General features: G+C 38.9%; 122 protein-coding genes and 6 tRNA genes (1 of these 128 running past the window's edge). 68 read left to right on the top strand and 60 right to left on the bottom strand.

The annotated features are described in order from the left end of the window. The 22 genes from rpoB to WAO84_RS09260 all read right to left on the bottom strand — a co-directional run. Positions 1-3,741, bottom strand: partial view of a DNA-directed RNA polymerase subunit beta gene (gene rpoB / locus WAO84_RS09365; protein ID WP_340065323.1) — the 5' portion only. Its footprint begins 69 nt before the window's first position; only the first 3,741 of its 3,810 coding nucleotides appear in the window; the start codon lies at positions 3,739-3,741; its stop codon lies off the left edge, out of view. A gap of 124 nt (positions 3,742-3,865) precedes the next feature. Next, positions 3,866-4,246, bottom strand: a complete 381-nt coding sequence (gene rplL, locus WAO84_RS09360; RefSeq protein WP_340065322.1) for a 50S ribosomal protein L7/L12 — start codon at positions 4,244-4,246, stop codon at positions 3,866-3,868. Between the two features lie 51 nt (positions 4,247-4,297). After that, positions 4,298-4,813 carry a 50S ribosomal protein L10 gene (rplJ, locus tag WAO84_RS09355; protein ID WP_340065321.1) on the bottom strand — a complete coding sequence of 172 codons (516 nt, stop codon included), beginning with the start codon at positions 4,811-4,813 and terminating at the stop codon, positions 4,298-4,300. A gap of 23 nt (positions 4,814-4,836) precedes the next feature. After that, complete coding sequence (rplA, locus tag WAO84_RS09350) at positions 4,837-5,526, bottom strand: 50S ribosomal protein L1 (protein WP_340065320.1); 690 nt, start codon at positions 5,524-5,526, stop codon at positions 4,837-4,839. A gap of 18 nt (positions 5,527-5,544) precedes the next feature. Further along, entirely contained in the window at positions 5,545-5,982 is a 438-nt protein-coding gene (rplK, locus tag WAO84_RS09345) for a 50S ribosomal protein L11 (protein ID WP_340065318.1), read from the bottom strand. Positions 5,983-6,064: 82 nt separating this feature from the next. After that, positions 6,065-6,616 (bottom strand): transcription termination/antitermination protein NusG, encoded by a 552-nt coding sequence (nusG, locus tag WAO84_RS09340; RefSeq protein ID WP_340065317.1) that lies wholly within the window; start codon positions 6,614-6,616, stop codon positions 6,065-6,067. A gap of 19 nt (positions 6,617-6,635) precedes the next feature. Further along, complete coding sequence (secE, locus tag WAO84_RS09335) at positions 6,636-6,827, bottom strand: preprotein translocase subunit SecE (RefSeq protein WP_340065316.1); 192 nt, start codon at positions 6,825-6,827, stop codon at positions 6,636-6,638. Positions 6,828-6,840: 13 nt separating this feature from the next. Beyond that, positions 6,841-6,913 (bottom strand) — tRNA-Trp (locus tag WAO84_RS09330). A gap of 60 nt (positions 6,914-6,973) precedes the next feature. Next, on the bottom strand, positions 6,974-8,161 hold the full coding sequence (tuf, locus tag WAO84_RS09325; protein WP_340065315.1) for an elongation factor Tu: 1,188 nt from the start codon (positions 8,159-8,161) through the stop codon (positions 6,974-6,976). Between the two features lie 57 nt (positions 8,162-8,218). Then, positions 8,219-8,290: transfer RNA gene (locus WAO84_RS09320), tRNA-Thr, on the bottom strand. Between the two features lie 61 nt (positions 8,291-8,351). Continuing rightward, positions 8,352-8,424, bottom strand: a tRNA-Gly gene (locus tag WAO84_RS09315). Between the two features lie 79 nt (positions 8,425-8,503). Further along, positions 8,504-8,586 (bottom strand) — tRNA-Tyr (locus WAO84_RS09310). A 70-nt stretch (positions 8,587-8,656) separates the two neighbouring features. After that, a tRNA-Thr gene (locus WAO84_RS09305) sits at positions 8,657-8,730 on the bottom strand. A gap of 91 nt (positions 8,731-8,821) precedes the next feature. Further along, complete coding sequence (hpf, locus tag WAO84_RS09300; RefSeq protein ID WP_340065314.1) at positions 8,822-9,124, bottom strand: ribosome hibernation-promoting factor, HPF/YfiA family; 303 nt, start codon at positions 9,122-9,124, stop codon at positions 8,822-8,824. 38 nt (positions 9,125-9,162) lie between these two features. Continuing rightward, positions 9,163-10,053 (bottom strand): tyrosine-type recombinase/integrase, encoded by an 891-nt coding sequence (locus tag WAO84_RS09295; RefSeq protein WP_340065313.1) that lies wholly within the window; start codon positions 10,051-10,053, stop codon positions 9,163-9,165. A gap of 72 nt (positions 10,054-10,125) precedes the next feature. Continuing rightward, positions 10,126-10,320 carry a 30S ribosomal protein S21 gene (gene rpsU / locus WAO84_RS09290; protein WP_340065312.1) on the bottom strand — a complete coding sequence of 65 codons (195 nt, stop codon included), beginning with the start codon at positions 10,318-10,320 and terminating at the stop codon, positions 10,126-10,128. A gap of 69 nt (positions 10,321-10,389) precedes the next feature. Beyond that, positions 10,390-11,775, bottom strand: a complete 1,386-nt coding sequence (locus tag WAO84_RS09285) for an alpha-amylase (protein WP_340065310.1) — start codon at positions 11,773-11,775, stop codon at positions 10,390-10,392. Between the two features lie 169 nt (positions 11,776-11,944). Beyond that, positions 11,945-13,084, bottom strand: a complete 1,140-nt coding sequence (locus WAO84_RS09280; RefSeq protein ID WP_340065332.1) for an acyl-CoA dehydrogenase family protein — start codon at positions 13,082-13,084, stop codon at positions 11,945-11,947. Between the two features lie 37 nt (positions 13,085-13,121). Then, the gene (locus WAO84_RS09275; protein ID WP_340065308.1) at positions 13,122-13,970 is read right to left on the bottom strand and encodes a ComEA family DNA-binding protein; all 849 of its coding nucleotides are present in this window, start codon (positions 13,968-13,970) and stop codon (positions 13,122-13,124) included. A gap of 23 nt (positions 13,971-13,993) precedes the next feature. Then, complete coding sequence (locus tag WAO84_RS09270) at positions 13,994-15,802, bottom strand: amino acid carrier protein (RefSeq protein WP_340065307.1); 1,809 nt, start codon at positions 15,800-15,802, stop codon at positions 13,994-13,996. A gap of 101 nt (positions 15,803-15,903) precedes the next feature. Continuing rightward, positions 15,904-16,908 (bottom strand): potassium channel family protein, encoded by a 1,005-nt coding sequence (locus WAO84_RS09265; RefSeq protein WP_340065306.1) that lies wholly within the window; start codon positions 16,906-16,908, stop codon positions 15,904-15,906. Position 16,909: 1 nt separating this feature from the next. Beyond that, positions 16,910-17,137, bottom strand: a complete 228-nt coding sequence (locus tag WAO84_RS09260; protein WP_340065305.1) for a PspC domain-containing protein — start codon at positions 17,135-17,137, stop codon at positions 16,910-16,912. A 252-nt stretch (positions 17,138-17,389) separates the two neighbouring features. On the opposite strand from WAO84_RS09260, the gene WAO84_RS09255 reads away from it, so the two are divergent. After that, positions 17,390-20,119, top strand: a complete 2,730-nt coding sequence (locus WAO84_RS09255) for a S8 family peptidase (RefSeq protein WP_340065304.1) — start codon at positions 17,390-17,392, stop codon at positions 20,117-20,119. Here WAO84_RS09255 and WAO84_RS09250 read toward each other — a convergent pair. From WAO84_RS09250 to WAO84_RS09235, 4 genes are all read right to left on the bottom strand, one after another. Beyond that, positions 20,106-21,395, bottom strand: coding sequence for a DUF2851 family protein (locus tag WAO84_RS09250; RefSeq protein WP_340065303.1), 1,290 nt, complete (start codon positions 21,393-21,395; stop codon positions 20,106-20,108). The genes WAO84_RS09255 and WAO84_RS09250 overlap by 14 nt on opposite strands. A gap of 138 nt (positions 21,396-21,533) precedes the next feature. Further along, positions 21,534-21,845 (bottom strand): rhodanese-like domain-containing protein, encoded by a 312-nt coding sequence (locus WAO84_RS09245; RefSeq protein ID WP_340065301.1) that lies wholly within the window; start codon positions 21,843-21,845, stop codon positions 21,534-21,536. A 45-nt stretch (positions 21,846-21,890) separates the two neighbouring features. Next, positions 21,891-22,505, bottom strand: coding sequence for a thioredoxin family protein (locus WAO84_RS09240; RefSeq protein ID WP_340065299.1), 615 nt, complete (start codon positions 22,503-22,505; stop codon positions 21,891-21,893). Between the two features lies 1 nt (position 22,506). After that, complete coding sequence (locus WAO84_RS09235; RefSeq protein ID WP_340065297.1) at positions 22,507-23,064, bottom strand: TlpA family protein disulfide reductase; 558 nt, start codon at positions 23,062-23,064, stop codon at positions 22,507-22,509. A 132-nt stretch (positions 23,065-23,196) separates the two neighbouring features. Here WAO84_RS09235 and WAO84_RS09230 point away from each other — a divergent pair, with 132 nt between their 5' ends. The 12 genes from WAO84_RS09230 (at position 23,197) to WAO84_RS09175 (ending at position 33,312) form a co-directional block, all read left to right on the top strand. Then, complete coding sequence (locus tag WAO84_RS09230; RefSeq protein WP_340065296.1) at positions 23,197-23,655, top strand: MarR family winged helix-turn-helix transcriptional regulator; 459 nt, start codon at positions 23,197-23,199, stop codon at positions 23,653-23,655. Continuing rightward, a complete protein-coding gene (locus tag WAO84_RS09225) occupies positions 23,652-24,284 on the top strand; it encodes an NAD(P)H-dependent oxidoreductase (protein ID WP_340065295.1) in 633 nt (210 codons plus the stop codon). The genes WAO84_RS09230 and WAO84_RS09225 overlap by 4 nt, the downstream gene beginning before the upstream one ends. Positions 24,285-24,308: 24 nt before the next feature. After that, on the top strand, positions 24,309-24,887 hold the full coding sequence (locus WAO84_RS09220; protein WP_340065294.1) for a YceI family protein: 579 nt from the start codon (positions 24,309-24,311) through the stop codon (positions 24,885-24,887). Between the two features lie 258 nt (positions 24,888-25,145). Beyond that, the gene (locus tag WAO84_RS09215) at positions 25,146-26,549 is read left to right on the top strand and encodes an anthranilate synthase component I family protein (RefSeq protein ID WP_340065293.1); all 1,404 of its coding nucleotides are present in this window, start codon (positions 25,146-25,148) and stop codon (positions 26,547-26,549) included. A gap of 2 nt (positions 26,550-26,551) precedes the next feature. Next, entirely contained in the window at positions 26,552-27,118 is a 567-nt protein-coding gene (locus WAO84_RS09210) for an anthranilate synthase component II (protein ID WP_340065291.1), read from the top strand. A gap of 5 nt (positions 27,119-27,123) precedes the next feature. Continuing rightward, the gene (trpD, locus tag WAO84_RS09205) at positions 27,124-28,116 is read left to right on the top strand and encodes an anthranilate phosphoribosyltransferase (protein WP_340065289.1); all 993 of its coding nucleotides are present in this window, start codon (positions 27,124-27,126) and stop codon (positions 28,114-28,116) included. A gap of 9 nt (positions 28,117-28,125) precedes the next feature. Continuing rightward, positions 28,126-28,914: an indole-3-glycerol phosphate synthase TrpC gene (trpC, locus tag WAO84_RS09200; RefSeq protein ID WP_340065331.1), complete on the top strand. Its 789-nt coding sequence runs from the start codon at positions 28,126-28,128 to the stop codon at positions 28,912-28,914. Beyond that, positions 28,911-29,564 (top strand): phosphoribosylanthranilate isomerase, encoded by a 654-nt coding sequence (locus tag WAO84_RS09195; protein WP_340065287.1) that lies wholly within the window; start codon positions 28,911-28,913, stop codon positions 29,562-29,564. The genes trpC and WAO84_RS09195 overlap by 4 nt, the downstream gene beginning before the upstream one ends. A 10-nt stretch (positions 29,565-29,574) precedes the next feature. Continuing rightward, on the top strand, positions 29,575-30,759 hold the full coding sequence (gene trpB / locus WAO84_RS09190; RefSeq protein WP_340065286.1) for a tryptophan synthase subunit beta: 1,185 nt from the start codon (positions 29,575-29,577) through the stop codon (positions 30,757-30,759). 6 nt (positions 30,760-30,765) lie between these two features. Then, positions 30,766-31,542 (top strand): tryptophan synthase subunit alpha, encoded by a 777-nt coding sequence (gene trpA, locus WAO84_RS09185; protein WP_340065284.1) that lies wholly within the window; start codon positions 30,766-30,768, stop codon positions 31,540-31,542. Positions 31,543-31,598: 56 nt separating this feature from the next. Further along, positions 31,599-33,104, top strand: coding sequence for a M20/M25/M40 family metallo-hydrolase (locus tag WAO84_RS09180; RefSeq protein ID WP_340065283.1), 1,506 nt, complete (start codon positions 31,599-31,601; stop codon positions 33,102-33,104). A 73-nt stretch (positions 33,105-33,177) separates the two neighbouring features. Beyond that, positions 33,178-33,312 carry a 30S ribosomal protein THX gene (locus WAO84_RS09175; RefSeq protein ID WP_340065282.1) on the top strand — a complete coding sequence of 45 codons (135 nt, stop codon included), beginning with the start codon at positions 33,178-33,180 and terminating at the stop codon, positions 33,310-33,312. Here the strand turns inward: WAO84_RS09175 and WAO84_RS09170 are convergent. The 4 genes from WAO84_RS09170 to WAO84_RS09155 form a co-directional block, all read right to left on the bottom strand. Beyond that, on the bottom strand, positions 33,309-34,013 hold the full coding sequence (locus WAO84_RS09170) for a uracil-DNA glycosylase family protein (protein WP_340065330.1): 705 nt from the start codon (positions 34,011-34,013) through the stop codon (positions 33,309-33,311). The genes WAO84_RS09175 and WAO84_RS09170 overlap by 4 nt on opposite strands. A gap of 20 nt (positions 34,014-34,033) precedes the next feature. Then, positions 34,034-34,795 (bottom strand): peroxide stress protein YaaA, encoded by a 762-nt coding sequence (yaaA, locus tag WAO84_RS09165; RefSeq protein WP_340065281.1) that lies wholly within the window; start codon positions 34,793-34,795, stop codon positions 34,034-34,036. A gap of 111 nt (positions 34,796-34,906) precedes the next feature. Further along, positions 34,907-35,935 carry an RluA family pseudouridine synthase gene (locus WAO84_RS09160; protein WP_340065280.1) on the bottom strand — a complete coding sequence of 343 codons (1,029 nt, stop codon included), beginning with the start codon at positions 35,933-35,935 and terminating at the stop codon, positions 34,907-34,909. Next, positions 35,922-36,524, bottom strand: a complete 603-nt coding sequence (locus tag WAO84_RS09155) for a PASTA domain-containing protein (protein WP_340065279.1) — start codon at positions 36,522-36,524, stop codon at positions 35,922-35,924. Before WAO84_RS09155 ends, WAO84_RS09160 begins: the two co-directional genes overlap by 14 nt. Before the next feature lie 100 nt (positions 36,525-36,624). On the opposite strand from WAO84_RS09155, the gene WAO84_RS09150 reads away from it, so the two are divergent. The 3 genes from WAO84_RS09150 to WAO84_RS09140 all read left to right on the top strand — a co-directional run bounded on the left by WAO84_RS09150 (position 36,625) and on the right by WAO84_RS09140 (position 40,126). Continuing rightward, positions 36,625-37,617 (top strand): D-alanine--D-alanine ligase, encoded by a 993-nt coding sequence (locus WAO84_RS09150; protein ID WP_340065278.1) that lies wholly within the window; start codon positions 36,625-36,627, stop codon positions 37,615-37,617. Between the two features lie 35 nt (positions 37,618-37,652). Next, positions 37,653-38,117 (top strand): pantetheine-phosphate adenylyltransferase, encoded by a 465-nt coding sequence (coaD, locus tag WAO84_RS09145; RefSeq protein ID WP_340065277.1) that lies wholly within the window; start codon positions 37,653-37,655, stop codon positions 38,115-38,117. Positions 38,118-38,380: 263 nt separating this feature from the next. Continuing rightward, complete coding sequence (locus WAO84_RS09140) at positions 38,381-40,126, top strand: M14 family metallopeptidase (protein ID WP_340065276.1); 1,746 nt, start codon at positions 38,381-38,383, stop codon at positions 40,124-40,126. Here the strand turns inward: WAO84_RS09140 and WAO84_RS09135 are convergent. Beyond that, a complete protein-coding gene (locus tag WAO84_RS09135; RefSeq protein WP_340065274.1) occupies positions 40,121-40,711 on the bottom strand; it encodes an NUDIX hydrolase in 591 nt (196 codons plus the stop codon). The genes WAO84_RS09140 and WAO84_RS09135 overlap by 6 nt on opposite strands. A gap of 8 nt (positions 40,712-40,719) precedes the next feature. Between WAO84_RS09135 and pyrE the strand changes: the two genes are divergently transcribed. Beyond that, positions 40,720-41,367: an orotate phosphoribosyltransferase gene (gene pyrE, locus WAO84_RS09130; RefSeq protein ID WP_340065272.1), complete on the top strand. Its 648-nt coding sequence runs from the start codon at positions 40,720-40,722 to the stop codon at positions 41,365-41,367. A 5-nt stretch (positions 41,368-41,372) separates the two neighbouring features. Then, on the top strand, positions 41,373-41,774 hold the full coding sequence (locus WAO84_RS09125; RefSeq protein ID WP_340065270.1) for an SRPBCC family protein: 402 nt from the start codon (positions 41,373-41,375) through the stop codon (positions 41,772-41,774). Here WAO84_RS09125 and WAO84_RS09120 read toward each other — a convergent pair. Then, positions 41,768-42,499 (bottom strand): biotin--[acetyl-CoA-carboxylase] ligase, encoded by a 732-nt coding sequence (locus WAO84_RS09120; RefSeq protein WP_340065269.1) that lies wholly within the window; start codon positions 42,497-42,499, stop codon positions 41,768-41,770. The genes WAO84_RS09125 and WAO84_RS09120 overlap by 7 nt on opposite strands. Before the next feature lie 97 nt (positions 42,500-42,596). Between WAO84_RS09120 and rsfS the strand changes: the two genes are divergently transcribed. The 6 genes from rsfS to WAO84_RS09090 all read left to right on the top strand — a co-directional run bounded on the left by rsfS (position 42,597) and on the right by WAO84_RS09090 (position 47,378). Further along, positions 42,597-42,968, top strand: coding sequence for a ribosome silencing factor (gene rsfS, locus WAO84_RS09115; protein ID WP_340065267.1), 372 nt, complete (start codon positions 42,597-42,599; stop codon positions 42,966-42,968). Positions 42,969-42,983: 15 nt separating this feature from the next. Beyond that, entirely contained in the window at positions 42,984-44,921 is a 1,938-nt protein-coding gene (gene ftsH / locus WAO84_RS09110; protein ID WP_340065265.1) for an ATP-dependent zinc metalloprotease FtsH, read from the top strand. Between the two features lie 114 nt (positions 44,922-45,035). Then, positions 45,036-45,644: an LUD domain-containing protein gene (locus WAO84_RS09105; RefSeq protein ID WP_340065263.1), complete on the top strand. Its 609-nt coding sequence runs from the start codon at positions 45,036-45,038 to the stop codon at positions 45,642-45,644. A gap of 1 nt (position 45,645) precedes the next feature. Beyond that, a complete protein-coding gene (locus tag WAO84_RS09100; protein WP_340065262.1) occupies positions 45,646-46,461 on the top strand; it encodes a phosphatidate cytidylyltransferase in 816 nt (271 codons plus the stop codon). Next, positions 46,451-47,098, top strand: a complete 648-nt coding sequence (locus WAO84_RS09095; RefSeq protein ID WP_340065261.1) for a phosphatidylserine decarboxylase family protein — start codon at positions 46,451-46,453, stop codon at positions 47,096-47,098. Before WAO84_RS09100 ends, WAO84_RS09095 begins: the two co-directional genes overlap by 11 nt. Positions 47,099-47,102: 4 nt before the next feature. Beyond that, positions 47,103-47,378 carry an acyl-CoA-binding domain-containing protein gene (locus WAO84_RS09090; protein WP_340065259.1) on the top strand — a complete coding sequence of 92 codons (276 nt, stop codon included), beginning with the start codon at positions 47,103-47,105 and terminating at the stop codon, positions 47,376-47,378. A 102-nt stretch (positions 47,379-47,480) separates the two neighbouring features. Here the strand turns inward: WAO84_RS09090 and WAO84_RS09085 are convergent, their stop codons facing one another. Beyond that, a complete protein-coding gene (locus WAO84_RS09085; protein ID WP_340065258.1) occupies positions 47,481-50,117 on the bottom strand; it encodes a valine--tRNA ligase in 2,637 nt (878 codons plus the stop codon). A gap of 130 nt (positions 50,118-50,247) precedes the next feature. Between WAO84_RS09085 and WAO84_RS09080 the strand changes: the two genes are divergently transcribed. Continuing rightward, the gene (locus WAO84_RS09080) at positions 50,248-50,634 is read left to right on the top strand and encodes a DUF1573 domain-containing protein (RefSeq protein ID WP_340065257.1); all 387 of its coding nucleotides are present in this window, start codon (positions 50,248-50,250) and stop codon (positions 50,632-50,634) included. A 52-nt stretch (positions 50,635-50,686) separates the two neighbouring features. Here WAO84_RS09080 and WAO84_RS09075 read toward each other — a convergent pair whose 3' ends face one another. Next, positions 50,687-51,991 carry a pepsin/retropepsin-like aspartic protease family protein gene (locus WAO84_RS09075; protein WP_340065256.1) on the bottom strand — a complete coding sequence of 435 codons (1,305 nt, stop codon included), beginning with the start codon at positions 51,989-51,991 and terminating at the stop codon, positions 50,687-50,689. 213 nt (positions 51,992-52,204) lie between these two features. Between WAO84_RS09075 and WAO84_RS09070 the strand changes: the two genes are divergently transcribed. From WAO84_RS09070 to lspA, 3 genes are read left to right on the top strand one after another with little or no spacing between them, the layout of a single operon-like run. Further along, on the top strand, positions 52,205-53,404 hold the full coding sequence (locus WAO84_RS09070) for a pyridoxal phosphate-dependent aminotransferase (RefSeq protein ID WP_340065255.1): 1,200 nt from the start codon (positions 52,205-52,207) through the stop codon (positions 53,402-53,404). Next, entirely contained in the window at positions 53,401-54,417 is a 1,017-nt protein-coding gene (gene murB, locus WAO84_RS09065) for a UDP-N-acetylmuramate dehydrogenase (RefSeq protein WP_340065254.1), read from the top strand. The genes WAO84_RS09070 and murB overlap by 4 nt, the downstream gene beginning before the upstream one ends. 7 nt (positions 54,418-54,424) lie before the next feature. Then, on the top strand, positions 54,425-54,946 hold the full coding sequence (lspA, locus tag WAO84_RS09060; RefSeq protein ID WP_340065253.1) for a signal peptidase II: 522 nt from the start codon (positions 54,425-54,427) through the stop codon (positions 54,944-54,946). Between the two features lie 14 nt (positions 54,947-54,960). Here the strand turns inward: lspA and WAO84_RS09055 are convergent, their stop codons facing one another. Next, a complete protein-coding gene (locus WAO84_RS09055; RefSeq protein WP_340065252.1) occupies positions 54,961-56,337 on the bottom strand; it encodes an FAD-dependent oxidoreductase in 1,377 nt (458 codons plus the stop codon). Between the two features lie 127 nt (positions 56,338-56,464). Here WAO84_RS09055 and WAO84_RS09050 point away from each other — a divergent pair, with 127 nt between their 5' ends. The 18 genes from WAO84_RS09050 to WAO84_RS08965 all read left to right on the top strand — a co-directional run bounded on the left by WAO84_RS09050 (position 56,465) and on the right by WAO84_RS08965 (position 70,699). Beyond that, positions 56,465-57,100 (top strand): flavin reductase family protein, encoded by a 636-nt coding sequence (locus WAO84_RS09050; protein ID WP_340065250.1) that lies wholly within the window; start codon positions 56,465-56,467, stop codon positions 57,098-57,100. Then, positions 57,100-57,249, top strand: a complete 150-nt coding sequence (locus tag WAO84_RS09045; RefSeq protein ID WP_340065249.1) for a DUF2256 domain-containing protein — start codon at positions 57,100-57,102, stop codon at positions 57,247-57,249. The genes WAO84_RS09050 and WAO84_RS09045 overlap by 1 nt, the downstream gene beginning before the upstream one ends. Beyond that, on the top strand, positions 57,219-58,532 hold the full coding sequence (locus tag WAO84_RS09040; protein WP_340065248.1) for a DASH family cryptochrome: 1,314 nt from the start codon (positions 57,219-57,221) through the stop codon (positions 58,530-58,532). The genes WAO84_RS09045 and WAO84_RS09040 overlap by 31 nt, the downstream gene beginning before the upstream one ends. Positions 58,533-58,555: 23 nt before the next feature. Then, the gene (locus WAO84_RS09035; protein WP_340065247.1) at positions 58,556-60,091 is read left to right on the top strand and encodes a cryptochrome/photolyase family protein; all 1,536 of its coding nucleotides are present in this window, start codon (positions 58,556-58,558) and stop codon (positions 60,089-60,091) included. 167 nt (positions 60,092-60,258) lie between these two features. Further along, entirely contained in the window at positions 60,259-61,122 is an 864-nt protein-coding gene (locus tag WAO84_RS09030; protein WP_340065245.1) for a helix-turn-helix domain-containing protein, read from the top strand. Positions 61,123-61,137: 15 nt separating this feature from the next. Further along, on the top strand, positions 61,138-61,539 hold the full coding sequence (locus WAO84_RS09025) for a DoxX family membrane protein (RefSeq protein WP_340065244.1): 402 nt from the start codon (positions 61,138-61,140) through the stop codon (positions 61,537-61,539). A 59-nt stretch (positions 61,540-61,598) separates the two neighbouring features. After that, positions 61,599-62,357 (top strand): SDR family oxidoreductase, encoded by a 759-nt coding sequence (locus WAO84_RS09020; protein WP_340065243.1) that lies wholly within the window; start codon positions 61,599-61,601, stop codon positions 62,355-62,357. Positions 62,358-62,557: 200 nt separating this feature from the next. Then, positions 62,558-63,106, top strand: a complete 549-nt coding sequence (locus WAO84_RS09015; RefSeq protein WP_340065242.1) for a carboxymuconolactone decarboxylase family protein — start codon at positions 62,558-62,560, stop codon at positions 63,104-63,106. A 28-nt stretch (positions 63,107-63,134) separates the two neighbouring features. Beyond that, positions 63,135-63,491: a hypothetical protein gene (locus WAO84_RS09010; RefSeq protein ID WP_340065241.1), complete on the top strand. Its 357-nt coding sequence runs from the start codon at positions 63,135-63,137 to the stop codon at positions 63,489-63,491. A 435-nt stretch (positions 63,492-63,926) separates the two neighbouring features. Then, positions 63,927-64,547 (top strand): 2Fe-2S iron-sulfur cluster-binding protein, encoded by a 621-nt coding sequence (locus WAO84_RS09005; protein ID WP_340065240.1) that lies wholly within the window; start codon positions 63,927-63,929, stop codon positions 64,545-64,547. Positions 64,548-64,567: 20 nt separating this feature from the next. Then, on the top strand, positions 64,568-65,149 hold the full coding sequence (locus WAO84_RS09000; RefSeq protein ID WP_340065238.1) for a hypothetical protein: 582 nt from the start codon (positions 64,568-64,570) through the stop codon (positions 65,147-65,149). Positions 65,150-65,235: 86 nt separating this feature from the next. Then, complete coding sequence (locus WAO84_RS08995; RefSeq protein WP_340065237.1) at positions 65,236-65,748, top strand: peptidase associated/transthyretin-like domain-containing protein; 513 nt, start codon at positions 65,236-65,238, stop codon at positions 65,746-65,748. 179 nt (positions 65,749-65,927) lie between these two features. Continuing rightward, positions 65,928-67,283, top strand: a complete 1,356-nt coding sequence (locus WAO84_RS08990) for a hypothetical protein (protein ID WP_340065236.1) — start codon at positions 65,928-65,930, stop codon at positions 67,281-67,283. A gap of 429 nt (positions 67,284-67,712) precedes the next feature. After that, positions 67,713-67,991 carry a hypothetical protein gene (locus tag WAO84_RS08985; protein ID WP_340065234.1) on the top strand — a complete coding sequence of 93 codons (279 nt, stop codon included), beginning with the start codon at positions 67,713-67,715 and terminating at the stop codon, positions 67,989-67,991. A 58-nt stretch (positions 67,992-68,049) separates the two neighbouring features. Further along, positions 68,050-68,922, top strand: a complete 873-nt coding sequence (locus WAO84_RS08980) for a M48 family metallopeptidase (protein WP_340065232.1) — start codon at positions 68,050-68,052, stop codon at positions 68,920-68,922. Next, entirely contained in the window at positions 68,912-69,415 is a 504-nt protein-coding gene (locus WAO84_RS08975) for a stage II sporulation protein M (protein WP_340065231.1), read from the top strand. Before WAO84_RS08980 ends, WAO84_RS08975 begins: the two co-directional genes overlap by 11 nt. A 2-nt stretch (positions 69,416-69,417) precedes the next feature. Next, complete coding sequence (locus tag WAO84_RS08970; protein ID WP_340065230.1) at positions 69,418-69,999, top strand: hypothetical protein; 582 nt, start codon at positions 69,418-69,420, stop codon at positions 69,997-69,999. A gap of 121 nt (positions 70,000-70,120) precedes the next feature. Beyond that, positions 70,121-70,699 (top strand): YceI family protein, encoded by a 579-nt coding sequence (locus WAO84_RS08965; RefSeq protein WP_340065228.1) that lies wholly within the window; start codon positions 70,121-70,123, stop codon positions 70,697-70,699. Positions 70,700-71,090: 391 nt separating this feature from the next. On the opposite strand, the gene WAO84_RS08960 is transcribed toward WAO84_RS08965, so the two are convergent. After that, positions 71,091-71,642 (bottom strand): ClpP family protease, encoded by a 552-nt coding sequence (locus WAO84_RS08960; RefSeq protein WP_340065226.1) that lies wholly within the window; start codon positions 71,640-71,642, stop codon positions 71,091-71,093. 144 nt (positions 71,643-71,786) lie between these two features. On the opposite strand from WAO84_RS08960, the gene WAO84_RS08955 reads away from it, so the two are divergent. Beyond that, positions 71,787-72,458, top strand: coding sequence for a hypothetical protein (locus WAO84_RS08955; RefSeq protein ID WP_340065225.1), 672 nt, complete (start codon positions 71,787-71,789; stop codon positions 72,456-72,458). A 6-nt stretch (positions 72,459-72,464) separates the two neighbouring features. Here the strand turns inward: WAO84_RS08955 and WAO84_RS08950 are convergent, their stop codons facing one another. After that, positions 72,465-73,628: an MFS transporter gene (locus WAO84_RS08950; protein ID WP_340065224.1), complete on the bottom strand. Its 1,164-nt coding sequence runs from the start codon at positions 73,626-73,628 to the stop codon at positions 72,465-72,467. 144 nt (positions 73,629-73,772) lie between these two features. Between WAO84_RS08950 and WAO84_RS08945 the strand changes: the two genes are divergently transcribed. Both WAO84_RS08945 and WAO84_RS08940 read left to right on the top strand, forming a co-directional pair. Beyond that, on the top strand, positions 73,773-75,119 hold the full coding sequence (locus WAO84_RS08945; protein ID WP_340065223.1) for an ATP-binding protein: 1,347 nt from the start codon (positions 73,773-73,775) through the stop codon (positions 75,117-75,119). Between the two features lie 9 nt (positions 75,120-75,128). Then, positions 75,129-76,790 carry an NAD(P)/FAD-dependent oxidoreductase gene (locus WAO84_RS08940; RefSeq protein ID WP_340065222.1) on the top strand — a complete coding sequence of 554 codons (1,662 nt, stop codon included), beginning with the start codon at positions 75,129-75,131 and terminating at the stop codon, positions 76,788-76,790. Positions 76,791-76,810: 20 nt separating this feature from the next. Here the strand turns inward: WAO84_RS08940 and kynU are convergent, their stop codons facing one another. Beyond that, entirely contained in the window at positions 76,811-78,076 is a 1,266-nt protein-coding gene (gene kynU, locus WAO84_RS08935; protein WP_340065221.1) for a kynureninase, read from the bottom strand. Positions 78,077-78,140: 64 nt separating this feature from the next. On the opposite strand from kynU, the gene WAO84_RS08930 reads away from it, so the two are divergent. Beyond that, positions 78,141-78,782, top strand: coding sequence for an O-methyltransferase (locus WAO84_RS08930; protein WP_340065219.1), 642 nt, complete (start codon positions 78,141-78,143; stop codon positions 78,780-78,782). A gap of 55 nt (positions 78,783-78,837) precedes the next feature. Here the strand turns inward: WAO84_RS08930 and WAO84_RS08925 are convergent, their stop codons facing one another. The 5 genes from WAO84_RS08925 to WAO84_RS08905 form a co-directional block, all read right to left on the bottom strand. After that, positions 78,838-80,340, bottom strand: a complete 1,503-nt coding sequence (locus WAO84_RS08925; RefSeq protein WP_340065218.1) for a S8 family peptidase — start codon at positions 80,338-80,340, stop codon at positions 78,838-78,840. Positions 80,341-80,373: 33 nt separating this feature from the next. Further along, positions 80,374-80,937: a phosphatase PAP2 family protein gene (locus tag WAO84_RS08920; RefSeq protein WP_340065217.1), complete on the bottom strand. Its 564-nt coding sequence runs from the start codon at positions 80,935-80,937 to the stop codon at positions 80,374-80,376. Next, positions 80,937-81,209 (bottom strand): Sec-independent protein translocase subunit TatA/TatB, encoded by a 273-nt coding sequence (locus WAO84_RS08915; protein ID WP_340065215.1) that lies wholly within the window; start codon positions 81,207-81,209, stop codon positions 80,937-80,939. The genes WAO84_RS08920 and WAO84_RS08915 overlap by 1 nt, the downstream gene beginning before the upstream one ends. A gap of 108 nt (positions 81,210-81,317) precedes the next feature. Further along, entirely contained in the window at positions 81,318-83,612 is a 2,295-nt protein-coding gene (locus WAO84_RS08910) for a M1 family metallopeptidase (protein ID WP_340065213.1), read from the bottom strand. 63 nt (positions 83,613-83,675) lie between these two features. Beyond that, positions 83,676-84,182 carry a DUF6702 family protein gene (locus WAO84_RS08905; protein WP_340065212.1) on the bottom strand — a complete coding sequence of 169 codons (507 nt, stop codon included), beginning with the start codon at positions 84,180-84,182 and terminating at the stop codon, positions 83,676-83,678. A 39-nt stretch (positions 84,183-84,221) separates the two neighbouring features. Here WAO84_RS08905 and WAO84_RS08900 point away from each other — a divergent pair, with 39 nt between their 5' ends. Beyond that, on the top strand, positions 84,222-85,550 hold the full coding sequence (locus tag WAO84_RS08900) for a sialidase family protein (protein WP_340065211.1): 1,329 nt from the start codon (positions 84,222-84,224) through the stop codon (positions 85,548-85,550). Here WAO84_RS08900 and WAO84_RS08895 read toward each other — a convergent pair. Further along, on the bottom strand, positions 85,547-86,329 hold the full coding sequence (locus WAO84_RS08895; RefSeq protein WP_340065209.1) for a hypothetical protein: 783 nt from the start codon (positions 86,327-86,329) through the stop codon (positions 85,547-85,549). The two genes, WAO84_RS08900 and WAO84_RS08895, sit on opposite strands and share 4 nt — an antisense overlap. Then, on the bottom strand, positions 86,316-87,068 hold the full coding sequence (locus tag WAO84_RS08890; RefSeq protein WP_340065207.1) for a carboxypeptidase-like regulatory domain-containing protein: 753 nt from the start codon (positions 87,066-87,068) through the stop codon (positions 86,316-86,318). Before WAO84_RS08890 ends, WAO84_RS08895 begins: the two co-directional genes overlap by 14 nt. A gap of 127 nt (positions 87,069-87,195) precedes the next feature. Here WAO84_RS08890 and pepE point away from each other — a divergent pair, with 127 nt between their 5' ends. After that, a complete protein-coding gene (gene pepE / locus WAO84_RS08885) occupies positions 87,196-87,900 on the top strand; it encodes a dipeptidase PepE (RefSeq protein WP_340065206.1) in 705 nt (234 codons plus the stop codon). 31 nt (positions 87,901-87,931) lie between these two features. Here the strand turns inward: pepE and WAO84_RS08880 are convergent. Next, positions 87,932-88,004 (bottom strand) — tRNA-Gly (locus WAO84_RS08880). Between the two features lie 255 nt (positions 88,005-88,259). Between WAO84_RS08880 and WAO84_RS08875 the strand changes: the two genes are divergently transcribed. From WAO84_RS08875 to WAO84_RS08860, 4 genes are all read left to right on the top strand, one after another. Then, the gene (locus tag WAO84_RS08875; protein ID WP_340065205.1) at positions 88,260-88,547 is read left to right on the top strand and encodes a GNAT family N-acetyltransferase; all 288 of its coding nucleotides are present in this window, start codon (positions 88,260-88,262) and stop codon (positions 88,545-88,547) included. Then, positions 88,544-89,080, top strand: a complete 537-nt coding sequence (locus WAO84_RS08870) for a GNAT family N-acetyltransferase (RefSeq protein WP_340065204.1) — start codon at positions 88,544-88,546, stop codon at positions 89,078-89,080. The genes WAO84_RS08875 and WAO84_RS08870 overlap by 4 nt, the downstream gene beginning before the upstream one ends. Further along, positions 89,077-89,805, top strand: a complete 729-nt coding sequence (locus tag WAO84_RS08865) for a M15 family metallopeptidase (protein ID WP_340065203.1) — start codon at positions 89,077-89,079, stop codon at positions 89,803-89,805. The genes WAO84_RS08870 and WAO84_RS08865 overlap by 4 nt, the downstream gene beginning before the upstream one ends. 335 nt (positions 89,806-90,140) lie before the next feature. Next, positions 90,141-90,308 (top strand): DUF6747 family protein, encoded by a 168-nt coding sequence (locus WAO84_RS08860; RefSeq protein ID WP_340065202.1) that lies wholly within the window; start codon positions 90,141-90,143, stop codon positions 90,306-90,308. A 70-nt stretch (positions 90,309-90,378) separates the two neighbouring features. Here the strand turns inward: WAO84_RS08860 and WAO84_RS08855 are convergent, their stop codons facing one another. Next, positions 90,379-90,771 carry an ankyrin repeat domain-containing protein gene (locus tag WAO84_RS08855; protein ID WP_340065200.1) on the bottom strand — a complete coding sequence of 131 codons (393 nt, stop codon included), beginning with the start codon at positions 90,769-90,771 and terminating at the stop codon, positions 90,379-90,381. A gap of 269 nt (positions 90,772-91,040) precedes the next feature. Between WAO84_RS08855 and gpmI the strand changes: the two genes are divergently transcribed. From gpmI to WAO84_RS08835, 4 genes are all read left to right on the top strand, one after another. Then, positions 91,041-92,561: a 2,3-bisphosphoglycerate-independent phosphoglycerate mutase gene (gene gpmI, locus WAO84_RS08850; protein ID WP_340065198.1), complete on the top strand. Its 1,521-nt coding sequence runs from the start codon at positions 91,041-91,043 to the stop codon at positions 92,559-92,561. Then, positions 92,558-93,094, top strand: a complete 537-nt coding sequence (locus tag WAO84_RS08845; RefSeq protein WP_340065196.1) for a thioredoxin family protein — start codon at positions 92,558-92,560, stop codon at positions 93,092-93,094. Before gpmI ends, WAO84_RS08845 begins: the two co-directional genes overlap by 4 nt. 107 nt (positions 93,095-93,201) lie before the next feature. Continuing rightward, the gene (gene map, locus WAO84_RS08840) at positions 93,202-94,020 is read left to right on the top strand and encodes a type I methionyl aminopeptidase (protein WP_340065195.1); all 819 of its coding nucleotides are present in this window, start codon (positions 93,202-93,204) and stop codon (positions 94,018-94,020) included. Between the two features lie 27 nt (positions 94,021-94,047). Continuing rightward, positions 94,048-94,821, top strand: coding sequence for a class I SAM-dependent methyltransferase (locus WAO84_RS08835; RefSeq protein ID WP_340065194.1), 774 nt, complete (start codon positions 94,048-94,050; stop codon positions 94,819-94,821). 19 nt (positions 94,822-94,840) lie between these two features. Here the strand turns inward: WAO84_RS08835 and WAO84_RS08830 are convergent, their stop codons facing one another. The 8 genes from WAO84_RS08830 to WAO84_RS08795 form a co-directional block, all read right to left on the bottom strand. Continuing rightward, the gene (locus tag WAO84_RS08830) at positions 94,841-95,785 is read right to left on the bottom strand and encodes an FAD:protein FMN transferase (protein WP_340065193.1); all 945 of its coding nucleotides are present in this window, start codon (positions 95,783-95,785) and stop codon (positions 94,841-94,843) included. Between the two features lie 67 nt (positions 95,786-95,852). Further along, a complete protein-coding gene (locus tag WAO84_RS08825; RefSeq protein ID WP_340065192.1) occupies positions 95,853-96,209 on the bottom strand; it encodes a Na(+)-translocating NADH-quinone reductase subunit F in 357 nt (118 codons plus the stop codon). A 95-nt stretch (positions 96,210-96,304) separates the two neighbouring features. Continuing rightward, positions 96,305-97,597: an NADH:ubiquinone reductase (Na(+)-transporting) subunit F gene (nqrF, locus tag WAO84_RS08820; RefSeq protein WP_340065191.1), complete on the bottom strand. Its 1,293-nt coding sequence runs from the start codon at positions 97,595-97,597 to the stop codon at positions 96,305-96,307. A gap of 18 nt (positions 97,598-97,615) precedes the next feature. Beyond that, the gene (nqrE, locus tag WAO84_RS08815) at positions 97,616-98,230 is read right to left on the bottom strand and encodes an NADH:ubiquinone reductase (Na(+)-transporting) subunit E (RefSeq protein WP_340065190.1); all 615 of its coding nucleotides are present in this window, start codon (positions 98,228-98,230) and stop codon (positions 97,616-97,618) included. Between the two features lie 24 nt (positions 98,231-98,254). Continuing rightward, positions 98,255-98,974, bottom strand: a complete 720-nt coding sequence (locus WAO84_RS08810) for an NADH:ubiquinone reductase (Na(+)-transporting) subunit D (RefSeq protein WP_340065189.1) — start codon at positions 98,972-98,974, stop codon at positions 98,255-98,257. A gap of 7 nt (positions 98,975-98,981) precedes the next feature. Then, the gene (gene nqrC, locus WAO84_RS08805) at positions 98,982-99,704 is read right to left on the bottom strand and encodes an NADH:ubiquinone reductase (Na(+)-transporting) subunit C (protein WP_340065188.1); all 723 of its coding nucleotides are present in this window, start codon (positions 99,702-99,704) and stop codon (positions 98,982-98,984) included. Between the two features lie 2 nt (positions 99,705-99,706). After that, a complete protein-coding gene (locus tag WAO84_RS08800; RefSeq protein WP_340065187.1) occupies positions 99,707-100,873 on the bottom strand; it encodes an NADH:ubiquinone reductase (Na(+)-transporting) subunit B in 1,167 nt (388 codons plus the stop codon). An 11-nt stretch (positions 100,874-100,884) separates the two neighbouring features. Continuing rightward, positions 100,885-102,240: a Na(+)-translocating NADH-quinone reductase subunit A gene (locus WAO84_RS08795; RefSeq protein WP_340065185.1), complete on the bottom strand. Its 1,356-nt coding sequence runs from the start codon at positions 102,238-102,240 to the stop codon at positions 100,885-100,887. Between the two features lie 164 nt (positions 102,241-102,404). Between WAO84_RS08795 and WAO84_RS08790 the strand changes: the two genes are divergently transcribed. The 4 genes from WAO84_RS08790 (at position 102,405) to pruA (ending at position 106,849) form a co-directional block, all read left to right on the top strand. After that, a complete protein-coding gene (locus WAO84_RS08790; protein ID WP_340065183.1) occupies positions 102,405-103,661 on the top strand; it encodes a type IX secretion system plug protein in 1,257 nt (418 codons plus the stop codon). 43 nt (positions 103,662-103,704) lie between these two features. Next, the gene (locus tag WAO84_RS08785; RefSeq protein WP_340065182.1) at positions 103,705-104,721 is read left to right on the top strand and encodes a DUF3667 domain-containing protein; all 1,017 of its coding nucleotides are present in this window, start codon (positions 103,705-103,707) and stop codon (positions 104,719-104,721) included. Positions 104,722-104,743: 22 nt separating this feature from the next. Beyond that, positions 104,744-105,130, top strand: a complete 387-nt coding sequence (gene apaG / locus WAO84_RS08780; RefSeq protein ID WP_340065181.1) for a Co2+/Mg2+ efflux protein ApaG — start codon at positions 104,744-104,746, stop codon at positions 105,128-105,130. Between the two features lie 87 nt (positions 105,131-105,217). Continuing rightward, a complete protein-coding gene (gene pruA / locus WAO84_RS08775; protein ID WP_340065180.1) occupies positions 105,218-106,849 on the top strand; it encodes an L-glutamate gamma-semialdehyde dehydrogenase in 1,632 nt (543 codons plus the stop codon). Positions 106,850-106,926: 77 nt separating this feature from the next. Here pruA and rsmG read toward each other — a convergent pair whose 3' ends face one another. Continuing rightward, complete coding sequence (gene rsmG / locus WAO84_RS08770) at positions 106,927-107,565, bottom strand: 16S rRNA (guanine(527)-N(7))-methyltransferase RsmG (RefSeq protein WP_340065179.1); 639 nt, start codon at positions 107,563-107,565, stop codon at positions 106,927-106,929. 133 nt (positions 107,566-107,698) lie between these two features. Between rsmG and WAO84_RS08765 the strand changes: the two genes are divergently transcribed. The 3 genes from WAO84_RS08765 to WAO84_RS08755 all read left to right on the top strand — a co-directional run bounded on the left by WAO84_RS08765 (position 107,699) and on the right by WAO84_RS08755 (position 110,843). After that, positions 107,699-108,802, top strand: a complete 1,104-nt coding sequence (locus WAO84_RS08765; protein WP_340065178.1) for a fatty acid desaturase family protein — start codon at positions 107,699-107,701, stop codon at positions 108,800-108,802. A gap of 21 nt (positions 108,803-108,823) precedes the next feature. Next, complete coding sequence (locus WAO84_RS08760; protein ID WP_340065177.1) at positions 108,824-110,014, top strand: pyridoxal phosphate-dependent aminotransferase; 1,191 nt, start codon at positions 108,824-108,826, stop codon at positions 110,012-110,014. A 94-nt stretch (positions 110,015-110,108) separates the two neighbouring features. After that, complete coding sequence (locus tag WAO84_RS08755) at positions 110,109-110,843, top strand: hypothetical protein (RefSeq protein WP_340065176.1); 735 nt, start codon at positions 110,109-110,111, stop codon at positions 110,841-110,843. Between the two features lie 22 nt (positions 110,844-110,865). Here WAO84_RS08755 and WAO84_RS08750 read toward each other — a convergent pair whose 3' ends face one another. From WAO84_RS08750 to WAO84_RS08735, 4 genes are all read right to left on the bottom strand, one after another. Beyond that, the gene (locus WAO84_RS08750) at positions 110,866-112,272 is read right to left on the bottom strand and encodes a hypothetical protein (RefSeq protein ID WP_340065175.1); all 1,407 of its coding nucleotides are present in this window, start codon (positions 112,270-112,272) and stop codon (positions 110,866-110,868) included. A gap of 177 nt (positions 112,273-112,449) precedes the next feature. Beyond that, positions 112,450-112,680, bottom strand: coding sequence for a hypothetical protein (locus WAO84_RS08745; RefSeq protein ID WP_340065173.1), 231 nt, complete (start codon positions 112,678-112,680; stop codon positions 112,450-112,452). Between the two features lie 208 nt (positions 112,681-112,888). Further along, entirely contained in the window at positions 112,889-113,500 is a 612-nt protein-coding gene (locus WAO84_RS08740) for a hypothetical protein (protein ID WP_340065172.1), read from the bottom strand. Between the two features lie 20 nt (positions 113,501-113,520). Then, positions 113,521-114,375 carry a hypothetical protein gene (locus WAO84_RS08735; protein ID WP_340065171.1) on the bottom strand — a complete coding sequence of 285 codons (855 nt, stop codon included), beginning with the start codon at positions 114,373-114,375 and terminating at the stop codon, positions 113,521-113,523. A 75-nt stretch (positions 114,376-114,450) separates the two neighbouring features. Here WAO84_RS08735 and WAO84_RS08730 point away from each other — a divergent pair. Continuing rightward, positions 114,451-114,764, top strand: a 314-nt coding sequence (locus WAO84_RS08730) for a hypothetical protein (RefSeq protein ID WP_340065170.1), incomplete at its 3' end; no start/stop codon positions are given.

Below are 114,764 nucleotides of genomic sequence, written 5' to 3'. Positions count from 1 at the left end.
TAATCCAGGCTCTGGCATGGATTCTCCTTTCACGATAGACTCATAGGTTTTTGCTCTACCTATAACATCATCTGATTTTACGGTAAGGATCTCACGCAGGGTACTTGAAGCACCATATGCCTCGAGCGCCCATACTTCCATTTCTCCAAAACGCTGTCCTCCAAACTGTGCTTTTCCACCCAGAGGTTGCTGAGTAATAAGCGAGTAAGGACCGATAGATCTGGAGTGCATTTTGTCATCTACCATGTGACCCAGTTTAAGCATATAGATCACACCAACGGTTGCTGCCTGGTCAAAACGCTCTCCTGTGCCTCCATCATACAGATATGTATGTCCGAATCTAGGAATACCGGCCTCGTCTGTAAGGGAGTTTATCTGATCCAGAGAAGCCCCGTCAAATATAGGTGTTGCGAATTTCTTGCCTAGTTTCTGGCCTGCCCACCCCAATACGGTTTCATAGATCTGTCCGATATTCATACGGGAAGGTACCCCAAGCGGATTCAGTACAATGTCCACCGGTGTTCCGTCTTCAAGGAAAGGCATGTCTTCTTCTCTTACGATACGGGCCACAATACCTTTGTTTCCGTGACGCCCTGCCATTTTATCACCTACTTTCAGCTTACGTTTCTTAGCGATATATACTTTCGCAAGCTTCATAATACCGGCAGGTAATTCATCTCCTACCGAAATGGTGAACTTATCTCTTCGCAAGGCCCCCTGAAGGTCATTTAATTTAATCTTGTAATTGTGTAACAGATCCGCTACCAGCTCATTAGCATTCTCATCAGTAGTCCAGCTCCCTGAGATCAAGTGTGCAAAATCTTCTACCGCATGAAGCATTTTAAGGGTGTATTTCTTACCTTTAGGAAGTACTTCTTCCCCAAGATCATTCATAACTCCCTGAGAGGTCTTACCATTTACAATGGCAAATAATTTCTCAATGAGCACATCTTTTAACTGCTCAAATTTGGTAGCGTACTGCATCTCGAGCTTAGTAACGTCTTCTTTATCTTTTGCCCGCTTACGCTTATCTTTTATTGCTCTGGAAAAGAGTTTTTTGTCTATTACTACTCCATTCAAAGAAGGAGATGCTTTAAGAGATGCATCTTTTACATCACCCGCTTTATCTCCAAAAATGGCACGAAGCAGTTTTTCTTCTGGTGTCGGGTCTGATTCTCCCTTTGGAGTGATCTTACCGATAAGAATATCCCCTGGTTTAACTTCTGCACCAACCCTGATCATACCGTACTCATCCAGGTCTTTGGTAGCTTCTTCTGAAACGTTGGGAATATCATTGGTAAGCTCTTCAGCACCAAGTTTGGTATCCCTTACTTCCAATGAGTACTCATCAATATGGATAGAGGTAAAAATATCTTCTCTAACCACTTTTTCAGAGATTACAATAGCATCTTCAAAGTTATATCCCTTCCAGGGCATAAAGGCTACCTGCAGGTTTCTACCCAGAGCAAGTTCTCCCTGCTGGGTGGCATACCCCTCACAAAGAACTTGTCCTTTTTCAACCCGATCTCCTTTTTTAACAATAGGTTTTAGGTTGATTGATGTACCCTGATTGGTTTTTCTGAATTTTATAAGCTCGTAGGTTTTTGAATCATCTTCAAAACTTACTAGTTTCTCATCTTCAGAACGATCATATTTTATAGTGATCTTATTGGCATCTACGTATTCTACCTGGCCGTTTCCTTCTGAGTTAATGAGTACTCTGGAATCGGATGCTACTCTGCGTTCCAGACCGGTACCTACAATGGGTGAATCAGGACGAAGTAATGGCACGGCCTGTCGCATCATGTTAGAGCCCATAAGTGCACGGTTGGCATCATCATGCTCAAGGAAAGGAATAAGCGATGCAGATATAGAAGCAATCTGGTTAGGGGCCACATCGGTATAATCTACCTGATTGGGCTCTACTACCGGGAAGTCTCCTTCATCTCTGGCAATCACTTTATCACTTTCAATAGATCCTTCTTTGTTTAAAGGTATATTGGCCTGAGCGATGAGTCTTTCTTCTTCTTCCTCGGCACTCAGGTATATAATTTCATCAAGGTTTACTTTACCGTTCTCAACTTTGCGGTAAGGCGTTTCTATAAAGCCCATGGTATTTACCTTAGCAAACACACTTAATGAGGATATTAAACCAATGTTGGGTCCTTCTGGTGTTTCTATAGGACACAAACGGCCATAGTGGGTATAGTGAACGTCACGCACTTCAAAACCTGCTCTTTCACGGGAAAGACCTCCAGGCCCTAAAGCAGAAAGTCTTCTTTTGTGAGTGATCTCTGCCAATGGGTTTGTCTGATCCATGAACTGAGAGAGCTGGTTGGTGCCAAAGAACGAGTTGATAACCGATGATAATGTTTTAGCATTGATAAGGTCAATAGGTGTAAATACCTCATTGTCCCTTACATTCATACGCTCTCTTATGGTTCGGGCCATTCTTGCCAGACCTACTCCAAACTGGGCTGAAAGTTGTTCACCTACGGTTCTTACTCTTCGGTTAGACAGGTGGTCAATATCATCTATCTCAGCTTTTGAATTAATAAGTTCTATTAGGTACTTAACAATTGTAATGATATCTTCTTTAGTAAGCACCTGCTTATCCATATCAATATTAAGCCCCAGCTTTTTATTCATACGGTAACGCCCTACATCTCCCAGATTATAACGCTGGTCTGAGAAGAAAAGTTTATCAATAATTCCTCTTGCCGTTTCTTCATCAGGCGGTTCTGCATTACGTAATTGTCTGTAAATATGCTCTACTGCTTCTTTTTCAGAGTTGGTAGGGTCTTTTTGCAGTGTATTGTGAATGATCGCATAATCAGCAGACTGATTTTCTTCTTTGTGAAGAAGTATCGTTTTAACATCAGCCTCTAATATTTCATCTAAATGTTCTTTGTCAAGAATAGTATCACGATCAAGAATAATTTCGTTACGCTCAATAGATACTACTTCTCCGGTATCTTCATCAACGAAATCTTCATGCCATGTGTTTAATACCCTCGCTGCGAGTTTTCTTCCCAGCACTTTTTTTAATCCTGTTTTGGACACTTTAATTTCCTCTGCAAGATCAAATATCTCGAGTATATCTTTATCTCTTTCAAATCCGATCGCTCTAAAAAGCGTGGTTACCGGTAATTTCTTTTTCCGGTCAATATACGCGTACATAACGCTGTTAATATCTGTAGCAAACTCGATCCAGGAACCTTTGAAAGGAATTACTCTGGCCGAATATAATTTGGTGCCGTTTGCGTGAAACGACTGCCCAAAGAAAACACCGGGTGAGCGGTGTAACTGTGAAACTACTACCCGTTCTGCACCATTGATTACAAAAGTACCGCTAGGCGTCATATAAGGTATGGTACCCAGATAAACATCCTGAACGATCGTCTCAAAATCTTCATGCTCCGGATCAGTGCAGTAAAGTTTTAGTCTCGCTTTCAGGGGTACGCTATAGGTAAGCCCTCTCTCTATACATTCCTGGATAGAATATCTTGGTGGATCCACAAAATAATCTAAAAACTCCAGTACAAATTGGTTACGTGCATCAGTGATTGGGAAGTTCTCCATGAAGGTGTTATAAAGACCTTCGTCACCTCTTTCTTCAGGTTTGGTTTCCAGTTGAAAAAAATCCTGGAAAGACTTGATCTGAATGTCCAAGAAGTCGGGATATTCCGGCGTATTCTTGGCGGAGGCAAAATTTAATCTTTCAGTCTGATTTGTGAACATCAATGGACAAAATTTTGATTACAATAAAAAGGTAAAACGTACATATTGTTTATATACGCAAAAGGGTTTAGGCCTTGAGGATACTTTCCTAAGACCTAAACCAAGTTTTTGAAGCCTGGCAAGCTTATTTAAGCTCTACCTCTGCTCCGGCTTCTTCTAGAGACTTTTTAAGACCTTCGGCCTCATCTTTAGAAATGCCTTCTTTTACTGCGGTAGGAGCACCGTCAACAATATCTTTAGCCTCTTTAAGACCAAGACCTGTAAGTTCTTTAACCAGTTTTACAACTGCCAGTTTAGAACCTCCAGCTGCTTTAAGGATTACGTCAAACTCAGTCTTTTCTTCAGCAGCTTCACCTCCACCGGCAGCACCAGCTACACCGGCTACGGCTACTGCAGCTGCAGCAGGCTCTATACCATATTCTTCTTTCAATATATCCGCTAACTCATTAACTTCTTTAACAGTAAGGTTAACTAATTGTTCTGCGAATTCTTTTAAATCTGCCATTTTTCTATCGTTTTAATTTTAAATATATAAATATTATAGTGCGTACAAAGTTTATTTTTCTGATAAAGTCTTCAGGATACCTGCCAGTTTACCACCTCCTGATTTGAGGGCAGAAATCACGTTTTTAGCAGGCGATTGAAGTAGGAGTACAATATCTCCAATAACTTCTTCCTTAGATTTTATATTTACCAGGTTTTCCAGTTGATCATCTCCAATGAAAATGGCTTCTTCAATAAAAGCGCCTTTTAACAAAGGTTTCTCTGATTTTTTTCGGAAATCCTTAATAAGTTTAGCAGGAGCATTACCGGTAGTTGAAAACAACAATGAAGTGTTTCCCTTTAAAACCGACGGTAACTCTCCAAAATCTTTATCGGAAGCTTCCATAGCTTTCGCCAGTAATGTATTCTTTACTACGGCAAGCTTAATATCTGCTTTAAAACAGGCTCTTCTCAAATTAGAAGTCGCAGTAGCATTCAAACCGGAAATATCTGCAAGGTAGATAGTAGAATTATCGGTTAACTGTGCAGTTAAATCTTTTATTACCGTTGATTTATCTTCTCTAGTCATGATTATAAATTATTAACTACCAATTATACTGCTTTAGGATCTACCGGCACACTGGGACTCATAGTACTGGACATATAAATGCTTTTAATATAAGTACCTTTGGCTGCAGTTGGTTTTAGTTTTATTAATGTTTGGATAAGCTCGTTGGCATTCCCGGCAATCTTTTCAGGAGTGAAGGATGATTTACCAATGGAAGCATGAACGATTCCTGTCTTATCTACTTTAAAATCTATTTTACCCGCCTTTACTTCAGAGACTGCTTTTGCAACATCCATAGTTACAGTTCCCGTTTTTGGGTTAGGCATTAAGCCTCTGGGGCCTAATATTCTACCAAGGGGTCCTAATTTACCCATTACGCTAGGCATGGTTATAATAACATCTACATCGGTCCAGCCATCTTTAATTTTTTGAAGATATTCATCCAGACCTACATAATCGGCACCCGCTTCTTTTGCTTCACCTTCTTTATCTGGTGTTACCAGTGCCAGTACTTTCACATCCTTACCGGTTCCGTGAGGAAGGGTAACAACACCCCTTACCATTTGATTGGCTTTTCGGGGGTCAACGCCTAATCGTACTGCAAGATCTACTGATGCATCAAACTTAACGTTGGTTATTTCTTTTACAAGCGCAGAAGCTTCATTTACTGAATACAGCTTATTTCTGTCTATTTTAGATAGAGCCTCTTTGTGCTTCTTAGTTAATTTTGCCATTTCCGTTTCTTTTAAGATTTAAAAAGGCTTGTCACCTGAAACCGTTAATCCCATTGATCTTGCAGTACCCGCTACCATACTCATTGCTGATTCTACGGTAAATGCATTAAGGTCCTGCATTTTGTCTTCTGCGATAGTTTTTACCTGATCCCAGGTAATACTACCTACTTTCTTACGGTTAGGCTCTCCGGAACCACTTTTAATCTTAGCCGCTTCCAATAGCTGAACTGCCGCAGGTGGTGTCTTTACAACAAAGTCGAAAGACTTATCTTTATACACGGTGATAACAACCGGCAAGACCTTACCGGGCTTGTCCTGAGTTCTTGCATTAAACTGCTTACAGAACTCCATAATGTTAACTCCGGCAGCACCTAAAGCGGGTCCAACCGGTGGCGACGGATTCGCAGCACCTCCCCTAACTTGTAGTTTAACTACTTTACTTACTTCTTTTGCCATTGTTTAAAACTAAATTTATAATTAAAGTGTGTATAAACGGAAGCACACACTTCTATACTCTCAACTACTAAAAAAGTGGATATTAAACTTTCTCCACCTGCATATAACTAAGCTCTAATGGGGTCTTTCTTCCAAATATCTTCACCATCACTTCAAGCTTACGTTTCTCTTCATTAATTTTTTCTACAGTACCGTTAAAACCATTAAAGGGCCCATCTATTACCTTTACTGTTTCTCCTATAATGTAAGGTATGGCAACATTATCTGCTTTTACTGACAATTCATCTACCTTGCCAAGCATTCTGTTTACTTCTGATTTACGCAGAGGCACCGGATCTCCCCCTTTTACTTCTCCAAGAAATCCAATTACTCCGGTAATAGACTTTATAACGTGAGCGATCTCACCTCCCAGATTGGCCTTCACCATAACATATCCGGGAAAATAAACGCGTTCTTTATTAATTTTTTTTCCGTTCCTGATCTGAACTACCTTTTCAGTAGGCACAAGCACCTCATCAACATAATCAGAATAGCCAAGTCTGGCGATCTCATTTTCTATATAAGATTTCACCTTATTTTCCTGGCCGCTCACAGCCCGTACTACATACCAATTTTTCACCAATGCTTCTGCCATTCTCCCTGAATTAGTAATATTAGTTGATTACATCAAAATAAAGACCAATGAGTTTCACAAAACCGGAGTCAACCCCCCAGATAGCCAGCGAGAACAATACCGAAAACACTGCCACAAGAACCATAAGGTTTTGCCCCTCGGCCCAGGTAGGCCATGTGACATTTGACCTTAATTCGTCAAAAGACTCTTTTACATAATTAATAATTCCCATATACTTTTCTTTGCACGGGAGGAGAGACTCGAACTCCCGACACCTGGTTTTGGAGACCAGTGCTCTACCAACTGAGCTACACCCGTATTCATATGGAAAGGTATCCGCCCAAAGGACGGACACCTCCTATTAAGATCTAATTCTTTTTAGTCAAGAATTTCAGTAACCTGACCAGCACCTACCGTTCTACCTCCTTCACGGATCGCAAAACGTAAACCAACGTTAAGTGCAATAGGCTGAAGAAGGTCAACTGTAATGGTAAGGTTATCACCAGGCATTACCATCTCAACTCCTTCAGGAAGTGTAATTGTTCCTGTTACGTCAGTTGTACGTACGTAGAACTGAGGACGGTAGTTATTGTGGAATGGCGTGTGACGACCACCTTCTTCTTTTTTAAGGATATACACCTCTGCCTTAAACTTGGCATGTGGGGTTACAGAGCCAGGCTTACAAATAACCATACCTCTTTTAATATCCGATTTTTCTATACCTCTTAAAAGGATACCTACGTTATCTCCGGCCTCACCTCTGTCAAGTATCTTTCTAAACATCTCAACACCTGTAATGGTAGAAGAAAGTTTTTCGGCACCCATACCGATGATATCAACAGCATCTCCGGTACGTGCAACACCTGTTTCGATACGTCCGGTTGCTACGGTACCACGACCTGTAATGGTAAATACATCTTCAACGGGCATAAGGAAATCTTTATCGATATCACGCTGAGGAAGCTCGATCCACTCATCTACAGCATTCATAAGCTCCATAACTGTATCAACCCACTTGTCTTCTCCGTTCAAAGCACCCAAAGCGGAACCTTGTACTACAGGACCATTATCACCGTCATAATTATAAAAGCTAAGTAGCTCACGGATCTCCATCTCTACAAGCTCTAAAAGCTCAGGATCGTCAACCATATCCACTTTATTCATGAAAACCACGATTCTTGGCACTCCAACCTGACGACCAAGAAGGATGTGCTCACGAGTCTGAGGCATAGGACCATCAGTCGCAGCTACTACAAGAATAGCACCGTCCATCTGAGCAGCACCGGTAACCATGTTCTTTACATAATCGGCGTGACCAGGACAGTCAACGTGCGCATAGTGACGCTTCTCTGTTTGATACTCAACATGAGAAGTATTAATGGTAATACCTCTTTCTTTTTCTTCAGGAGCGTTATCAATAGACGCGAAATCTCTTACCGCAGAAAGACCTTTATCAGCCAGTACTTTAGTAATCGCGGCAGTTAACGTGGTTTTTCCGTGATCCACGTGTCCAATAGTACCAATATTTAGGTGGGGTTTGGAACGATCAAAAGTTTCCTTTGCCATGATTTAATTAATTTTAATCTTAGTTATATATTAGTGTTCAAATTTAAACTCAACGCGAGCCAATGACGGGAATTGAACCCGTGACCTCTTCCTTACCAAGGAAACGCTCTACCCCTGAGCTACATCGGCGATTTGACAGTTTAAGAAACCATCAAAAGAATGCTTGCTACTAAGCACAACACTCCGGTAGAGCGGGAGACGAGATTCGAACTCGCGACATTCAGCTTGGAAGGCTGACGCTCTACCAACTGAGCTACTCCCGCATTTATTTTCAGCATGTCAATTTCCAGGATATCGCATTTTTATGCAATCTTCACCTTGAATATCACAAAACATGATCAGTGGGGAGAGCAGGATTCGAACCTGCGAAGGTAAAAACCAACAGATTTACAGTCTGTCCTCGTTGGCCGCTTGAGTATCTCCCCATTCATTATAATTCATTAATTTTCAGAACTTTATCTAAAACATACTTTAGATGCATTTTTCTTTTTTTCGAGCCGATAGAGGGATTCGAACCCACGACCCCGAGATTACAAATCACGTGCTCTGGCCAACTGAGCTATATCGGCTTAAAACATAAAAAAAGTCCGCTATTTCTAACGGACTGCAAATGTATAGATTTATTTTATTATTCAAAACAATTTTAAAAAAATTTTCCCGCTAAATATGAGCTCTCAATTTCTCTTTTCTTTTCAGTAACACTCTGCCTAAAGAATCGGTTGCCATATCAATACCCTCTTCAAAAGTTTTACACTGTTTTTTGACTATAAACTCATCTCCGGGAACATGCACTTTAATCTCCACCAGCTTATTTTCTTTTTTACTGGTATTCTCTAATTTGAGATAAACATCAGAATGAATAACTCTGTCATAAAAAGTATCTAGTTTATCCATTCTTTTCTGAATGAAGTTCACAAGCTTTTGATCTACTGTAAAATTGACAGATTGAGTGTTTACTTTCATCACATTTAGTTTTAGATTAGACTTTACTCATACGGTTATTATTTTTTGTTTCTGGGGTGTGACCGGCTATGTACCTTTTTAAGTTCTGAAATACTATTATGTGTATATACTTGTGTAGAGGCAAGACTGGAATGACCCAGAAGCTCCTTAACCGAATTTAAATCTGCACCCTGGGAAAGCAAATGAGTCGCAAAAGTATGCCTTAAAACATGGGGACTCTTTTTAACTTTTGAGGATGCTTTACTAAAATAATTATTAATTACCCTATAAACAAACGTTTCATAAATTTTATTTCCATTTTTCAACAAAAGAAGATAATTGCCTGAATACTTGGTGATTACACAATCCCTATGCACAAGGTAACGATGTATCTTTGACGAGAGTTCCGGTAAAAGCGGGATCATTCGTTCCTTGTTTCGTTTCCCCAATACCTTAAGCATACCAGCGTTTAGATCTACATTTTCAAGTTGCAAACCTATAAGCTCGGCCCTTCTCATACCTGTAGCATACAGAAGCTCTATAATAAGCATATCACGTACAGTCTCAAAATCATCTTCATCCTGAAACAGATCAAAAACTCTTCGCATATCGTCCGGAGAGAAAGGAACTTCCTGTTTTTCGGAAACTTTAAGTGCTTTATGCCTCGCAAGCGGATTGACCTCGATCACCTTATTAACCCTTAGAAATTTATAATACGATTTCAAAGAAGCTATTTTTCGATTAATGGTACGATTGGATACTCCTGAATCTACCAAATGTATGATCCAACTTCGAATTTGAGAATAATGTATGGTTTCCAGACAATCTTCACCAAACGTTTCCGTACAAAAATCCCTGAACTCGAAAAGATCTTTACCATAAGCAGTACAGGTGTGCCGGGAATAATTTTTTTCTAAGGAAAGATATTTTAAAAATAATTCGGGAGACATAAAAAAAACCGTTAATCATCAAAGTTAACAAACTTTATGTATTAACGGTTTTCTATGTAATATTAAGAGACCTTAAATTTCTTCCTGATCTCTGAGGCTTTGAATGTATTGCGCCTTTTGTATTTGAGTTCTTCTCGCCACAGATGGTTTCGTGAACTGTTGACGGCTGCGAAGTTGCCTCATTGTACCGGTTCGGTCAAATTTTCTTTTGTAACGCTTGAGAGCCCTGTCTATGTTCTCTCCTTCTTTAATAGGTATAATTAACATGCTTTTATCACCTCCTCTCATTTAGGACTGCAAAAATAGCCTTTTTTATTAAATAATGAAGTAAAAAAATTACTTTATTGACCAGACTGTGTAACTCTTAGGGGGTGCCTGTATTTTAACACGGCCGTCCTGAGCGGTAACCGGCTCCCAATTTGAGTGACCCGTATAATCTTTAATTTGTATTCCAGACCAATTGGTTGATACCCATTTTTCATCCCAGTTATTGCTATTGTTGATATACACCACTATACCAGATCCTCCGTTCCTTCTGGCTATGTACTCATCATTGTCTGTGTACAAATTGGTAGTACTGCCGGAAACAAGATTATTGTGTATCCATATAAGGTTATTCAGTTTATTCTTATCCAGCCATTCTTCATAATCTCTGTAAAAAATAGTGGGGTAGCCTTCATGGGTAAGTATATATGCGTAGGCTAATAACTTACCATTAATTATCTCATCGGTATCGTGGTTCGCCACAAAAGTAACCGCTCTCATAGGGTTACGCTTAAGCAGCATATCTACATTTAACTGATTAAGGTCATTTCCCTCAAAAGCATCACGCATACGGTAGTAACAGGCAAAGTCAAAAGCAGATACTTCTGCCTGATTGGCCCACCACTCCAGGGTAGCGGCATTACCGTCCCAATACTCCCCTACTGAGAAACCGCCTACGGTATTTTTCCATTCTTTTACCACCCAGGGCTCAAAGCCTTTAACATAGTCAAAGCGCCAGCCATCAAAGCCTAAAACATTTTTATAATATTGTGCTACTGAGTTGGGTAGCTTCCATAACCAATCCTGCACATAAGGTTTAACATGGCTCAGGTCGGGAAATCCTCCAAAAACCCCGGTATCATTTTGAGCTACATCGTTGGGGTGAAAATCGTAAGACGACCTGTAAAACAATCCGGAGGCCGGATTGTAATCAGTATAGGTATTGGTGCCTGTAAAAATATTGAATTCAGAATCTCCTCCGCTGTTGTGATTTAGCACAATATCGGCAATAACGCTAATATTGTTTGCATGTGCGGCAGTAATGAGTGCTTCCAGTTCGGTTCGTGATCCAAAACGGGTCTCCAGAGAGCCTTGTTGATTATAGTCCCCAAAATCGTAATAATCAAAAGGATCGTATCCCATTGAAAACGGTCCATTCATAGCCTTCGATACAGGAGGTAACCATATAGCGTCAATTCCTGCACTGCTCCAGGCAGGTATTTTGGTACTCACTGTATCCCACCAGGTACCTCCTGAAGGAACGTTCCAGTAAAATGCCTGCATCATCACTTTGGTACCCACAGACCTCGCAGTAAGATCTCCTTTTTTCGAATCAGATAAATGGTCTTCTGTACTTATGGCATCCGTTTGATCCTGCTCTGCAAGAACCTCTTCATTTTCACAGCTCCAAAAAGTAAAAAGGAGCATCAGCATCCAGATAATAGAATTTTTTTTCATAATAATTGATTTAAATTTCTTTCAATTTTATCAAAAAAAACCACATAAAAAACTATTAACAGGCACACTTACTCACGAAAACGTTTGAATGTTAAAAAACAATACATACAAAAAAAATCGCCATAAAGGCGATTCAGTTCTATTCTTTATTTTTTTGGTTTAATCACAACTACCTGAGAATATTTCTGGAGATCACAACTTTCTGTATTTCGGTAGTTCCTTCTCCAATGGTACAAAGCTTGGAATCGCGGTAATATTTTTCAACCGGAAAATCTTTTGTATAACCATATCCTCCATGTATTTGCACAGCTTCGTTTGCCACTTTTACACAAACTTCAGAAGCATACATTTTACACATGGCACTTAATTTGGTCATATTCCTGCCTGCATTTTTTTCAAAAGCAGCTTTGTGCAGTAGCAACTCAGATGCTTCAATTTCAGTAGCCATGTCGGCTAATTTAAAGGATATTCCCTGAAACTGGCTAATAGGTTTTCCAAACTGCACACGTTCTTTAGAGTATTTAACAGAGGCCTCATAGGCTCCTTTGGCGATACCTAATGAAAGGGCTCCTATGGAAATACGCCCTCCATCCAGTATTTTCATGGATTGAATGAACCCTTCTCCTATTTCTCCAAGTCGGTTAGTATCTGGAATTCTGCAATTATCAAATACAAGTTCTGCCGTTTCACTGGCTCTCATGCCTAATTTATCTTCTTTTTTGCCACTGCTAAAACCGGGAGTTCCTTTTTCTACTACAAAAGCAGTCATCCCCCGTGAATCACCTTTCTCTCCCGTACGCACAATCACCACGGCAATATCACCGCTTTTACCATGGGTAATAAAGTTCTTGGCCCCATTTAGCACCCAATCATCTCCATCTTTAACTGCGGTAGTATTCATTCCCCCTGCATCAGATCCGGTATTGTGTTCGGTCAGGCCCCACGCTCCAATAAACTCTGCCGTAGCCAATTTTGGAAGCCATTTGCTTTTTTGTTCTTCATTCCCAAAAGAAAGAATGTGGTTAGTACAGAGAGAGTTATGAGCAGCCACAGACAACCCTATGGAAGGGTCAACTTTAGATATTTCTTCTATTATGGCTATATATTCGTGATACCCCAAACCGGAACCTCCATATTGTTCGGGAACAAGTACACCCATAAATCCCATTTCTCCGGCTTTTTTAAAAACCTCTACGGGAAATGTCTGTGATTCATCCCATTCCATTACGTAAGGACGTATATGCATTTCAGCAAACTCTTTTGCCGAAGCTGCTACCATTTGCTGGGTTTCTGAATAATCAAAATTCATTTGCGCAACAACATCTAGATCCATTTCTAAAGCAATTTTAGTTAACCGTCAAATATACTTTAATTCTCTTAATTTTTTCTGCTGGAAAGCCTTGTATTTTTGTTAATTCATCAATATCTCTTATTTCTCCTGTTTGCGATCTGTACTTCAAAATCATTTTAGCACTTTGTGCATTGAGATAAGGAATTCCTTTCAATTGCCGAAGCGTAGCTATATTGATATTTATTTTCTTTATTTCTGGCAAAGAACGTACTGTAAATTTTTCGAGCAGGCGCTGGACCACCTCTTCTTTCAGGCCATATACCTCTGTGAGCTGGGAATCATCACTAAAGCCTCCAAGAAAGGTACGATACTTTACAATACGATTTGCCAGGCGGCTTCCTACTCCATAAACAGATGACAGCATTGTAGTATCAACTGTATTGAGATCTGCTTTTTCCTTTTTGGCGAGATTCCGATAGTTTAGATTCTGGAAGGAAACGGGCCGGGAACGTACCGGGAACCTGAAAACAGGTCGCAAAGCAGCAAGTAAAGAATCTGTGATTCCTGTGATTCTCTGGAATTCTTCGGGTGAATTCACAAAAAGACCTTTTTCTCTAAATTGAAAAAAACGATCAAGGGCCTCAACACTTATACCCAGCTCGTACCCTTTTTCGTCTGAAATGAAATTAGGATTAAACTGGTAGGCCCTGTTTTTTTTTGATGGTATGGTTTCACTGATCAGGATCGTATCTGAAGAAATGTTCGTGAATGTTCGCACAAAAGGCCCTTCCCGGAAACCCCGGGTTATATATACCATAAAATATCCTGAAAAAATAAAAACCAATAAAAAGAAGATCCCGTTTCTCTCTCTTTTACGAAATAACAAACGGGATCCTATTTTCATATTATCATGAAAGTGGTGATTAACTATCCCACTTTTTCTGGTTTTGATTTTCTGAATAATTGCCGGTTTTTTAGCTTGGACAAATAGCTATTGAGATCTGTCTTCACTTCACCGGACATGAGATACAAACCTATAATATTAGGAAAAGACATGGCCAGGATCATCATATCTGAAAAGTCAAGTACGGCACCAAGCCCAACAGAAGCTCCTATTACTATAAAAACAAGGAACAACATTTTATAAACAAATTCTGTTTTTTTACTTTTTCCAAAGATAAACGTCCAGGCCCTCATGCCGTAATATGACCATGAGATCATGGTTGAGAATGCAAAAAGGAATATCGCTGCTGCCAATACGTAAGGAAACCAGGAGATAACGCTTCCGAAAGCATCTGAGGTTAACTGTGCCCCACTAAGGCCATCTACCTGATGAAAACCGGTAAAAATGAGTACCAGTGCGGTTAAAGTACATACAACAACTGTATCTATGAATGGCTCAAGTAATGCTACAAAACCTTCTGACACCGGGTGTTTTGTTTTTGCAGCAGAGTGTGCAATAGCGGCGGAACCCACTCCTGCTTCGTTAGAGAAAGCAGCACGTTGAAAACCTACCACCAATACTCCAATAATACCTCCTTTTAAAGCTCCGGGATCAAAGGCTCCTGAAAAGATCTCAGAAAACGCAGAGCCTACGTTCTCAATGTGCATCACTACTATAATAACTGCCGATATTACATAAATAGAAGCCATAAGGGGAACGATCCTTCCGGTAACATTGGCTATACTTTTTATACCCCCTATTATTACGGAGCCTACGAGTATTGCGGTGATCACACCAAACCAGAATCCGTTACCCTGTAAAAATGAAAATTGCCCTTCAAGCTGTTCAAAAGACTGATTTGCCTGAAACATATTACCACCACCAAACGAAGCGCCTATACACAATACAGCAAACATATAGGCCAGTACTTTCCCAAGTTTTCCTTTACCCTGAGCACCCAATCCTTTTACCAGATAGTTCATAGGGCCTCCAAAAACGCGTCCATCGGGAAGAATATCTCTGTATTTTACACCAAGTGTGCACTCTACGAATTTTGAAGACATTCCGATAAGTCCGGCTACAATCATCCAAAATGTAGCTCCGGGGCCTCCCAGGGAGATAGCTACCGCCACTCCGGCAATATTACCAAGTCCTACCGTACCGGAAACTGCCGTGGCCAATGCCTGAAAATGAGTTACCTGCCCCGGTGCGTCTCCTTCGTCATACTGCCCTCGGGCCAATTGTATGGCATGCTTAAAACCTCTCACATTTATGAAGCCCATACGAAATGTAAAAAACAGAGCACCAATTACCAGCCAGATTACAATAAATGGAACCGGGCGGGTCATTTCATCTCCGTTGGGATGAAGAATGGCTGCACCTTTATCATTACGAATTACAGGATCATAAACACCTATCGCCGCAAAAGGGTCCCAAAACAAAATGGAACCTATTCCATCTACAATAGGTTTCATAGTCCCATTAAAAACTTCAGTGATCGCTTCAGCGGGGACTTCGTACTTTTTGATAATTTGATTTCCTCCGGCATCTGTAATGACTACCTCATAAAGCATTCCCTCAACTAAGCCACTGGCTTTATTTGAAGAAAGAGAAGTACCTTGATTACTCCATTTATACGTATATGGCTCAACACCACCACTTACTTCCAGAGTTATAACTCCGTCATTGATCTCTTTAGACGGGTTGGTAAGCGTCTCTTTTACGGAAAGTTCCTGCGCATTTATGAACAGAAAACTGAATATGGTAAATGTGGAGAAAATCTTTTTTCTCATAATAAAGGTTTGGTTAATTCTTTGTTATCTTTAGTTAAACAGCCGCCAATATCTTAAAAAAAAGGTTGGTAGGCAAGTTTTACCCGTTAAATATAATTCTCTTAAATATGGAACAAATCATTCAATTTTTTGATTTGTTCCGGACGACCAAGTACCACAATTTTGGAACCGGGAAGCAATAAAGTTTCGGCTTCAGGATTAATTATATATTCCCCGTCCGGCTTTCGATACCCTATTACATTACACCCTGTTTTTCTGCGAAGATCAATTTCTTTTATAGACTTATTTTTAAATTCTTCAGGGAATGATTCTATACCCACTTCTTCCAGGTTGGTTTTGTTACCGCCTTCAATAGATAGTTGATTCATGAACTCCACAATATCTGGCATAATTATCAATGAAGCCATGTGGTCACCTCCAATCTTGTCGGGCATAATAGTTTTATTGGCTCCTGCCAGTTTAAGCTTTCGTTGTGAAGTCTCCAGTGACGCTCTGCTTATAATACTTATTTTATCGTTCAACTGTCGGGATGACAAGACAACAAACAGATTATCTGAATCATTAGGTAACGTAGAAATAAGATATTGGGCCTTTTTAATACCTGCTTCTTCCAGTACATCATCCTCATTGGCATTTCCTTCAACAAAAAGCACTTCTTCCATGTGTCTTTCTATAATTTCTTTGTCTTTCTCGATTACTACAAAAGAACGTCCGTAGGCTTTTAACTTTAAAGCTGCCTGTTTACCATTTCTTCCAAAACCACAAATAATTACATGGTTTTCTAATTGGCGTACTTTTCTTTTCATCTTACGTATTTTTAAATTGTGAAATGAACTTCGGGCGAGCACATACTCAGTAATGATCGCTATAGCATAAGCAAAAACAAAAACACTGGTTACAATCAAAAAAATGGTAAACAGCTTGGTTTGATCATCCACGGGCGCTACTTCCCTATACCCCACAGTTGTAACCGTAATAACGGTCATATAAACTGCATCGATCCATGTATAACCGGCAAGCATACGATACCCAAGAATACCGGCAGCAAAAACAAAAACCAGCAATGATAAAGCAAGGTAAAATTTTGAACGAAATAGTTTGAACATATCAGAGATCGAATACAGAAGTCCTTTTGGTATAGACTAAATCTTTTAACTTAAGCCAGAATGCGAGGGTTAAATATACCCCAAACCAGGCTCCAAAAGTGGCAAAAGAAACATAAATAAAAAACAATCGTACATTTTTTGCTTTCATCCCAAGCCGCTCCGCCAGTCTCGAAGAAACAGCAAAGCCGTGTTTTTCAAAAAAGTATCTAATACGGTTCATTGTGCCCATGCTACAAAAATGATGATTTTTCGCGAATTAAAAAAGCAGGCTGAAGCTTATAAAACCAATAGGCCAGCAGTAGCTGTAGGCTCTGAGATTTTCTCTGAGGTTTTTAATGTAAATACTAGATATTCTTTGATTTTTCGATAACTTGCATAATTAATGATTGACCTACAAAAAAAAATGAAAAATCTTCTTTACATACTTTTGATAATACTTCTCCCCTGTTCGTTATACGCACAGAAAAAGGTACTAAAAAGCATGAAGGAATCCATTCAGGCGGTAGATAAAGATACAATGGGTAAAGGATTTTATTTAATACAAACCCAACATATTCAGGAAGTTTGTAGCCAAAACGCCTTTACACTCATAAAGAAACTTGAAGACAACTTTAATATTATACACAGTTCAAAACCGCCCGTGTTTGTATCGAAGGTATCAGAAATATATGCTTTGAATAATCTCTGGAAAATATCGAAGGGTTTAAAGAAAAAGAAAGAAAAGCTACGTTTTTCTTCTGAAAATATGCGGATCTCTATTGCAGTGATGGACCCCGATGATTTCGAGTCCGAATTACCTGCGCTATCCTCAAAAGCCCAAATACTTTCGTCCTATCAAACTTATTACCAATTAGAGATCCCTGTTAAAGAACTTGATTCTTTTGTAAATCATCCTCAGGTTGTGTTTATAGATATTACCCATACACCCTCCACAGAAGCACCGGTAAATGAGAACGACATTAGTGTTAACACCATTAATACAGTACACAACAGATTCCCGGCTTTAGACGGAAGAGGCATGACGGTGTCTGTAAAAGAACTGGCTTTTGATTCAACTGATATAGATTTTAAAGACCGATTTTTCTTTACAGGCCTTCAGGCTGAAGAAACAGACTCTCACGCATCTGCTATGAGTACGGTAATAGGAGGTGCCGGAAACAGTTCTTACAAAGGCAGAGGTGTAGCCAATGCAGTGCGCCTTACTTCGTCAAGCTTCATAAATTTGTTGCCCGATCCTGATGTTTCTTTTACCGATAATGACATAAGTGTACAAAACCACTCTTATGGAACTACAGTTGAAAGCCAATACGGTAATGAAGCTGCTGCGTATGATACTCAGATACGCACGGTAGGTTCTCTTCTACACATTTTTTCATCGGGTAATAGTGGTACTTCCATTCCAGAAACCGGCCCTTACGCAGGTATCGAAGGGTTTGCCAACCTAACGGGAAACTTTAAAATGGGAAAAAATGTGATCACTGTTGGTGCTATGAACACATCGGGAGAAATCGATGCCAGAAGTTCTAAAGGTCCTGCATACGACGGCAGAGTAAAACCTGAACTCGTATCTTTTGCACCCGGAGGCACATCAGATGCATCTGCATTGGTTTCCGGTTCAGTTGTCTTACTACAGCAACAGTATCGCGAGCAGAAAGGGCAACTTCCCAGTTCTTCACTTATAAAAGCGGTACTTATAGCAGGCGCAGACGATGTGGGCCCGCCTGCAGTTGATTTCACCTCTGGCTACGGAAGTTTGAATGCATTACAGAGTGTACAGGTAATAGAACAGGAAACCTATATAGAAAATACGGTCTCCCAGGGAGAAACATTGCGCTTCTCTATTACCATACCCAATAATACTTCTCGTCTCAGAGTAGCCTTATCCTGGAATGATCCGGCTGCCCGCCCCGGAGATGTAACTGCCCTTGTAAATGATCTTGATATGCAGATAACAGATGCTGCCTCTACTATCTGGCTACCCTGGGTATTAAATTCATATCCCAGTGTTGATTCTATTACACAAGTGGCCACTCGAAAAAAAGACCATTTGAACAACAACGAACTAATTACTATCGCTAATCCCGTACCAGGTATATTTACCATTGAACTTACCGGAAGTACAGTGAGTACGGGATCGCAACCCTTTTCCATAGCTTATTTCATGGAAGAAGAAAACCGATTTGAATGGACCTTTCCTACTTCTACAGATGCCATGAATAATCAGGCCGAGAATAAAGTACGATGGAACAACACATTTCAAGGGACAACCGGAACACTGGAAATCAATATTAATAATTCCGGATGGCAGGAGATAGAAAATAATATTCCGCTCAACAACGAATTACAACGCATTTCTCTCGATGGGATAGCCGGCTTTGCGCAGTTGCGTATGCAAATTGATGGCAATTCATACCTTTCTGATGTTTTTGGTATTTCTTCTGAAATAGTACCTGAGGTCTTATTCGATTGTGAGGAAGAAACCGCTTTTGCATGGAACGCCATAGAAGGGGCCACTGCATATACCATTAAAAATCTCGGCAACCGCTATATGGAAACCATTGAAACCGTTACCGATACTGTATTTACATATAACAAAGCAACTTACACAAACCCTCACTTTAGTATAGCACCCGTATTCACAAACACTAGCGGTTTACAGGGCAGGACCATCAATCGTGAACTTTTTAGTATAAACTGCTATTACGTTAATTTTTTCGCATTTATTGCAGACGACAGTTTTGTAAGAAGTACTTTAAATCTCAGTACCCGTTTAAATGTTTCGCAAGTGGTTTTCGAGAAAGTACAGGGCGATGAAATAACGGTTCTCGACACATTCCTCCCTCCGTTTGACACGCTTCTTCTCAACGCAGATGACACCCTAAATGATAAGGGTCTTTTTTCTTATCGTGCCGTAATCACCCTCTCAAATGGCACCACAATTGTTACGGAAGCTGTAGAAATACGTATCCCGGGATCAAATACGCTTATACTTTTTCCAAACCCCATTTCTGCCGGAAGTAACTTGAATATCATTAGCGCAGGTAACGAACAACGTTTTCAGATAGTTGACCTGAGTGGGAGGATACTGAAAGAAGGAGAGATCAACTTTATTCAGGATGCGGTAAATGTAGAACTATTGCCTGGTATTTATATTTTTCGTGTTATAAAAGATAATGAAACCATAACGGCTAAAAAATTTATTGTGAATTGAGTTTCCCTTTAATGAGATGGTTGCCCACAGCACAATCCAGACATTTGTTAACTGTACAATAATGATGATACAATTGTAATAATGACTGGCTCTCGGCTGCAGACCCCGAAGGTACCGAAAGTGCTTCATAATGATCTACAATCCTGTTTTTTTCAGGCTTGATCGAAAAAAGAAGCTTTCGCATTAAGTGATCATCATTTCTTCCGTTAAAACGTGCGTAACAAAATTTAAGAGGTGCTATGGTATTGATAATTAGCAGATCTATAAAGTTAGAAGACATTTTTTTTAGAGTAGTACCCGATCTTTTCCCAAAAGTATAATGGGTTTTCCAGTAATCACAAACCCCTATATCAAATATCCCGTAAAGTTCTTTTTTACTTTGCGCTTTCAATAGTAAAGAAAAAAGGTTGGGGTACGTAGCATAAAGGTTTGCTAATTGCGATATTCGTATTGTGGGAAAGTTAAGAGGGCGCAACCTGAAAAAAACAGGGCGTATCCCCTGATACTCTTCTAATTGGTATTTTCTTCTCAAATATGCGTATCTGCCCTTTTGAGCCATTAGGTATTCATCATTTACATCACTTACCGATAATAACCCACAGGTACCAAAAAGCAAGGCCTCCAGATCTAAGATATCATGACGTGTTTTTCGTACCACAGAGAAATCCAGTAAAGAGGCCGCATTGTAAAACGCATCGGCATTTACTTTGAGCCCAAAATTTTTCATAAGTAACCGGAACAGAGTGGCTTCCCAATCATTACCAGATCGTTTCAACTCCTCCATGATCACTGCAGATTTTGCTTCAAAACGTTTAATAAAAAGTGTATCCATCCAGTTTTTTACGATTCCATAGGGCACATCCTCAAGCTGCTTTTCACAGTTAATAAAACTCTTGTTTCCATTGATGAGGCGCTGATAATTACGAAAGGACGAGCGGTCTGTAATATTTTTTAATACCAATGTAGGTATGGGAGTGTTATCACGCCTGTAAATATCCACATCATCTTCCCAGACTACATGGAGTATCACATTTTCATATTTTGCATCTGTTTCATGGTTATGAAGATACCAGTGAGAAGATCTTAAATGTATTTCTACCGTACCTGCCCAGAGCTGTTCGTCTATAGAGAGACGTGCATTGAAAAAATCAGGGCCGGCATCCGTATTTTGAGAACCGGTGGCCATGACTTCAATACGTTCCCCACGGGTAGTAGTAAGATTTACATGATTGTATTTTCGATACTTCCAGATATAATGTAAAAAATCTTCTTTCATCAAGAAAAGTAATGGGTTTTTCAATTTGCAAAAGAAAGTTATATGCTATAAAAATAGTAAGTTTTTACATCGTTATCAATAGTTTTCAAAAAAAATCCCGCTATTGCGGGATCTTGTTTATTATGGACCTTTAAGATATCAACTGATAACTTCACCTTCCCATTCCAGCATACCTCCGGAAAGATTAAAAGCATTTTCAAACCCCAGTTGGTTCATTATAGCACATGCCTGCCCGCTTCTTTGACCAGATCTGCAATATACATAGTAGTTTTTGTCTTTATCGAGTTTCTCGATCTCATCTACAAAGCCTTGACCTTCATAGATATTAATATTAAGAGCTCCGGGAATATATCCGTCTTCAAACTCTTCCGGAGTTCTTACGTCAAGAACCACCAGGTTGTCGTTTTCAAGTACCTTTTGCGCCCATTCTTCCTGAGAAAGATCAGCCATAAATAATGAATTTAATTTGTTGTTACCAGACTTTATTTAATTCTTTCATACTTTAATGGTGCATCCAATAGCACGAGTATTTTGGATCTTCACTTCTTTACCCGCCAATAAGGCATCGGCAGCCATCTCAACGTATTTCTGCTCAACAGAGTTCGCATCCTGATAGTTGTCATCAATAGCACCTATATACTTAACTTTGTTACCCTGAGGTGTCTTTTCCAGTAAAAAAACATGTGGTGTTCTAGTAGCTCCATACTGAGGGTATATTTTTTGTCCTTCATCAAGTAAGTAAGGAAATGTAAATCCTTTTTCTTGGGCTCTCACTTTCATCAAATTGTAGCTGTCCTTAGGCTGAGCTTCCGGATTATTAGGGTTTATGGCAATAACCGGAATACCCTTAGGTGCATATTTATCATTAAGCGCTATAATACGGTCTTCATATGCCACTGAAAAAGGACAACTGTTACATGTGAAAATTACCAGGAAGCCTTTAGCATTTTTATAATCTGCCAGGGAAACCATTTTTCCATTTATATTTTTTAATTTAAAATCAGTAGCATAGTCACCTATTTTATACCCGTCACCTTCCGAATCAACAGGTGTGAAAGAAACCGTTAGCAATGCGGTAAAAAGCAGTGTCAGTTTTGTAATGTATCTCATTTTAGTGGTTTTTAAACTTCTCAATAATAGTTTCAAGTTCTTCATATTCTAGAGATCTTTCATAGAACTCCTTTTTAGAGTTTCTATAGACCAGGGTCGCAGGGATGGCACCAGACCATTCCTCACTCACTTTAGGTATCCAATCATTTTGCCTGGGATCATCCAATACAATAACGTTAGATTTTAGATCCCTCTTTTCTACAAATGGCAGCAAATGCGTTTCAAACATCCTGGGCATATCCAGACTTACCAAAACTACTTCCACATTACCGGCCGAATACTTTTCAGTGATCTCTTCAAAAAAAGGTAACTCGGCTACACAGGGCTTACACCAGGTAGCCCAGAAATTTATGATGTAAATCTTATCGTCCTGCTTCGAAAGCATGTGTTCAAAGCCTTCAAAATCATATACTTTTAAAGAACGGTTTTCTCCACGAATAATCTGTTTGGGCGCATCCTCCGGAATTACCGAAAAGGCATTATAACCTACTTCCTTTCTTTCTTCAGATTTACATCCGTATAAAATTACTAAAAAAACAATCAATACTACACTTTTCATACTACTTGCTTTAAAAGATAAAATTAAGGATATGATAACGGACTGTCTTACATTTAACAAAAAATTATAAACCGCTTTGCTCAGGTTTTTAAGTATATTATATATATTTGTATATACAAATTTTGTATAGACATGAGTCTGGAGCATATTTTAAAAACAGAACAATTACTGCCCAAACATCGAAAAGCCATTATTCATCTTATTCTGGTGAGTAATCATATTATGGAAAAGCTTACGGAAGAACTGAAAGTTTTTGACACTTCACTTCAGCAGTTTAATGTACTGCGTATTCTGAGGGGGCAAAAAGGAAAGCCCGCCAATCTCTACACTATTCAGGAACGTATGATCCATAAAATGAGTAATACCACCCGCCTGGTAGATAAGCTTATACTTAAGGGCTATGTAAAGAGGGCTGTATGTGAAAGTAACCGGCGTAAAGTGGAAATTCTGATTACCGATAAAGGACTGGATGCTCTAAAAGAAATGGATAAAGCAATACACGCCTGTGAAAAAGAACTCACGGCGCAACTCAACCCTCAGGAACTCGAAAACCTGAATAATTTATTAGACAAATTTCTTGTAACACTATGAATTCTTATATTGAAACACTTATCTGGCGGTATGCCACAAAAAAGTTTGATCCTACCAAAAAGGTTTCCCAGAGCGATATAGAAATACTTAAAAAATCTATTCAACTCTCAGCATCTTCTTATGGCCTGCAGCCTTACGAAGTGTATATCATAGATAACATGGATCTTAAAGAGAAATTACGCCCGGTTTCATGGGGACAATCGCAAGTTACCGATGCTTCTCATGTTTTTATTTTTTGTAACAAAAAACAAATAGAAGAAGGTTTTATTGATAGTTTTGTTGAAAACACAAGTAAGACCCGTAATATTCCTCTTGAAAACCTAAAAGGATATGCCGATTTTATGAAAACCAAGATCTTATCTTTATCCTCACAGGAGCAGCAAAACTGGACTGCCAGACAGGCATATATAGCTGTTGGCAATTTGTTGTCTGCAGCGGCTCATCTTCATATTGATACCTGCCCTATGGAAGGTTTTGAACCGGAAAAGTTTAATGAGCTCCTGGATCTTAACACTAAAGGTTTGCATGCCTGTGTTATGGTTACTGTTGGTTATCGTTCTGATGAAGACCAAACACAATTCAATGCCAAAGTACGTCGCTCTGAAGAAGATTTATTTACAACCCTATAAATATTAATTTTAAAAAAGAAGAAAATGAAAAACAAGTTTTTAAACACTGCTTTAATCCTTGCTGTAGCTTTTAGTGTTTCAGCATTCACGAATAAGGATAAAGAAAAAAAGGAAATTAAAACTGCCGAAAGCAAAGTAGTCTGGAAAGGATATAAAGTAACCGGTTCTCACGAAGGCACTGTAGCTCTTAAGGACGGATATCTTGAATTTGATGGCGACAATCTCACCGGAGGTATGTTTACTGTTGATATGACCTCCTTAACCAGTACAGACCTGTCTGGTGAATATCAAACAAAACTTAATGGTCACTTAAAATCAGACGACTTTTTTGGCGTACAAAAGCACCCTACTTCAAAACTGGTAATCACTAATACTAAGGCTACCGGTAAAAACCGATACGAAGTAAAAGGAGAGTTGACCATTAAAGACAAAACAAATCCCATCACTTTTGATCTGTCTATTTATGGCAGTAAGGCTACCGCCAGTCTAAAAATAGACCGTTCTAAATATGATGTTCGTTATGGTTCTGGTAGTTTTTTCGATAATCTGGGTGATAAAACCATCTACGACGAGTTTGACCTGGTAGTGGATCTTCAGTTCTAAAAATCTAAAATCCTATATAAAATCCTTCATAATTAAATTATGAAGGATTTTTTTTGTGCATTATTTTTCCAAAGTATTTGAAAAAACCATTTTCATCTTTATATTTGATCCTGAAAATGAAAACAAACATTAAAAATATCTGGTGGTGGCCCTTACGAACTCAAATAATCGTGAGGTAACATTGCTTTATCCGTATATAGAGAAGGCTTGTCAATCACGACAAGCCTTTTTTTGTGCTCAAAAACCATCTTTACTGTTATGAAAGAAACGTTCCATTTAACAACACACTTTAAAAAAATACTGGCCGATACCATAACACCAGTAAGTATTTATTTGAAGATACGAGATCGTTTTCACAACTCCCTTTTATTGGAGAGTAGCGACTATCACGCCAATGACAACAGTTTTTCTTATGTATGTTGCAACCCCATTGCATATATTGAAGTAAAGAATGAAGAAATAGTACAGCAGTTTCCCAACGGTAATAAAACCCATACAAAAATTACCCGTGATACCTTCCTGCCCGATGTGATTTCTGGTTTTTCTAAAAAATTTACGACCGACGATCACAGCCTTAATTTCATTACGAACGGCCTTTTCGGATATATGTCCTATGATGCAGTTCGCTATTTTGAACAGATTCAACTTTCAAAAAAAGGAGAACATCTTCATATTCCCGATGTGTACTATGCCGTTTATCAAAACATTATTGCCATTGATCACAGCAAAAATCAGGCATACCTCTTTGCCCATTGTTATCAGAAAGAAAACAATCTGGAAGAGCTTGAACAGTTATTGAACATTAAGAATTTTGCTACCTATGGTTTTCAGAGAAAAGATGCTCCCGTTTCAAATTTAAGTGATAATGAATACCTAAAACATGTAGAGTTTGCCCGTGCTCATTGCCACAGAGGAGATGTCTTTCAACTGGTACTTTCAAGGCGTTTTTCACAATGTTTTAAAGGTGATGAGTTTAATGTTTACAGAGCGCTTCGTTCCATAAATCCGTCTCCTTACCTTTTTTATTTTGATTACGGTGACTTCAAGATCTTTGGAAGCTCTCCGGAAGCACAGTTAATTATTCAAAACGGATTGGCTGAGATACACCCTATTGCAGGTACTTTTAAACGCACCGGTAACGATCTGCAGGATGCTGAACTGGCTCGAAAACTATCAGCCGATCCTAAAGAAAATGCAGAACATGTTATGCTCGTAGATCTTGCCCGAAATGACCTGAGCAGGAACGGAGAAGATGTTCAGGTAGATACCTATAAAGAAATCCAGTTTTTCTCTCATGTTATTCACCTGGTGTCAAAAGTTACCTGTAAGATACAAAAAGACAAAAATCCCATGCAGGTAGTAGCCGATACCTTTCCGGCAGGAACCCTGAGTGGCGCTCCCAAACACAGAGCCATGCAACTTATAGAGAAGTATGAGACCTGCAGCCGTGATTTTTATGGAGGTGCTATCGGGTTTATGGGGTTTAACGGTGAGTTCAACCATGCCATCATGATACGCACTTTTTTGAGTAAAGATCATCAACTCCACTATCAGGCCGGGGCAGGACTAGTAGCAGAATCTAATCCTGAGAATGAATTGCAGGAAGTGTATAACAAATTAGGGGCCCTTAATAAAGCACTCGAACTCGCAGAAGAAATCTAATTATGAAAAAAGTACTCGTTATAGATAACTACGACAGTTTTACTTACAATCTGGTACATTACCTGGAAGATCTGGGCTGTGAAGTGATCGTTAAGCGTAATGACCAGCTGGATCTGGAAGAAATAGAACATTTTGATAAAATTGTACTTTCTCCCGGCCCCGGTATTCCTGATGAAGCCGGCCTTCTTAAATCTATTATCGAACGGTATGCCCCTACCAAAAGTATATTTGGTGTTTGTTTGGGTCAACAGGCTATTGCTGAAGTGTTTGGCGGAAAACTCATCAATCTCGATAAGGTGTATCACGGTGTGGCGACTCAGGTTAAAATTACTGCTAAAAAAGATCCTCTTTTTAAAGGCCTCGATCCAATTATAGAAGCCGGGCGTTACCATTCCTGGACTGTCGATCCTAACCTACCCGATTCACTGGAAGCTACTTCTTTTGATAACAACGGACATATTATGTCGCTAAGACATAAAGTCTATGACGTGACTTCGGTACAATATCATCCGGAATCTGTACTTACTCCCAATGGAAAACAAATACTTAAAAACTGGCTAAACTCCTGAAAACAATGAAAGAACTACTCAACCGGCTTATTAATCATGAAACCATATCAAAAGAAGAAGCCAGAAATGTACTGGTAGATATCTCTCATGGCATGTATAACAGTCATCAAATTGCTTCTTTTCTAACAGTATATATGATGCGTAGTATTACTGTGGAAGAACTGGAAGGTTTTAGAGATGCTCTTTTAGAACTTTGTGTTTCTGTTCCTTTTACTGATCATGAAACTATAGACCTTTGTGGTACCGGCGGAGATGGCAAGGATACTTTTAATATCTCTACCCTATCATCTTTTGTAACCGCAGGTGCGGGTATCCCAGTTACCAAACATGGTAATTATGGGGTTTCTTCCAAATGTGGTTCCAGTAATGTACTGGAATATCTGGGAGTCCGGTTCTCAAATGACCCTGGCTTTCTCGAAAAATGCCTCGAAAAAGCAGGCATCTGTATCCTGCATGCTCCTCTCTTCCATCCGGCTATGAAAAATGTGGCCCCTATACGTAAAGAACTCAAAGTAAAAACATTTTTCAATATGTTAGGCCCTATGGTAAATCCCGCTTTCCCTAAAAATCAGTTAGTAGGCGTGTTCAACCTTGAACTGGCCCGTATGTACGGATATCTGTATCAAAATACAGATAAAAATTTTACCGTTTTACATGCACTGGACGGGTACGATGAAATCTCTCTTACCGGTAATACAAAAACGATCACCAATCAAAGTGAGACCATCATAAGGCCCGAAGACTTTGGAGTGACTTCTGTAAAACCTCACGAAATTAGCGGTGGGAACGATATTAAACATTCGGCAGATATTTTTATAAAAGTACTCCGTGGAGAAGGTACCTCCGCTCAAAATAACGTGGTAAGCGCCAATGCCGGTATGGCTATTGCCACTGTAAAAAACACCTCATTTAAAGAGAGCTTTGAAATAGCTAAAGAAATATTACTCTCAGGAAAAGCTTTAGAAGCATTACAAACCTTGCAGAAGATCAGCGCCTAATTATATATGATGACAATACTTGAGAAAATAATACACGATAAGAAAAAAGAGGTAGCTCTTAAAAAACAAGTAGTACCGGTATCGCAACTGGAAACTTCCGCTCTTTTTGAAAGGCCTGTTCATTCCCTATCACAACGTATAAAAACGACTCCGGGAGGTATTATTGCAGAACACAAAAGGAGATCCCCCTCAAAATCAGTCATAAATCAACAACTCAATGTTTATGAGGTAGCTTCAGGTTATGAAAAAGCAGGGGTTAGCGGTATGTCTGTACTTACCGATGGTAAATACTTTGGGGGCTCGCTGGAAGATCTGCTTCTTGCCAGAGCCTCCTGTAAGCTTCCTCTATTACGAAAGGAATTCATTATAGATGAATATCAGCTTATTGAAGCTAAGGCCTATGGTGCAGATGCCGTACTGCTCATAGCAGCCGTTTTAAACTCACAACAGTTAAAAGCACTCTCAGAATGTGCCTTTGCCCTCGGTCTGGAGGTTCTTCTGGAAGTGCATAACCGTAAGGAACTGGATAAAGCTTTATCCCTTAACGTACCCATACTGGGTATAAACAATAGAGATCTTAAGACCTTCAAAGTGAGCCTGGAAACCAGCCGTAATCTGGCTGCTCTTATCCCGGATACTTTTATAAAGGTTTCCGAAAGCGGCATTCATTCGGCAGAGGCCATTCAACAACTGAAAAGCTATGGCTTTTCAGGGTTTTTAATAGGTGAAAACTTTATGAAAACCGAAGACCCTGGTAAAGAAGCGCATACATTTATACAGCAAATTACGAGAGCATGAAGATAAAAGTATGCGGTATGAAATATTCGCACAACATAAAAGAACTAGCTGCTTTATCCCCCGATTATATGGGTCATATATTTTGGAAGTCTTCAGCCAGAGCGATGGACAACCCCCCTTCTGAAGTATCTCCTGATACTGTAATAACAGGTGTTTTTGTTAATGCATCCATCCCGCAAATTGAGAAAAAAGTAAATAATTACAACCTTGGCGCCATACAATTACACGGTGATGAAACGCCTTTATTCTGTAGGCAACTAAAAGATGTTTTCCAAAAAACATCAGTTATCCCATTACTTATAAAAGTATTTGCCGTAGGAAATACTTTTAATTTTTCCGTGTTGTCAGAATATGAAGAGGTATGCGATTTTTTTCTTTTTGATGCCAAAGGCCTGCTTCCGGGTGGAAACGGACATACCTTTAACTGGTCATTATTACAAAAATACACATTAACCAAGCCCTATTTTCTAAGTGGAGGTATAGGCCCCGAGCATATAGAAGAACTCAAAACTTTTTTCAGCAACCCTGCGTCAAAATACTGCCATGCCCTAGATGTAAACAGCGGTTTTGAAAAATCTCCGGGATTAAAAGACATTGAAAAATTAAAACTATTTATTCAGGCTGTACGACAGCTGGAGCAAACGCATTAAACGAACCGTTATGAGATCATATCATGTAAACGAAAAAGGATATTACGGTACATTTGGAGGAGCTTATATTCCCGAAATGCTTTATCCCAATATAGAAGAACTGCAAAACTCCTATCTGAAAATATGGGAAGACCCTTCTTTTCAAAAAGAATTCAGACAGTTGTTAAAAGACTATGTAGGAAGACCTACACCTTTGTACTTTGCGGCCCGGCTTTCCCAAAAATACAGTACCCGCATTTATTTAAAAAGAGAAGATCTCTGCCATACCGGGGCACATAAAATTAACAATACCATAGGACAAATACTTCTTGCCAAAAGGCTTGGTAAAAGCCGTATCATAGCTGAGACCGGGGCTGGGCAACACGGTGTGGCCACAGCTACAGTATGTGCACTTATGGGCATAGAATGCGTGGTATATATGGGAGCCATAGATATTAAAAGACAGGCTCCTAATGTGGCCCGTATGAAAATGTTGGGAGCCGAAGTACGTCCTGCAAACTCAGGGAGCAAAACCCTTAAAGATGCTACAAACGAAGCTATACGCGACTGGATCAATAACCCGGTAAATACTCACTACATTATAGGCTCTGTAGTAGGGCCTCATCCTTATCCCGATATGGTAGCCCGTTTTCAAAGTATTATATCAGAAGAGATTATATCGCAACTTCTGGAAAAAGAAGGCTCAGAATACCCTGACCATCTTATAGCTTGTGTAGGAGGAGGAAGCAATGCCGCCGGCACATATTATCATTTTCTTGATAATCCCTCAGTAAACATCATTGCAGTAGAAGCCGCAGGAAAAGGCATTGATACAGGAAAGAGTGCAGCCACTTCGGCACTTGGCACCGAAGGTATTATTCACGGAAGCCGCACCCTGCTTATGCAAACTCATGACGGGCAAATCACCGAGCCGTATTCCATATCGGCAGGGTTAGATTATCCGGGAGTAGGCCCTATGCATGCCCACCTTTTTAGAACCAAAAGAGCCCAATTTATCTCTATTACAGATGAGGAAGCCATGACAGCCGGGCTTGAGCTTTCAAAACTGGAAGGGATTATTCCGGCTATTGAAACCTCGCATGCTTTTGCCGTATTAGAAAAACAGAACTTTAAGCCAACAGAAACCGTAATCATTAATCTTTCAGGGAGAGGTGATAAAGACCTTGACACCTATATAGATCACTTTAAACTTTAAAGGCCTATGAATCGCATACAACAAAAAATGGCAGAGAACAAAAAATTGATCTCCATCTATTTTACAGCAGGATACCCTCAACTAAATGATACGCTCCCTGTTTTAGAAAAACTACAGGAAAACGGCGCCGATCTTATTGAAATAGGACTTCCGTTTAGTGACCCTTTAGCTGACGGGCCTACCATACAGGAAAGCTCTGCCACAGCCCTTAAAAATGGAATGACCACACAAACCCTTTTCCATCAGTTAAAAGATGTTCGAAAAACCATTCATGTGCCTCTTGTAATTATGGCCTACTTCAATCCCATATTGCAATATGGGGTAGAGGAATTTTGCGAAAAATGCGCCGAAACAGGTATTGATGGGTTGATCATACCAGACCTTCCCGTAAACGTTTTTCATGAAAAGTACCAGTCACTATTTAAAAAACATGATCTCTATAATATGTTTTTAATTACTCCGCAAACCTCAGATGAAAGAATTAAGTACATTGATTCTGTGTCCGAAGGATTCATTTATATGGTGAGTAGTGCCAGTGTTACCGGTGCTAAAAAAAGTTTTGGGCCGGAACAGTTTGATTATTTTAAACGTATTGCTTCTATGAACCTTACTACACCACAACTGGTTGGTTTCGGCATTAGTAACCGGGAAACCTATGAACAGGCTACCCAATATGCCAAAGGTGCCATTATAGGATCTGCTTTTATAAAAACACTGGGAACGCAGGGAATCGATGGAATTCCATCTTTTTTGAAGCATTTACGAAGTACAGCCAACGTTTAGAATTAAGGAAAAATCCTTAGTTTTATGCGCAGGTTTAATACTTAAAAAACAAATCTATGAAAAGGATATTTTTCTTCATTGCACTCATAACTTGTGTTTTGCTTAACAGCCAGGAACAGGAGAAGAATATAAAAATGGAAGTTCGCAAAGCTGCTGAGAACCTTAAGCAACTGGTAGCCATTCCAAATGATGCTTCCGAGCATAGTGATATTATGCGAAACATCACCTGGCTTACAAAAGCGTTTAATGACCGCGGATTTAATTCTGCAGTGCTTGAAACAGAAGGAGAACCTCTGTTTTTTGCAGTAAAACCCATGATAGAAGGAGTCCCTACCGTTCTACTCTATATGCATCTGGACGGACAACCTGTTGATCCTTCCAAATGGGACCAGAGCAACCCATACGAAGTGGTCCTTAAAAAAGCAGAGGGAGATGAATGGGTACCGCTAGAATGGTCTGATCTGGATGAAGAAGTGAATTATGAGCATCGCCTTTTTGGAAGATCAGTAGCAGACGATAAAGGCCCTATTGTGATGTTACTGTCCGCTCTTGATCTTTTGCAAAAAGAGGGTAAAAAAATACCTTTCAATATAAAAGTAGTACTTGACGGTGAAGAGGAAAAAGGCAGTAAACCTCTGCCTGATGCTGTAAAAAAGTATCGTGAACTTTTTGCTTCCGATTTTTTGGTGATCACAGACGGCCCGGTGCATACTTCAGAAAAGCCAACACTGGTATTTGGATGTCGGGGTATTACCACTGTAAACATTACTACCTACGGGCCCTTAAAACCACAACATAGCGGGCATTACGGGAATTATGCTCCTAATCCCGCATTTCAGCTTTCACAATTACTCGCTTCCATGAAAGACATAGAGGGACGTGTACGTATTGAAGGATATTATGACGGTATTGAACTGGACGCAAAAGTTAAGGAAGTACTGGAGAGTGTACCCGATGATCCGGAAATGATTCATAAAAAACTGGCTATTAAAACACCTGAAAAAGTAGGCAACAGCTATCAAGAATCTTTACAGTACCCTTCGCTTAATGTACGCGGGCTATCATCGGGGTGGACAGGAGAGCAGGCACGAACCATAGTACCGGATAAAGCTACTGCCGCAATTGATATAAGACTTGTACCGGAAAGTGATGGAGTGCGCCTTAAAAAACTTGTAAAAAAACACATTGAAGATAAGGGATATTTTGTAACTGATAAGGAACCTACCCCGGATGAAAGAATGCAACACGACAGGATAGTAACCTTTTCAGAAAGTGCCGTTACACTCCCGTTCAGAACCGCCTTAGATAATCCCTATGCTATATGGATAGAACAAATACTGGAAAAAGCACATAATGAAAAACCGGTCAAAATAAGGATTATGGGAGGAACCGTTCCGGTGGCTGCCTTTATTAATGAGTTAAACATTCCGGCAGTCATAGTACCTATGGTAAATCCGGATAATAATCAGCATAGTCCTAATGAGAATTTAAAAATAAAGTATCTGGACTATGGCATAAAGACATTTTACCACATTTTACAAACTCCTTTGCAAGGTTTTTGACCCTTAAAAACCCAATACCCATACATACTATAAAAATTAGTATCTTAATGGCTAATTTCAAGCATATAGAACAATGGGAAAAGGAGATAAAAAAACAAGACGCGGAAAAATCATTATGGGGTCGTATGGGAGATTACGCCCTAAAAGAAAAAAATTCAGGATCAAACCTAAGCACGTAAAAGGAGAAGAAGTAAATCAAAATGGTTAATTTCTAAAAAAGGGCTCGTACTGCATCACTCTAAAGTCTATGGTAGAAAAAGTGGTGTCTTTCTTTTTTAAATGTTTGTAAAGAGGGATACTTCCAATAGCCCTGTTGGCCGAACCGGACGGAGCGGTAAGCGATATGGTCGTTATATATCGCTTTTTATCCTGCAAAGATTCTCTTTTTACAGCTTTGCGATGATCGCTTTCCAGCACAAACCTGTGAATTCTGGGTACTTCTGTATCTACAGGTTCCAAACGGCTCCCATTTTCCTTTAGGTGTTTCCTGAAAAAGTATTCAGGCCCATTCTTACTATTACCTCCTGTAAACAAGATTGTATCTATGGTTGAATAGCCACGAAGGTAAAACAAGAGGTTACGAAGAGTTACTTTTTCCATACCCAGATCGGAAGCATCTATTTTTTTTCGGTAACAACTCTCCACAATATCACAAATACCAATATCATGCTCTTCCAGGAAGTTTTTGCGTTGGCTTATGGCCTCTTTAGTATTGGCATAGATAAGGTTCAAACCAAAAATGCGGTCAAGCACCGGCCAGAGCAATCCGTCACGGCTGCCGTAACAAAAATTCACATCGCCTTCTTTAAGGTCCTGCAAAGAAAAACGTGGTGGAGGTAATGTACCCACAATAAGTTTTCTGGCATTTGGCGGAATAAAAGGTGCGTACGGGTGTTTATGGAAAAACAGAGAAGACACTACCTTGATACTTAGCGCACAAAAACGAGTTCATTCTCTTTGACACTGTGCTCTTCGCTGTATCGATACCCTTCATAATCAAACCCCTTAAGGTCTTCTATGGTCTGGGCTCCGGTATCAATAATAAATCTGACCATCATACCCCGGGCTTTTTTGGCAAAAAAGCTTATGGTTTTAAGTTTCCCATTTTTAAAATCTTTAAAAACAGGCGTAACCACAGGCACTTTAAGGTTTTTTGAATCTACCGCATCAAAATACTCATTACTGGCAAGATTAATAAAAAGTTCTCCTTCATTCAGTTCCGAATTAAGATGTGCCGTTATTTTTTTCTTCCAGAAATCATAAAGCGTGTTGTTACGCCCTACTTTTAATTTTGTTCCCATCTCAAGGCGATAAGGCTGCATAAGATCGAGAGGTTTTAAAACCCCGTACAAACCACTCAAAATTCGCAAACTATCCTGTAAACGGTTTAGTTTTTCTTTGGGTACGGTATAAGCATCAAGGCCGGTATATACGTCTCCATTAAAAGCATATACTGCCGGACGGGCATTTTCCGGGGTAAACGGCAGTGAAAACTCATGATTTCGTTTCCAGTTAAGATCAGCCAGCTTATCAGAAATGCTCATAAGCCCCGAAAGAGCCTTGGGAGACTTTTTGCGGAGAACCGTATTTAGTTTTTCAGCCTCTTCCAGAAAAACCGGCATTGAGTTCTGAGAAGTAGGTAGTGTGCTCTCATAATTCAGTGACTTAGCGGGTGATATTACAATTTTCATATACTTTGGAAATCAATTTTTTAAGATTATCAAAATTAGGAATCCCATCGCAAACAAACCGGCTTTACCCGTAAAAGTTCCTGATACTACTATTTGCTTTGTCAATACTGGTTATTGACCTGCATGCGTTGCATAGTTACGCCATTTTTCAATACAGGCGGTCATATCATCTGGTAGTTCAGAATCAAAACGAAGAAAGGTGCCGGTAACAGGGTGTTCAAAACCAAGTGTCTTGGCATGCAGCGCCTGCCTGGGAAGAACCTTAAAACAATTTTCTACAAATTGTTTGTATTTTGTAAAAGCAGTTCCTTTCAGTATCCGGTTCCCCCCATAACGCTCATCGTTAAATAGCGGATGCCCCATATACTTCATGTGTGCCCGTATTTGATGCGTACGTCCGGTTTCCAGGGTACAGGATATAAGCGTTACATACCCCAAACGTTCTATCACCTTATAGTGCGTCACTGCCTCTTTCCCCTGGCTGCTATCTTCAAAAACCGCCATCTGCAAACGGTTTTTCGGATGTCTCCCAATATGTCCTTTAATAGTACCTTCATCACTTTCTACATTGCCCCAAACCAATGCGGTATATGTACGTTTTGATGTTTTATTAAAAAACTGTCGGGCCAGATGGGTCATTGCCTTTTCGGTTTTTGCAACTACCAGCAACCCACTGGTATCTTTATCAATACGATGCACAAGGCCAGGCCTTTCATTGCTGTTAACCGGTAAATTTTGAAAGTGATATACAAGAGCGTTTATCAATGTTCCCGAATAATTACCGTGCCCGGGGTGAACCACCATACCTGCCGGCTTGTTAACCACCAAAAGTGCGTCATCTTCAAAAACCACATCCAGAGAGATATTCTCTGGTGTTAGCAGAAATTCATAAGGCGGATGTTCAAACAGAACTTTAACTTCATCATCAGGCTTTACCTTATAATTAGACTTTACAGCTACACCATTTACATAAATATTTCCGTTTTTAGCAGCCTGTTGTATTTTGTTTCGGGTGGCATTCTCAATAAAATTCATCAGGAATTTATCTACCCTTAAAGGCTCCTGACCTTTTCCCGCAGTAAAGCTGTAATGCTCATAAAGCTCATCTTCCTGCTCTATAGGGTCATCATGCGTCATCATTTTCTCCTTCATTTATATCATCATCAGGCATATAGGTATCGGTGTTGCCATTTCCACATACCAGTTCCACTTTAGATGTTTTAGTAAGTTGCGTGCCTTCGGTGATATTTTGCCCCTTGTGTTTTATATAATACACCATATCCTTTCCCAGTTCATCAATATAGGTAACTTTTTCTACTTCAAGACCTACTGCCCTCAGCATTGATTCGGCATTTCTGCGGGTTACCTGTATGACATTGGGCACGGTTACTTTTCTGTATCCCGAAGGATTAAGTGTAAGATATATTTTTCGATTTTCTTTTACTTTAGTTCCGGGAGCCGGATTTTGTTCAATTACTGAAAAACGAGGATATTTAGGATTAAATTCGGCAGAATCTAAAACCTCAAAACGCAGCGAAAGTTCCTCCAGGTCATTGTTCGCCTCAAATACCGTTTTTTTGGCAAGATCCGGCACTACAACAAAATCACCGTGATTCGTACTTATTTTGAGCCATTGTAAAATAAGGAAACCTATAACAATCACGGCAAGGATCGCAAAACCCAGTTGTTTTAAAAACAACTTGCTGAATATAAATTTAAACAAACTCATAGATTATGTTTGATTGGCAAAGATATAAAACCCAATACTTTTTACTTTACATTAAATAAATGATATTTTTGTTTAAACGTTTTTACAAGCCATTTCATATATGAGCAAAAAAATAGCTGTTCTTATGGGTGGGTATTCCAGTGAATACCAAATATCGCTTAAAAGTGGAAACACGGTATATAAACACCTAGACCGTAAAAAATATACTCCTTACAGAATACACATTCTTAAAGATAAATGGGTTTATGTTGATGATGATGAAAATGAATACCCTGTAAACAGGCATGATTTTAGTGTTACCACCGAAAAAGAACATATTGTTTTTGATGGTGCTTTTAATGCTATTCATGGCAGTCCCGGTGAAAACGGGTATTTACAGGCGTATTTTGACCTGTTGGGACTCCCGCAAACCAGTTGCGGTTTTTATCAGTCGGCCCTTACATTTAATAAACGAGATACCCTGGCCGTCTTAAAACCTTACGGAATTAAAACTGCCGTTTCTTATTATTTAAATCGTGGGGATAGTATTGATGAAAATGCTATCGTATCAAAAGTAGGGCTCCCCTGCTTTGTAAAAGCCAACAGATCAGGAAGCAGTTTTGGTATTAGCAAAGTTCATGAGAAAAGTGCTTTAAAAAAAGCTATTGAAAGGGCCTATAAAGAAGATGATGAAATTATTATTGAGTCTTTTCTCAATGGCAGAGAAGTATCTGTTGGTGTAATTACCTATCAGGGCAAAGTCATGGCTTTACCTATTACTGAGATCACTACCGACAATGATTTTTTTGATTATGAAGCGAAGTATTTAGGCCAATCTAAAGAAACAACTCCTGCCCTGTTACCCGAAGGATGGGCTGAAAAAGTAGCGGCATTGGCGGTTCGTATTTACACGCTTCTCAAGTTACAGGGGTTTTCCAGAAGTGAGTTTATCTTTGTAGATGGAGAGCCACACTTGTTGGAAATTAATACCGTACCCGGACTCACTGACACCAGTTTATTACCAAAACAGGCTGGCAAAGCCGGTATTTCCTTAACAGATCTTTTTGCAAATGCTATTGACACCGCCCTGAATAATTATAAAAAATTAAAATAAGTACGGTAAAATCAAACTGCATAAACTTTATTTGTATGAGAAGAGCATTATTTCCGGGATCTTTTGACCCCCTCACACTGGGTCATTATGACATTATCAAAAGGGGTATCCAGCTTTTTGATCAAGTGGTAGTTGCCATTGGGATTAATGCTTCCAAAAAATATATGTTTTCTTTAGAAGAGCGTAAAGCATTTATAGAAAATGCCTTTAATAATGAGCCCAAAGTAAAAGTAACTACCTATCAGGGGTTAACAGTCGATTTTTGCCGTGAGATCGATGCTGAGTTTATTTTAAGGGGGTTGCGCAATCCCGCAGATTTTGAATTTGAAAAAGCCATTGCACATACCAACAGAAAACTCTCCAGTATTGAAACAGTTTTTTTACTTACCGCTTCAGAAACCTCATATATCAGTTCTTCCATAGTAAGGGATGTTATTAGAAATGGAGGTGACTATACAAAATTAGTGCCTCATAGTGTTCGCGTATCAAAAGATTCCTAGCGAAGACCATAGGCCTATTATAACTATTTAACAAAACGCCAAAAAGATTGAATACTTTCCCCAACTACTGAAAAAACAGGAGACACGACCATTCTTTATAATACTAATCACTCTGAAGAGACAAACTCTGTAAACCAGATAACCAAAAAGGTTTTCTTAGGTCATTATCAAAAGTTACAATATCGCCATTGAAAATGATTATTTATAGCCAAACCGTTTTGTGATATTTTAAGTATGTTTGATATGAAAAAATACAGATGTTTATGAAGCGGTTTCTTTTTATACTACTTATAGCAGTAGCCTGTAAAAACCCTGAGCTTAAAAAAGAAGAAAGTTTCCCTACTCCTTTTGAAAAAAGCAATGGTAATCAAACCCCAGAGTATCGGGAAATTATTGATTTTTATATTGAACTTGCCAGAGAGTTTCCCGAAATAAATATACAAACCATGGGAACTACCGATAGTGGAAACCCATTACATATTGTAACTTTTAACGCAGACGGAGCTTTTAATTTTGCCAAACTACGGGAGAGAAATGCCATTGTACTTATAAATAACGGAATACACCCCGGAGAAAGTGACGGTATTGATGCTACTATGCAGTTGTTCAGGGATCTGGCCATACAGAAAATAAAACCTCCCAGAAGAACCGTTATTGTAACTATACCGGTATATAATATTGGAGGAGCCCTTGACAGAAACAGTTATACCCGAGCTAACCAAAACGGGCCTGAAGAGTATGGTTTTCGTGGTAATGCCAGAAATTATGACCTTAACAGAGACTTCATAAAGAGTGACACCCGTAATGCTTTCTCTTTTGCCGAAATATTTCATCTCGTTCAACCCGACTTTTTTATTGACAATCATGTAAGCAACGGTGCAGATTATCAATACACCCTCACTCACTTGTTTACACAACACAATAAACTTGGAGGCAAAATGGGCACCTATCTCAACAACAATCTTATGCCTGAGCTTACCGATTCTTTGGCAGCTAAAAATTGGGGTGTTACCCCCTACGTGAATGTACACAACAAAGTTCCCGAATCCGGATTTTCCAAATTTATGGATCATGCACGGTACTCGACCGGTTATACCGCACTTTGGAACACATTTGGTATGATGGTAGAAACCCATATGCTCAAGCCTTATAAAAAAAGAGTAAAAGGCACCTATGAGTTGATGAAGAGTGTGATTGCCATAACCGAAAAAAACAGAGATACTATTAAAAAATTAAAAGAAGAAGCCGTAAAAGCCTCAATGGCATCTTCCTTTTATCCCACTGCCTGGAAAGTAGATTCAACACAGGTATCCTATTTGAATTTCAAGGGCTATGAAGCAGATACCATAGTAAGTGAGGTAACAGGCTATCCCCGACTTTCATACGATCGATCGCGTCCTTTTACCAAAAAAATACCGTATTACAATCATTTTAAGGCAGGTAAGCATATCACAGTACCCGAAAGCTATATTGTTCCGGCAGGTTGGTATGAAGTAAGAAAAAGAATGGAAGCCAATGCAGTAGAGTTTACAGAGATCACCAAAGATACCTCCCTAATTGCCGAAGTGTATTACATAGAATCTTATAAAACCTTTCCATATCCTTATGAGGGCCATTACGGGCATTACAACACACAGGTAACCACTGTAAAAGACCGTGTTTTTTTGTGTAAAGGAGATATTGTAGTACCTACAGCACAACCAGCCATGAGATATATCATGGAAGCATTGGAGCCCGAAACTACTGATTCTTTTTTCAACTGGAACTTCTTTGATACGGTATTGCAACAAAAAGAAGGCTATTCGGCCTATGTTTTTGAAGATACCGCTTCAGAAATGCTGGCAAAAGACTCATTATTGCGAAAAGAATTTGAATTGAAAAAGGCAGAAGACCCTGTTTTTGCAGAAACCCCCCGAGCACAGTTGCAATGGTTATTTAAAAAATCGGTACACTACGAAAAGAAACATAACAGGTATCCCATATATCGCATTCCAAAGAAAAAGCTATAGTAAAGGGAAAAGCTCTTTTATGTTCTTATAAGAGTTTTTGAGCGCTTCGGCCGTTTCTTTCGAGTTCATCCATCGCACCTCTTTTATTCCCTCATTATGTTGCGGTACTAAGGGCCCTTTATACTTGGATCGCATGAGATACCAGTGCGTTTCTTTGAGTTTAAAGGTGCCATTACGCTTAAAAACATGATAAGTAGTTTGAAGAAATCTCTCAATACGCAAACCGCTTACCCCTGTTTCTTCTTCCACCTCACGTATTGACGCTTCTTCAATGGTCTCGCCTTTATCCATTTTTCCTTTCGGCAGATCCCATTTCCCGTTCCGTAAAATAAAAAGTGTGTCCTTATTTTTATTGATCACCAATCCGCCACCGGCAATTACCAGAGGTAATTTTGTTTGAAATTTAGATAAAAGATGTTCCGTATCAGAATCACAAAAATGAACCTCTTGTAATACCCCATTATACATTTTCCGGATCACTTCTTCTACTGGAGCCGTATCAAGCAGGTACAGCTTATGGTTTGCTTCCTCTGTAATTTCATTGGTTAAAATAATAGGGCGATCGTTAACAAAAACTTTATACATTTGCAATTATGATATTGGACAAGAACACCGCCAAAAAAACAGCAGAACTTCTTTTGCAAATTAATGCAATAAAGTTGAATCCCAAAAATCCATTTACATGGGCTTCCGGTTGGCAGTCACCTATCTATTGCGACAATCGTATTACCTTGTCTTTTCCTCCTATACGCAACTATCTGCGTGAACAAATGGCCAAACAAATAGAAAAGGAAATGGGTCGTCCCGATGTAATAGCAGGCGTGGCTACCGGAGCTATTGGTATTGGTATGCTGGTAGCAGAGTACATGGGTCTCCCCTTTGTATATGTGCGTCCTGAGCCCAAAAAACACGGGCGCGAAAACCAGATAGAAGGCTTTCTCGACCCGGGGCAAAACGTAGTGGTCATAGAAGACCTCATAAGTACAGGCAATAGCAGCCTTAAAGCCGTAGATGCCCTTAAAAACCAGGGAGCCCGCGTTAAGGGCATGATCGCTATTTTTACCTACGGATTTGATATTTCAAAAGAAAATTTTGAAAAACACAATATAAAACTATACACCCTTAGTGATTATGACCACCTGCTGGAGCAGGCCGTTGATACCCGATATATTGATGAAGCAGAGCTGGAAACACTCAATGCCTGGCGAACTTCACCTTCGGAATGGTCAATTGTACGTTAAGAATTATGCAGATAAAAAGTCCTAAAACCACCGTTCACAAATCTTCAGAAGAATTGTTCAATTTCCTTACCGATGTGAAAAACTTTGAAAAACTAATGCCCGACAGTATTAGTAAGTTTGAAGTACTGGAAGAGGGAAAATTTGTTTTTGCCCTGAAAGGCATGCCGGAGATCATCTTGAAACTAAAGGAATCCGATCCCTACCAAAAAGTAGTTTTGGGAGCTGCCAGTGATAAGATCCCATTTACCCTAACGGCAGACATCGGGGAAAAAGATGTTAAAGAAAGTGATGTAGAGCTTACGTTTGAAGGAGATTTTAACCCTATGATGGGGATGATGATCAAAGGTCCCATTACCAGCTTTATCAATACACTTGCTGAAAAAATGGGCCGGTTGACAGATCAGTAAAGTAATTTTACCTCTTTTAGGGCATATTCTTTCAGAATTTCATCTTCCAGCAATACTCTGAGTTTTCCATTTGGGCTTACTCCGGTAATGAAACCCATAAAATGCACATTAGTAGCCATATCTATGAATGTGGAAGGTTTGTCTTTTCTGAAAAGATAGCTTTCATATTCCTTCTTTAGTTGCTTTTGTCCGCTTTTGGTAAGATAGTTTTCATAGTGTTTCAATTTATCAATAATCACTTCCATCACCTCATCCGGGAAATACGACCTTCCCGTAAGCAATTTCATAGAAGTAGCATTAAAACGCTCGTCAAACTGGTTTTGATTTACATTGAGCCCAACACCTATTACGGCAGCATTCATAATATGCTGACGCAAAACCGTTTCGATCAAAATACCACATATTTTTTGATTTCCTGACAAAATGTCGTTTGGCCATTTAATTTTCACAGAAGGGATGACAAAGTATTCAAGAGCTTTTAAAATGGCGATTGATACTGCCATATTAAGATAAAACTGTGATGCCTTATTCACACCCTGCAATTGCTTAAAGACACTGAAAGTAAGGTTTTGACCAGGTTCTGCACTCCAGGTAGTACCCATTTGGCCACGCCCATGAGTTTGCTCCCGAGTAGTTACTATAGTATAATCAGGAAGTTCTTTTTGGCTACTTAAACCCTTTAAAAAAGTGTTTGTAGAATCAATGGCATCAAGTTTGATTATCATGTAAACGGTACAATGTTAGTTATTATCTAATCTTATGTTAATAACAAGGCGTAAAAAAACAAAAAAGTAATAACTTTGCGTAAAATAATTAAATTTAATGGCAATAAAAAAAAGTAGTGCAGATCAACTCATAACACTTATTTTAAAAGGGATTGAAGAAGTAAAAGGACATGACATAAGTATCCTGGATCTAAGAGAAATTGAGAATACGGTTTGCGACTATTTTATTATCTGCAACGGTACTTCCAACACTCAGGTTAACGCCATTGTAAACTCTATACAAAAAACAGTCAGCAAGGAACTTAAAGATAAGCCATGGCATGTTGAAGGGGCTAATAATGCAGAATGGGTATTGCTTGATTATGTGAACGTAGTGGTACACGTTTTCCAAAAGCACATCAGAGATTTCTATGATATTGAGGGTCTCTGGGGCGATGCAAAAGTTACTATGGTACCAACTAATTATTAATTTTTTATTCAAAGGATGAAAGAAAACAACCCAAATACAAAAAAACCAAGATTTGTTTCTTACTGGATATATGCCGTTATTCTTATTGTAATTATCGGTTTTCAGTTTTTTTCAGGGGGCAGTAGCTGGCAAAAACTCTCGCAAACCACCCCTTCCGAATTACAGGAGTTCCTGAAAAATGGAGACGTTGAAAAAATACTGATTATCACAAATACCAGAAATGCCAAAGTCTTTTTGAAAGATGAAGCATTGGAAAAAGATGTGCATAAGGATGTAAACAGTAAAACACTTTTACCATCAAATACAAAAGTACCGAATTACGAACTTAAATTCGGGGATCTTCAGAATTTTGAAAATGAGACCAAAAAAACAATCACAGACAATAACCTGGAAACTATTATAGAATACGATCAGGAGTCTAATTATTTTGCAGAGATTATTGGTTTCATTCTGCCGTTCCTATTAATCCTGGGGCTTTGGATATTTTTCATGAGAAGAATGTCTGGTGGAGGTTCTGGTGGTGCCGGAGCACAGATTTTCAATATCGGTAAATCAAAAGCGCGTCTTTTTGATGAAAAACTGGATACACGGGTTACTTTTAAAGATGTTGCCGGTCTTGAAGGAGCAAAAGAAGAAGTTGAAGAAATTGTAGAGTTTCTCAAAAACCCTGAAAAATATACCTCATTGGGAGGAAAAATACCTAAAGGTGCACTTTTGGTAGGCCCTCCCGGTACCGGTAAAACACTTCTGGCCAAAGCAGTAGCAGGTGAAGCTAAAGTACCTTTCTTTTCACTTTCCGGTTCAGATTTTGTAGAAATGTTTGTAGGTGTAGGAGCTTCACGGGTTCGTGACCTTTTCAAGCAGGCAAAAGACAAATCACCGGCAATCATATTTATTGATGAGATCGATGCTATAGGTCGTGCAAGAGGAAAGAACAATTTTACAGGCTCTAATGATGAGCGTGAAAACACTCTTAACCAGCTACTTACCGAAATGGATGGTTTTGGCACCAATACCAATGTAATTGTACTGGCTGCCACCAACCGCGCAGATATTCTGGATAAAGCACTTATGAGAGCCGGAAGGTTTGACCGTCAGATCTATGTAGATCTTCCCGATCTAAGGGAACGAAAAGAAATATTTGAAGTTCACCTGAGACCTATCAAAACCTCGGAAACATTAGACCTTGATTTCCTTGCAAAGCAAACACCCGGCTTTTCAGGAGCAGATATTGCAAATGTTTGTAATGAAGCGGCGTTGATAGCGGCACGAAACGGGAAAAAAGCCGTTGACCGTCAGGATTTCCTGGATGCTGTAGATCGTATTGTCGGCGGACTTGAGAAAAAGAACAAGATCATTACTCCGGAAGAGAAAAAAACCATTGCATATCACGAAGCGGGTCATGCTACCGTAAGCTGGATGCTCGAACATGCGGCTCCCCTGGTGAAAGTTACCATTGTTCCAAGAGGGCAATCATTAGGTGCTGCCTGGTACCTCCCCGAAGAACGCCTTATTGTAAGGCCTGAGCAAATGCTTGATGAAATGTGTGCTACCCTGGGAGGAAGAGCTGCAGAAAAAGTAATATTCAATAAAATATCTACAGGAGCACTCAGCGATCTGGAAAAAGTGACCAAACAGGCGCGTGCCATGGTTACCATATATGGTTTAAATGACAAAATAGGCAATCTAACTTATTACGATTCCAGTGGGCAAAACGATTACAGCTTTACAAAACCTTACAGTGAGGAAACAGCGCTTACCATCGATAAAGAAATATCTAGGATCATTGAAGAACAATATAAAAGAGCTTTGGCACTTCTAACCGAGCAAAAAGATAAACTTACGGAACTGGCCGAGCGGTTACTGGATAAAGAAGTGATCTTTAAAGACGATCTGGAAAAAATATTTGGGAAACGTCCCTTTGAAAAAGAAGAAGAAGTAATTGAAAAATAGGACTGCCTCCTGTATTTTATGGAGGCAACGCCTTGAAAATGTAAAAATTTCACTAGTTTAGTGTTTATTTTATCGCAATTTCAAACTAATGTTAGCATTGGTCCCAAATTCTAAATGAATTTATTCAAAAGAATCTTCGGCTCGAAAAAAAACAAAGACACTACTGGTAGAGGCCATGTAGCACGTGGTAAATATATGCCGGAAATCAGGCTACCCGTAGATGAAAAGTTTACGATAAACTTCAAGAAAAACGGAGGTAAGTTTATCTACTGTGAATCTATTGAAGAAATTGCAGACGCCTTTCAAAACATCTTAAAAGAAAATACCTGGAAAAACAGCTCTGTGTATTGCTTGGATCAAGATCTCAGGAATAAATTTAAGAGCTTTAACCTTTCTTTTTCCAACAACAGCCGGAGTGCCACCTTTTTCCTTTCAGGCTGTGAAAACCTGGTAGCCGATGTAGGGGGTATTCTTGTGAGTTCTAATCAGATTGGAGAACAAAAGCTTAATGAACTGCCCGATAATTTTGTAGTATTGGCCACTACCAGCCAGTTAATTGATACGATAGGTGAAGGGTTAAGGCGCATTAAAAATGAAAGCGGAAAAAGAATACCTACCAACATTACCACCATAAAGCACTTTAACACTATAGACGAAAAAGATTTTCTTTCCTACGGAAGTAGTTCAAAAAACTTATATTTGCTCCTATTGGAAGATCTGTAGAATGAAAGAACTTTTCAAGCGATCAATTACCGGGATACTATACGTTTTCTTGTTGCTGTCAGCAGCCATTTTGAATACTGAAGCTTTTAACTTTTTATTCCTGGTATTCGGGCTGGCCTGTCTCTACGAGTTTAAAAAACTTATTAAGCTGAGTGGTTATTATATTTTCCTAGCCTTTCTTGGGTTGTGGTGGTTGTTTCTATATCTTATTGAAGATTACACCCAAAAAAAAGAGCTGGCACTTATACTCCTTGTCACTACACTGGCCGCCAATATTTTTCTCATAGGTGAGCTTTTTCAAAACCGCAGACTTAAGTATTCAAACATGGCCCGATTTGCCATTAGTCTTTTTTATATAGGGAACGGATTCATTTTTCTTACCATGATCCCATATTACGAATACCATTTTGCTAAATTTTTAATTATTGGTATTTTTATTTTGATCTGGGTAAATGACTCTTTTGCCTTTTTAATAGGAAAAACGTTTGGAAAGCGCAAACTCTTCCCTTCAGTATCTCCCAAAAAAACTATTGAAGGATTTGCCGGAGGATTTCTTTTTGCACTCATCGCCTCCCTTATACTGGCCGAGTATGGTGACGATCTTTCGAGATGGCAGTGGCTTCTGCTCACCACGGTAGTAGTAGTTACAGGTACTTTAGGAGATCTGGTAGAATCTAAATTTAAACGCTTGGCAGGTGTAAAAGACAGTGGGGCCATCCTACCGGGCCATGGCGGACTCCTGGATCGTTTGGATAGTCTTATATTTGCAGCACCTTTTGCCTACTTAACACTTCAAGTTTTTAGTTATGTTTCATAAAGAAGGACATAAAATTATTCTGATCACATTTTTTCTGGTTGCTGCGTTAGCACTTACAGCAACTTTTTATATCAATATCCCCTGGCTTCGTTTAACCGTGCAACTGGCGGCACTCATTTTTCTTGTGCTTATTTTACAGTTCTTCAGAAACCCTAAACGCCAGACACCTGTAAATAATGAACACGTCATTGCTCCGGTAGATGGGAAAGTAGTTGTTATTGAAGAAGTGGAAGATCCCGAGTATTTTAAAGATAAGCGTATTCAGGTTTCCATTTTTATGTCTCCGGTTAACGTTCATGTAACCCGTTATCCCGTTAGTGGCACCATAACCTATAGCAAATACCACCCCGGAAAATATCTGGTAGCCTGGCATCCCAAAGCTTCGACCGAAAATGAGCGTACTACCGTAGTAGTTGCCAATCCCATATACGGGAAAGTACTCTACCGGCAAATAGCAGGGGCACTGGCCAAACGTATTGTGAACTACGCAAAAGAAAATGAGGAAGTAGTGCAAGGTGCTGATAGCGGATTTATAAAATTTGGTAGCAGAGTAGATGTTTTGTTACCCGTTGATGCTAAAGTAGCTGTCACATTAAACCAGAAAGTAAAAGGTGGCATTGATATTATCGCAAAGTGAAGTCATGAATGAAGATGCACTGGATAAAGCTTTTAAAGAAGCTGTTGAAGCCGTAAACAGGTACACCGATCCGCTTCCCGCTGATGTACTTCTGCGTATGTATGCCTATTTTAAAATAGCCAATAAAAACTTCGCCAATCCGGGAAGTAGAAAGCCCCTTATCAATGCTTTTAAAACCAATGCCCTTTTTCAGGCAAGGAATGTATCTGAAACCGATGCCAAGAAAAACTATATAGCGCTTGTAAAAAAGTATATTTTAGATTCTAAGGACAAAAAATAACCTGAAATATCTCTGATTTACAGGGTACACATCCTAAAAAGTTTCAGTTCGTTTTTTTAGATCACCTTATAAAAACCCTTATTACCCGGGCTTAAACATGTATTAGGCACCTTCCAACCCGGCAAGGCTCTCTTTCAAGGTTTCTATTTTGGCCAAAGCATCTGCTTCTTTCTGTTTTTCAATAGCTACCACCTTCTCCGGAGCGTTGTTTACAAAACGTTCATTTGACAGCTTTGCCTGCACTGACTTTAGGAAACCTTCGGTATAAGAGAGTTCTTCGCGTATTTTTTTAGCCTCATCCTCTACATTCACACTTCCGGTAACCGGAACAAAATATTCGTTTGAGCGTACTCTAAAAGATAATGCACCCGAAGGTTTCTCATGAATTTCTTTCATATCGGAAAGGTTTCCCAATTTTTTAATGATACTGTCAAAATTACCCGTAGTTTCCTCATTGTACAATACGAGTAAAGAGAGTGTGTCTTTGAATGGAATGTTTTTATCCTTTCGTATAGTACGAACTCCTGATATTACTTCAGAGGCTGTTACAAAGCCTTCCAATATTGAAGTATCATACGGCTGAAACTCGGGCCACGCAGAAACGATCAAGGCATTTTCAGGTGACCTTGACTCTATATATTGCCATATTTCCTCAGTGAGGAAAGGCATAAACGGATGTAACAATTTAAGGTTCCCTTCAAAAAGCTTTATTGCTGACTTATATGTAACGGCATCTATTGGCTTCCCATAGGCCGGTTTTATAATTTCCAGGAACCAGGAGCAAAAATCGTCCCATACCAGCTTATACGTGGTCATTAATGCATTAGAAATTCGGTATTTACCAAAATCATTTTCAATACTCTCAAATGCCTGCATAAATCTCGATTCATACCAGGCAATAGCCATACGGGAAGCTTCCGGTTGTGCTATTTCGGAAGATATATTCCATGTTTTTACCAATCTGAAGGCATTCCATATCTTATTGCTAAAAGCTCCTCCCTGCTTGCAAAGCTCTTCATCAAACATAAGATCGTTCCCTGCAGGTGAACTTAACAGCATACCTACCCTCACCCCATCGGCACCATACGAGGCTATTAGATCCAAAGGGTCCGGAGAGTTCCCCAATTGCTTTGACATTTTTCTTCTGAGCTTGTCTCTTACTATTCCAGTAAGATATACATTGGAAAAGGGTTTTTCTCCCCTATACTCATAACCTGCAATGATCATTCTGGCTACCCAAAAGAATAAGATCTCGGGAGCAGTTACCAGGTCATTTGTTGGATAATAGTAGTTTACCTCTTTATTATCAGGTTCCAGTATCCCATTAAAAACACTTATGGGCCATAACCACGAGGAGAACCAGGTATCTAAAGCATCAACGTCCTGGGTAAGTGCTTCGGGAGCAAGTGTCTGGTTTCCTGTTTTTTTACGAGCCTTTACCAGTGCTTCTTCGGCAGTTTCGGCTACCACAAAATCATCCTTACCCGAACCGTAATAATATGCGGGTATCTGGTGTCCCCACCACAATTGCCGCGATATGTTCCAGTCCCGAACGTTCTCCATCCAGTGGTTGTAGGTATTCACAAACTTATCAGGAACCAGTTGTACATCCCCTTTTGTTACTGCATCCAGTGCCGGTTGCGCCAATTCTTTCATTTTTAAAAACCACTGATCGGAAAGTCTGGGTTCTATTACGGCTTTGGTGCGTTCTGAGGTGCCTATTTTATTGGTGTGTTCTTCGGTTTTTACAAGGAATCCCTTCTCCTTAAGTTCATTTACCATCTCTTTTCGAACAATAAAACGGTCTTTTCCCTGGTAATGCAGGCCATTTTCATTTAAAGTCGCATCTTCATTAAAAATATCAATTACCTCCAATTGATGTTTATCTCCCAGTGTTTTATCATTCACATCGTGTGCCGGTGTTATTTTTAAACAACCGGTTCCAAACTCCATATCTACATAAGTATCCTCAATAATGGGAATACTCCTGCCAGCAATGGGGACCAACGCTCTTTTACCCTTTAAATGCGTATATCGCTCATCTTCGGGATGGATACAAATAGCCGTATCCCCTAAAATGGTTTCCGGCCGTGTGGTAGCAATTATTACTTTTTCATCACTACCTTCTATAGAGTAAGCTATATGATACAAAAAGCCCTGTCTTTCTTCATATATGACTTCTTCATCAGAAAGCGTGGTTTTTGCCTCGGGATCCCAGTTCACCATTCTGTAGCCTCTGTAAATAAGACCTTTTTCATATAAATCAACAAATACCCTGATCACTGAACGCGACATATCGTCATCCATAGTAAACTTGGTACGTTCCCAATCACAGGAACATCCCAGCTTTTTAAGTTGCTCAAGAATGATCCCTCCATGTTTATGGGTCCATTCCCAAGCGTGTTTCAAAAATTCTTCGCGGGTAAGATCTGCTTTGTCTATACCTTCACTCTTTAGTTTTGCAACTACTTTGGCTTCGGTAGCGATTGACGCATGGTCTGTGCCAGGTACCCAACAGGTATTATATCCTTTTAACCGCGCTCTTCGTATTAATACATCCTGAATAGTATTGTTCAACATATGCCCCATATGAAGGACACCGGTTACATTGGGAGGTGGAATTACTATGGTATAGGGTTCTCTTTCATCAGGTTCTGAGTGAAAATACCCTTGTTTCATCCAGTAATTATACCATTTGTCTTCTACAGCAGCAGCATTATATTTGGAAGGAATATCCATAGTTTGGTCTGGTTTTTGTAAATGTGAATGCAAAAGTAGCCATATCCCTAAAAATTTGAAAGGAATACGGTTTATTTTGAATGTTGAACAAAAATTAGTTATTTTACATTTCATTATAAAATTAAAAACCATGAAAAGAATTGTCACATTAGCCCTCTTTATCATAACGGGTATGGCCCTAAATGCCCAGGATAAAGTTGCTAAGATTGAGTTTAAAGAAAGTACAATAGACTATGGTGAGGTAGCCAAAGGAAGTGATGGGATCAGGGTATTTGAATTCACAAATACCGGTAATGCCCCTTTGGTAATTTCCAATGTATCTTCCAGTTGCGGATGTACCATACCTAAAAAGCCTGAAAAACCTATTCAGCCAGGTGAAAATGGCACCATAGAAGTAAAGTATGACACTAATAGAGTAGGCCCTATACGTAAAACTATTACTGTAATGTCTAATGCTGAAACACCTACTATAGCATTAAAGATAAAAGGGAAAGTCCTGGACCCCAATGGAAAATAAGCCTATTGCACAGAAAAAATTTTGAATAAAAAAACCGGCTATGCCGGTTTTTTTATAATACTTTTTTAAGCTGAAAATAAAAATTGAGTTTTTTTCCGCCCCGGTCCACTTTGATTTTCACACGCTGACCTTCTTTTCTATTGATCATTTCTACAATCTCATGTAAAGAATACCTGTGTGCCTGTTTGCCGTTTACAGATAAAATGACATCTCCGGTTCTAAGGCCTGATATAGCTGCAGGACTGGATTCCCTTATTTCTGCTATTTCAAAGGAAGGATATAACATAAGCCTGAACCGATCTCCCAGAAGCACCTGTACACCACTGCTGGTGTTACTGGTATTGGATTCGCTTAATGTTCTTGTGGTACCAAAGCTGGAGCCCAGCTCTCTTACATACCGTAAACCGTTATGCTGAAGCTCAATACCACTCATGTTGTATTTAAAAGGCTCATTAAAGTTTCCGTTCTTACGCAACGTGAGTTTTTTTCCCTTATAATCAAAAGTAACATGAAAACGCTTAAGCATCTCAGAACCCAGACTACCGTTACGTCCTTTCAGATTTCGCAAATATTTTATAGAAAGGGAGTCAGGAAAAGCAACTTTTGCATTTTTAAGATGGAAATCGGCCAGGCTAAAACGATTTACACGCGAACGTTTTCCAAAGATACTGCCGCTTAATCCCCTCCCCAGAAAATCGCGAAAACTCTTTTCGGGGATCTCTATACTTTTTGTTTCATTGGGAAACAACCAAAGGGCATCACTGCTTCCGGAATCTACAAGTAGTTTTACACGAGTTTCTTTTTTCCCTTCAAGTGCCACAGAACCCACTATGTAAGGTTTATTATTTACAAGTTCAAGATCAAACTCACGACATTTTTTACATTTTTTCTCTTTGTAATTTGTCCTTTCATAAAATCGTATTTTATGGGAAATGTAATTTATATCTACAATAAAATCCCGAAACAGGTCAAAACCTATAATACCGTGAACAGGAAATCCCAGCCTTGGCGAAAAATTGAGTTCCTGATCCATTATTACATAAATGTCCTGTAATGAATTGGTAATATTCTTAACCCTGAATTCATTGCCACGCGAAATATAAGCTTTGGTGGCCTCTCCCCTGCCTAACCCTCTCAGGTAGATTTCTTTAATATTACGCATTTGCAATGAATCATTCTCAGAGATGTTAAAGAGAATAGGTTTGTTAACTCCTGAATCCAGTAAAAAAGATAATTCAACACCATTTACTTCGACAGGAATAATAATAAGATTATTGATGAATTTAAAGCGAATGGTCTCTTTCACCTGGCCTTGGGGCATTTTAAAAACCGACTGCCCCGTCACTATAACGGGCATTAGCAGCGCTACAAGGCAATATGTAAGCAGGGCCTTCAATGAAAGTAATGTGTATTAAAAGTAAATTATTCTCGGGATGGTCAGTTATGTTAAAATAACAAAAAAAATTATTTAACAAATACATTTTAACAGTTTTTAACGCCGAAAGCTGCTAAAACATATTCAAAAAATCTAAAATATATTTCGCAAATTTGCAAAGCAAAAAAAGATTCTATGCCAGCAATTTCCAATAAAGGCACTAAGATGCCTGCTTCCCCCATAAGAAAATTGGTTCCTTATGCTGAGGAAGCCAAGAGAAAAGGTGTTAAAGTATTCCATTTAAACATTGGGCAACCTGATATAAAAACTCCGGAAGTTGCTTTAAACGCCATAAAAAATAATACTCTTACCGTGTTAGAGTATAGCCGAAGCGAAGGTTCTGAAGCTTATCGTGAAAAGCTAGCTCAATATTACCGCAAAAATAATATAGAAATCAATGCTCAGGACATTATAGTGACCACAGGAGGTTCTGAAGCGCTGCTCTTTGCTATGGGTACTATTGCAGACGATGGAGACGAGATCATTATTCCAGAGCCATTTTATGCCAACTACAATGGTTTTGCCACAGCATCAGGCGTAAAAGTAGTTCCAGTAATATCAAAAATACAAGATAACTTTGCGCTGCCTCCCATAGAAGCATTTGAAAAACTCATAACGCCCCGTACCAAAGCCATTTTGATATGTAACCCGGGAAACCCAACCGGATACCTGTATTCAAAGGAAGAAATACATAAGTTAGCAGCTATCGTAAAAAAACACGATCTCTTTCTTATTGCAGATGAAGTGTATCGTGAATTTGCCTACGATGGTAAAGATCACTATTCGGTATTACAGGAACCTGGTCTGGAAGAAAACGCAATAATGATTGATTCGGTCTCAAAACGCTATAGTATGTGTGGTGCACGGATTGGCTGTTTGGTTTCCCGAAATAAAAAAGTAATTGCTACAGCTTTAAAATTTGCACAGGCAAGATTATCGCCTCCCACTTTTGCACAGATAGCCAGCGAAGCTGCACTGGAAACCCCACAAAGTTATTTTGATGATGTAATTGAAGAGTATGTAGAACGCAGAGATACGCTTATACACGAACTGAGCAAAATTGAAGGAGTTACTGTAGCAAAACCGCAGGGTGCTTTTTACTGTATTGCCGAGCTTCCCGTTCAAAATGCAGACGATTTTGCACAATGGATGCTCGAGAGCTTTCATCTAAATGGTGAAACAGTGATGATGGCTCCGGCAGCGGGGTTCTATTCAACTTCCGGCATCGGACTCAACCAGGTTCGCATTGCATATGTTCTTAAAAAAGAAGATCTTGTTACATCTGCAAGGATTCTTAGCGAGGGCTTAAAAGCCTATAATTTGCAGAAAGGTTGAACATACAAAAAAAAATATCTCTAAAACCCTATAATACCTTTGGCATTGATGTAAAGGCGCGGTATTTTGTTGAAGTAAACACAGTAGATGATCTTATCAGGGTATTACAACTACCCGGTTATCCTAAAAAGTTTATATTGGGCGGAGGCAGCAACCTTTTGCTTACCAAAGATCTCGATGCGCTGGTTATTCATCTTAACATCAAGGGTAAAAAAATTAATAAAGAAAATACTCATCACGTGCTCGTACAAGTGTATGCGGGTGAAAACTGGCATGATTTTGTTTTATGGACCCTGGCACAGGATTACGGAGGACTGGAAAACCTTTCCCTGATCCCGGGAAATACCGGTGCTGCTCCTATTCAGAACATTGGTGCCTATGGGGTAGAATTAAAAAACGTTTTTCATTCCTGTGAGGCAGTACATATACACACCGGAGAAAAACAGGAATACAATCTTGAGGATTGTAAGTTTGGGTATAGAGATTCTATTTTCAAAAATGCTTTAAAAAACAAGGTCGTAGTTACTTCCATGACCGTAAAACTTTCAAAAAACAAGCATATTTTAAACACAAATTATGGGGCAATTGAAAGTAAATTACATGAATTAGGCATTACGAATCCGGATATACGCGACGTATCAAAAGCAGTTATCGCCATAAGGCAAAGTAAATTACCGGATCCGCAAATTTTAGGAAACAGTGGTAGTTTCTTCAAGAACCCTGTTATTGAAAAATCTCATTTTGAAGCGTTACAAGTAAAACATCCCAAAATACCAGGATATCCCACAGCCAACACCTCTAAAATAAAAGTACCTGCCGGATGGCTCATTGAGCAATGCGGTTTAAAAGGAAAACGCTTTGGAGATGCCGGAGTACATGAAAAACAGGCATTAGTGTTAGTTAATCATGCGAATGCTACCGGAAAAGAAATACTTACATTAGCCAATCACATACAGAAAGTAGTAAAGCAGCAATTTCAAATTGCCATTGAACCGGAAGTAAATATTATGTGAAGCTTATATGAACCTTACTATGGCAACATCCCGGTTTTTTTTAGTGATTGTAGTAATTGTCAATCTGCTTTGTGATCAAATATCAAAAGCTGTTGTGCGACAGGAGCTTGAAATGAATGAATATATTGAACTGGTTGGAAAAAATGTGATCTTAACACGCGTTGAGAATACCGGTGCTTTTTTGGGGTTTGGCAGTACATTCCCTCCTGTTATTAAAAGCTTTCTCTTTCTTATAATACCTGCTTTTATCTTGCTTTTTATTTTGGGATATCTCATTTTTAAAAAACAATTGAACCTCAATGTTGGTCTGGCACTGGCATTTATTACCGGAGGCGGTTTAGGCAATGTGTACGACCGTATTTTTAAAGAGGGGGTTACTGATTTCCTGTATGTGGATATCTGGATATTTGAAACGGGGATCTTTAATCTTGCTGATGTATCAGTAACCGCAGGCACACTGTATCTCCTGTTTTACAATCTCAGGTACCGTATGCCACAAGATGAAAAGAAAAAATCCTCCTCTAATTAAAAAAACACGATAACTTAAGTGTTACTCTTAAGCTTGTTTTTTCGGCCGGTGGTCTCCAGTAGTTTCACTATAAGCTGTTCTACATTTTCACTTTGCCAGTTTTGTGAGATATTTTCCAGTTTCATTACCTCATCCATAATGGCGGCCTGACGGTCTCCTTCTTCCAAAGCTTCGGCATAGGGGCGATCTGAAAAAGTTACCCTACTGTATAAAGGCACCCATTTATCAGGGTGTTTTTCAGAGAACCATTTTTCTATTTTCTTTCGCAGCAGGAAATCTTCGTCAGCCGTCTTACTGCTCATTTCCATAAAGTTTCGGTAGCTCAATTCGGCAATAGCATCGGCATTGGGTTTTCTAAGCGTTTCGTAGTTCTTAAAAATAGCTTCCCAGTCATTTCCATACCTATCCATAAGTTCATGTAGTACGGTAATATCTTCAAACCCCGCATTCATACCATGTCCGTAAAACGGTACAATTGCATGAGCAGCGTCACCTATCAAGGCTACTTTGTTCCAGTACGTCCATGGAAAACACTTAATAGTAACCAGCGTACTTGTTGGGTTTTTAAAGAAGTCTTTTACCAAATTAGGAATATCATCGGTAACTATTGGAAAGTGTTTTTCAAAAAACACTTTCACCTTCTCTTCAGTATCCAGTTCATCAAAAGAATTTTCACCCTCAAAAGGCATGAAAAGAGTACAGGTAAAGCTACCGTCAGTATTGGGAAGTGCCACCAGCATAAACCGCCCTCTAGGCCAAATATGTAATGAATTTTTTTCCAGTTTGTGGCTTCCGTCTGCATTTGGCGGTATAGTTAACTCTTTATAACCTGCATCAAGAAATTCCTGAGAGTAGTCAAAACGACTGCGACGCTGCATTTTATGTCGTATTCTTGAAAAAGCCCCATCCGCACCAAAGACCAGATCAAATTTTTGAGCTTTCCAATCTGATTTTTCTGAATCTCCTGTAAATAAGGTTGCGGTAGGAAGATCAATATCCCAAACTTTAGATTCAAAAAGAAACTCTACACCCGCTGTTTCAGCCAGATCTATCATCTTTTTGTTCAGTGCTCCTCTTGATATGGAGTAAATAGCCTCTCCTTCTTTACCGTAATTCTGAAAATACAGGGGTTTACCAACTATATGAATCCCTCTTTTATTCATTGGGATCGCCATTTCTCTAATAGTATCGCCAATACCAATAGCATCCATCGCTTTCCAGCCACGTAAAGACACTGCCAGGTTAATAGACCTTCCCGAAAACTGAATGTTTCTAATATCCGGCCTTCGATCGAACACCGTTACCCGGTGGCCTTTTTTCACAAGATAAATACCCAGTAGTGAACCTACCAGACCACTGCCCACAATGGCAATTCTTTTGGAATTTTGCATAGAATAGGATAAAATAGTTTCAGTGATACTAAAACTGTACAAATGTACTAATTTAAACGAACTTTATCTTTTAGTAAACTTTCTAATTGTTCAAAGTTTTATTATTTTTATTAAACAAAACAAACAAATGAATATACATTATACTCAGGAAGAAATTAAACAGATGGACAGAATATTTCGTCTTAATCTTATTAACAGTTGTGCAGGCTACAAACCGGCCAATCTCATAGCTACCGCATCAACCGAAAAAAACACCAATGTAGCTGTATTTAACAGTGTGATGCACATAGGCAGCAATCCGCCATTATTAGGTTTTCTGATGCGCCCGCTCACCGTACCCCGGGACACCTATAAAAACATAAAGGAAACCGGCTATTTCACAGTAAATCATATCGTTTCTCATATGGTAGAAGATGCACATCATAGTTCTGCCAGTTATCCCGAAGGCGTATCAGAATTTAATAAAACCAAACTGGAAGAGATATATCTCGATACATTTCCTGCTCCTTACGTAAAAGACAGTCCGGTAAAAATAGGCTGTCGATACGTAAATGAATATGTAATTAAAGAAAATGAAACCCGTCTTATTATAGGTCAGATCGAGCATTTGTATATAGAAGAAAAATTGCTCACCACAGAAGGCTCTCTTAAGTTGGATGAAGCAAAAGTGGTGGCTATAACAGGGCTGGACACCTATTCGGAAGTTCAACTGCTGCAACGTTTTGCATACGCAAGACCAGATCAGGAAACAAAAACTTACTAATGCGGGGGGTCAGGAAATCTCACTTACCTTCACGAATTTGTAAAACCTGTAAACGTTCGTTCACATGGAGAAAAAAATGGGAACTAAACTGGGAAGAAGTTCTCTATTGTAGTAAGAAATGCAAAAACAACAAGAAAGTACCGCTTTAGTATGGTTTCGTAATGATCTTCGAATCTGCGATCAGCAATCACTCGCTTTAGCCTGTAGTAATCACAAAAAGGTACTAGCCGTGTATTGTTTTGACCCAAGACATTACCAAACAACCATATACGGCTTTAAAAAGACCGAGAGGTACAGAGCAGCATTCCTTATCCAAACCGTGAAAGAACTTCAAAACTCACTGAAAAAACACAACATATCACTCATAGTAGCTCATGACACCCCCGAACATACAATCTCTGCCCTTATAAAAGAGTATAATATCACCGCTGTATATTCTCAAAAAGAGTGGACTTTTGAAGAAACCCGTATAGATGTGTCCTTACAGGAAAACAACCCCCGGGTAAAATGGATAGCATCTTACGATCAATTCCTTTTTCATCCTGATGATATTCCTTATGAAAGCATAACCGCTATTCCTAAGGTTTTTACGACTTTTCGAAAAAAATGTGAAAAACAAACACAGGTACGTCCTCCTATACCTCCTATTTCGGTAATGCCCCTGGAAAACCTTTTAAAACAGAATACCCCCATCCCTACTCTTGAAAGCTTAAGCCTTAAGGACTTTGAAAAAGATACTCGTACGGCATTTCCCTTTTTAGGGGGAGAACATAAGGCCAGGCAACGCATAGATCATTATTTCTGGCAAACGAAAAAACTACAGGTTTATAAAAAAACAAGAAACGGGCTTTTAGGCACAGAGTACAGTTCTAAGCTTTCTCCCTGGCTTGCCAATGGCAGTATTTCTGCAAGAACAGTCTATAGCGAAATCAAAAAATTTGAAACCCAAATCGCAAAAAACCAGGATACTTATTGGTTATACTTTGAGCTGATATGGCGAGACTATTTTAAATATATATCCCTAAAATACGGTAATGCTATTTTCAAAATACATGGAATACTTTATAAGAAATATGAGTGGAAGGACCACCACCCTACTTTTCTTAAATGGGTACAGGGTAAAACCGCCGATACTTTTGTAAATGCCAACATGAAAGAACTGGCACAAACCGGCTGGATGAGTAATCGTGGAAGGCAGAACGTGGCAAGCTACCTGGCTAAAGAACTGCACGAAGACTGGCGTAAAGGGGCAGCTTACTTTGAGAGTATGCTTCTTGATTATGATGTTCATAGCAATTGGGGTAACTGGATGTATGTAAGCGGGGTAGGCAACGACCCCAGAGATCGAAAGTTCAATACCAAAAGACAGGCAGAAAGATATGACCCGCATGGAAAATTCCAAAGATTATGGCTCCAGGAAAAGTTGTTTTAAACTAATTTCTTAATTAAACAAGCATGAAAAAAACACTAAGGCTCATTTTAGGAGACCAGTTAAATTATCAACATAGTTGGTTTACCAAAGTCGATAGTAATGTAGTGTATTTTATGGCCGAAATGAAACAGGAAGCTGAGTATGTAAAACACCACATTCAGAAAATAGTAGCATTTTTTATGGCTATGCGTCATTTCAAGAACTGGTTAAAAAATCAGGGACATGAGATTATATATTATGAAATTGACCATTTGGAAAGTTCCAAAACACTGTCCTCAATAATAAGTGAGTTGGTCTCTAAATACAATATAGAAGTTTTTGAATATCAGTTACCAGATGAATATCGTCTGGACCAGCAATTAAAAGTAATTTCAAATACTCTGTCCATAAAAACCTCTTATGCAGATACAGAGCACTTCTATACTAACAGGGAAGAACTCGCCAATTTTTTTAAAGGAAAAAAACAACTGTTAATGGAGAGCTTTTATAGGATGATGCGTAAAAAACATGCAATACTTATGCAAGGTGACACACCTATAGGCGGACAATGGAATTTTGACCAAAGTAATCGTAAAAAATGGAAAGGCTCCCCGCAAATACCCACCTCATTTACTTTTAAAAGAGAGATCGCTACTATAATTAATCAATTACAAAAAGCAGAAGTAATCACTTTTGGAAACAGTGATGAGGACGAGTTCTGGTGGCCGGTAAACCGTGAAGAAAGCCTTGACCTCCTTGATTATTTTTGTGAGCATTTATTGATGCATTTTGGGGATTATCAGGACGCTATGCACACCCAGGAAAAATTTCTCTTTCATTCCCGGTTATCTTTTGCACTTAATACCAAGATGCTTACACCAAAAGAAGTTATTCATACTACCGTGCATTACTACGAGCAGCATAAAGACCATATTCATGTCTCTCAGATAGAAGGTTTTGTACGACAAATTTTAGGCTGGAGAGAATATGTAAGAGGTATATACTGGAAAGAGATGCCTGCCTATGAAAAGCTTAATAAACTTGACAATCATAACCCCTTACCCAATTTTTACTGGACCGGCGATACACAGATGAACTGTCTTCAAAAAAGTATCTCGCAAAGTCTGGATCATGCGTATGCTCATCACATTCAGCGATTAATGATTACCGGCAATTTTGCTTTACTTGCTCAAGTTCATCCAGACAAAGTAGATGAATGGTATTTAGGTATATATGCAGATGCTATTCAATGGGTGGAGATCACTAACACACGAGGAATGAGCCAATATGCAGACGGGGGACTATTAGCTACCAAGCCCTATGTTTCAAGCGGAAGCTATATTAATAAAATGAGTAACTACTGTGCATCCTGCAGTTATAATATAAAAGAAAAAATAAGTGAGAACAGTTGTCCGTTTAATTCCTTGTACTGGAACTTTCTCGATGAAAAAAGAGAATTCCTGAAAAATAACCATCGCATGCGAATGATGTATAGTTTGCTTGATAAAATGGATACAGACACTCTCCGGCAGATCAAAAAACGTGCTGAAGATATTATTCAGAACCCAGATCGTTTTTAAAAAAACCATTCAAAATCCAAAGTATCTTTTTTTATCGTATATATTAAAAGTCTTACAATTCTATTTTCCGCTTTATGCGCCTATATATTTTCACTTCTCACCCTCTTTGAAAAACAAAGAGGGTATTTTAATTGTAATGTTCTTCATGTTTTACGGACTAAGGTGACATGGTACATATTTTTAAAGAGTTTTCTACAGATGCTATGCTTAAAATTGCAGATGAAGAATTACTAACCGGTTATGATATACCCAAAGTACTGGATTTATATACGTTTATACGCACCACACATCATTCCATACGTATTGTAGTAGATAGCGTACCCTATGAGATTCCTCCTGATCATATTGTCGCTTTAAATCCTTTACAATACTTCACATATTCTGAAGGAAGCGATGTATTAGTATATCAGTTTAATCGTGAGTTTTATTGCATTAAGGATCATGAAAAGGAAGTGAGTTGTGCCGGGCTTCTCTTTTTTAGTGATACACATATTCCCATTATGCACCTGCCTCCTGCCGCTACTCGTAGTTTTAATCTTCTTCAGGAAGTGTTTCTGGAAGAAATGCAAACGTCTGATACGATCCAGGCAGAAATGTTACGTATGTTAATGGCCCGTTTTATTATTAAATCTACCCGCATATTCAAACAAAAAAATGGTTTTTCAGACAGGTACAAGGTGCATTCCAATATGTTAAGGACTTTTAATATGCTGGTAGAAAACCACTTTAGAGAGGCTCACCAGGTTACTTTTTATGCATCTGCCATGAATAAGTCGCCTAAAACACTCGCAAATACCTTTTCAGAATATGGAAAAAGTCCGCTGCAGATTATCCATAACCGTATCATAGTCGAAGCAAAACGTCTTCTGGTATATTCTCAAAAAACAGGAAAAGAGATCGCGTATGAGTTGGGCTTTGAAGATGCCTCTCATTTTAGCCGACTTTTCAAAAAACACACCGGATGTTCTCCCCTCGCCTTTAAAAAACAAATTCAACCGGAAGCATATATCTATCAAAGTCTGAACCCTTAATACCTAACCAAGAACATGTTAAAAATAAAAACCCTTAAAACATTAACCCCTCTGCTTTTGCGCATGCTCATAGCGGTTATTCTATTACAAACCCTGCGGTTTAAATTTTCGGCTCATCCGGATAGTGTATATATTTTTACTAAAACAGGAATAGAGCCCTACGGACGAATCGCCACGGGAATAGTAGAACTTATTGCTGCAATTTTACTGCTGTTACCCCGTACTATATGGATAGGAGCTCTTATGACCTTGGCGACTATTGGGGGTGCTATTATTATGCACCTAACTCTACTGGGTATAGAAGTTAATAATGACGGCGGCGCCCTCTTTCTAATGGCATTGGTAACTTTTATACTTTCTGCCATTGTGCTTTGGCACTATAAAGAACAAATTCCCTTAATAGCATTTAGCCGTTAAAACCTGTTATTAGAATACAAAAGCTTTTTAATACCTTTAGTGACTTATAATCAAATAATATGTGGCACCTTAAAGGTAAAAAGGCTTTGGTTACGGGAGGCACTAAGGGCATTGGTTGTGCGGTCGTTGAAGAGCTTTTGGCATTAGAAGCATTTGTACTATTTGTAGCCCGTAATAAAAATGCAGTTACTGCTTTAGAAAAAAAATGGCAGAAAAAAGGAAAAACCATCTATGGAATAGCAGCAGATGTATCTTCAACCAAAGACCGGGAACGCATTCTGCAATTTGTTAGCTCCCATTTCAAAACACTCGATATCCTTGTAAATAATGCCGGTATAAACATACGTAAAAAGGCTCTTGAATATACTGAGGACGAATACCAGAAAATTATAGCCGTAAACCTCTTAGCCCCTTTTGAACTAAGCCGTATGTTTTATCCGCTACTCAAAAAGGCACAGGCAGCATCTATTATCAATATTGCTTCTTCTGCAGGTATTCAGGATGTTCGGTCAGGCGCTCCGTATGCTATGGCAAAAGCCGGTATATTACAACAAACACGAAGCCTGGCTACAGAATGGGCCTCAGATGGTATTCGGGTAAATGCCGTTTCACCATGGTACACACAAACCCCGTTGACCCAACCTGTATTTGAACAGAAAGAACGTTTGGATTATATCATTAAACGAACTCCTATGCAAAGAGTAGCACAACCCGAAGAAATAGCCGCTGTGGTTGCTTTTCTTTCTATGGACAAGGCCTCTTACATAACCGGTCAAAATCTTATTGCCGATGGAGGTATGAGCATAAGTGCCCTCTAAAATTCTGTTGTACATATAGTTTTAAATGTCATGAGCTTTTTTTTCGTGAAATATGGCAACACGGGAAAAATTGACAAACTATCGGGAAAAAATACCCTTTATTACCCTTCTGATTCATCGCAACTTTGTACCGTTCAATAGATACAAACCTAATAAGGAGATTGAACAGTAAACTATTAATAACATAAAAATATTATCTGATGAATCATTTTGAAATATTAACCAGAGAAAACGTAAGTGCTCAAAATCAGGCAATTTTTGATAACCTGCAAAGCAAATTAGGTTTCGTACCTAATATCTATGCTACCTATGCGTATTCAGAAAATGCTCTTAAAACGTATTTGGATCTTCAGGGAGCAAAAACTTCATTGAACAATAAGGAAAAAGAAGTGGTAAACCTTGTGGTAAGCCAGGTAAACGAATGTACCTATTGTTTATCTGCCCACACGGCTATTGCCAAAGTAAATGGCTTTACCGAAGAGCAAGTACTCGAATTACGATCTGGGACAGCCCCTTTTGATGAGAAGTTAGACGCACTGGCAGCCCTTGCTAAAAACCTGACCAAGAACAGAGGAAATCTGGACGAGAATATTCTAAATGCATTTTTTAATGCAGGTTATACCAAAGAACATTTTATAGATACCATTGTTCTTGTAGGTGACAAAACCATTACCAACTACCTTCATAAGGCTACCAAAGTAGCCATTGATTTTCCTTTGGCCCCCTCGCTCGAAACCTCAAATGTTTAATATAAATCTTTACTAATAATAATCTGTCATGAAAAAGTTTTTTAGCTCTATTGTAATTATTTTTGCCTTTGTGGCTTCCCTGTCTGCACAGGAAAAAGTGTCTCTAAAACAAACCGAAGGCGAATTTACCCAGAAAGAAGTACGGCTTGCACCCGGCAATTACGTTTTTGAAGTTACCAACGAGGGTGTAGATCGCAAGGTTGGTTTTGTTCTGGCTCCCAAAGGTAAAACTGACCAAAAATATCATATCAAAAATGCGTATTTACAAAAAACCATTGCTAATGGAGAGACCGCAACCTCTAAAGAGGTACTCTTAAAAAAGGGAGAATATGTTTATTTCTGCCCTTTGAACCCTACCCCTCAATACACCTTATTGGTTGAATAAAGGGAATTTAGTTTTTAATCATGGTAAAGGCTTTCTTTTTTCAGGAAAGCCTTTTTTATTATTTAAATTTGTGTTTTGCAGGAAAATTCCTTTTCGAAAAACTTGTTATCCATAAAAAAAGATCATAAACCTGAGCCGGCAAATATGACGGCATGCCTGTATTTAACAGCCTTACCAAAGTATATATGGAAGTACATCCCATATACAGAAAAGTGGAACTCATGCATTATGAAAACACGACAAACCTTGATCTTTTATAAGAGAAAGGGTACTTTAGCTTTATTGCCCTCCCTTTAAAAATATGAGGTGGTACAGGATCTCCCGTAAGAGCTGTTGCAGTGTTTGAAAACAATTAATTTTTTAAGATTTTGACATTGCTTTTTTGAAAGAAAAAACTTTATATGTATTTTTACAAACAACCTAAATCAATATATCATGAAAAATATAAATATCTTTCTATTTACAATCATACTATTTCTTGCTTCATGTAATAATGATACAGAAATTCAGGCAGAAACCACCTCATTAACCTTTGAAGATATTCAGCAAAAGTATAATTTTCCTAAACCCTATACAGAAGCTTCAAAAGAATATATTTTGCAGCAGTTTGAGACTGTAGAAAATTATCACAGCTTTCTTAAAGAGCGTATGATTGAAAAACAGAACAAGACAATTGTATCTCCACACAATAAATCATCTTTACAAGACAGAGATCTCGCATACAACATCTATTTATTAAACAGACAAACAGGTATAGAAACTAAAATAAGGCAGTTTATTTGGGAAACCACTTCCATTTTAGATACAGCAGAAGAATACGGTTTGCAATTACCTTACAATGAGCGGGCAGGTTCCAGCACTACATGCATTGCCTTTTTAACAGATGGCGGTGTTAATCATGAAACAACAACTATTTTATCACAAAGTGATATAGAAAAAGGGTGGCGTTTACCCTGTGTAGCTTATGCAGTTACAGATTGTCGCCTTATTACACATGCAGAAGATGCGTTTTATGACTCATCATGCGGGCTTACATGGCACGGTGAGTGCAGATAATAATGTTAAAACAGTAGAATATGAAGATCACTTTACTTGCGATATGTATTTGCTTAGTTTCATTTGCACAGGAAAAAGAAGAAGAAATCGATTTTTTAACTTATAGCTATAAATACCTGGATCGCGATCACCAAATTACTATTGATTCCCTGACTTTTCAAGAAGGCGTTAAGAAATATAAGTTTATACCAGACAGGATCAGGACGTATAAAGATTCTTTATCTGTTATTGCCATGTTAAACTTTGGTGACTGGAAAAAAGAAAGAAAAGTAGTTGGCAGAATCACATATAGCTGGGAAGCCCTGTCTTATCACCTCTGGATGAACGAAAAAGAAACCGAGAGTTTTGCCAGATCTTTAGGCATTACCCACCCGTGGAGAATGTTTGAATTCCTGAGTTTGGAATCAAATACAAATACTGAAGTCAACACTTTCTTCACACAATTAAAACAAAAAGTCACAAAGCATACCGGCAAAGAGATCCCAACAACAGTTACCAGGAAAAAATTCCTTAATTACGCATTCAGGGTGAATCCCGTACGCATCGAAAAAGCAAAACAATATTTTAAAGAAAAGGGACTCGAAGGCCATTCTCATGAATGACCTTTTTTTAGTAACTTTAAAATATGGCAAAGTATTTTTTAGTTTTCCTTGTATTTTGTTTGGTGAGTTGCACTGTAAACCGTACCATGGCGCCACTCTCCCAAAATGAAGAAAGATTATTGCAAGAATTCCGTTCTTTGCCTATTACAAGTAATCTTATCATTGCCGATATAAATGAACCCGGAGACCCGCTGAACTTATGCCTTACGTTCACAAATGCCGAGACCAGAGAGATCCTCCCCTATCAATTAGTAAAATTTTATCACACCTCATCTGTTGGGAATTATGAACCTACAGATCCCACAGACGAATCTACCGCACGCTTAAACGGGACATCCAGAACAAATACGAACGGACGTATTTTTATAAGTACTATTTTACCAGGTGATTACGGAAGTTCTGCGAACAACCGGCATATTCATACTACCGTTTTTGGTGCTTCTCCCGAAGGGTATGATATTCATTTCAAACAGTATTCGGGAATAATGGGGCGTAACTTTATAAGCAACAGTGACCAGCATTTTCTGGTGAACCTGAAAAAGGATGCCAACGGCACTTTAGTAGGTTTTATAACCATTGAAGTTAAAAACCCGTCTTAACCGGTTTCTGCAATACTTTTTAAACACAATCTCATTTACTACAAATGAGCGGGATCTATTACACCAAATTTAAAATATACGAACAGGTATCCGAAGCATACTTTTTTAACAATTTTTTTCTTACCTTTAAACAGATGTAATACCGATGTATTATACGCATATTGACTGTTATTACCTTAATGAAACTTCATTTAGCAAATAAAAAAAATACAAGCCCTGTTTCTGATAATACAAAACAAACAGGAAAGCAGTATGATAATTCTCTTGTATTTCGTTTTCAGGATAACCGGCACGAAACAAAAAAAATAGCTGCTTTAGAAAACATTGCCGGTAATAGTACCCCTGTACAACGTATAAGACATTTACAAAAAGTAGCTGGTGATTCACAACCTGCTTCGGAAATAAAAAATAGTGTTAATGAAAACCCATATCCGGTTCAACCAAAATTAAAAAAGGAAGGCTCTGTTCAAAAAACAGTTCAATTCATTAGACCCGGAGAAGCCGTACCCACCCAAAGTGAGGAAAGAGAAGCCTATCGTACACAAGAAAACCTGGCTTATGTAGCAGGTCCTGCTGACAAAAAAATTTCAGCTACACCCTCAAGTGAAAACAAAAAACAGCTTAGCACCGCATTAGCCAATACCAGTTTTATAAAGTTTCTACTCCGGTTATTACCCGGTAAGAGTAGTTCTTTTTCTCTTTTTTCACAAGGCACTAAGGAAATTGAAGAGAATTCAGAAGGGCTTACGGTGGCTACAGCATGGGAAAATCTTGTTGCATCCAGTAATATTACTGTCAATTATCATGATGATCTAGGCGGGTATGCCCCTATGGACGATCATGAAGAATCCCTAAAACGCAAAGAGGAAGAAAAAAAGGTAAAATCAATAATGACGGCCAGATTAGTGGCTGCCAATGCTATTATCCATCAAATAGTAGATCCGGTTTTACTGGTAAAAATGCGGCCACCAAAGGTTACAATAATGATGGAACCGCACCAACGGGCTTACCAGGCAGATGATGGTATAAAAATAGCTAATGGTGATGGCATACATCTTATTGTTCATGAAATTGGGCACTATATTGAAAATAATTATCCTAAACTATGGGAAGATGCAGCCATGTTTAGAAGACGAAGAGCCCATGAAGCCGGGAATACCGTAACCGCAGAAGAAAATGATAAAGGCATGGAAGAAGAAGGGCGAATGGCAGGAGCTTATCCGGTAACCGGCAAATATACCTCTAAAATTTATGAAGCTTTGGGAAGCACAGAAGTTGTCTCAATGACTATGGAGTATATGTCCAGTAAAGAAAAACTGAGTAGTCTTTTAAAAGACGACCCTCAACAACTGGGTATTATCTTGCGAAGAATACAACCTAATGATGAAGAATTAGAAGCTGTATTCGATAGATTTCATGAATTTTTCCCGAACTCAGACTCAGACAGAGAAGCTATTGACAAAAGAGAGAGTGAAAGAGAACATATACGCCGATACCCCGATCCTTTAAGAGAACCCTTACTCAAGAAACAGTAACATCCCTGTAAGTTGATCTTACAAAACATAAGCTATGATGTTCCTTCGTTGCTCTTTCAACTCATGTCATTCCAAAACTCTTTTTTATAATCATCATAAGCAATTAACATCATTAATGTTAAAAAACCTTATTTTTTTGCAAAAAATACATTAATTTCTTATCTGATACGCAAAATAATTTCGTATTTCCAAATTCCAAATTTACATTTTATTACATATCTTTCCCACTAGAAGAGTTGAGTATTCGCTAATTAGTGAAGTTCATAAATTACAATTACAAATATATTCTTATATCCGGGCTATAGGTATGGGTTGGCCTCCCTAGTGTCAAAATATGTGAAAGCTGCTAAATGACCCAAAAAATGTGCAGACGAGAAACCGAAAATCGAAAGAGTAGGAAAAAAGTTCAATCTAAAAAATTTTATTATTATGAAAAAGAGACAAGCAATATTCGGATTAATTTTAAGTGCCGGATTTTTATTATGTATGGGAAGTTTTCAAAACAATGCTTCTGCCAAAGCCGGATGGGCCGTTGTAGAAATGATCGATTCTGATACCGAAGCCGGACAGGCAGCCGGACAGGCAGCCGGAGCTACTTTAGGAGCCGGTGGTGCAGCATGGGCCGGAGCCAAAATGGGTGGAAAAATTGGTGCCTTTGTAGGTGGTCCTGTTGGAGTTGCTATAGGTGCCGGACTTGGTGCTCTGTAAATTTTGAGAACTGTACCTCTTTGCCGGCGGCAAAGGGGTACTTTTTAATAGTAATAGTATGCTTGCGTATATACTTGCCGGTTTTGTACTTTACATGACTTTCATGTTAGTTCGAATTGTTCTGGTTTCTATAGTGGCCCTGCACTACAAAGAGCCTATTACAGAACACCTCACTTTAAAGCCAGTAGTTGTTATTGCAGAAGTTTTCTTTTTTTCCATAATTTTTGCATGTGCTTTATGGCTTATAAAAGATTTTATGGCATCATCAGGTATGCAAATTTTGATCGCTATATTCTTTGTCGCTTTGATCCCTTCATATAATTATATCATAACGCCGCTTAAGTATTTATTTTCGGGAAGTAAGTATCGTAAAGATGAAAAACTTACACAGTTCTTAAAAAACTTTAAGTGCCCGTATAATGTTCGTATTATTAAAGGAAATGTTATAAATGCATACGCAACCGGAGTGTTACCCTTTTCAAAGACTATTCTCGTTGGTGAAAATCTCGTAAATAACATGCCGGAAGAAGAAGTACAAAGTATTTTGTTACATGAAGTAGGACATCTAAAAGGTAATCACCTCTTTAAACTATACTTTCTAAATGTAGTGCTTGCTACCTTTTCGTTTTTATTTTTTTTCACGCAACAAAAGGCAATTTTATTTGAACAAATGGGTATTCCGGAGCCAGTCGTAGTTATTATTTCAGGTGTTATTGTTGGGCTTTTGTTTTGGTATTTCCCTGGAAAAATTCAGTATTATTTTGAATACCAGGCAGATCTATATGCTGCAAAGCGTAATGGCGTAAAGCGTATGATCAACGCTTTGCATACTCTGGATAGATTATCAAATGGAGAAGTGTCTAAAGGAGGTATTACGCATCCTACACTCACTAAAAGAATACATTCTATAAAAAGACAGAATGAAAAGTAATATACTCGCTTTGCTGATCATTATTTTCGGGATGGTATTTTACTTTGTCTTTAACTCTGAAATACCAGACACGCCTACTTCCCAGGAGTACCGAATTGATTATGATGACGTAAAGAGTATAAAAACCGGGATTGATCTTCTTGATATTTTTCTTAATAATCTGTTCGTGGGCCTTATGCTTTCGCTATTGGGATTTTTTACAGGTGGCCTACTCACCACACTGGTATTATTCTGGAATGGTTATATTCTTGCTATTGTATATCATATTGGTTTTGAAGTGCTTAGTTTTGATACACTTTTGTATTATTCAAAACATATCCCACTGGAGTTTTTTGCTTTTATATTATTTGCCAATACAGGCTTCAAAGGCTTTTATTTCATAAAAGATATTATACTGAAGAAGAAAATTAACCTTAAAATGCTTCCAAAATTCCAAAAACTGCTTATTCCTACCTGCTTATTATTATTGGCCGCTATTATTGAAGTATTATAACTATGAGAAAAACTGCTGAAAAGAAAATTGCCGAATTTATACAGTTACTATTTATTTATTTTATACTTTCTCTCGCTATAGGAGCCGTTAAGGTATATTATGTAACTGGTATTTTGAATCCAGAGATTATTGAAACGGCTAAGGTCTCCGGGTATGTAAGTCTGATAGTTAGCTCTATCGTCTCAATGATTGTTTTGCTCCTTATAACCGGAATATGTTACTTTGTTATTCAGGTCTTTGATCTAAAAATAAGTACGCCCGTACTTCTGGAAGGTATTAAAACATCTGTAATTGTGTTCATGATCGCAGAACTCGTTAAATTTTCTTTCGTTTTTATCTTTTTAAGGCAGGAAATTCAAACTTTTACTGCTTCTGTAGATATTATGCCCGAATTAAAACTGACACGATGGTATTTTTATGATTCTACCGTTAAATACGCAATGCTCTTAATAGGTACCTTTGCTTTTGGTTTTAAAACCTATGAAATTACACAAGGGCGGTATTTCTTTCACATATTGGTTTTAAGCATGGTTCTTTTGGCCGGGTTTTATGTTTCTACCATAGATCTTTTCGGGGTTTTTTAAAGATTAGTTATCACCACAATGAAATAATTGCTTAGAATTAAGTATCTTTTATGTGAAAACTCAGGGTGCCCGGGTAGCATCAATGTATGTTTTGGTTCTAATTATTTAAATACCTGAGCAAATGGTACGCATTACGCTAATCCTATTCTTTTTCATTATAAGCTGTGTTGCCTCGGTTCAGGCACAGGAATTATACCTCAACCGTGATGTATCCGTCTTAAAAGTCTCCGGCACTTCTACCCTTCACGACTGGACGGTGAATGCAACCCATTATACTGTTGTAACCACTTTTAAAGACCTTTCAGATGTTACCACTCTTAAAGATTTACAGGTTACGGTAGTAAGTAACGGTTTAAAAAGTGGTAAAAAAGGCATGGAAAAAAGTATGTACAGGGCATTACAATCTTCTTTGTTCCCTACTATAAACTTTCAGTTACAGGAAGTCACATCTGTATCAAAGAACGGCGATAACCACTATACCCTAGAATGCAATGGTTATCTTACCACAGCGGGTGTTAAAAAGCCGGTTTCACTATCTCTGCAGATAGAGACAGATACTAACGGCATATGGCTATCAGGGGAAAAACCACTTAAAATGACAGACTATGGTATAAAACCGCCAAAAGCCTTATTGGGTGTAGTAAAGGCAGGTAATGAGGTAGAAGTAAGCTTTAAAGTACGAATGGAAAAACAACGTTAATTCTTCCAATATTTACTCTTCCTATGAGGTATATTTCATAAATAATTTAAAATCTAAGGAATTTCAGGTATTTGTACGCTATTTTTTTGTAATATTTTTCTTTATTTTTAGATAAATCATAAATTAACAAGCTATGAGTACTACCAATCTGCCTTAGGATATCACTAATTATGTTTACAAACCAGGAGGTATTCCTGCAACCACTTCCGGGGAATAACCATTGCAACCCGAAAGTCTGTAGCGCATGCGGGAAGTAGTGCTGTTATTCCTTATAAAAAAATAGAGAAAACATCCTAAAACCTAATTTAACAAAACTCTTCTTTTAAACAAACCTAACAAAAAAACAGCTTTCATTCAGAAAGCCGTTTTCAAATATATTTTCACAAAATCCTTAAGCACCCATAATACCATCTACAATACCATACGTTACTGATTCTTCGGCATCCATCCAGTAATCCCGATTGAAGTCTTTCATAACCTTTTCTACCGTTTGTCCACAATTTTCGGCAAGTATTTTAGCTCCTATTTCCCTGGTTTTTATAATTTCCCGAGCCTGTATTTCAATATTGGAGGCCTGGCCCTGAGCCCCTCCACTAGGCTGGTGGATCATTACTTTTCCATGAGGATACACAAACCTACGGCCTTTTTCACCTGCAGATAACAAAATAGACCCCATAGAAGCTGCCAGCCCCGTACAAACCGTAGAAACCGGGCTCTTAAGGGATTTTAGTGTATCATAAATAGCAAATCCCGAGGTAACATACCCTCCGGGACTGTTTATAATAAGCTGGATCTCATCATTGCTAACAAGGTCCAGGTACAACAAACGGTCAATAACATGTTTTGCAGAATCATCATCTACCTCTCCCCACAAAAATACCTTGCGCTCTTCCAGCAGTTTAGTATCTATAAGGTCTTGTATCTTATCTTTTTTTGTACTCATATTCGTATAAATTTTAGAGGTCTAAAATATAAAAATTTATCCGTTTTTTGTACCCAAAACAGGTATAAAACCAAGATATATACCTCTTCATAAAAGTGACTTGCGTTCATTCTATTTATTTGTACCTTTAACTAAAAAGTATTTATGAGAATTCTCACCGTCTTCCTTCTAATTATAATATTTTCATCCTGTAAAACCGATAAAGGATCAAAAGAAAGTGCTCCTGAAAAACCCTATACGGTACCTGAAAAGATTGCCAGGGCTCATGGTTTTGAAAACTGGAAAAATGTAAAAGAGATCCGGTTTACATTTAATGTGGACAGAGATACCACGCACTTTGAGAGACATTGGCAGTGGAACACCAAAGCCAATGAAGTTACTATGATCCTTGCCGGAGATACCATTTCTTACTCAAGAAATGCGATAGACAGCCTTGCGATGAAAGTGGACCGGGGGTTTATTAATGATAAATTCTGGCTGCTGGCCCCGTTTAACCTTATGTGGGATCAGGGTACTCAATTAGATCATATTGAAACGACAACGGCTCCCATAAGCGGGAAAACCATGCAAAAGCTCACGGTTACATATCCCACAGAAGGAGGATATACCCCGGGAGATGCTTATGATCTCTATTTTGAAGATGATTATCTTATTAAAGAATGGGTGTTTAGAAAAGCAAATACACCGGAACCCTCTTTAATTACCACTTGGGAAAACCACGTTAATTATAACGGAATCTTGATCGCTACAGACCGAAACAAAGATGAGAGTAACTGGAAATTATATTTTACAGATATAGAGGTATTTACTAAATAAAAAATTTTACTTTTTTATTCGGAAACCGGCTAAAAAAGAAATAACGGTAAACAAAAAAAGAGCAATAAAACTAAGCTTTAAGCTACTGGTACGTGCCAGAAAACCAAGAAAAACCGGGCCCAAAAGAAAACCTGCAAAACCAGAACCGGCAACAAAAGATATTCCTTTGGCACTATCTACACCTTTGGTTTTTCCGCCTAACCGGAAAAGCTCAGGTACAATGGCTGATAAGCCCAACCCTACCAGCCCGAATCCAAAAACCGCAAATATTGTAAATTCTAAAAGCACACATAAAAAGCCCAGCCCCCCCAGAAAACTCCCAATAAGTACAATATTCCGGGAACCGTATTTTTGACTTACCTTATCACCTAAAAAGCGGCCCAGTGCCATCATAAAAGAAAAGGCCGTATATCCAAAGCCTATAAAAGTTTTCGAGGCAAGCGACACTTTTTCCAGGTATAAAGCACTCCAGTCAACTATAGCTCCTTCACTTGCCATTACCAAAAACCCTATCACTCCCAGCAAAACCAACGGACGAAAATGTTTCAGGTCAAAGCCGGGTTTTTCAATAATATCAGACTGTATATAAAAATAATTCTTAACTAAAAAAAGATGTACAACCAAACAGATACCTATCACTACCAGTATATGATTTAAGGGCTCATTCACATAGGGGAGAAAAAAAGTACCTATTCCTGCACTTATCATACCTCCCAGACTAAAAAAGCCGTGATTTGCAGACATTATGTGAATGCGGTCTTCCTTTTCAACTTCGGTAACCAGGGTATTCATCGCTATATCAGTAAATCCGGTAGATGCCCCCACCAGATAAAGCCCCGTACATAACATCACATACGTTTGTGCCATAAAAGGCCCTGCAAAACAAAAAATCATCGCCAGTCCGCCAAAAGCAGTAGCACGCCCCACTCCCCACTTTTTAATAAGGTAAGGTGCCATAAAAAGCATTGTAAGCGTTCCCAGTGCCATAAAAAAAACAGCCAGCCCAATGGCTCCTTCATCAATTTGAAGTTGATCTTTTATAGCAGGTATATAGAGCGCCCAGGTACCAAACAATACATTCATGATAAAAAAAACCATAGCCGGAGAAGCATACCTTTTATGAGAAAGGATAAGCATGAAAGAATTCTTACCGTTGTGGTTATGGGCCATATTTTCTGTTTGTTACTAATTTAACAGTTTTGACAAAAGTAGTCGTGCTATTTGCTATTATTATCATTATTTTTATATACAATAAAACGCGTATTTATAATGACAAACAGGCTTCCCATTAGCACCTTCACAAAATTTAATCAATTGCAAAATCTAAAGGGAACGTCTCTGCAGTGGCTGGCAGATCATATGGAGGTTCACAATTTTGAAAAAGGAGATTTTCTTTTCAAAAAAGGAGACCCGGTAGAAAACCTCCATCTTATAGTTTCGGGAGAATTTGAGATCTATTCACAGGAAGAAGGCTCTAAAAAAGCAATAGGTCTTTTACAAAAGGGGGATATCTCAGGGTTGCTTCCTTTCTCACGATTAAAAAATGCTTCCGGCTTTGGAAGAGCCAATATACCGTCTCAGGTGGCTTCACTACACAAAAGCAGGTTTAAGGAAATGATCACCGATCATTATGAACTTACAGAAACTTTTGTTCATGAAATGAACAATCGAATCCGCAGTTTTACACAGGTACAGGTACAAAACGAAAAACTGATTGCTTTAGGGAAAATTGCCGCCGGTCTGGCACATGAGCTAAATAATCCGGCTTCTGCCATGGTGCGAAGTGCGGCTTTGTTACATCAGCACCTGTCATTGCTTCCCGAAGGTTTCAAAGCCGTGATAAAAATAAGGGCTGATGATGCCACTATTGATGCGATCAATGAACTTATGTTCCGAAAAATAAATCAACCCTATGTATATCTTTCCCTCGTGGAACGTGCTGAGCGGGAAGATGCTTTTATGGATTGGTTTGAAAATTGCGAGGTGGGTGACCCGGATGACCTCATTAACCTGCTGGTAGAGTATAACTTTTCTGTAGATGATTTATTGGACATCAAAGACAAACTTCGCAATGAAGATTTTTATCCCATATTACGCTGGATCGTTCAAAACATGACCACCCAAAAAACGGTTTCTGAGATAAGTGAGGCTTCGCAAAGAATAGAAAACCTTATAAAATCAGTAAAATCGTATTCCTATATGGATCGCAACCCTGATTTTCAACCGGTGAGTGTTCATGAGGGTATTCGCAATACACTTACCATTATGAACCATAAACTCGAGAAAGCCGGACATAAGGTTCTCCTTGATCTTGATGAAAATGTAACTACAGTACACGGACTTCCCGGAGAGCTAAACCAAGTATGGACCAATATTATAGATAACGCTATAGATGCTTTACCGCACAAGGGCGGACAACTGGATATTGCCACCAAAAAGACCAATAATTTTGTGATGATTCATATAACAGACAACGGAACAGGAATACCTGAAGATGTTAAAAACCATATTTTTGAGCCTTTTTACACCACCAAAGAAGTAGGAAAGGGCACCGGACTGGGCCTGAGTACCGTAATGAAAATTATGCAACATCATAAAGGAGAAATAAAAGTACAATCGGCTCCCGGTCAAACGGTAGTTGAGTTATGCTTTCCTATTTAGAAAAACACTATGAAAAAACCCGTTATTTTTGTTATTGATGACGATATCCAGGTGCTTAGGGCCTTAGTGGCCGATTTACGATCCCGCTATCGAAACGATTATCGTATTATATATACCGACTCGGGTAAAGAAGCACTCGAGGCACTCACCAGCCTTAAAAACCGGGGAGAAGACGTAGCCCTCTTTATTTCAGATCAACGTATGCCAGAAATTACCGGTGTTGATTTTCTCGAACAGGCCTTCAAAACTTTTCCTGCTTCCAAAAGAGTATTGTTAACCGCTTATTCTGACACCAATGCAGCCATCAAAGCCATAAATGAGGTACAACTTGATTATTATTTACTCAAACCCTGGAATCCGCCCGAAGAAAAATTGTATCCCGTAATAGATGATTTGCTGGAAGCGTGGCTGGCCTCATTTATACCCGAGTTTCACGGATTGCGAATAATAGGCTATCCATTTTCACCAAAAACCCACATCCTTAAAGACTTTCTATCAGGTAATCTCTTTCCCTATCAGTATCTGGATATTACCAATAATACCACTGCTCAGGAGCTTACACAACAAAATGAAATTACTACAAAAGAATTACCGGCTGTTTTTTTTGATGATGGTTCCTTTCTTAAAGACCCTACTTTGGTACAACTGGCAGAGAAAATAGGCCTTAAAGTGAAAGCCCTCGAATCATTATATGACGTAGTCATTGTAGGGGCGGGACCTGCCGGTCTTGCTGCTGCCGTATATGGAGGTTCTGAGGGGTTGAAAACGCTTCTTATCGACAGAAAAGCACCCGGAGGACAAGCGGGCACCAGTTCCCGTATTGAAAACTATTTAGGGTTTCCCAACGGGCTCAGCGGTCAGGATCTTACCCGAAGAGCTATTACCCAGGCTACACGTTTCGGTATAGAATTTCTGTCGCCCGTAGAAGTATCCGGAATAGACTCTTTAGAAGGGTATAAAATACTTCACATCTCAGATGGGAGTACCATAAAAACCAAAACAGTTGTCATTGCTACGGGAGTAGATTATAGAAAACTGGAAAACAAGAGTATGGAAACCTTAACCGGCGCAGGTATTTATTACGGAGCTGCTACGACAGAGGCTCATATTTGTCAGGGTAAAGATGTTTTTATAGTAGGAGGCGGTAACAGTGCGGGTCAGGGAGCCGTTTATCTTAGCAAATTTGCCAGAAAAGTATCCATCGTAATACGTCGTAAAGACCTGTCTAACAGTATGTCTCAATATCTTATTGATCAGATAGATGCCATTGACAATATTGTTTTACGCCCTAATAGTGAAATCATAGAAACTATAGGTGAATCACATCTTGAAAAGGTAGTAATTAAAGATCGAGTAACCGGTGAAAACAGTACCGAAAATGCTACGGCCATGTTTATTTTTATAGGTGCCAGACCCTACACACAATGGACAGGAAACCTTTTATTAAAAGACAATAAAGGATTTCTGGTAACCGGTAGAGGTATTAAGGAACACAATGAAGGAGCCAAAACCTGGAAAAAACCCCAGGAGCCTTATTTACTGGAGACCAGCATGCCCGGTATCTTTGCTGCCGGAGATGTTCGCAGTGGTGCCATGAACCGTATAGCTTCAGCCGTAGGGGAAGGAGCCATGGCTATAAGCCTGGTTCATAAATACCTTTCCGAAAACTGATTTTTAAAACAACTCCCTGTTTAAGATCGGAGCGCCTGTTTCAATATCTCTCCAAACCGGTACATATCCTCAAATGAGCAATAAAAAGGTGCCGGTGCCAGGCGTATGACATTCGGTTCACGCCAATCGGTAACAACTCCTTGTTTCATGAGATAATCAAAAACGGAACGGCCGTGACCATGAAGAAAAACCGAAAGCTGACACCCTCTTTCCTCTGGAGTAATGATCTCAAAATGAGCTTCTGCTTCTTTAGCTGTTTCCCGAAGTATATACTCCAGATATGCGGTAAGCAGTTTACTTTTTTCAATGAGCGCCTCCATTCCCACTTCTTCAAAAAGTTCCAGTGATGCCAGATAAGGAGCTATTGCTAAAATAGGAGCATTACTCAATTGCCAAGCTTCTGCACCCGGCATAGGGTCAAATTCCGGTTCCATAAGAAACCTCCGCTCTTTATTGTGCCCCCACCAGCCCTCAAACCGGGGTATCTCCTTTAGTCCGTGATATCTTTCATGAATAAACACCCCGGAAGCATTGCCCGGGCCACTATTCATATACTTATAACTGCACCATGATGCAAAGTCAACATTCCAGTCATGCAATTGCAAATGTACATTCCCTGCCGCATGTGCCAGGTCCCAACCTACTTTTGCTCCCTGCTGTTGCCCCGCACGGGTAATGGTTTTCATGTCAAAAACCTGACCATTGTAATAGTTTACGCCTCCAATTAATACCAAGGCTAAAGTATCACCCAACTCTTCTATTTTGGTAAGAATATCTTCTGTACGCCAAAAGTGCTCTCCCTCTCTTTTTTTTACCTCTACAATGGCTTCTTTGGGATCTAAACCGTGAAACCGAACCTGACTGGCCAACATATACTGATCTGACGGAAACGCTTTTTCTTCACACAGTATTTTAAAACGTGTTCCCTCAGGACGATAGAATGATACCATTAACAAATGCAAATTCACTGTTAAGGTATTCATTACTGTGATTTCATTAGGTAATGCCCCCACTACCGAGGCAAGGGGTTTTGCCAGCCTTTCATGGTAATCCCACCAGGGTTTCTCTGCATAAAAATGTCCTTCAACTGCCAGTGAGGCCCAGTCTCGCATAACATCATTAACAAACCCCGCTGTACGCTTGGGTTGTAATCCCAGAGAGTTTCCGGTGAAATAAATCACTTCTTTTTGGTTTACCTCGGGAAAGATAAATTCTTTTCGATACGCTCTTAAAGCATCTTTTTTATCTAACCCTCTTGCAAAAGCAAGTGCATTTTCAAATTGCATTCTTTTTCAGTTTTGCTCAAAAATAAGCATTCAATTTTAACTATTTTTGTAAAAAACTTATGCTATGCACTTTTTATCTGAAGATCTCGAAAATTATGTAGCTCAACATTCCCAATCAGAACCTGAACTGCTCAGAGAGTTATCTCGTGAAACTCATCTCAAAGTTTTACAACCGCGTATGCTAAGTGGTCATCTTCAGGGAAGAGTTCTCAGTATGTTATCAAAATTGATCCGCCCGGAATGTATTCTTGAAATTGGCACCTATACCGGTTATTCGGCCATATGCCTTGCAGAAGGATTACTTCCTACCGGGAAATTACACACGCTGGATATTAATGAAGAATTGCACGATTTGCAACGCAGTTATTTTGATCGCAGCGCATTTGGAAAACAAATTATACAACATGTGGGAAATGCACTGGATATCATACCTTCACTCAACCTGAAGTTTGATATTGTATTTATTGATGCCGATAAAGAAAATTATGCTAATTACTTCGATCTTGTCATCGAGAAAATGAATACGGGTGGTATTATACTTTCTGATAATGTATTGTGGAGCGGCAAAGTTATTGAGAAAGTCAAACCCAATGATAAAAGTACAAAAGCATTGATTGCCTATAACAAAAAACTGATAGAAGACCCCAGAGTAGAAACCGTCTTACTACCTATACGCGATGGTCTCAGTTTATGCAGAGTACTATAATGAATAAAGGCCGGTATTCAATATATACCGGCCTTTTCTTTACTTAAAATCTTGTTTATCTTACTGCTTTGAGGGCATCTATGTTCCCCCAGCCAAAATCACCGTTACGATTTGGGTAAAACTCGGCCGACTGAATAAGCTTATTAAGAACCTGGGTGCGGTTCCATGAGGGATTTCGGGACCAGACCAAAGCCGCAATTCCTGCGGTAGTTGCTGTGGCTACCGATGAGCCGCCTACATAATCTGTCTGGTTTTCACCAAATCCAAGAATGGGGATATGATTATTATTATCGCGTTCCATGCTCACAGTAAAGTCTATTTTGCTCCCTTTATGACAGGTATCACACTCGCGGTATCGCCCCTCCTCTATTCCCGTTACAGCTACCGTTTCATTCATAGATGCCGGAAAAATAACTCCCACAAAATTGGTGAAACTTGTAGAAGTACCTCCGGCACAAAAAATAAGCTTTCCTCTGCTATGCGCATATCGAATAGCATCTGCTATTCTCCCTACAGAAAAAATATGCCCCATAGACATTGAGATGATTTTTACATCACTTCGGTTGGCAAGTGAGGTAAAAGCACTGGCTACGCCTCTTTGTTCATGATACCCATCCAGTACCACGTTAGACGCGGCCCGGTAAGAAACCAGATTAGCATTGTAAGCTACACCCACAGGTTTACCATTATCATTACGAGGGGCTACTGCTACCGAGATCATGCTCGTTCCATGACCACATTGATCGTTAGGTCCATCCGTTTGAGAAGACCACGGCCAGACAGAATCTACAAAAGTACCGTACTTTTGAACAAAACGTCCCGATGAAAACCCATCATTAAAAGCATTGCCTAACAACGAATTGGAAGGGGTTATGCCTGTATCTACTATTCCTATGGTAATCCCGCTTCCTGTAGCGTATGACCAGGCCTGAGGAATGTTATGAATGTCAAAAGACCACGGCACTTTGGCATTTGGAGTTATGGTACGATAATCATTACTGTTAAGTGCTTCAGCTTCCGTTCCACAACCCGAACCACCCCCTTTTGCCTGCTCGTTTTGAAAATAGCGATATCCCGCAGGTTCCAGGTACCGTACTCCTTCGCTCTCTCTTAAACGCTCAATAGTCTCCAGGCTGGTAACATTTACATCAAGCAGTGTGAGTGTCTCATCTTCAAAGAATACCTGGTTTTTTTTATTGTTTTCAGACCAATTTTCAGCTTCCGAAATGGTTGCCAGTAAATCTGATTTTATTTTATCCTGGCCGGGACTATCCTGTCGTTGAAATGCATTTTCAGAATTGCCATACCCTACAGTGAGAATGTTTTCACCTCTTACTACCGCACTCCACAATAAGTGATTAGAAGCTTCGCTCCAGTCAAATCTTCCGTTGAGTTCAAGAGCTTTATCAATAGCACTGTTTATCTCTGCTTTCGTAAGTGGCTCTTGTTGATTGGGTACATTCCCTTCCTCAAAAGGAGTTACTACTTCCATATCATTGGAACATGAATACATTACAAATACGGATATAGCTATCCCGTAAAAAAGTTGCTTTTTCATTTTTTAAAAGATTGATTAATAAAAAGAAATATACTAATTTTTCTTATACGAATTGTAGTATTTATCGTGTAATCGATAAAAAGCCAAGCCTATGAGCGTTCCTATAATTGTTCCGGTCAGTATATCTATCGGGTAGTGCACACCCACGAAGATCCTGCTAAGAGAAAAAAGTACCGGCCATATGAATAGCAACACAGCATATTTAGTTTTCTTTTTTAAAAATAAGAACAGTACCATGGTAACTGAAAATGAATTGGAAGCATGGCCTGAGAAAAAGCTATAATCAGAAGGCGTCTGTAATACACGAATAAGTGTTTTAAGGGCCGGTTCATTATTAGGACGTAACCGGGAAGTAAATTCTTTTACTGCTTCTGTGAACAATAAGGTAAATCCCAGGGCAACAAACACAGTTATGGTAATAAAAACGGCTTCCTTTTTAGGGTACAACCTAAAAACCAAAAAAATAAAGATAAGAAAAAGCGGGATCCAGGTAGTTATTTGCGTGACCAGTACCCAGAAAGTATCGAAGCTCTCACCGCTTAGCTGATTGAGATAAATAAATAAAGATCTGTCGTATTCCAGTATCTTTTCTATCATTAAAGATTGCGTTTGATAGAACCTGTAAGATCATCTATATCTTCTTTAACCTTTTTTATCTCTTCGTTTACCCCATCTGTAAGACTACTGTCTATACCCTGCTTCTCTGCACTTTTTTGTATTTCGTGCTTTATGTCATTAGTGGCATTGCGAAGCTGACGCATACCTTTCCCAAGGCCTCTGGCTATTTCAGGTATTTTATCTGACCCAAAAACCATAACCACAATTAAAAGTATAAATAGTATTTCTCCTCCGCTAATGAATAAAAACATACGTAAAACTATCTTAACCGCTTGTACAAATATAAGGAAGTTTGAGTCGCTTACATAAAAAAAGCCGACTTGTTGAGTCGGCTTTTACAGAGAATTACAAAAATTATATTATCCTTTTACTTTTTCTTTAAACTGGTCAAACTCTGATTTGGCATCTTTACGCGGCCATTCATTATTAGATGTATCAATATCTGCAGTTTTTTCATCAGGGTCAACGATCACACTTTTCAATACTTTATTTGATGCCAGTACTTTTATAACCTCTTTGTCACTGAGTCTCCAAACCTGAGGCGGATAAGTGATTCTCTCTTTACTGCCGTCCTCATATACATATTCTACGATTAGCGGCATAGGGATCCCACCGGGTTTTTCAAAAGTAATTTCATAAAAATAGCTGGGTACTTTTATATTGGCACGCTCTTCGGCTGAAAAATTATCCTGAATATATTCATCTAGGCTCTTAGATAATCCCAAAGCCCCCTTTTCCTTACTTTCTTTGTAGTCATCACTTCCCTCCTGCACATAATATACCAATGGAGGGAGGTCTGCTTCGGTAATGTTATATCTCGCCATATACTCTTTGGCTCTTGTATTGGGAATAGAGGAAACATATAGTTTTTTGAGATCTTTTACGCCTATATCTACATAATCAGTGCTGAAGAACCAGGATCTCCAGAACCAGTCAAGATCTATTGCAGAGGCATCTTCCATAGTACGGAAAAAGTCTTCGGGAGTGGGATGTTTGAATTTCCATCTTTCAGAGTATGTACGAAATGCATGGTCAAATAATTCGGGGCCCATAATGGTCTCACGAAGTATGTTCAAACCTGTAGCTGGTTTGGCATACGCGTTACTCCCAAAATTATAAATGTTCTCTGAGTTGGACATAATAGGCGACAGGAAGTTTTGATCTCCAGACATATAAGGAACTATATTTTTGGCAGGGCCTCTTCGGGAAGGATACTCTTCCAGGTCAGGTAAATATTTTTTCTGGAAATCCTGCTCAGCAAGGTACTGCATAAACGTATTAAGTCCTTCATCCATCCATGTCCACTGGCGTTCATCTGAGTTCACGATCATGGGGAAGAAGTTATGCCCTACCTCATGAATAATTACACTGATCATCCCGTATTTGGTTCGGTCAGAATATTTTCCTTCCTCATTGGGCCTTCCATAGTTCCAGCATATCATGGGGTACTCCATACCCTGGTTTTTGGAATGTACGGAAATAGCCTTGTGATAGGGGTAATCAAAGGTAAATCTTGAATAGGTTTCCAGGGTACTTGCTACAGCCTTTGTAGAAAATTCTTCCCATAAGGGGTTTCCTTCTTTAGGATACATGGATACCGCCATTACTTTTTTACCATTAATGTCAACGGCCATCATGTCGTAAATAAACTTTCTGGAAGAGGCAAAAGCAAAGTCACGTACATTTTCGGCCTTGAACTTCCAGGTATTTTTCTTTTTTGCAAAAGATCTTTCTTTTTCTTCAGCTTCTTCCTGTGTTACAATAAGAACAGGTTCATCGTATGAATTTAATGCTTTTTTGTAACGCTTCATCATTTCTTTGGAGAAAACATCTTCTCTATTCTGAAGGACTCCTGTGGCATCTAAAACATGATCGGCCGGTACGGTTATGTTTACCTCATAATTTCCAAAAGGAAGTGCAAATTCACCACGCCCCCAGAATTGGATATTCTGCCATCCTTCTACATCATTATACACACACATTCTGGGAAAGAACTGTGCAATGATGTACAGGTTATTACCGTCTTTTTCAAAATGTTCATACCCGCTTCTCGCTCTGTTTACCACATGGTTATTAACATTATACCACCACTTGATACTGAAAGTAATTTTCTCGCCGGGAGCCAGTGCTTCCGGTAGATTAATACGCATCATAGTCTGATTTATGGTATAATCCATCATTTTACCTTTGGCATCTTTTACGTGTTCTATTTTAAAACCGCCATCAAAAGGTTCTTTTAAATGTTTGGAGGAAAACTCGCTTGCTGTTTCGGCAGAAGCAGCACTACTTGAAGAAATAAGTGGTGTTTTGGAGTCTTTAGCACGTACATTTTGGTCTAACTGTACCCATAAGAATTCAAGATAATCTTTAGAATTGTTATGGTAGGTTATGGTTTCATCTCCATACAGCTTTTGGGTCTCATCATCCAGTACAATATCCATTTTATAGTCTGCTTGTTGCTGGTAATAAGAAGGTCCCGGTGCTCCGGAAGCCGTACGAAATAAATTGGGAGTAGAAAACTCCTGATACATTTGACGAAAACGGTTGTTGTTAATATGCCCCGGTTCACGCTCTGGAGTTTTCTCTTCCTGAGCATACAGAATACCCGAAGGAACCATTAACATACATAGTACGTAAAGTTTTAATCGATTCATTGTTGCTTAGTTGAATTAAAATTTGTGAAAATTAGCTATTTTTCAAGACCTATTACCAAAAGGTTAAAAGTTTAACAATCCTTTATCATTTCCTTTAACAAACACAAAACTTTTAGCTTTATCCGGCAACCTGAAATGAACTATGTTTTGTTGTTCTTCAAAAATTTCATACAAAATACGATTGGTAATCACAATTGTTTTTAAACGCTTATATCTTACATTTTCAATTTCCATATAGCACTTAACTACATCAACATCATAGGTTTTCCCTATATATTTGATCTCTGCGGGCTTTCCATTAATGGTTACCGAAAGTTTGTCTTCAAGGTATTTTTTTATATAGCTATCTATATCCTTATGTTCCTGCTCTGTCATAAGATGTGCTTTGATACCGTAACGCTCTTCCAGCGACTTTTCAAAGTCATCAATAAAAATACGGGTAATCATTTGGAGAGAACGGCTCTCTTCAGAATAACGTACTTCGGTTACACTTAAATAAAATTTATGTAGCCCCGCACTAACTAAAAACGGAACAAGAAAAAATATACTTGCTTTTGCTAAAAAATGCATATTAAAATATTCTATTTTTGAAGTAAATTACTTCAGTGTATGTGTAAATATAAATGGGTTGTATCGGCTTTAATAATAACCGTTTCATGTAACAGCCCTCAAAATATTCTTCAAAGAAAACAAAAAGCATTCCAAAAATCTAGTCATCAAAATGTTAAAGTTTATGAATCGGCTTCCGGTTTGGGTCCCTGTGAGCCCAGTATTTATATAAATCCTGAAAATCCAAAACAAATAGTAGCCGGTTCTGTACTTGATAACGTGCATTACTCACATGATGGCGGTATCACCTGGCACACTAATAAACTTACCTCTTCTCTAGGGGTATGGGGAGATCCCTGTATTGTGGCAGATCAGGACGGTGTATTTTATTATTTACACCTTTCAGACCCCGAGGGCACTAACTGGAAAAGCAAAAACATTCTGGATCAGATCGTTATTCAGCGCTCTGAAGACGGGGGTAAAACATGGAGTGAAGGAAAAGGTATTGGTAAAAACACGCCAAAACAACAAGATAAAGAATGGGCCGCCGTTCATCCCGGTACCGGGGCACTGGCCGTAACGTGGACTGAATTTGACCGGTATCGCAGTACCGATCCTGATGATAAGACCAGAATACGGTTTTCATATTCTAAAGATAAAGGTGAGACCTGGACACCGGCCATCTCCATAAGTGAATTAGAAGGTAATACGAATGATGATGATCGTACCGTGGAGGGGGCTGTACCTGCTATAGCTGCTAATGGAGATATTTACGTGGCGTGGTCCTATGATGAAAAGATCTATTTTGATAAAAGTACAGACGAAGGTAAAACCTGGCTACAACATGATATAGTGGCAGCAGATCAACCGGGAGGGTGGTCGTTATCCATACCCGGCCTGGGCCGTAGTAACGGTATGCCCATTACCTGTGTAGATAACAGTAACTCAGCACACAGAGGTACTATTTATATAAACTGGACCGACCAGCGTAACGGCTCTGACAATACAGATGTATTTATTACTTCGTCCAAAGACGGAGGTCGCACCTGGTCACCTGCCTTTAAGGTAAATACGGATGATACACGAACACATCAATTCTTAAGCTGGATGAGTGTAGATGCCAAAACAGGTTTTGTTTACATCGTGTATTATGATCGTAGCCGGCAAAATGACAATGCCACCGAAGTATCCCTGGCTGTTTCTTATGATGGTGGAAAGAGTTTTACCTCTAAAATTATCTCAAATACCCCCTTTACCCCGGTTAAAGACGGTGTCTTTTTTGGAGATTACAACAATATACATGCGTTTAATGGTTTGGTGCGACCGGTGTGGACACGTTATGAGAATGGAAAGCTCAGTATCTGGACAGCACTTATTTCAGATCGCTAACCTTTTTGAAGTTGGTTGTATTCCTGACCTTTAGCCTTGAGGTATTCCATCATGAGAAGTAGATCTCCTGTTTCATGAACATTTAGAAAAGTAGGGTCACTGGCACAAAACAAAATAAAACCATCAATATGCTCAGCAGGTATTTTAAATACTTCACTGTATAACTCAGTATTAAAAGAAGTGGTTACAGATTCCAGCCTGGCGGCCTGACGCTCCAGTTTTAGTTGTTGTTTAAGTTTTTTTGTACGGCCACTAATTGCATTTATAATAGGATTAAGGGGTATAATACCCCCCCCGGTTCTCGCTTCATAAATACGCCTTTCCGTTTGTGTTTTGACCCGTACATATTGATTGGGCAGGCCAAGACTTACCCCGGTAACGATCTTATCCTGATCTACCTGATTAATGTCTTTCAGTAAATCGCCTGAAAGTGAATGTGGTCTCACCACTACTTCATCCAGTGCATTGACTTTGATACGCATAATTACCTCCAGTTCGCCTTTTTGATATATTTCTTCAGACACGATCACTTTTTCCTGCAAATACTGGATGGCAGAAAATGATAAGGTATCATTAACGGAGGCTACTACTGAAAAAAAGCCGTTCTCATCAGTAATAGTAAAGGTATGTCGTGTTTGGTTAAACACATGAATAGAAGAAACATCTTCACCATTGGAAACTACAGTGCCTTGAATTCTTTTGGTATCCTGACCAAAAACCGTTTCGGTTATCTTAATAAAAAGTATGAAAAAAAATATGATCTTATTAGTTCTTTGCATTTACAGTTTTAAGGTATTCTTTACTCTCGTTTACCAGAAAGTCTATGAGTTGAAACTCATTACTTTTTTGAAGAAGTGATTTAGCCGGCATTTTAGTATCCAGATAATACAAGAATTCATCAATTTTGTTAGCCGGTATATTAAAATTTCTAACAAAAAACTCATCCTCATAAACCTGCCTTAGCACTTCACTCATTTTGATCTGTTCTTCGAAGGGAACTTCTTTTTCCTTTTTCGATTTAAAGATCGCCTTAAAAATGTTCACAAAATTCATGCCATACTCCATTCCTGTAACACTTTGAGGAAGGGCTATATTATCTACACGACTGGCTTCATCCTGTTCATAATCTACCTTTTTAAATTCTTCCTCCTGGAGCTCCACAAACTTTTCTTTGCTGTCAGGACTTACCACTACCTCATCCAGTTCTGTTACTTTTTCTATGACCTCCACCACAAGGCGTCGGTTTTTAAGTATATCATCGTCAATTATTACTGATCTTATTCTGTAATTAACAGCCGAAAACACCAATTCATCGCCTTTTTTAACATAAATGTCAAATTCTCCGTTCTCATTGGTCACGGTAGCTTTTTCAGTTGTAATATTAATTACGTTTTCATTAGGTACGTTATTGCTTCTATACAGTACCTTACCTCTTAACAGAACCCTCCCATCATCTTCCTGAGAAAAAACAAAAGTGGTTAATAGAAGTGTGACAAGGAGAACTAGCGCTTTTTTCATGAGGCTTGGGATTACGTTTTGATACTATTGATAAAGAAATTATAAGTTTAGCATTTATTAAAACCAGGTTGCATTAAACTTATGTTAAAAGTTATTCTTTTTTAAATTTACGAAAAAACTAAAGTTTGTGAAAAAAATAATACTCGCCAGCACATCTACTCTTTACAAAGAGAATTACCTCGCTTATTTGATGAATCCTCTTGAGGTTTTCTTCAAGGATGTACAGGAAATATTGTTTATACCTTATGCTCGTCCTTCAGGTATAACACACGACAAATATACGGAAGTAGTTAATACTGCATTTGCCAAAATAAACAAAAAGGTCACAGGCATACACCAAAGCCCTGATCCTGTAATGGCTATTAAAAATGCGAAAGCTGTTTTTACTGGTGGTGGTAATACGTTTGTACTTACTTCCGCACTATACAGGGAAGGGCTTATGGAGGTACTAAGGAACAAAGTACTTTCAGGAATGCCATACCTCGGCACCAGTGCCGGTTCTAATATTGGGGGGCTTACTATGCAAACTACCAATGATATGCCTATCATGTACCCGCCATCATTTAAAACTATGGGGCTGGTTCCCTTTAATATTAACGCACATTATCTGGATCCGGACCCAAAAAGCAGGCATAACGGAGAAACCCGTGAGACCCGCATCAAAGAGTTTCATGAGTTTAATACTCCTCCGGTTATAGGATTAAGGGAAGGGAGCTGGCTGGAAATACAGGGAAAAGAAATTATTTTAAGAGGTATTTTACATGCCCGTATTTTCGAAAAAGGTAAAGCTCCTTATGAACAGTCTCCGGGAACTCATATTAGAGTAAAATAAAAACCCGGTTCCAGGAACCGGGTTTTTTTAGAGCGGGAGACGAGATTCGAACTCGCGACATTCAGCTTGGAAGGCTGACGCTCTACCAACTGAGCTACTCCCGCCTTATTCACAAACCTGAAAACAGGTCTGTACAATTCTGAAAAATTGATGACGGCAAATATATACAAACTTTAATATTCTTTCAAGAAAAATTTGTCGCCCTTCATTTTTTTTTAGCTTTTTAAACATGCTATAATTTACTGAAAAACCATATTAAAAAGCTTATAAAACCTTTAAAACGCAAAGTATGATTGTAAAAAAATACCTAAATTTACTTGAATGTTATACATTCAAGTATCTTAATATGTAAAATTGCTTTGGAAAATAAAATACGACATCAGCAAAAAGAAACCAAAGGCATCTTTTTTATTCAGGATGGCATGAAAATGGCTGCACACATGACTTATTCAAAAGCTGGTCCTGATAAGATTATTATTGACCACACAGTAGTGGAAGAAGCCTATAAAGGCCATGGTTTAGGATCTCAACTGGTAAAAGCAGCCGTAGTACATGCGCGGGAAAACGAACTAAAAATTTTACCCCTATGCCCTTTTGCGAATGCAGAATTTAAAAAACATCCTGAGTATGATGACGTAAAAGCATGAATATAGCCCTGGAAACTAAAAGATTGTATTTAAAACCTTTTGAATTACGTGATAGTATTCACCTGTATGAAATGAATGAAGATCCCGAAGTCATACGATATACGGGAGACCCTCCCTTTTCTTCGCCTCAGCAAGCAGAAAAGCTTATACGCGAATACGATCAGTACAAAAAGTATCATATGGGTCGTTTAGGTGTTTTTTTGAAAGAAACCAATGCTTTTTTAGGCTGGTGCGGACTCAAATACCATGCGGAAGAAAAACTTGTAGATGTAGGATACCGTTTCTATCGCAAATATTGGGGATATGGTTATGCCACAGAATCTTCCAAAGCCTCTATAGCTTTTGGTTTTGACCGGTTACATTTAGAAAGGATATATGCGCATGCACATATTGACAACAAAGCTTCCTTAAAAGTACTGGAAAAATGTGGTTTACACTATGTAAAATCTGTAATATATGATACTCTGCCTGTGAAATTGTTTTGTATTACAAAAAAAGATTATTATCAACAATTAAAAGAACCGGAATCATGAAGAGACGCCATTTTTTAAAAGCCGGTAGTATGGCCGGGTTACTTGCTATGGTAGTACCCCAAAATCTTTGGGCATACCAGACGTTTACAACCGATGATCTTTTGGGCAAGGGCACTCCCGAACTTTTTGGAGAAGGCAAACTCAGAAAACAGGCTCATGAGGCTTTCCTTAACATGAAAGAAGCGGCTGCCAAAGAAGGCTTTACCATAAAAATTGTTTCAGGCTATCGCAATTTTGACCGCCAGAAACTTATTTTCGAGCGTAAATACAAAAAGTTTACGCAAGCTGGTTTATCCTCCATAGAAGCCATTAACAAAATAATCGAATATTCTACCATACCCGGTACTTCAAGACATCATTGGGGTACGGATATAGATATTATTGATGATCATGGAAATTATGAGGGCGACGTTCTGGTAGCTGATAAGTTTCATGGGGAAGGGCCCTTTTGTAAATTTAGAGAATGGCTGGAACAACATGCCAATACCTTTGGGTTTTACATTGTATATACCAATGATCCTGACAGAAAAGGTTTTAAATATGAGCCCTGGCACTACAGCTATGCTCCTATTTCCAAACCTATGCTACAAGCATATAAAAAACTGGATATTCGAAAAATCCTCCAGGAGCAAAACCTGGCCGGGAGTGATTATTTTACAGAATCTTTTATGGACGCTTATATTAAAAACCACATTTTAGATATTAATCCTCAATTGAAACCCTGAGGTATCAGCCCATGATCAATTGTTTATAGCATGACGATCAAAAAACACCATAAAAGCTATGACCCTACGCAGATAAAAGTGAATATCCGCTTTTTCTTTTGCACTTGGTAGAACAAAATGCTCATTTTATCTAAAAATCTAAAATTAGGCTGAGGTAATTTTGGGCACATTCGTGGAGTACGCTACATTTGTTATATAAATGCCCCTCACCTTTTTGCACTACACCTACTGAAAAATGGCTGTTTTCGCCCCTTTTATTTCTTAATATCTTATCAAAGTTTAAAATACTAAACATGCTTTAGAATTGTTCATGTTTAATTTTTAAAATATTGTGTATGAAGATATTTCTACTTTTTAAAGAACTTTATGTTGACGCTTTTAAAGGAATTGGAGGAAATCCCGCAGTAGCCATTCTTAAGTCTATGAGTTGGCTTTGTTTTATCTGTATAAGTATCGTGCTTTATGCCTTTGTTTACAGAGTAGTTACAGGATACACTTTTTAGACCCTTTTGAAAAAACAAAAAATACCCCGGCAATGCCGGGGTATTTTTAAGGAAAGCACTTTCTTTTCGATCATACCTTCTTACTCAGGCTCTCCTTAATAACTTGTACCGCTTCGATAGCTCCGGAAAGTTCCGCGTACTTCAAAGCATTGTGTCCGGATGAAGATCTGGTGTTTAAGTTGGCTCCATGTTTGATTAACACCTTGAGAATATCACATCTGTTATAACGGGCCGCATACATAGCAGGCGTCATACCATTAGACTTCTTGTTTACATCGGTACCCATCTCAATAAATTTCTCTACTTTCTTCAAATCTCCCTTTACAATAGCAAGGCAGAACTCACTAACTTCCGGACCCACCAACTCTACATTGGTTTTCACTTCTTTAACTTTTTCAGCTGCATACAAACCTCCTGATAAGGAAAGTAAAGCAACCCCTAAAATAACTACTGATTTTTTCATGATGAATGTTTTTAATAAATGGTTTGCTACTTATATTGACTGTGTTTATTGAAATTTGTTTCATTAAAAACTGTTATATAACATAATTTTAACGATTGAGCCCTGTTTTATTAACATTTTTCTTAACACAGGCCACCTTTATTTAAAAAATGGCAAGAAGCGTCGTCCTGTTGAAGTAACAGATTGCCTGTTACTTATAAGGCTGTTACCGCACTAACAAATTAGCTTAACTATATACTATTTGTATATTTGCGCAAACAATGGCAACTATGAATAAAAAGGTAATGTTAATGATATTGGATGGTTGGGGAATTGCTAACGATCCCGAAGTATCTGCCATAGATAAGGCCAACACCCCTTTTATAGATTCTCTTTATACAAAATACCCAAATACCATACTCCGTACAGACGGTATGAACGTGGGGCTTCCCGAAGGACAAATGGGAAATAGTGAGGTAGGACATATGAACCTGGGCGCAGGGCGTATAGTCTATCAGGATCTTGCTAAAATTAACCTCACCGTAAAAAACAGAACCTTACAAAACGAAAAGACCCTTACAGATGCCTTTGCATATGCCCGCAATAATAAAAAGGCTGTTCATTTTATGGGACTTCTCAGCAACGGAGGAGTGCACTCCCATATTGACCATTTAAAAGGGCTTATTGATGCCGCTATAGCATCTGATCTTAATAATATCTATATCCATGCGTTTACAGACGGTAGAGATGTAGATCCGCACAGCGGAAAAGGTTTTGTAAAAGACCTTCTATCGCATATTGAGGGCGGCCCTGCGAAGCTTGCCACCATTATAGGCCGTTATTATGCCATGGATCGTGATAAGCGCTGGGAACGCGTTAAACTGGCTTATGATCTTATTGTGAATGGAGCAGGAACCCCTTCCCGGGATGCCGAAAAATCACTACAGGAAAGTTATCATATCGGAATTAGCGATGAGTTTATAAAACCCATTGTCATGCACACTTCTCAAAATGAACCAGTTGCTAAACTTAAAGAAGGTGATGTGGTGGTGTTCTTTAATTTCAGAACAGATCGTGGTCGCCAGCTTACACAAGTATTAAGTCAGGCAGACATGCATGAATATAATATGCACAAACTGCCACTGTATTATGTTACCATGACCAACTATGATGATACTTTTGAAAAGGTGCATGTGGTTTATGACAAAGAAAATATAAGCAATACACTGGGAGAGATACTTCAAAATGCAGGTAAAAAACAAATACGTATTGCCGAAACCGAAAAGTACCCTCATGTTACTTTTTTCTTTAATGGTGGGCGTGAAGAACCCTTTCAAGGTGAAGAGCGTATTCTTTGCCCTTCTCCTAAAGTGGCAACCTATGATCTTAAACCCGAAATGAGTGCCTTTGAAATAAGGGATGCCATTATTCCCAGATTACAACAACAGGATACTCATTTTATATGTCTTAATTTTGCCAATCCGGATATGGTGGGGCATACCGGAAATATGGATGCAGCTATAAAAGCCTGTGAAACCGTAGATATATGCGCAAAAGAAGTGATTACTGCAGCACTTGAAAACGGATATAGTATTTTGGTAATTGCAGATCACGGAAACTGTGACGTCATGATAAACCCAGATGGCAGCCCCCATACTGCACATACCACCAATCCGGTTCCTCTAATTCTTGTGGATCCCGATATTAAAGAGATTAATCCCGGCGTATTGGGGAATATAGCGCCCACCATACTTAAAATGATGGGTATCGAAATACCGGAAACGATGAATTTAAAATCTCTCATATTATGAAAAAAATGCTTTTCTTACTCACAATCGTATTTTTAATGGGTTCAAAAAGTACAATCATTGAAAAAGATTTTCTTAAAGCGAAGATTCAAGAAGAGGACATCCTTTTGGGAAAGCAAAACAGAGAAAGCCTTACAAAAGCACCTTACCGCTCGTGGTTTACTTCCCGTTATGACACTTATGATGTAGATAAAGAAATGCTTAAAACACTTACCCCTCTTTTAAAAGGAATTAAAGTAACCATTTTTATGGGCACCTGGTGCGAAGACAGTAAAAGAGAAACCCCGCATTTTTATAAAATTGCAGATGCCACCGGCCTTAAGGACAAAAACATAACATTAATTACTATGTCGCAGTCCAAAGATACCCCTGAGAAATATGAAAAGGGGTTAAACATAACCAATGTACCTACCTTCATTTTTTACAAAAACGGTAAAGAAATAAACCGTATCGTAGAGTACCCTATGGAATCTTTAGAAAAAGATATGGTTGCTATTTTGAGTGGCAAAGCATACAAACATGCATATTCAGATTAAAATTTAATAAAAAACCAGGATCATGCAGGAGGTATTCCGGGAGCTACCGTGGTTCATTAATTTTGTATCTTTGCCGTCCTGATAAAGAACATAAGAAAAACCTAGAAATGATAATTAAAAAAACTCCGGAAGAAATTGAATTGATGAGGAAAAGTGCTCTGGTAGTTTCAAAAACACTTGGGATGCTGGCTACCGAACTAAAGCCCGGAGTGACTACCAAGCAACTTGATAAACTGGCGGAAGCATTTATAAGAGATCAGGGTGCAGAACCCGGTTTTCTCGGACTTTATAATTGCCCATCCACTCTGCTTACCAGTGTAAATGAAGCGGTGGTTCATGGCCTGCCCACAGATGAACCTCTTAAAGAGGGAGATATCGTTTCAGTAGATTGCGGAGCATTCATGAATGGGTTTTATGGAGATCATGCTTATACGTTTGAAATAGGCGAAGTTGCCCCTGAAACCAAAAAGTTACTTCAGGTTACCAAAGAATCCCTTTACGTAGGCATTAGAGAATTCAAAGCAGGAAACCGTGTAGGAGATGTAGGCTTCGCTATTCAGCAATATTGTGAGAAAGAAGGATACGGGGTTGTTCGTGAACTTGTAGGACACGGTTTAGGTAAAAAAATGCATGAAGCGCCTGAAATGCCTAATTACGGAAAACGAGGAAAGGGTAAAAAATTCATAGAAGGCATGGTAGTAGCCATAGAGCCCATGATCAATATGGGTACCCGAAGAATACACCAGCTTAAAGATGGCTGGACCATAATTACGGCAGACAGAAAACCCAGTGCACATTTTGAACATAATATCGCGATGGTAAACGGCAAACCTGAACTTTTATCTACTTTTGCGTACGTATATGAAGCTTTGGGTATTAAAAGCGACGAAGAAGCGGAGTTTCGTCAGGAAACATTGGTTTTATAACAATAAGGGGCTTTTTAATTGCGTAGCATGAAAAAAATATTCAGAATAGTACTGAATGTAATTCCCCGTCCCTGGCTTATACGATTAAGCTATCTGGCAAAACCCTTTTTATCACAATTTTACAGAGGATCCCGTTTTACAGACCCTATTGACGGTAAGAGCTACCGCTCTTTTCTTCCTTACGGCTATCAAAAAACCCGTGAAAATGTACTCGCACCAGGCACATTATCTCTCGAAAGGCACCGGCTATTGTGGCTTTATCTGCAAAATGAAACCAACTTTTTTGAAGCTCCCAAAAAAGTGCTCCATTTTGCTCCTGAACAGGCTTTTTACAAACGTTTCAAAAAACAAAAGAACCTTGATTATATTACTACCGATCTCTTTTCTCCTCTCGCAGATGTAAAAGCAGATATTTGCGATCTCCCTTTTAATGAAAACACGTTTGATATGATACTGTGTAATCATGTTCTCGAGCATATACCGGATGACCGTAAGGCCCTGCAGGAGCTATTTAGAGTATTAAAACCAGGAGGTATTGGTATTTTTCAGGTCCCTCAGGAATTGGAAAGAGACCATACCTTTCAAGATGATACGATTACCGATCCGGCAGAAAGAGCTAAAATATTTGGGCAATATGACCATGTAAGGGTATATGGTAAAGATTATTTCGATATTTTGAGGAACATTGGTTTTACTGTAAATGAAGTAGATTATACAGCCGGCATGAGCCCAAAAGAGGTTGACCGGTACCGGCTCGCCCAGGGAGAGATCTTACCGGTATGTGTAAAACCCCGAAAATAAGGAAGAAAGTAAATTATATTTACTCAATTAACAATTCCTGAAATCCTCTGGTAACAAATTTTTGAATATCACCTTCTTTATCAGAAATAATAATATAAGCTTCTACATGAGGTAGCCTTTTTAGCAGTGCCTTAGTCTTATCGAGTTCCATGATCATAAAAGCTGTGGCATAAGCATCTGCTTCCATACAGGTTGGGGCAACCACAGAAACACTCAATACATTGCTTTTCTGGGGATATCCGGTTTTTCCATTGAGGATATGTACATACAATTCTCCTGTTTTATCATCTACGCGATACTTACGATAGTTTCCTGAAGTAGCCATTGCCTTATCTTCCAGTTTTACTTTGGCAATAAGCTTGCGTTCATTCTCCTGCTGCAAAGGATGGTCTATAGCTACTACCCAGTTTTTTACGAGTCGGGTGTTTTTTCCCCGTGTAAGTATCTCACCCCCCAGCTCTATAAGATAATTCTCGATCCCTTTACTTTCCAGCAAAGCCCCTAAAAGGTCAATAGTATATCCTTTGGCGATCGCATTAAAATCAAGGAAAACATGAGGTGATTTTTTGATAATGGTACCCTTTTCCGTGAGCTTCACTTTATCCATCCCCACAAGTTGAAGAATACTATCTATCTGCCTCTGTTGTATATTTTTAATAGCTTCTTCAGGCCCAAAACCCCATGCATTTACCAGGCTTCCCACCGTTGGGTCAAAAGCCCCCTCGGTTTCTTCCCAAATTTTTTTAGACATGTGGTACACCTCCTGAAAATAGCTGTCAACGACCACGGCAGAGTCCCCGCGATTTACCCGGGATACCTGTGAAGTTGGCAAATATGTGGACATTGAGTTATTGACAACGGTAAAAACCTGTTCTATGGCATTTCCTAAGTCTATGGTGTCTGACGGCACTTCATATTTAATGCTGTATGTAGTTCCCAGTGCAAAGCCATTTTCCTGTTTCATCACAGGTTCTTTAGACACTTTTTCGCAGGCAGCAATGAAAAGAGCCACCAAACATAGGTAAAAAAGATTAGATCTCAACAAGTCCTTGATAGTTAACCACATATTCCTGATTTTTAATAACGGGTTTTTCATAATCGGAAGCATTGGCTATACCTACTCCGGCAAAATAGGTACGAGCCTTAAATTTTAATGCGTGTTCTTTTATGGTCTCCATATAAACAAAATCCACATTGGCAGGGTTTTCGGGATAAGCCACTGCTTTTACTACTACAAAATGTAGCTTTTTGTTCTTTAAGCATACAAATTGCGGGTCTTTTTTAAGTGTACTGTTTACTGCCAGAAATTCATAGCCCTGTGCCTCCAGGTCTTCCCCTACTACGTTCATAGCAAGGTTATGTAACTCTTGTGCATTTAGGACTTCCATCGTTTTGTATTTGGGTTCTTTATTGTTTAAAAGTACAGACTCAAGAAGAAAAAACCGATACTTTGAAAAGTATCGGTTTTGTATAGTATCTACATTTACCCTCCAAAATCATCATAACGAACATTCTCGGGAGGTACACCAAAATCATCACACATTTTTTCTACGGCTTTATTCATAAGCGGGGGCCCACAGAAATAGAATTCTATATCTTCGGGAGCATCATGCTCAGACAGATAGTTATCTATTACTACCTGATGCACAAACCCTACAAAGCCGTCACCTTCTCCTTCCAGGCCGTCTTTAACACTCCAGTTATCTTCAGGTAGAGGCTCTGAAAGTGCTACATAAAACTTAAAGTTAGGGAAGTCTCTTTCCAGTTCTCTAAAGTGCTCCAGGTAAAACAGCTCTCTTTTGGAACGCCCACCGTACCAATAAGTTACTTTTCGGCCGGTTTTGAGTGTTTTGAACAGATGGTACAGGTGAGAACGCATAGGAGCCATGCCGGCACCACCTCCAATATAAAGCATTTCTGCTTCACTGTGATTAATGAAGAACTCTCCGTAAGGCCCTGAAATAATTACCTTGTCTCCTTTTTTAAGATTAAAAATATAAGAAGAAGCAATTCCCGGGTTTACAGTCATCCAGTCATTCTTAGCTCTGTCCCACGGCGGGGTGGCGATACGTACATTTAGCATGATATCTCGCCCTTCTGCCGGATAGGAAGCCATAGAATAGGCTCTTTCTACAGTTTCTGTATTTTTCATTACCAGTTTCCAAAGGTTGAATTTATCCCATTCAAGCTTAAACTTCATGGGGTCATCATGTTCCTCGGGGTGAGCGGTAATATCCATACCTTCATATTTGATCTCACAAGGGGGTATTTCAATCTGTATATAACCACCTGCTTCATAGTCCATATCTTCCGGTAACCTTACTACAAACTCTTTGATAAATGAAGCCACATTATAGTTTCTAACCACCTCGGCTTCCCACTTTTTAATACCAAACACTTCTTCAGGAACCTCAATAACCATGTCCTGTTTTACTTTTACCTGGCATCCAAGTCTCCAACCTTCGGCTATTTCTTTACGGGTAAAATGAGGGGCTTCGGTAGGTAATATTTCGCCACCGCCTTCCAGCACTTTACATTTGCATTGAACACAGGTACCTCCGCCACCACATGCTGAAGGGAGAAATATTTTATTATTGCCCAGAGTAGATAACAGTGTACCTCCTGAAGAAACTTCTACATCATTCTCCCCGTTAATATGTAAAGTAACAGGACCTGAAGGCACCAATTTTGCTTTTGCTCCCAGCAAAACAGCTACCAACGTGAAGATCAGCAATAAGAAAACTAATAAACTTGCAATGATTACTGAATAATCCATATTTTTTGTTCTAAAAGATTATAATTTGATTCCCATAAAACTCATAAAACCGAGTGCCATAAGGCCGGTAATAATAAAGGTTATACCGAGCCCTCTAAGCGGCGCGGGAACATTTGAGTATGTTATTTTTTCCCGAACGGCTGCAATAGCAAGAATGGCGAGGAAGAAACCTACTCCGGAACCTGCTCCGTACACCCCTGCTTCTGAAAGGCCACTAAAGTCCTTTTGCTGCATAAATAATGAGCCTCCCAATATAGCACAGTTTACTGCAATAAGCGGCAGGAAGATCCCCAATGCTCCATACAAAGCAGGGGCAAATTTCTCTACAACCATTTCTACCAGTTGCACCATAGAAGCAATTACGGCGATAAACATGATGAAGCTAAGAAAACTAAGGTCAATACTGGCATATTCTTCTCCTAGCCAAGTAAGTGCTCCGGGCCTGAGAAGGTAATTATCAAGCAAGTAATTAATAGGTACAGTAATACCTAACACAAAAATTACTGCTACACCGAGACCAACCGCGGTTTTTACGGTTTTTGATACGGCCAGATATGAACACATCCCCAAGAAATACGCGAAGACCATGTTCTCTATGAAAATACTTTTTACAAATAAATTTACGTAATCCATAACGTGATATTTTTAAGCCGAAGGCTAGTTTCTCTCTATTAGCTTCCTGTTTCTTGAACGTTGTATCCAAATAATGATCCCCACTACCAACAGAGCTGCCGGTGAGAGTAACATAAGACCGTTGTTTTCATAACCTAAAGCGTATAAACCGGTAGATTCTGCCAGAGTCGCTCCTTTATGCCCGAGTACTTCATACCCCATAAGTTTTCCGGAACCAAACAGTTCTCTGAAGAATGCCACTAAAATAAGTATGAATCCATAACCTGCAGCATTCCCTATCCCGTCAAGAAAGGATTTCCATACCCCATTACCCAGGGCAAATGCTTCTAACCTACCCATTACGATACAGTTGGTAATAATGAGTCCAACGAAAACCGAAAGTTGTTTACTTACATCGTATGCAAATGCTTTTAAAACCTGGTCAACGAGAATTACCAGAGCAGCAACTATGACAAGCTGCACGATAATTCGAATACGATTAGGGATCAGGTTTCGTAAAAGAGATACGGTTACGTTACTAAAAGCCATTACAGCTACTACGGCGAGGGCCATTACTATGGAAGGCTTTAACTGAACCGTAATCGCCAGTGCAGAACATATTCCTAAAACCTGAACGGTAATAGGATTGTCATCATTTAATGGATCTGAAAGCAGTTTTCTGTTCTTTTTTGAAAAGAGAGGTTCTTTCTCTTCTGCTACGAACAGAACGACAGGCTCTTTTATTTCTTCTTTGTTCTTAGCCATGACTGATTTATTTTAATGCTACTTGCGATTTTTGTTTTTTTAAATAAGGAAGATAGTGCTGTAAACGCTCAGCTATCATATCAGTAACTCCGTCTCCGGTTATGGTTGCTCCCGAAATGGCATCTACTGCGTTGTCTGATTTATCATTTCCTCCGCTATATCCTTTTACAACAGATATTCCAACAAATTCACCCGATTCATCTAGTATTTTTTCTTCTTCAAATCTTTTTTTAAACCAACTCTGGGTAATTTCAGCACCTAACCCGGGAGTTTCTGCCTGATGATCGAAGGAAACACCTTTTACGGTATTAATATCATCTTTAAGGGATATATAACCCCAAATAGCATTCCAAAGACCTGCTCCTCTAAGAGGTACAATGTAGTAAGTAGTCCCGTCAATTTCGGCAACATACAGAGGGAAATACTGCTCTTCAAGAGGTTTTTTGAGTTCTTTGTTAAGCTCTACTCCAAAAGCATTTACGGTTTCATCAACTACACCTCCCTGTCTCAAAGTGATTTCTTCTTTTATATATTCTTTATACTTCACTTCGGCCTCTTCTCTATCTACTTCTACTCCTATGGTTGCCAGTATATTCTGCATTTTCTCCTTGCGGATATTGTCATCCTGCCTATCTTTAAGACCGGTAGCTGCCAGGGCCAGACCTGTTGCTACTACAAATACCATAATGGCAGCAAATAGAAATGTATATGTATTACTATCCCTGTTCATAATTAAGCGGTTTTAAGTTTAGTTGCCAAACGTTTCTTTCTCCTTTTTATACTGGCATCAATTACATAATGATCTATGGTAGGAGCAAATACGTTCATGAGAAGTATGGCCAGCATTACTCCTTCGGGATATGCGGGATTGAACACCCTGATCATTATACAGAAAACACCTACTAATATACCGTATATCCATTTTCCTTTGGTGGTTTGGGCGGCAGATACCGGATCTGTAGCCATAAAAACAACACCAAATGCAAAACCACCTACCAGTAAATGCTGGTACCAGGGAAAACTCATTAAGGCATTGGCACCCCAAAGATTAAAAAGGAATCCCATAAAAGCGGCTCCAATAACACCACCTACTATAATTCGCCAGCTACCTACCCCGGTAAGTATAAGAATAGCTGCTCCGGCAAGAATCCAAAGTACAGAAGTCTCGGCTATAGAACCGGGTATAGAACCGGCAAACATGCTCCACATGTCATAACTCTCTGCTACTATGGCATCTTTACCTTGTGCCAGGTAGCCTAAAATGGTCTCTCCGGAAATGGCATCTACTTCAGAAGCTTCTGATACCCATACTTTGTTACCGGACATATATGTTGGATATGCGAAGAAAGCAAATGCACGAGCTGTTAACGCGGGGTTCAGGATATTCATTCCTGTACCTCCAAAGGCTTCTTTACCTATAAGTACTGCAAATGCAACGGAAACCCCTACCATCCAGAGAGGAATGTCAACCGGCATCACCATAGGTATCAATAAACCGGTAACGAGATACCCTTCATTTACTTCATGACCTCTATATACGGCAAAAGCAAATTCTATAGCCAGACCTACTCCATAGGAAACTACGATCATGGGCAGTACTTTCCAGAGCCCGTGAGTAAAGGCCTCCATGAATGTAAATTCGGCTCCGGTTTGTACAAGGTACTGGTAACCTGTGTTATAAATACCGTAAAAAAGTGCAGGGATCAAAGCTATCACTACGGTGATCATTGTTCTTTTAAGGTCCACCGCATCTCTAATGTGAGCTCCGGTTTTTGTAGTGTGGTTGGGCACATACAGAAAAGTGTCCAATGCGTTTACGGCAGGAGCGAACTTTTCCCATTTCTCACCTTTACCAAACGGTTTTTTTAGCTGATCTATTTTTTTTCTTAAAAAATTCATAGTTCTGATTTTTAACCAACTTCTTTAATCATCAGGTCCAGGCCTTCCCTTATGATCTCCTGTGCCTCTATTTTTGATGTACATGTATAATCTACCAGTGCAAAATCTTCCGGAGCTACTTCGTAGATACCCAGATTTTCCATTTTTTCAATATTTCCTGCCATACATTCTTTTAATAATTGCATGGGAAAAATATCCATTGGCATTACTTTTTCCATTTCACCGGTAACTACGAGAGCTCTTTCTTCTCCGTTAAGATTCGTATTCACCTCATAACGTTTATTCGGGAACAACCATGAAAGTGATGTTTTAGACATACTCGGTATGTTATTGTCTTTAAAAGGAAGCCATCCGAACATGCGATAGGATGCCCCTTCCGGAATTACTGATAAAGTAGTCGTGTAAAAACTAAGAAATCCGTCTGGAGAAACGGAATCTCCGGTGAGTACGTCTCCGCAAATAACACGTATATTATCGGGAGTATGTATTCCTGCATCGTATATGTAAGAAGATATCTGAGACCCTATAATTGCTTTATAATATCCGGGCTTTTTTACTTCCGAACCGGCTACTGCAATAATACGTTCTGCTTTGAACTGTCCGGTTCTGAAAATTGCTCCTATAATAGCTACATCTTCAGGATTGACCACCCATACCCGTTCTCCTGCATTTAAGGGATCGATATGGTGAATATGTACTCCCACATTTCCGGCAGGGTGTGGCCCTGATACTTTGTGAAGATCAACACCTTTAACACCGGTTAAAAAGGAATTGGCATTCTTTTGAACTGTAAGATGAACTTTCCCTTCAGTAAGTTTTGAAATGGCATGTATTCCCGCCTGAAAGTCTTCTTCTCTTCCCTGAAGTGTAAAATCTACTTCAGCCGCCAAGGGTGCAGATGCATATGCAGAAATAAAGATGGCTTTAGGGGTATCGTCCGGATTTGCGATAATGTCATACGGACGTTGTTTTATAAAAGGCCAGCAACCTGAAATAAGGAGGTGTTCCTTCACCTCATCAGCATTCATGGCCATCGGGTCTTTTTTTCCAAAATCCCTGTATGCCACTTCCTTATCTGCTTCAATGATCACTTCAAGTATTCTCCTTTTTGCGCCTCTTTTAATTTCTTTGATCTCTCCGCTAACAGGCGCCACAAACTTTACTTTTTCACTGTATTTTGAGAAAAACAACTCATCGCCTGCTTCTACTCTGGCACCTTCTTTTAGCACCATTTTAGGAGTTACGTTATGAAAATCGGTAGGCTTTATTGCGAAGAATTTTGATTTTGGCGCTTCGGAAATCTTTCTTTCTGCAACACCTTTTAGCTTAATATCTAAGCCCTTTCTAATGCGGATGTCGTTGGACATGTCTTTAAAATCTTTTAAGAATAGTGGTTAACTCAAAATTCGGGCAAATTTACAAATTAAAAAGATTGTTTCCCTAATAAATATTTATAAATTTATGGTAAATCACCCCCGGGAAAACAAGGGTTTTCAATTTGTTTATCTTTGTTTTAAGGAATCACACAGTCATGCAAAAAAAACTTAAACAATTCTTACTTTATCTTCTTATGTGCCCCGTGTTTTTTTCATATGCACAGATACAATATGAAGTAAATCCGCCCGCTCATATTCGTTCTATTGTCTTTAAAAGCAGTAATGAAGGAGATCAATTCCCTATAATCAGGCAAGGTGAACGCATTTCTCTTACTTTTGATGATCTTACAGCCGCAGAGAATGATTATTATTACAAAATCATTCACTGTAATTACGACTGGACCCCTTCCAAACTATTAAAACAACAATACTTGAGGGGATTGGACAATCAACGCATTATAGACTACTACAATTCTTATAACACCTTGCAACCTTTTTCGCATTATACACTTACTCTCCCTAATAATCTCACAGGGTTTACTATTACCGGAAACTATATGATAGAGATCTATGACAATCGTGACAATCTTGTTTTTTCAAGGAGGTTTATTATTTACAAAGATCTCGTAAACGTAGGTGCTATAGTAAAAAGAAGCCGTGACCTTAGTACAATTAACACACACCAAAGACTCGAACTTGTAGTGAATACGGGAGGCGCTAACCTGGTAAACCCCCAGCAGGAAGTAAAAGTAACCCTAATACAAAATTATTACTGGCCGGGAGCTATTAATGATATCAGGCCTCAGTTCTTTTCCGGAAATCAGCTTATTTATCGTTATGACCAAGAAGTTGCCTTTGCAGGTGGCAATGAATACATCTTTTTTGATACCAAAGACCTGAGAACTGCCAGCAACGGTATTTACAGGGTAGAACTGGAAGATATCTATCACCATTATTTATTTACAGACAGAGATCGTACAGACTTTGCATACACGTACAATCCAGATGTAAATGGCGATTTCCAGGTGCGTAACCTGGATGTTCAGGATATTAGCACAGAAAGCGATTACACCCGGGTGCATTTCAGTTTTGAATACAACAACCGTATTGGCCTTGACCGGGTATATGTGTTTGGCAAGTTCAACAATTACGAGCTGAATGAAGAAAACCTGATGACATTTAACGAGAATAATAAAATGCTGGAAACAGATATACTTTTAAAACAGGGGTTTTATAATTACAAGTATGTAGTAGTAAACGAGCAGGGCAAAATAAATTTCAACAAACTGTCCGGCAATCATTTTCAAACGGAGAACCAGTACCTGATTATTGTGTATTACCGGGATTTTGGCGGTATGTACGACAGTATTATAGGAATTGGCACTGCTAATTCTGCCACTATTTCAAATTAAGTATATTCGTATATTTATCAAACCAACCAAAACCACACCTTTTATGAAACCTGAAGGGCGTTCTTCTTTTAAATACAGGAACACCAAATGCCTTAATTGCGATTATCCTTTGGATGTGAGCGACAAATATTGCTCCAATTGTGCACAGCTAAACAGCAATAAAAAGTTAAGCATACGCGATTTTTTCAGTGAGTTCTTTTCAAGTTTCATTTCATACGATTCACGTCTTAGGAAAACATTACATTCTCTTATTTTCAAACCCGGTATCATATCGAAAGAATACATTGAAGGGAAACGTATGCAGTACGCCAATCCCTTTCGGTTTTATTTAAGCGTTTCCATTGTTTTCTTTTTACTGTACGGGCTCGCTAATAAGCTTGAAAACATAAACAGTATTAACCCGTTACACCAAAATATAAGTGAAGATTTTACTTTGTTCGGTTCATCACAGGATTCTGTAGAAACTTCTAGCAATACTTTTTACAGTGAAGATGTATTAGACACCATGAGCTTTACTGACAGGACCCTGGAAAAATTGACCATTTACGAAAAACACTATCAGGATAAAAAAATTAATGCCATAGATAGTGCATTAACTGACCTAGGGCACAGGCAATCTGCCTGGAATAAGTGGTTGTATAAAAAATCGGCTACTTCCCGGCAACTGTTTGAGAACCCGCAGGCTTTATATGAATATCTGTTTTCCAAACTCCCTATCATCGCTTTCTTTTTCCTCCCGGTATTTACTTTTTTCATATGGCTTATCTACTCAAAAAAGAAGTACTCCTACATGGAGCATCTCGTATTCGTTTTTCATACCCAAACCATGTTTTTTTTCATTTTACTCATCCCTGCTATCATAGACATGATTTCCGGTTTGGATCTGTCCGGGTTCTTTGTGTTGTTTTTCATGTTTTATATTTATAAAGCCTTAAGAAAATTTTATGGGCAAAAGCGCCTGTTAACAATAATAAAATTTGTATTTTTGAATGTAATGTTTATACTTTTAAGCTCAATAGGAGCCGTTTTTCTTTTATTGAGTTCCGTTATCCTGATCTAAACTAAATTTTTCAAATATTTAAATGATTACACAAGTAACCAAAGGTATTAAGATTTCTGTAGAGACCAGTTTTGAAGGCACTTTCTTCAAAAACTACAAAATGCATTTTGCTTTTGGCTATCGTATTACCATAGAAAATAACAGTAAAGATTCTGTTCAGTTAACCTCACGGCACTGGAAAATATTTGATTCTCTCAATAATCTGGAAATTGTAGATGGTGAAGGCGTTATAGGTAAAAAACCGGTTCTTAAACCAGGGGAATCCCATACCTACAGTTCAGGTTGCCTTCTTACTTCTCCTATTGGAGCGATGAGAGGCCATTACAATATGATCAATTTTACTTCTACCAAGAAGTTCAGGGTTTTTATCCCTACTTTTAAACTTTGTGCTCCCTTTGCCCTTAACTAAGATTTTTCGTATTTAACGATTAATTACTTAAATAAAGACTTCGTATTTAGTACCTTTGCGGCGATTAAATTTTAAAAAATAACAATTATGGGGAAAGGTTTTTTTCACGTTCCTGTTGCAGTGAACGAACCCGTTAAATCATATGCTCCGGGAACTCCGGAAAGAGAAGAGGTACTAAAACAGTACAGCGACTATTATAATGCAAGTGTCGATATCCCGTTTTATATAGGCAGGGAAGAAATACGTACGGGCAACACCCGGCCGATTACGCCCCCTCATGATCACACCCATGTGGTAGGTCATTATCATCTTGCGGAAGAAACCCATGTCAAAAAGGCAATTTCCAATGCACTGGAAGCAAGGGAACAATGGGCAAATCTTAGCTGGGAACACAGAGCATCCATTTTTCTGAAAGCCGCCGAATTAATTGCCGGACCATACAGGGCTAAAATAAATGCGGCAACCATGATAGGGCAGTCTAAAAACATTTTTCAGGCAGAAATTGATGCTGCCTGTGAGCTTATAGACTTCTTACGGTTTAATGTAGAATACATGACCCGTATTTATGATGAGCAACCTGAATCTTCCGAAGGTATCTGGAACCGTGTAGAATATCGTCCCCTGGAAGGGTTCGTATATGCAATCTCTCCTTTTAACTTTACAGCCATCGCCGGTAACCTCACATCAAGTGCAGCCATGATGGGTAATGTAGTTGTATGGAAACCCAGTGATCATCAAATATTTTCTGCTAAAGTGATCATGGATATATTTAAAGAAGCTGGCTTGCCCGATGGCGTTATTAATGTAGTCTATGGAGACCCGGTAATGATCACCGATACAGTATTAAACAGTCCTGACTTTGCCGGAATTCACTTTACAGGTTCCACATTTGTCTTCAAAGAACTTTGGAAAAAAATAGGCAATAACATTCACACCTATAAAACATACCCGCGTATTGTTGGTGAAACAGGAGGGAAAGACTTCATAATAGCACACCCCAGCGCCAATGCAAAACAGGTAGCTACGGCTATTACACGAGGTGCTTTTGAATACCAGGGGCAAAAGTGTAGTGCTGCTTCCCGAGTATATCTGCCTAAATCTATGGCCGATGATGTACTGAACTTTGTAAAAGAAGACATTGCATCTTTTAACAAACCCGGAAGCCCGGAAGACATGAGTAATTTTATTACGGCTGTAATTCACGAAAGGTCGTTTGATAAACTTGCCGGTTATATTGACCAGGCAAAAGAAGACAAAGAAGCTTCTGTATTTGCAGGTGGGGGATATGATAAGTCTAAAGGATATTTTATTGAACCTACTGTAATTGTAACCTCAGACCCTCAATATAAAACCATGACTACCGAGTTATTTGGCCCGGTTGTGACTGTATATGTTTATGAAGATGATGCCTGGGCAGAAACGCTGCAACTGTTAGATCAAACTTCTGAATATGCACTCACCGGTGCCGTGTTTTCTATAGATCGTTATGCAGTTGAAGAAGCCAGTATTGCTTTGCAAAACAGTGCCGGTAATTTTTATATAAACGACAAACCTACCGGAGCGGTTGTAGGGCAGCAGCCTTTTGGCGGGGCCAGAGCTTCAGGAACAAACGATAAGGCCGGGTCTGCACAAAACCTGCTTCGATGGGTATCACCAAGACTTATAAAAGAAACCTTTGTTTCTCCTTCAGATTACCGTTATCCGTTTTTAGGAAAATAGGGATCTGTACCATATATATATTACAACTTCCTTTTATGAAGTGCCCCCAAAAAGTTAAACACTGTTTGGGGGTATTTTTATGCTTGGCGATGGGTTGTTGACAAAGGAAGATGTACCACTTTTTTAGTTTCAAAAAAAGGCGCTTCAAAATATGAAGAAAGTGGATATTGCCCGGCTTGGGGAAAAGAAGACAACTCTTCGGTAAGATCTCCTCCCTTTAGGTACAATATCCCATTTGTTAACTGATGAGATGATTGCTTTTTAACTTTTTTGTGTACCCATTTCACAAAATCCGGCATTTGTGTCACCGCCCTGCTCACCACAAAATCAAATTCTTCTTTTACATTTTCGGCCCTAATGTGAAGGGCTTGTATATTGTTAATTCCCAGAGAAGAAGCCACTGCTTCCACTACTTTTATTTTTTTTGCAATAGCATCAATGAGTACAAAATGGGTATCAGGGAACATAATGGCCAGGGGTATCCCAGGAAAACCGCCTCCCGTACCTACATCCAGCACAGAAGCTCCGGGCAAAAAAGGCTGTACTTTTGCAATTCCCAGAGAATGCAATACATGACGTTCATACAAATGCTCTATATCTTTTCTGGAAATTACATTTATCAGGGCATTCCAGGTTTCATACAAAGGCTGTAATTGCCGGTATTTATCCAGTTGATGCAGGCTTAGTTCGGGAAAGTAACGTTCCAAATCTTCCATGGTCTTTACTAAGAAGTACAAAAATACTCTTTTAAACCATTTTTTTAATATTTATTAAATACCAAATGAAAGCTGAAATGCTTACTTTTGACATTATTACATAATTTACATTTAAAAAATCGTAATTAAAGCTATGGCAAATCCTACGGTACGATTCTCAAGAAGAGATTCTACACAATTTTTTAAAACCCTTAATCAGCGTGTTAATACCTACTTTAAAGAAAATAACATCAAAAGAACCGGGAACTGGAAACTGTATCTAAAAACAGTTATTATGTTCTCTATATTCCTTACCCCTTATTTTCTGATTCTCACACTTGACATGAACCAGTGGTTACAATTACTACTTACCGTAGTTATTGGTATTGGCATGGCCGGTGTGGGCATGAATGTAATGCATGATGGCAATCACGGTTCCTATTCTTCTAAAAAATGGCTCAACCAGCTTATGGGCAGCAGTATCTACATTCTTGCCGGGAATGTTTATAACTGGAAAGTACAACACAATGTACTGCACCATACCTACACTAATATTCACGGCCACGATGAAGACCTGGAAAATGGGGACCTAATACGTTTTTCCAATCATGCCCGCTGGCGGAGGTTCCATCGTTTTCAACATTATTACTCAGTACTTCTTTATGGGTTATTGACCATGAACTGGGCCATTGTGAGCGACTTTTCTCAGATGAAAAGGTACATGGCCGCCAAATTGTCTTACGGTAAGTTCCCAAACCCCGCTAAAGAGTGGAGTACTCTTATTATTACCAAGATTATTTATGCAGCGATCTGGATCATTGTACCTATGGTTATTCTGGATATTGCCTGGTGGAAAATATTGATCGGCTTTTTTGTGATGCATTACACTGCCGGATTGATCTTAAGTGTGATCTTTCAACTAGCTCATGTTATAGAAGAAGCAGAAACACCACTACCAGATGAAAGTGGTACCATGAAAAATACCTGGGCCATTCACCAATTGTTTACCACGGTCAACTTTTCTACAAAAAACAAACTGGTAAACTGGTACACCGGTGGGCTCAATCACCAGGTAGAACATCATATTTTCCCCAACATCAGTCATGTACATTATTCAAAGATATCCAAGATCGTAAAACAAACTGCGAAAGAATTTAATCTTCCTTACAACGAATATAAAACTACCAGAAAAGCTATAATTTCACATTTTAAACACTTAAAAGAACTTGGCCGAAAACCTGATTTACAATTTTCTTAAAGTATTTTAAAACGTACCTACATGAAGCAAGCACTCTCAGACAGAGTTATAAAAATGGCCACCTCGGCTACCCTGGCGATGGCTGCAAAAACCAGAGAACTAAAAGCAGAAGGCAAAGACATTATAGGCCTGAGCTTAGGTGAGCCCGATTTTAATATTCCTGAATTCATTAAGGAAGCGGCCGTTCAGGCTATTCATGATAATTATAACAGTTATCCGCCGGTAGATGGTTATACCGACCTAAAAAAAGCCATTATCACTAAGTTTAAGAGAGACAACCAGCTTGCATATATTCCCTCTCAAATTGTGGTATCTACCGGAGCCAAGCAGGTACTGGCCAATGTGGCCCTGGCAGTTATCAATCCGGGAGATGAAGTGATCATACCCGCTCCTTTCTGGGTAAGTTATTCAGACATCGTAAAACTGGCAGAAGGAGTTCCGGTTCAGGTAACCACCTCTATAGAAAGTGATTTTAAAATAACACCTGAGCAGCTCGAAGCAGCCATTACCCCAAAAACCAAAATGCTTTGGTACAGTTCTCCCTGTAACCCCAGTGGTTCGGTTTATAGCCGTGAAGAACTGGAAGCATTGGCCCGGGTACTCAGAAAATATCCGGATATTTATATCGTATCCGATGAGATCTACGAACACATCAATTTCACCGGCTCCCGCCATGTTAGTATTGCCGGTATAGAAGGTATGTTTGACCGCACTGTAACAGTTAATGGGGTTTCAAAAGCTTTTGCCATGACGGGATGGCGCATAGGTTATATGGGAGCACCTGAATGGATCGCAAGAGCCTGTAACAAAATACAGGGACAGGTGACCAGTGGTGCCAATGCCATTGCCCAAAGAGCTACCATTGCGGCACTGGAAGCCCCTGTAAGCAGTATTCAGTACATGATAGATGAGTTTCATAAAAGACGGGACCTTGTGCTCGATCTTTTAAATAAGATAGAAGGCTTTAAAGTAAACGTACCTGAAGGGGCATTTTATGTTTTTCCCGATATCTCTCATTTCTTTGGAAAAACCATTAAAGGTACAACGATCACTAATGCCAGCGATTTTGCTTTGTTTCTTTTGGAAAAAGCCCATGTAGCTACAGTAACCGGAGAAGCTTTTGGCAACCCGCAATGTATACGAATTTCCTATGCAGCTTCAGAAGCCGAGCTAAAAGAAGCCCTGAAACGTATTAAAGAGGCTGTTTCGTAACAGAAAACTTTCTACTCATAAAACCCATTATTCCCTCAGGTGACTTGAATAGCCACAATGGTCACAGATATGTACCTTTGTAAAAAAGTGGTACATGAAGGTACTTATCATTTATCTCAAGCAGCGTATGCGTATCCTTCCTCTTTCGGGATGGTCGTTGTTCCTTATTCTGTATGCCGGCGGATATCCTTTAGTGGCTGATAAAATACTGCTCCCACTACTGCCCGTATTCTTTTTTCTGTTCTTAATGCAATGGTATGAAGACCTGATGACCAATACCTCTGCTGCGGAAAACTATATTTTTAAACACAAGGAATGCCGAAAGCTGCTAACCATCATCTGGGTAGCGATAGTAATCGTTTTTATAACCATCTTTCTTTTTATAAGCCCGATAATCGCAGTAGTACTGGCTGTTTTTTTTATGGTAAATGACCTCCTGTATAGGGTTCTGGCGGGTTGGTCATTAAGACATCTGTTTTTACCGGCATTTAAGTATCCGCTGGTAACTGCTTTGCTGTTGGCACTATTTGGCGAAACGCAAAAGTATTTGCTTTTTGTCGGGATCACTTTAGCCAGTTTCACAGCTTTTATGGCCTTTACCTGTATGCAATCCTATGGGATACGCCATAGAATGAAAAAAACCGGCTTCTGGAGCATCCTTACAGGAGTACTCCTTTTCTCTTTTGGCACTATTTGGCAGTATGGATGGTTGTATCTGGCAGGCACATTCGTATTGGTTGCTGTATCGCAAAGTAAACATTCCCGGGCCCGTTATTGGTTTCTGCTTGTTTTTCTTGTGCTTAAAACAGCATACAGTTATCTTCTCTGAATTAAAAGCTTTACCTTATAAACTAACCATCATTACTTTTCGCAGGTACCGAAAAGTATTTTTCTTTAAGTTCGGCATACTCAGGACTCAGAAAAAACAAAGAGGCTCCTTCCAGCGATTCAAACTTTTCCAGATCCTGAAATCCGGTTTTAAACAATAGTTCCGTATAATACAGGGCGATATCATAAGAAACTTTTTTGGTTGCATATTGTATGATCTCCATAAGGACTTCAGTATCTTCCGGATTGGCAAGAGATGTAAATATTTGTATAAACAGCCATTCTTCTGTCTCCTTATCTCCTTTAAAACCTGAAGCGGCTTCTTTACCGGCAGCATATAGTAGCGACTTTAACCGTTTTCCCATTTTGCTTTTATAAGGGTCGGTATCTTTTACAAGGCTGTCCAGTCTTTTGTTTTCAAATTCCCACCACCCCAGTTTATCCATTTCTATTTTTTCAAGATCTTCCAGCAAAAGTTCAATATAGTTTATGCGTAAATCAGATTCGTTGATAAGTGCCTTGTTTTCCCTGTATAAAGAAGTACGGTACACTTTATCCTTTTTTAAGGCACGTATCTGCTTGCGAATACTATCGGTATCAAAAAAAGGTTTATAGTTCTTTCGCATATCTTCCAGCATTTCTACTGCTCTCACCTTTTTATTTATTTGAAGCATTTTTGCGACCGCCTTATACTTCCTGTTATATTGTGCAGTAACAGTATCCATATTTACAGGGAGTACCTCCCGTTTCATGAGTCTGAGTTTGATAGCATCAAAAACCCTTTCAATAATATGCTGAGGCGGCCATTCGTTCCCTCCTTCAAATATGAACAATTCATTAGGGATCGAGTTTTGAGACATATAATCGTGTGCCCATCGCATTTCGGCATAATTATAGTCTTCTTCGCCGGTAATCCCTATAAAATAGGTTTTTCGGAGTCTGGGAAAAGTAGAAGGGTCTGAAGAAAAAAGAGCCCCACAGGCAATAACCCCATCCATTTTTTTGGTGGCAATCGCTACAGAAGTTGCCAGGCGTGCGCCTCCTGCGAGTCCTGCTGTATATACCCTTCGCGGGTCTATGGGAAGCTTTTTGAATACCTCGCCAGACAAACGGTCAAAAGCTTTGAGGTTTTCACTTATAACACCATTACCTATGGCATTAGAGCTTACAACGATATACCCGTCCCTTTCCGCCATTTTTCTAAATACCGATACGGCATTACGCCCTTTTCCTTCCGGTTCAAATACAAAAAGTAACGGCCATTTTTTATTAACCTCAAAAGAAGATGGCAGGTATATTGCATAGGTTTCTGATGGTGCAGCATCTAAAGGAACGCTATCGGTGATGCGCCCTTTAAGCAATTGCATTTCCTGGGAAGAAGCATACGGAAGCCCCAGTAAAAAAACTAAAATACACAGGTATCTATTCATAGCATAAAACTACAAAATATCGTGATATGAAACATGACACTAATTGTTGAGAATACGTTAAAATGTGATAGAACTCTTTTTTTTGTCTTCTGTGCTAAGGATACAAAAGTCAAGTATAAGAATCTTGCGAACAGCTTAGCATTCCAAAAAGTAAACTCATCTGTAGCCTTACCCTTTTTAGGGAAGGCTACACTGGGTAATGGTGCCATCGTGGTTGCCATCGTACCAGTACTCAGTAGTGGCTTCGGCCCCGTCTCTAAAAGCGGTCACGGCACTGGCCGCTATGGCATCATCTACGGCCTGTAGCCGGTTACCCTGACAACTATAAGTAAGATCATCCATGAGTTCAAAACCCGAAGCATTTACATCCCGGTGGCCGTTCCTTGTCAGCTTTGTGATGTTCCCCATCTTGTCGTATTATACCAATTCTAGACTATAGTTGGGATCCGAGTGATTCGCGCTTACCAACCGATTCAACGCATCATACGTATACGTATAGGATTTCAAAGAGCACAATACGTCTCTTTTAAGAGACTTATTACAAATATAAATTACTCATAATCAAATTAAAAAATCAGACTTTTCTTTAAAGCACCCGTTTGGGACACTACCGCTTTTACCATTCATATTTCAATATGTCATCATTGACAGCACTATCCCTGTAAAGACCTATCTTAATATTAGTTACATAACCATCTTTGATTTTGAAGAACCCTCTAACAGGCTTATCATCAAAGATCAAAATATCATTTTCAACTTTAGGATTATTACCTAACTTTTCCATTAAAAACTCTTTGGATATACCTACTTCTATTGAATTATCAAATAGTTTTATACCTCTTTCCCATAAATTAATTTCAATAAATTCATCTGTATTTTTATCATATTTATATGGGTTTATATCATCATAAACAATCATTTTTCCAACAACATTAGATGGGTCTCCTTTTATCAAGTAATAAATTCCAAAAAAATTATCTTTTGGCTTCTTTATAAAAATTTCAGTATCCTTTTTAGATAAAAAACTAGTGGTAACATTATCAACTTGTCGCTTAATGTTCTTTATATCAACCTTTAAGTTTGTAGTTACGATATCATTAGACTGAACCTCTTTTTTCTGTTCTAAATTATTTATTTGAACTGATGTTGCAGAAGCTTTTTTACTTTCATTTTTACAAGAGAGTACTGATGTTATTATGATAAAAGCAGTTACTATATAATTTTTCATATTTTCAGAATTGTCTATTTTTAAAACTGACCAGGCATAACTTCATCTCTTCGCACTCTACTTCCATTAAGTAAATTGATGTAAAACTGTTCTTCGCCTGCTCCTGCATTCGCTCGGAATGTTGTCGAAGCACTTGGTAATTGTGGCGTAAAAGGAGCTATTCCTGCTGGTGTAACTGTATTTACGGCTCTTGGTGGATTAAGAGTTCTATTCATTAACCCAATAACATCCACACTTGGTCCAATTCCTTGAGAGCTAGCTTGGTCAAACGATATAAATTCTTTTGAACTTGCGTCCCATACCGTAAACTCCATAGTATTTACGTTTTCTGGATTCGGATTTGGGTAGCCTAATCCAACAGAGTCGTTTGCGCCAATTACCGTTACGCCAGTTATATTCGATAATGTTTGAGCAAATGATGCAGGGTCTCCTGAACCACAAGTTCCAGCATTACAATTACCTATATAAATAACCGCATTTTCAGCAAAAGAAATATCGCCATTTTTAATAGCATCATTTAGAACACTTAAATCAGATGTTGAAATACTGGTATTTCCAGTCGAACCACTTCCCCAAATATTTCCCGGTATTCCGTGTCCCCAAATAGCTACAAAACCAATACCATTTGGGTCTGATGCTGAAGCTATTTTAAAGGCATCTACAAAACTATTGACACCACCTGACTGTATATTTACGTGTTGCGCATCTGAATTTGCTTGCTCTATTATACCACCACGATATCTTACATCTTTACCCATTGTAATAGCCAATACAGCTTCAAGTCCTTCCAGTTCAAAATGACTTGTAACTTTGTTTTCACTAAATGCATACGGAGAATTGTAAAAGAACTTTTCCGCAAGTGGGTCAATACTCATAAACCTACCAATTGCTGGGTCGTGATTTCTCCATTTAAATGATAACCAATTTAAATCAAGTTCATCGTTGCTTTCTTGACCTTGGAACGTCTGGTAGTTGTTCTCAACTCCGTTGATGTTCGAGTTGTAACCCTGATGTTGCAGCCCAAAAGGATAGACGTTTATGCATTTTTTTCAACTATGGCATACTTCCCCGGCGGTTCCCCGCAAAAAAATATTCAAAGAACGTGTTCTTACAGCTCCCAAGATAGCCATTTAAAAGGGCTTTTCCTACCGGCCTCCGAACAAAGTGAAGGGGTTTTTGCTATCAAAAACATGGCTTGCTACAGGACTTCCCAAAGCTATCTTTACATAATGCGCAGTTATGGTACACCTGTAGCCGATAGCCA

Origin of the sequence: Ascidiimonas aurantiaca (assembly GCF_037646345.1) — a bacterium.
Lineage (GTDB): Bacteria > Bacteroidota > Bacteroidia > Flavobacteriales > Flavobacteriaceae > Ascidiimonas > Ascidiimonas aurantiaca.
The sequence above is the reverse complement of the archived record's forward strand: the minus strand, read 5'-3'. Positions and strand labels throughout refer to the sequence as shown.

What these genes read in the sequence shown, in the direction of transcription:
- rplL (WP_340065322.1), bottom strand. Translation starts at nt 4,246, where the DNA reads ATGGCAGATTTAAAAGAATTCGCAGAACAATTAGTTAACCTTACTGTT.
- rplJ (WP_340065321.1), bottom strand. Translation starts at nt 4,813, where the DNA reads ATGACTAGAGAAGATAAATCAACGGTAATAAAAGATTTAACTGCACAG.
- rplA (WP_340065320.1), bottom strand. Translation starts at nt 5,526, where the DNA reads ATGGCAAAATTAACTAAGAAGCACAAAGAGGCTCTATCTAAAATAGAC.
- rplK (WP_340065318.1), bottom strand. Translation starts at nt 5,982, where the DNA reads ATGGCAAAAGAAGTAAGTAAAGTAGTTAAACTACAAGTTAGGGGAGGT.
- nusG (WP_340065317.1), bottom strand. Translation starts at nt 6,616, where the DNA reads ATGGCAGAAGCATTGGTGAAAAATTGGTATGTAGTACGGGCTGTGAGC.
- secE (WP_340065316.1), bottom strand. Translation starts at nt 6,827, where the DNA reads ATGGGAATTATTAATTATGTAAAAGAGTCTTTTGACGAATTAAGGTCA.
- tuf (WP_340065315.1), bottom strand. Translation starts at nt 8,161, where the DNA reads ATGGCAAAGGAAACTTTTGATCGTTCCAAACCCCACCTAAATATTGGT.
- hpf (WP_340065314.1), bottom strand. Translation starts at nt 9,124, where the DNA reads ATGAAAGTAAACACTCAATCTGTCAATTTTACAGTAGATCAAAAGCTT.
- WAO84_RS09295 (WP_340065313.1), bottom strand. Translation starts at nt 10,053, where the DNA reads ATGTCTCCCGAATTATTTTTAAAATATCTTTCCTTAGAAAAAAATTAT.
- rpsU (WP_340065312.1), bottom strand. Translation starts at nt 10,320, where the DNA reads ATGTTAATTATACCTATTAAAGAAGGAGAGAACATAGACAGGGCTCTC.
- WAO84_RS09285 (WP_340065310.1), bottom strand. Translation starts at nt 11,775, where the DNA reads ATGAAAAAAAATTCTATTATCTGGATGCTGATGCTCCTTTTTACTTTT.
- WAO84_RS09280 (WP_340065332.1), bottom strand. Translation starts at nt 13,084, where the DNA reads ATGAATTTTGATTATTCAGAAACCCAGCAAATGGTAGCAGCTTCGGCA.
- WAO84_RS09275 (WP_340065308.1), bottom strand. Translation starts at nt 13,970, where the DNA reads ATGAAAATAGGATCCCGTTTGTTATTTCGTAAAAGAGAGAGAAACGGG.
- WAO84_RS09270 (WP_340065307.1), bottom strand. Translation starts at nt 15,802, where the DNA reads ATGAGAAAAAAGATTTTCTCCACATTTACCATATTCAGTTTTCTGTTC.
- WAO84_RS09265 (WP_340065306.1), bottom strand. Translation starts at nt 16,908, where the DNA reads ATGTTCAAACTATTTCGTTCAAAATTTTACCTTGCTTTATCATTGCTG.
- WAO84_RS09260 (WP_340065305.1), bottom strand. Translation starts at nt 17,137, where the DNA reads ATGGGCACAATGAACCGTATTAGATACTTTTTTGAAAAACACGGCTTT.
- WAO84_RS09255 (WP_340065304.1), top strand. Translation starts at nt 17,390, where the DNA reads ATGAAGGAATCCATTCAGGCGGTAGATAAAGATACAATGGGTAAAGGA.
- WAO84_RS09250 (WP_340065303.1), bottom strand. Translation starts at nt 21,395, where the DNA reads ATGAAAGAAGATTTTTTACATTATATCTGGAAGTATCGAAAATACAAT.
- WAO84_RS09245 (WP_340065301.1), bottom strand. Translation starts at nt 21,845, where the DNA reads ATGGCTGATCTTTCTCAGGAAGAATGGGCGCAAAAGGTACTTGAAAAC.
- WAO84_RS09240 (WP_340065299.1), bottom strand. Translation starts at nt 22,505, where the DNA reads ATGAGATACATTACAAAACTGACACTGCTTTTTACCGCATTGCTAACG.
- WAO84_RS09235 (WP_340065297.1), bottom strand. Translation starts at nt 23,064, where the DNA reads ATGAAAAGTGTAGTATTGATTGTTTTTTTAGTAATTTTATACGGATGT.
- WAO84_RS09230 (WP_340065296.1), top strand. Translation starts at nt 23,197, where the DNA reads ATGAGTCTGGAGCATATTTTAAAAACAGAACAATTACTGCCCAAACAT.
- WAO84_RS09225 (WP_340065295.1), top strand. Translation starts at nt 23,652, where the DNA reads ATGAATTCTTATATTGAAACACTTATCTGGCGGTATGCCACAAAAAAG.
- WAO84_RS09220 (WP_340065294.1), top strand. Translation starts at nt 24,309, where the DNA reads ATGAAAAACAAGTTTTTAAACACTGCTTTAATCCTTGCTGTAGCTTTT.
- WAO84_RS09215 (WP_340065293.1), top strand. Translation starts at nt 25,146, where the DNA reads ATGAAAGAAACGTTCCATTTAACAACACACTTTAAAAAAATACTGGCC.
- WAO84_RS09210 (WP_340065291.1), top strand. Translation starts at nt 26,552, where the DNA reads ATGAAAAAAGTACTCGTTATAGATAACTACGACAGTTTTACTTACAAT.
- trpD (WP_340065289.1), top strand. Translation starts at nt 27,124, where the DNA reads ATGAAAGAACTACTCAACCGGCTTATTAATCATGAAACCATATCAAAA.
- trpC (WP_340065331.1), top strand. Translation starts at nt 28,126, where the DNA reads ATGACAATACTTGAGAAAATAATACACGATAAGAAAAAAGAGGTAGCT.
- WAO84_RS09195 (WP_340065287.1), top strand. Translation starts at nt 28,911, where the DNA reads ATGAAGATAAAAGTATGCGGTATGAAATATTCGCACAACATAAAAGAA.
- trpB (WP_340065286.1), top strand. Translation starts at nt 29,575, where the DNA reads ATGAGATCATATCATGTAAACGAAAAAGGATATTACGGTACATTTGGA.
- trpA (WP_340065284.1), top strand. Translation starts at nt 30,766, where the DNA reads ATGAATCGCATACAACAAAAAATGGCAGAGAACAAAAAATTGATCTCC.
- WAO84_RS09180 (WP_340065283.1), top strand. Translation starts at nt 31,599, where the DNA reads ATGAAAAGGATATTTTTCTTCATTGCACTCATAACTTGTGTTTTGCTT.
- WAO84_RS09175 (WP_340065282.1), top strand. Translation starts at nt 33,178, where the DNA reads ATGGGAAAAGGAGATAAAAAAACAAGACGCGGAAAAATCATTATGGGG.
- yaaA (WP_340065281.1), bottom strand. Translation starts at nt 34,795, where the DNA reads ATGAAAATTGTAATATCACCCGCTAAGTCACTGAATTATGAGAGCACA.
- WAO84_RS09160 (WP_340065280.1), bottom strand. Translation starts at nt 35,935, where the DNA reads ATGATGACGCATGATGACCCTATAGAGCAGGAAGATGAGCTTTATGAG.
- WAO84_RS09155 (WP_340065279.1), bottom strand. Translation starts at nt 36,524, where the DNA reads ATGAGTTTGTTTAAATTTATATTCAGCAAGTTGTTTTTAAAACAACTG.
- WAO84_RS09150 (WP_340065278.1), top strand. Translation starts at nt 36,625, where the DNA reads ATGAGCAAAAAAATAGCTGTTCTTATGGGTGGGTATTCCAGTGAATAC.
- coaD (WP_340065277.1), top strand. Translation starts at nt 37,653, where the DNA reads ATGAGAAGAGCATTATTTCCGGGATCTTTTGACCCCCTCACACTGGGT.
- WAO84_RS09140 (WP_340065276.1), top strand. Translation starts at nt 38,381, where the DNA reads ATGAAGCGGTTTCTTTTTATACTACTTATAGCAGTAGCCTGTAAAAAC.
- WAO84_RS09135 (WP_340065274.1), bottom strand. Translation starts at nt 40,711, where the DNA reads ATGTATAAAGTTTTTGTTAACGATCGCCCTATTATTTTAACCAATGAA.
- pyrE (WP_340065272.1), top strand. Translation starts at nt 40,720, where the DNA reads ATGATATTGGACAAGAACACCGCCAAAAAAACAGCAGAACTTCTTTTG.
- WAO84_RS09125 (WP_340065270.1), top strand. Translation starts at nt 41,373, where the DNA reads ATGCAGATAAAAAGTCCTAAAACCACCGTTCACAAATCTTCAGAAGAA.
- WAO84_RS09120 (WP_340065269.1), bottom strand. Translation starts at nt 42,499, where the DNA reads ATGATAATCAAACTTGATGCCATTGATTCTACAAACACTTTTTTAAAG.
- rsfS (WP_340065267.1), top strand. Translation starts at nt 42,597, where the DNA reads ATGGCAATAAAAAAAAGTAGTGCAGATCAACTCATAACACTTATTTTA.
- ftsH (WP_340065265.1), top strand. Translation starts at nt 42,984, where the DNA reads ATGAAAGAAAACAACCCAAATACAAAAAAACCAAGATTTGTTTCTTAC.
- WAO84_RS09105 (WP_340065263.1), top strand. Translation starts at nt 45,036, where the DNA reads ATGAATTTATTCAAAAGAATCTTCGGCTCGAAAAAAAACAAAGACACT.
- WAO84_RS09100 (WP_340065262.1), top strand. Translation starts at nt 45,646, where the DNA reads ATGAAAGAACTTTTCAAGCGATCAATTACCGGGATACTATACGTTTTC.
- WAO84_RS09095 (WP_340065261.1), top strand. Translation starts at nt 46,451, where the DNA reads ATGTTTCATAAAGAAGGACATAAAATTATTCTGATCACATTTTTTCTG.
- WAO84_RS09090 (WP_340065259.1), top strand. Translation starts at nt 47,103, where the DNA reads ATGAATGAAGATGCACTGGATAAAGCTTTTAAAGAAGCTGTTGAAGCC.
- WAO84_RS09085 (WP_340065258.1), bottom strand. Translation starts at nt 50,117, where the DNA reads ATGGATATTCCTTCCAAATATAATGCTGCTGCTGTAGAAGACAAATGG.
- WAO84_RS09080 (WP_340065257.1), top strand. Translation starts at nt 50,248, where the DNA reads ATGAAAAGAATTGTCACATTAGCCCTCTTTATCATAACGGGTATGGCC.
- WAO84_RS09075 (WP_340065256.1), bottom strand. Translation starts at nt 51,991, where the DNA reads ATGCCCGTTATAGTGACGGGGCAGTCGGTTTTTAAAATGCCCCAAGGC.
- WAO84_RS09070 (WP_340065255.1), top strand. Translation starts at nt 52,205, where the DNA reads ATGCCAGCAATTTCCAATAAAGGCACTAAGATGCCTGCTTCCCCCATA.
- lspA (WP_340065253.1), top strand. Translation starts at nt 54,425, where the DNA reads ATGAACCTTACTATGGCAACATCCCGGTTTTTTTTAGTGATTGTAGTA.
- WAO84_RS09055 (WP_340065252.1), bottom strand. Translation starts at nt 56,337, where the DNA reads ATGCAAAATTCCAAAAGAATTGCCATTGTGGGCAGTGGTCTGGTAGGT.
- WAO84_RS09050 (WP_340065250.1), top strand. Translation starts at nt 56,465, where the DNA reads ATGAATATACATTATACTCAGGAAGAAATTAAACAGATGGACAGAATA.
- WAO84_RS09045 (WP_340065249.1), top strand. Translation starts at nt 57,100, where the DNA reads ATGCGGGGGGTCAGGAAATCTCACTTACCTTCACGAATTTGTAAAACC.
- WAO84_RS09040 (WP_340065248.1), top strand. Translation starts at nt 57,219, where the DNA reads ATGCAAAAACAACAAGAAAGTACCGCTTTAGTATGGTTTCGTAATGAT.
- WAO84_RS09035 (WP_340065247.1), top strand. Translation starts at nt 58,556, where the DNA reads ATGAAAAAAACACTAAGGCTCATTTTAGGAGACCAGTTAAATTATCAA.
- WAO84_RS09030 (WP_340065245.1), top strand. Translation starts at nt 60,259, where the DNA reads ATGGTACATATTTTTAAAGAGTTTTCTACAGATGCTATGCTTAAAATT.
- WAO84_RS09025 (WP_340065244.1), top strand. Translation starts at nt 61,138, where the DNA reads ATGTTAAAAATAAAAACCCTTAAAACATTAACCCCTCTGCTTTTGCGC.
- WAO84_RS09020 (WP_340065243.1), top strand. Translation starts at nt 61,599, where the DNA reads ATGTGGCACCTTAAAGGTAAAAAGGCTTTGGTTACGGGAGGCACTAAG.
- WAO84_RS09015 (WP_340065242.1), top strand. Translation starts at nt 62,558, where the DNA reads ATGAATCATTTTGAAATATTAACCAGAGAAAACGTAAGTGCTCAAAAT.
- WAO84_RS09010 (WP_340065241.1), top strand. Translation starts at nt 63,135, where the DNA reads ATGAAAAAGTTTTTTAGCTCTATTGTAATTATTTTTGCCTTTGTGGCT.
- WAO84_RS09005 (WP_340065240.1), top strand. Translation starts at nt 63,927, where the DNA reads ATGAAAAATATAAATATCTTTCTATTTACAATCATACTATTTCTTGCT.
- WAO84_RS09000 (WP_340065238.1), top strand. Translation starts at nt 64,568, where the DNA reads ATGAAGATCACTTTACTTGCGATATGTATTTGCTTAGTTTCATTTGCA.
- WAO84_RS08995 (WP_340065237.1), top strand. Translation starts at nt 65,236, where the DNA reads ATGGCGCCACTCTCCCAAAATGAAGAAAGATTATTGCAAGAATTCCGT.
- WAO84_RS08990 (WP_340065236.1), top strand. Translation starts at nt 65,928, where the DNA reads ATGAAACTTCATTTAGCAAATAAAAAAAATACAAGCCCTGTTTCTGAT.
- WAO84_RS08985 (WP_340065234.1), top strand. Translation starts at nt 67,713, where the DNA reads ATGAAAAAGAGACAAGCAATATTCGGATTAATTTTAAGTGCCGGATTT.
- WAO84_RS08980 (WP_340065232.1), top strand. Translation starts at nt 68,050, where the DNA reads ATGCTTGCGTATATACTTGCCGGTTTTGTACTTTACATGACTTTCATG.
- WAO84_RS08975 (WP_340065231.1), top strand. Translation starts at nt 68,912, where the DNA reads ATGAAAAGTAATATACTCGCTTTGCTGATCATTATTTTCGGGATGGTA.
- WAO84_RS08970 (WP_340065230.1), top strand. Translation starts at nt 69,418, where the DNA reads ATGAGAAAAACTGCTGAAAAGAAAATTGCCGAATTTATACAGTTACTA.
- WAO84_RS08965 (WP_340065228.1), top strand. Translation starts at nt 70,121, where the DNA reads ATGGTACGCATTACGCTAATCCTATTCTTTTTCATTATAAGCTGTGTT.
- WAO84_RS08960 (WP_340065226.1), bottom strand. Translation starts at nt 71,642, where the DNA reads ATGAGTACAAAAAAAGATAAGATACAAGACCTTATAGATACTAAACTG.
- WAO84_RS08955 (WP_340065225.1), top strand. Translation starts at nt 71,787, where the DNA reads ATGAGAATTCTCACCGTCTTCCTTCTAATTATAATATTTTCATCCTGT.
- WAO84_RS08950 (WP_340065224.1), bottom strand. Translation starts at nt 73,628, where the DNA reads ATGGCCCATAACCACAACGGTAAGAATTCTTTCATGCTTATCCTTTCT.
- WAO84_RS08940 (WP_340065222.1), top strand. Translation starts at nt 75,129, where the DNA reads ATGAAAAAACCCGTTATTTTTGTTATTGATGACGATATCCAGGTGCTT.
- kynU (WP_340065221.1), bottom strand. Translation starts at nt 78,076, where the DNA reads ATGCAATTTGAAAATGCACTTGCTTTTGCAAGAGGGTTAGATAAAAAA.
- WAO84_RS08930 (WP_340065219.1), top strand. Translation starts at nt 78,141, where the DNA reads ATGCACTTTTTATCTGAAGATCTCGAAAATTATGTAGCTCAACATTCC.
- WAO84_RS08925 (WP_340065218.1), bottom strand. Translation starts at nt 80,340, where the DNA reads ATGAAAAAGCAACTTTTTTACGGGATAGCTATATCCGTATTTGTAATG.
- WAO84_RS08920 (WP_340065217.1), bottom strand. Translation starts at nt 80,937, where the DNA reads ATGATAGAAAAGATACTGGAATACGACAGATCTTTATTTATTTATCTC.
- WAO84_RS08915 (WP_340065215.1), bottom strand. Translation starts at nt 81,209, where the DNA reads ATGTTTTTATTCATTAGCGGAGGAGAAATACTATTTATACTTTTAATT.
- WAO84_RS08910 (WP_340065213.1), bottom strand. Translation starts at nt 83,612, where the DNA reads ATGAATCGATTAAAACTTTACGTACTATGTATGTTAATGGTTCCTTCG.
- WAO84_RS08905 (WP_340065212.1), bottom strand. Translation starts at nt 84,182, where the DNA reads ATGCATTTTTTAGCAAAAGCAAGTATATTTTTTCTTGTTCCGTTTTTA.
- WAO84_RS08900 (WP_340065211.1), top strand. Translation starts at nt 84,222, where the DNA reads ATGTGTAAATATAAATGGGTTGTATCGGCTTTAATAATAACCGTTTCA.
- WAO84_RS08895 (WP_340065209.1), bottom strand. Translation starts at nt 86,329, where the DNA reads ATGCAAAGAACTAATAAGATCATATTTTTTTTCATACTTTTTATTAAG.
- WAO84_RS08890 (WP_340065207.1), bottom strand. Translation starts at nt 87,068, where the DNA reads ATGAAAAAAGCGCTAGTTCTCCTTGTCACACTTCTATTAACCACTTTT.
- WAO84_RS08870 (WP_340065204.1), top strand. Translation starts at nt 88,544, where the DNA reads ATGAATATAGCCCTGGAAACTAAAAGATTGTATTTAAAACCTTTTGAA.
- WAO84_RS08865 (WP_340065203.1), top strand. Translation starts at nt 89,077, where the DNA reads ATGAAGAGACGCCATTTTTTAAAAGCCGGTAGTATGGCCGGGTTACTT.
- WAO84_RS08860 (WP_340065202.1), top strand. Translation starts at nt 90,141, where the DNA reads ATGAAGATATTTCTACTTTTTAAAGAACTTTATGTTGACGCTTTTAAA.
- WAO84_RS08855 (WP_340065200.1), bottom strand. Translation starts at nt 90,771, where the DNA reads ATGAAAAAATCAGTAGTTATTTTAGGGGTTGCTTTACTTTCCTTATCA.
- gpmI (WP_340065198.1), top strand. Translation starts at nt 91,041, where the DNA reads ATGAATAAAAAGGTAATGTTAATGATATTGGATGGTTGGGGAATTGCT.
- WAO84_RS08845 (WP_340065196.1), top strand. Translation starts at nt 92,558, where the DNA reads ATGAAAAAAATGCTTTTCTTACTCACAATCGTATTTTTAATGGGTTCA.
- map (WP_340065195.1), top strand. Translation starts at nt 93,202, where the DNA reads ATGATAATTAAAAAAACTCCGGAAGAAATTGAATTGATGAGGAAAAGT.
- WAO84_RS08835 (WP_340065194.1), top strand. Translation starts at nt 94,048, where the DNA reads ATGAAAAAAATATTCAGAATAGTACTGAATGTAATTCCCCGTCCCTGG.
- WAO84_RS08830 (WP_340065193.1), bottom strand. Translation starts at nt 95,785, where the DNA reads ATGAAACAGGAAAATGGCTTTGCACTGGGAACTACATACAGCATTAAA.
- WAO84_RS08825 (WP_340065192.1), bottom strand. Translation starts at nt 96,209, where the DNA reads ATGGAAGTCCTAAATGCACAAGAGTTACATAACCTTGCTATGAACGTA.
- nqrF (WP_340065191.1), bottom strand. Translation starts at nt 97,597, where the DNA reads ATGGATTATTCAGTAATCATTGCAAGTTTATTAGTTTTCTTATTGCTG.
- nqrE (WP_340065190.1), bottom strand. Translation starts at nt 98,230, where the DNA reads ATGGATTACGTAAATTTATTTGTAAAAAGTATTTTCATAGAGAACATG.
- WAO84_RS08810 (WP_340065189.1), bottom strand. Translation starts at nt 98,974, where the DNA reads ATGGCTAAGAACAAAGAAGAAATAAAAGAGCCTGTCGTTCTGTTCGTA.
- nqrC (WP_340065188.1), bottom strand. Translation starts at nt 99,704, where the DNA reads ATGAACAGGGATAGTAATACATATACATTTCTATTTGCTGCCATTATG.
- WAO84_RS08800 (WP_340065187.1), bottom strand. Translation starts at nt 100,873, where the DNA reads ATGAATTTTTTAAGAAAAAAAATAGATCAGCTAAAAAAACCGTTTGGT.
- WAO84_RS08795 (WP_340065185.1), bottom strand. Translation starts at nt 102,240, where the DNA reads ATGTCCAACGACATCCGCATTAGAAAGGGCTTAGATATTAAGCTAAAA.
- WAO84_RS08790 (WP_340065183.1), top strand. Translation starts at nt 102,405, where the DNA reads ATGCAAAAAAAACTTAAACAATTCTTACTTTATCTTCTTATGTGCCCC.
- WAO84_RS08785 (WP_340065182.1), top strand. Translation starts at nt 103,705, where the DNA reads ATGAAACCTGAAGGGCGTTCTTCTTTTAAATACAGGAACACCAAATGC.
- apaG (WP_340065181.1), top strand. Translation starts at nt 104,744, where the DNA reads ATGATTACACAAGTAACCAAAGGTATTAAGATTTCTGTAGAGACCAGT.
- pruA (WP_340065180.1), top strand. Translation starts at nt 105,218, where the DNA reads ATGGGGAAAGGTTTTTTTCACGTTCCTGTTGCAGTGAACGAACCCGTT.
- rsmG (WP_340065179.1), bottom strand. Translation starts at nt 107,565, where the DNA reads ATGGAAGATTTGGAACGTTACTTTCCCGAACTAAGCCTGCATCAACTG.
- WAO84_RS08765 (WP_340065178.1), top strand. Translation starts at nt 107,699, where the DNA reads ATGGCAAATCCTACGGTACGATTCTCAAGAAGAGATTCTACACAATTT.
- WAO84_RS08760 (WP_340065177.1), top strand. Translation starts at nt 108,824, where the DNA reads ATGAAGCAAGCACTCTCAGACAGAGTTATAAAAATGGCCACCTCGGCT.
- WAO84_RS08755 (WP_340065176.1), top strand. Translation starts at nt 110,109, where the DNA reads ATGAAGGTACTTATCATTTATCTCAAGCAGCGTATGCGTATCCTTCCT.
- WAO84_RS08750 (WP_340065175.1), bottom strand. Translation starts at nt 112,272, where the DNA reads ATGAATAGATACCTGTGTATTTTAGTTTTTTTACTGGGGCTTCCGTAT.
- WAO84_RS08745 (WP_340065173.1), bottom strand. Translation starts at nt 112,680, where the DNA reads ATGGGGAACATCACAAAGCTGACAAGGAACGGCCACCGGGATGTAAAT.
- WAO84_RS08740 (WP_340065172.1), bottom strand. Translation starts at nt 113,500, where the DNA reads ATGAAAAATTATATAGTAACTGCTTTTATCATAATAACATCAGTACTC.
- WAO84_RS08735 (WP_340065171.1), bottom strand. Translation starts at nt 114,375, where the DNA reads ATGAGTATTGACCCACTTGCGGAAAAGTTCTTTTACAATTCTCCGTAT.